Below are 85,233 nucleotides of genomic sequence, written 5' to 3' on the forward strand. Positions count from 1 at the left end.
CCCTACGGTGCGGCCCTGCCGTGGCCCGCGCCCCGAGGCCGACGGGCGCCCCGCCACCCGGCTCGTGAGGGACCCGGGGCTCGGGCCACGGCAGGGCCGCACCGTAGGGGTTGGCCGGGTCGGTCGCGGCGAGCAGCAGCGCCGAGAGCTCGCGACGGCCCGCCGACTCCGCGGCGTGCTCGCGGTCCTGGGCGTCGGTGCGGAGCTGGTCGACGGCCCCGGGCAGCGCGAACTGCGAGCCGCCCAGGTGCTCGACGAAGTAGCCGCGCCGGACGGTGCCCGTGGTCTCGAGCTCCGACAGCACGCGGTAGACGCCCCGGAAGTAGTTCGTCACGCCCTCGGAGGGCGCCGCGCCGCGGGTCAGCACACCGTGACGGTCGAGCAGGACCCGGGTCAGGGCGTGCGTGCGCCGCGTGGGGTCGGGCTCGCGCGCGGGGAGCGCCGACCACCGGCCCGAGCCACCGCGCAGGTCGGACTCACCGCGCGCTGCGCCCGGTGAGCCGGCCCCGAGCGAGGCGAACCGGCCGCGCGACAGGGGGCGGGCGCGGACGGGGGCGCGCGGTGCGCGGTGCGCGCCGCCTCCCGGGCCGAGGCGGCTGCGCAGGGCCCCGAGCCCGTCGTTGGTGACCCAGCCCGCCCACACGAGGTCCCACAGCACCTCCAGCGTCGCCGCCTGGGACGCGTCCGCGAGCTCGGCGATGCGGGGCAGGAAGAACCCCCCCGAGCCGGTGAGCAGGTCGACGACCGCCCGGTGCAGGTCGCTGTCGAGCGGGCCGTCCTCCTCGACGGGCGTCACCTCGGGAAGAGTGAGCGGTGCGGCGTCGGCGAGGTGCAGGCTCACGAGACCGTCCTTGCCACCGGGCAGCGACGAGTGCCCGCACCACAGGACCTCGCCCGTGGTGGTCAGCTCGTCGAGCAGAGCGGGCGAGTAGTCGATCACGCGTGCGGGCAGCACGAGGGTCTCGAGCGCCGAGGCGGGGACCGCGGCCCCCGAGAGCTGCTCGACGACCCGCAGCAGCCCGTCGGTGCCCCGCAGCGTGCCGATCCCGTGCCAGCGCGGGAGGAACACGCCCAGGGCCTCGGGGGCGACGGGCTCGACCTCGGCCCGCAGCGCGGCGAGCGACCGACGGCGCAGGGTGCGCAGGACCTCGGCGTCGCACCACTCCTCACCTGTCCCGCCGAGGGACTCGGGGCGCAGGCGGCCGCACACGAGGACCCGGGCGGCCTCGAGCCGCCGCAGGACCCCCGTGGCGACCGCGACGCCGATCCCGAAGCGCGACGCGACCTCGTGCGCCCCGAACGGTCCGTGCGTGCGGGCGTGGCGCCGCACGAGGTCGCCCAGCGGGTCGGGGACCGGCTCGGTGAAGACCTCAGGGATGCCCGTGGGGAGGGCGACCCCCAGCGCGTCCCGCAGCCGCCCGGCGTCCTCGACCACGGCCCACTGCTGCGCGACGGCGTCGGGCACGCCGGCCAGACGCACCTGGATCACCCGGCGCGCCCCTTCGAGGCCCGTGAGCCAGGCGGGCACCTCCTCGCGCACCTCCTCGCGCGTGCGGCGTGCGACCTCCGCGGCCGGGAGCGGGCCGAGCCTGCGCAGCAGGTCCCACACGTCCTCCGCGTGCCGCGCCTGGCGGCCCGGCACCAGGGCGCCGAGCTCGGCCTCGGTCCGCTCGACCGACTCCGGGTCCAGCAGGTCCGCGAGCTGCGAGGCCCCGCCGTCGGTGCCGAGCAGCTCGGCCAGGAGCGTGGGGTCGAGCGAGAGCGCGGCCGCGCGGCGCTCGGCGAGGGGAGCGTCGCCGTCGTACAGGAACTGGGCCGTGTACCCGAACAGGAGCGACTGGGCGAAGGGTGACGGAGTCGGGGTCGTGACGTCTACCAGCCGGACCCTGCCCGCGGCCAGGTCCCGCATGAGCTCGGTCAGGGCGGCGACGTCGAAGTCGTCCTGGAGGCACTCGCGCGCGGCCTCCAGGACGATCGGGAACTCGGGGTACTCGCTCGCGACCGAGAGCAGCTGGGCCGAGCGCTGCCGCTGCTGCCACAGGGGCTGGCGCTTGTCGGGGTGGCGCCGGGGGAGCAGCAGGGCGCGGGCCGCCGCCTCGCGGAAGCGCGCGGCGAACATGATGGAGCCGCCGAGCTCGGCACGGACCTCGTCGAGGACCTCCTCGGGGGCGAGGAGCAGGTCCTCGGCCGTCACGACGGGCGAGCCCGCGCCCCCCGGTCCGGCCGTGCCGCCGGGCTCGTCGCCCCAGCCGCCGTCGCCCAGGTCCGGCAGCCGCAGCACGATCCCGTCGTCCGAGTGCATGGCCGCGGCGTCCAGGCCGTAGCGGTCGCGCAGCCGAGCGCCCAGGACGAGCGCCCACGGCGCGTGGACCTTGGCCCCGTAGGGCGAGTGGATGACGACGCGCCAGTCGCCCAGCTCGTCGCGGAAGCGTTCGACGACGACGGTCCGGTCGTCCGGCACGCGGCCCGTGGCCTCCCGCTGGTCCGCGAGGTAGGCGACGAGGTTGTCGGTTGCCCAGGCGTCGAGCCCGGCGTCGCGCAGGCGTTCGGCGAGCGGCCCGCCGGTTGCGGCCAGCGACTCGAGCTCGCGCACCCAGGCGCCCACGGCCCGGCCGAGCTCGGCGGGGCGGCCAGGCGAGTCGCCCTTCCAGAACGGCAGGCGACCGGGTGCGCCCGGCGCGGGAGTCACCAGCACGCGGTCCGGGGTGATGTCCTCGATGCGCCACGTGCTCGACCCGAGCGTGAACGTGTCGCCCACGCGCGACTCGTAGACCATCTCCTCGTCGAGCTCGCCCACCCGCCGACCACCCCGCGCCCGCGCACCCGTCGCGGCGCCGCCGGGTGCGTCGCCGAGCACCCCGGCGGTGTCCTCGGGACCCGCGGTCGTGGAGGGGTCCGTCGCGAGGAACACCCCGTACAGACCCCGGTCCGGGATGGTCCCGCCGCTCGTGACGGCGAGCCGCAGCGCGCCGGGGCGCCCGCTGAGCAGGCCCGACGTCCGGTCCCACACGATCCGCGCGCGCAGCTCGCCGAAGTCCTCGCTGGGGTAGCGGCCCGCGAGCATGTCCAGCACGGCGTGCAGCGTCGCGTCGCCCAGGGCGCCGTACGGCGCGCTGCGCCGCACGAGGGCCGCGAGGTCCGCGACGGTCCAGTCGTCGAGCGCGACCATGGCCACGACCTGCTGCGCGAGGACGTCGAGCGGGTTCGAGAGCACGTGCAGGTGCTCGATCTGCCCGGTGCGCATGCGGTCCGCGATCACCGCCGAGGGCACCAGGTCGCCCCGGAAGGTCGGGAACACCACACCGTGGGACACCGCACCCACCTGGTGGCCCGCGCGCCCGATGCGCTGGAGCCCGCTCGCGACCGAGGGCGGCGCCCCGACCTGGACCACGAGGTCCACCGCGCCCATGTCGATGCCCAGCTCGAGCGAGGACGTCGCGACGACCGCGGGCAGGCGCCCGTCCTTGAGCTCGGTCTCGGTGCGGGTGCGCTCGGCCCGGCTCATGGAGCCGTGGTGGGCCCGGGCGATCACGGGCTCGGTGCCCGCGCTCGCGCCCGACTGGGCCAGGACCTGCGCGGGCTGGAGCGTTCCGACGTCCGGCACGTCCTCGCCCTGCCGCTCGGCCCAGACCTCGTTCATGCGGGCCGTGAGCCGCTCGGCCCCGCGCCGGGAGTTGGTGAAGACGAGCGTCGAGCGGTGCTCGGCCACGAGGTCCACGACGCGCTCCTCGACGTGCGGCCACACCGACGGACGCGGCGGGCGAGCCGTGGCCGGGCCCGAGAGGTCGGGTTCGCCGTCGGGCAGGGGCGCAAGGTCCTCGGCCCCGGTGGCCCTGCTGGGGCCGGGTGCGCTGCGCAGGTCGGAGAGGTCGGGGACCGGGACGACGATGTCGACCTCGATCTTCTTCTCCGAGGGAGGCTGCACGACGACGACCTCGCGCCCCTGGTCGTCCGGCCGGCGGTGCCCCGCGAGGAAGGTCGCGACCGCCTCGACCGGTCGGACAGTGGCCGAGAGTCCCACGCGCTGCGCGGGCACCGGGAGCAGGGCGTCGAGCCGCTCGAGCGAGACCGCGAGGTGCGCCCCGCGCTTGGTCCCGGCCACGGCGTGGATCTCGTCGATGATGACGGTCTGCACGCCGGCCAGCCCCGCGCGCGCCTGCGAGGTCAGGACGAGGAACAGCGACTCGGGGGTCGTGATGAGGATGTCCGGGGGAGCGACGCCGAAGCGCCGCCGCTCGCTCGCGGGCGTGTCGCCCGTGCGGGTGCCGACCACGACGTCCGGGACCGTGGTGCCGAGCCGCACGGCGGCCTGCCGGATGCCCGCGAGCGGCGAGCGCAGGTTGCGCTCGACGTCCGCGGCCAGCGCCTTGAGGGGCGAGACGTAGAGGACCTTGCAGCGCTGCGCGCGGTCGTCGTCCGGCCCTGACGCAGGTCCGCCCGCTGGCTGCTCGTCGGGTCGCGTGAGCAGCCGGTCGAGCGACCACAGGAAGGCTGCGAGGGTCTTGCCCGAGCCGGTCGGGGCCACGACCAGCGCGTGCCGGTCGCTGCTGATCGCCTCCCAGGCACCCGCCTGCGCTGCCGTGGGGCGCTCGAACGCACCCTCGAACCACGCGCGGGTCGGAGCGCTGAAGCCGGCGAGCGGGTCGGGGGACGTCACCTCGCCATTGTGGGCGCTGCCACCGACAACCGCTCCCTGCCGGGGGAGCCGCGTCGGACGTGCCCCCTGAGACGTGGCAGGCTGTCCCCGTGCGGTATCGAGAGTTCTGGCAGCTGGTGGACGAGGTCTTCGGATCGGCCTACGGTCGCGCCCTGACCCGGGACCAGGTGCTCAACGCCCTGGACGACCGCACCGCGGTCCAGGCCCTCGAGGACGGCGTCGAGCCGCGCTACGTGTGGCACGCGTTGTGCGACGCGTTGGAGGTGCCGGACGCGCAGCGGTGGGGCAAGGACGCGAACCGCCAGGCGCCGCCCGCGCGGTAGGCGCTCGTCGCCGGGTGGGCGGGTGTGCAGCCGCGAACCGCCGGGCGCCGCCCGCGCGGTAGGCGCTCGTCGCCGGGTGGGCGGGTGTGCAGCCGCGAACCGCCGGGCGCCCCCCGCGCGCCCGCCCGTCGTGCGCGGCATCATGGCGGCATGAGGCATCGGCTCCCGTTCTCGCTGCACGACCTGACGGGAGCCCTCTGGTCCCTCGTGTCGACGACCGCCGGGCTGGGGCTCGCGATCTGGATCGTCCCGGGCGTGCGGATCACGTCGTGGTGGTCGGTCTTCCTCGCGGCGCTCGTCGTCGGGGTCGGTGACGCGGTCCTGCGGCCCCTGTGGCGTGTCGTCGCCGGGCGCGCGGGCGTCGTCGGGGCCCTGGTCTCGGGGCTCGCGGGCCAGGTGCTCGTGGCGTGGCTCGCGCTCACGTACCTGCCGGGGTTCGAGACCGACGACTGGGGCAGCGTCGTGGCGGTGCTCGTCCTGGCGGCGTTCTTCATGGCGATCGGCCGCTGGGCGATCGGCGCGAGCGACAACGACTACGTGATCGACAACCTGCTGCGGCGTGCCCGCCGGGCGCAGCGCACGGCCGCCCGTCGGGCCGCGCGGGCGTCGTCGGGTGGGGGAGAGAGCAAGGCCGGCGGCCCGACCGGGCCGCCGGCGTCGCCCGGCACGAGCGGAACGCCGGGCGCTGCCGACCTGTCGGACAGCCCGCCGGCCCCCGTCCCCGGCTCCCGTCCCGCGGGCCTCCTGGTCGTCCAGCTCGACGGCGTCGCACGCTCGACGTTCGACCACGCCGTCCAGGCCGGACTGGCGCCGAACCTCGCACGCTGGATCAGCGCCGGGACGCACGACCTCGAGACGTGGTGGGCGCGCGTCCCGTCGACCACGCCCGCGAGCCAGGCCGGGCTCCTGCACGGCACGAGCGAGCACGTGCCCGCGTTCCGGTGGTGGGACCGCGAGCAGGGTCGGCTCGTGGTGACCAACCACCCCGCCGACGCGGCGCGGGTCGAGGCGCTCATGACCGACGGCCGCGGGCTGCTCGCGGGCGGCGGGGTCGCGGTCTCGACGATGTTCTCGGGAGACGCAGGGACGAACCTGCTCGTCATGAGCCGCGCCCGCGCGGGCCTGGGGCCGGGGCAGGTGTTCGTCCACTTCTTCTCGAGCCCGTTCGTGCTGGTCCGGGCGCTCGTGGGCACCGTGGGCGAGTTCTTCAAGGAGCTCTACCAGGGGTGGCAGCAGGCGGTACGGGACGTGGAGCCCCGCGTCTCGCGCCTGGGGGCCTACCCCGTGCTGCGTGCCGTCTCCAACGTGGTGCTGCGCGACCTCAACACCTCGCTCGTCGCCGAGCAGCTCGTGCGCGGAGCACCCGTGGTGTTCGTGGACCTCGTCGACTACGACGAGATCGCGCACCACGCGGGCCCGCTGCGGCCCGAGGCGATGCGGGCGCTCGAGGGGCTGGACCGGGTGGTCGGGCTGCTCGAGCAGGTCGCCGAGGTCGCGCCCCGCCGCTACGAGGTCGTGGTGCTGTCCGACCACGGGCAGTCGCTCGGCGCGACGTTCGAGCAGGTCGTGGGCCGCTCGTTCCTGGACGAGGTGCGCCGGCTCATGGCGGTCCGGACCGCACCGGGCGAGCGGCGCCGTCGGGCCTCCGGGGTGCGGTCCGCCGCGGGGGCCGACTCCGAGGCGTGGGGCGCGGTCAACACCGCGCTCAACGCGCTCGGCCGCGACCGGGGAGGGCGGAGCGGGCCGGGAGAGCGCGACGAGCGGAGCGAGCGGGGTGGGCGCGTGCTGGTCGGTCCGGACCGGGACGCCGCGCCGGCGGACGCGGGGGAGCTGCCCGAGGTCGCCGTCGTCGGTTCGGGGAACCTCGGCCTCGTGTGGTTCCCGCGCTCCCCGGAGCGGCTCGTGGGCGACGAGATCCGGGCGCGCTGGCCCGCGCTCGTGCCGGGCCTGGTCGCGAACCCGGCCGTGGGGGTCGTGGTCGTGCAGGAGAACAGGCCCCCGGAGGGCGAGGTGCCCGACGTCGTCGCGTACGGCCCGGCGGGCAGCCGACACCTGGTCTCGGGTCAGGTCCATGGCGAGGACCCGCTCGCAGCGTACGGGCCGCGCGCGGCGCCCGACCTCCTGCGGGCGGCCTCGCTCGAGCACGCGGGCGACCTGCTCCTGGTTTCGAGCGTCGACGACGCGGGGCTGGTCCACGCGTTCGAGGGGCTCGTGGGTTCGCACGGCGGGCTGGGCGGTGCCCAGAACGAGGCGATCCTGCTGCACCCCGCGAGCCTGCGGGTGTCGGACGGAGCGCGCGAGGACGTGTGCGGGACGCGCATGCTGGTGGGAGCCGAGGCGGTGCACCGCGAGCTCGTGCGCTGGCTCGAGGAGCTGGGGGTCCGGACATGACCGAGGAGCAGGTGGCCCCCGGGCTGAGGGTCACGTGGCTCGGCCACTCGAGCGCGGTGCTCGACGTCGCGACGCCCGACGGCCGCGTGCGGATCGTCACCGACCCCCTGCTGAAGCGGCACGCCGGGCTGCTGCGGCGACGCGGAGTGCGGCCCGCCGAGGTCTGGCGGGACGCCGACGCGGTCCTGCTCTCGCACCTGCACCACGACCACGCCGAGCTGGGGTCCCTGCGGCTGCTGGGGGACGTGCCGGTCCTGACCGCCCCCGCCAACGCGCGCTGGCTGCGTTCCAAGGGGCTCACCGGGGTGGGGCTCGGCACCGGCCCCGAGCACGACGAGCACCCGCTCGCGGGTGCTCTGCCGGGGCGTCCCCGGGTCCCCGGGGCGGCTGGGGAGCACGGCTCCTGGCACGACGTCGGAGCGCACGTCCGCGTCCACCTCACCCCGGCGGTGCACGGGCACCGGCCCATGCCGCACCGACCCAACGCCGCGGTGGGGCACCTCGTGCAGTCGGGCGGCTGGACCCTCTGGGTGCTCGGCGACACCGAGGCCTACCCCGGCATGGTGCACCTGCCGGCGCTCGCGGGCGGGCCGGTCGACGTCGCCCTGGTGCCCGTGGCGGGCTGGGGGCCGCGGTTGTCGGGCGGCCACCTGGGACCGGCCGAGGCGGCGCGCGTGTGCGCGGCGGTCGGGGTGCGGCTCGCGATCCCGGTCCACTGGGGGACGCTGCACGCGCCGGGCGGGCAGAACCTGCCGCGCGGCTGGATGGACCACGCGGGGGACGCGTTCGCGGCCGCGGTGCACCGGTGGGCTCCCGAGACCCGGGCGGTCGTGCTGCGGCCGGGGGAGTCGTGGGAGGGCTGAGGGCGTGGACGGGGCCCGCGACGGGGCGGTGAAGGCTCGTGCCGGTCGTGGGACCGGTGCGTCGCGGGCCGCGACGGGCGTGTGGCGGGCGCGCGGGGCGTGCTCGACGACACGCCGCGCAGGACGGCCTCTCGAACAGGTGTTCGGGTAGAGTTGTGCACAGCACTCGCCGACAGCCCGTCATCCACAGGCAGGGCACGGGGGACGACGAGTGTCAGTGGCGGCACGTACCGTCGGGACACGACACAGGCTTCCTGAGGTCTTCGGCCTCGAACATACTTCGGCACGGTTCCGTGCCCCGCACGCAAAGGTGACCGACATGCCCGCACCCGCAGACCGCGAGAAGGCGCTCGAAGCCGCCCTCGCACAGATCGACCGCAACTTCGGCAAGGGATCGGTGATGCGCCTCGGCGACGAGGGTCGCGCGCCGGTCGAGGTCATCCCCACCGGGTCGATCGCCCTGGACATCGCGCTCGGCATCGGCGGCCTCCCGCGCGGCCGTGTCGTGGAGATCTACGGCCCCGAGTCCAGCGGCAAGACGACCGTCGCGCTCCACGCCGTGGCAAGCGCCCAGCGCGCGGGCGGCATCGCGGCGTTCATCGACGCCGAGCACGCGCTGGACCCCGAGTACGCGAAGAAGCTGGGCGTCGACACCGACGCGCTGCTCGTCTCGCAGCCGGACACGGGCGAGCAGGCCCTCGAGATCACGGACATGCTGATCCGCTCGGGCGCCATCGACATCATCGTCATCGACTCGGTCGCGGCGCTCGTGCCCAAGGCCGAGATCGAGGGCGAGATGGGTGACAGCCACGTCGGCCTCCAGGCCCGCCTCATGTCCCAGGCGCTGCGCAAGCTCACGGGTGCCCTGAGCCAGTCAGGCACCACCGCGATCTTCATCAACCAGCTCCGCGAGAAGATCGGCGTCTTCTTCGGGACCCCCGAGACCACGACCGGTGGCAAGGCCCTGAAGTTCTACGCCTCGATCCGCCTGGACATCCGCCGCATCGAGACCCTCAAGGAGGGCACGGACGCGGTCGGCAACCGCACGCGCGTCAAGGTCGTCAAGAACAAGATGGCCCCGCCCTTCAAGCAGGCCGAGTTCGACATCCTGTACGGCGTCGGCATCTCGCGCGAGGGTGGCCTGATCGACATGGGCGTCGAGCACGGCTTCGTGCGCAAGTCCGGGTCCTGGTTCACCTACGGCGGCGACCAGCTCGGCCAGGGCAAGGAGAACGCACGCAGCTTCCTACGTGACAACCCGGACCTCGCCAACGAGCTCGAGAAGCGCATCAAGGAGAAGCTCGGCGTCGGGGCCAAGGTCGACGCCCCCGCGGACGAGGTACCCGCGGTCGCTCCGGTCACCCCTGCGGCGGCCCCGGCCGGTAAGGGCAAGAAGGCCGTCCTCTGATCGTCGACGACCCGCTGGACCAGATGCCCGAGTGGGCGCGTCCCCTTCCCGGTGAGGAGGGGGACGCGCCCATCGGCGCGTCCGGCACGGCGGGCGACGTCTCCGGGGCAGCGGGCGGCACCACGGACCGGAGGGGGCCCGTGGCCCGCAGCGGCAGTGCTCCGAGCCGAGGGAAGCCGACGCGGGGGGTGTCCGGGTTCGGCTCGTCCGGGCTCGGCGGTGGTAGGTCCAGCGGCAAGAGCAGCAGCTTCGGCAGCAGCGGGTTCGGTGAGCGGTCCGCGAGCCGAGGAGCGAGCACGACCCGGCGCCGCGACTACTCGGGGGAACGCAAGGAACGCAAGCCGCGTCCCACGATCGCCGACCGCGTGGAGTCGGGTGCCCTGGCCGGGGCCGAGCTCACCGAGCACGCCCGCGAAGCGATCCTGCGGACGCTCACGGCAGCCCCCAAGAGCCGCCGTCAGCTCATGGACTCCATGACCCGCAAGGGATACCCGTCCGAGGTCCTCGAACCGATCCTCGACCGTTTCGAGGAGGTCGGGCTGGTCGACGACGCCGAGTACGCCGGGATGATCGTCCGCACCCGCCACGGCGAGCGAGGCCTGTCCCGTCGGGCCATCGCACAGGAGCTGCGGCGCAAGGGCATCGACGACGAAACCGCGACGGGCGCCCTCGACCAGGTCGACGACGACGACGAGCACGACGCGGCTCGTGAGCTCGTCCAGCGGCGCCTGGCCAGGACCACCGGCCTCGACCGTGAGGTCCGCACCCGACGCGTCGTCGGGATGCTCGCCCGCAAGGGCTACAGCCCGGGGCTCGCGCTCACCCTGGTCCGCGAAGAGCTCGCCCGTGAGGGCGAGGAGGCGGACGACGAGCCCTACGGCGGGTTCGACGACCTCTGACGGCGAGCTCCGCCGTCGGGCCGCGGACCACTCCGCTCGCGCGGGACGTCGAGGTCGACGGACACGCAGCGGCCGTCCAGGGTCGTGGGACCCGGGACGGCCGCAGCGAGCCGATCACCTACGTGCCGGTCACTTCGGTGCAGGAGGTGCGGCCGGCGCAGTACCGACCGGAGCCGCCCCGCGCGCCCCGACCGCGAGACCGGGCGTCGCCGCCCGGACCGGGCCGGCGGTCCGACCTCGCAGGCGCCGCGCCAGGATCTCGGCGACCTTCGAGAGCACGTAGTTGATCGTGATGAACAGGATCGCCGCGATCAGCAGCGACTGCAGGATGTTGCCGTAGGCGGATCCGAGACGACGCGACTCCTGGAGGAGCTCGGTGTACGTGATGATGTAGCCGAGCGCGGTGTCCTTGAGGACCACGACGAGCTGGGAGACCAGCGCCGGGAGCATCGCGATGAGCGCCTGCGGCACCTCGACCGACCGGAGCGACTGGCCCCGGGTGAGCCCGACCGCCAGAGCAGCCTCGCCCTGCCCCTTGGGCAGCCCGTAGACCCCCGAGCGGACCAGCTCGGCGACCACGGACCCGTTGTAGAGGATCAGGGCGATCACGACCGCCATGAACGGTGCGTCGGGCACCTTGAGCTGGGCCAGGAAGAGCCAGAAGAAGATCATCATGAGCAGGACCGGGACGGCCCGGAAGAACTCGACGACCAGGCCCGAGAGCCAGCGCACGGCCTTGACCGCCGACAGGCGCCCGATGCCGAAGAGCAGACCGAACACGATCGCCCCGACGATCGCGACGCCTGCCGCGCGCAGGGTGTCGAGCAGGCCCGGGAGGTAGAAGTTCTCCCAGGCGTCCGCCGTGAAGATCGGCTGCCACTTCTCCGCGGTGAGCTGGCCCTCGCGGCCCAGCAGCACCAGGGCGTAGGCCGCGATGCCCGCGACCACGATCGCCCCCACGACGTTGCCGATCAGGATGGTGCGCCGGCCTCGAGGCCCGGGGGCGTCGAACAGGACCGTCTGCTGCTGGGCGGTCATCGCTTCACCGCCAGACGGCGCGAGAGCGCGGTCGTCGCGAGCCCGACCGGGATCACGAGGATCACGTAGCCGATCGCGAACGTCAGGAAGATCGCGATGATGACGTCGGAGTCGAACTCGATCATGGTCTTCATGAGGCTGGAGGTCTCCGTCGCGACGCCGGCCGCGGCGGCGACGGTCGAGTTCTTGATGAGGGCGATGAGCACGTTGCCGAGCGGGGCCACCGAGCCACGGAAGGCCTGGGGGAGGATCACGATCCGTGCCGCCGGCAGGAACGAGAGGCCGATCGCGCGGGCCGCCTCGGCCTGTCCGATCGGCACGGTGTTGACCCCGGAGCGGATCGCCTCGCACACGAACGCCGCGTGGTAGACCGCGAGGCCCAGCACCGCGAAACGGAAGAAGTTGGACGGGAAGTCGTCGGCGAGCTGGATCTTGAGCTGGCCCCAGACCCCGAGCGTCAGGAACACCATGATGATCGTCAACGGCGTGTTGCGGAACAGCGTGACGTACGTGGCACCGGCCCACTGCAGGCTCGGGATCGGGGAGATCCGCATGAGCGCGAGCACCGTGCCGATGACGAGCGCCAGGATCGCCGCCCAGAACGTGAGCTGGATGTTGACCCAGAACGCGCCCAGGACGTCGTACGACTCGAAGAGCCGCAAGAACTGAGAGAGGTAGTCACCCACGACGGGTCACCCTTCACGAGGTGCGGCGCGGACGCCGCACGAGACCGGACCGGACGTGTGCTGCGCCGGGCGGGCGCGGCCCCAGGGGGCACGCGCTCACCCGGCGCAGCAGCGGACCTGTCAGGCGCAGGCGTCCGGCGTCGGCGGGTTCTCCGAGGCGTTCGGGGTGTACCCCGTGCCCTCGGTGTTGGTCGTGATGGCCTCCTCCCACGACCCGTCCTCGATCATCTCGGTGATCGCGGCGTTGATGTCCTCGCACTTGTCGCTGCTCTGCGGGATCCCGACGCCGTAGCGCTCGGTCGAGAAGGGCGCCCCGACGACCTTGACCTTGCCCTTGTTCGCGGGCTGGGCCGCGAGGCCGGCCAGGATGATGTCGTCCGTGGTGACCGCGTCGACCTGACCCGAGAGCAGGGCCGTGACGCACTCGGCGTAGCCGGGCTGCTCGAGCAGCTGGACCCCGGCCGCGTACTCGTCCTTGATGCGCTGCGCGGAGGTGGACCCGGTGACCGAGCAGAGGTTCTTGCCCTCGAGGTCCTCGGGGCCCTTGATGTCGGTGTTGTCCTCGGCGACGAGCAGGTCCTGCCCGGCGACGAAGTACGGACCGGCGAACGCGACGGTCTCCTTGCGCTTGTCGGTGATCGAGTAGGTCGCGAAGATCATGTCGACCTGGTCGGTGCTCAGCAGCGTCTCGCGCTGGGCCGACGGAGCTTCCTTCCACTCGATCTGGTCCTCCGAGTAGCCGAGCTTCTCGGCGACGTAGCGGGCGACGTCCGTGTCGAACCCCGTGTACGTGTCGCCCTCCTTGAAGCCGAGACCCGGCTGGTCGAACTTGATGCCGATGGTGATCTTCTCGCCGCCGCCGTCGGACGTCGCGGCGTCGGTCTCGCCGCCCGTGTCGTCGGTGCCGCCGCTGCAGGCGCCGAGGATCAGGGCGGTGGCCGCGGTGAGGGCGAGGAGCCCTCCGGTTCGGGTACGTGCTCGCATGGTGTCTTCCCCTTCGTCGTGCCGAGCCGTCACGGGGGACCTGGTGGTCACCCGCTCCGTCCGGCTGGTTCGTGGCCGGTCGAGCTGTCGGTTCTTGCAGGTGGTCGCCGGACTCTTCGTCGAGGCCGGGATCCGTGGGGCGTGCTGTGCTGCGTGGGGAGGTGCTGGTCGGGGGCGGTGGTTCGGTGCTGGTGCTGTCGCTGCGGTGCGGTCAGTGGGTCAGGATCTTGGACAGGAAGTCCTGGGCGCGATGGCTCTGGGGGTTCGTGAAGAACTCCTCGGGCGGTGCCTCCTCGACGATCTGCCCGTCCGCCATGAAGACGACGCGGTGCGCCGCCTTGCGAGCGAAGCCCATCTCGTGGGTCACGACGATCATGGTCATGCCCTCCTTGGCCAGCGCGACCATGACGTCGAGGACCTCGTTGATCATCTCGGGGTCCAGCGCCGAGGTGGGCTCGTCGAAGAGCATGACCTTGGGGTGCATGGCCAGCGCCCGGGCGATCGCCACGCGCTGCTGCTGCCCGCCCGAGAGCTGGGCCGGCATCTTGTCGGCCTGGTTCCCGATCCCGACGCGGTCCAGCAGGGCCAGCGCCTCCTTCTTGGCGTCCGCGGACTTCATGCGACGGACCTTGAGCGGGCCGAGCGTCACGTTGTCGAGGATCGTCTTGTGGGCGAAGAGGTTGAACGACTGGAAGACCATCCCGACGTCCGACCGGAGACGGGCGAGCGCCTTGCCCTCCTCGGGGAGAGGCTCGCCGTCGATCACGATGGTGCCCGTGTCGATCGTCTCGAGCCGGTTGATGGCCCGGCACAGCGTCGACTTCCCCGAGCCCGAGGGGCCGATCACGACGAGCACCTCTCCGCGTCGCACCGTGAGGTCCACGTCCTTGAGGACGTGGAGGTCGCCGAAGTGCTTGTTCACCCCGCGGAGCTCGACGAGCGGTGCGCCGAGCTCGTCGTCACGGGACGCCCCGGCGGGCGCGGACAGGGGTGTGGTGGGCGACGCGTCGGCAGCGTCGCTCGGGGTGTTCGGTTGCGCGTCCATTTCATGAACCTAGGGGGGATTTGTTGCGCACGCCACTGTTTCCGGCAACAGTTCGGCAACAGAAGGACAACAGATGCCCGGCAGCCGGAGAACCAGCGTTTCGGCCGGGCGCTCGCGGCGCCGTACCCTTGACGGTGATGTTCTCCACCGCCCTGCGCCCCGATGACAGCCCCGTAGCGGGTCCCTCCGACGCGCCCGAGGCGGCCGCGCCGCGGACCTACATGGTCCGCACCCTGGGTTGCCAGATGAACGTGCACGACTCCGAGCACATGGCCGGCATGCTCGAGCAGGCCGGCTACACCCGCGCGGAGGCCGCCGACGAGGCCGCGCACCGCGCGGACGTCGTCGTCATCAACACGTGCGCGGTCCGTGAGAACGCGGCCACGCGCCTGTACGGGAACCTCGGGCAGCTCGCGTCGATCAAGGCCAAGCGGCCCGGCATGCAGATCGCGGTCGGGGGCTGCCTCGCGCAGAAGGACCGGTCCGGCATCGTCGAGAAGGCCCCCTGGGTCGACGTCGTGTTCGGCACGCACAACCTCGACGCCCTGCCCGTCCTGCTCGAGCGTGCCCGGCACAACGAGGCCGCGCAGGTCGAGATCGCCGAGTCCCTCCAGGTCTTCCCCTCGACGCTGCCCACCAAGCGAGAGTCGGTCTACGCCGGCTGGGTGTCGATCAGCGTCGGGTGCAACAACACGTGCACGTTCTGCATCGTGCCGCACCTGCGCGGCAAGGAGCGCGACCGGCGCCCGGGGCAGGTCCTGGCCGAGGTCCAGGCGCTCGTCGACCAGGGCGCGATCGAGGTGACCCTGCTGGGCCAGAACGTCAACAGCTACGGCGTCGAGTTCGGCGACCGTGGGGCGTTCGCCAAGCTGCTGCGTGCGTGCGGGGAGATCGAGGGCCTCGAGCGCGTGCGCTTCACGTCCCCCCACCCCGCGGCCTTCACGGACGACGTGATCGCGGCCATGGCCGAGACCCCCAACGTCATGCCGCAGCTGCACATGCCCCTCCAGGCCGGGTCGGACCGCATCCTGCGGGCCATGCGCCGCTCCTACCGGTCGGAGAAGTTCCTGGGGATCCTCGACCGCGTGCGCGAGGCCATGCCCGACGCGTCGATCACGACCGACCTCATCGTGGGCTTCCCGGGCGAGACCGAGGAGGACTTCGCCGAGACGCTGCGCGTCGTCGAGGCCTCCCGGTTCTCGTCGGCCTTCACGTTCCAGTACTCCCAGCGACCGGGGACCCCGGCCGCGACGTTGCCGGACCAGCTGCCCAAGGAGGTCGTCCAGGAGCGCTACGAACGGCTCCAGGCGCTCCAGGACCGGGTCAGCGCCGAGGAGTCCGCACGCCAGGTCGGGCGCACGGTCGAGGTGCTCGTGACCGAGGGGTCGGGCCGCAAGGACGGCGCGACGCACCGCCTGACGGGCCGTGCGGCGGACAACCGTCTGGTGCACCTGGCCGTGCCCGACGACGTCGTGACCCTCATGGCCGGTCGTGCGGACGGCGACGTCCTGGCCGACGACCCGCGCCTGGCCGACGACCTGGACCCGCGCCTGCCCCGCCCCGGGGACATGGTGACCGTCGAGGTCACCCGGTCGGCTCCGTACCACCTGGTCGCCGACTCGGCCGTCGCCGGGGCCACGGGCATCGGTGGGACCGGCACGTACTCGGTGCGCCGCACGCGCTCGGGCGACGCCTGGGTCGCGCGCGAGAAGACGCGCCTGGGGGGCGGCGACGACCACGGGCACTCGCACGGGGCGCCTGCAGCCGGTGGCCCGGTCAGCCTGGGACTGCCGAGCCTGCGACGTCCCTGAGCAGGTGTGCGGGCTCGTCGACCGACGAACCCGCACGCGGAGGTCCACGCCTCAGGACCCCGCGCCCTGCCGGAGATCGCCTCAGACCGGCGGGAGCTGACCGCCGATCGTGTTGAACAGCTGGACCGCGGTTCCGAGCCCGCACGAGACGACCTGACCGAGCTGGTCGTCGGTCGCTCCTCGTTCGAGGTCGACCGAGACCTCGGCGTACAGCGCCAGCCCCTGGCTCTCCTCGCGGACGTAGACCTTGGGCCAGATGCGTTCGCGGTTCCAGTCGTTGACTGCCTGGAGCACGGCGAGGCGTGAGGTGACAGGCAGGGTCGTGGACCAGCGACCGCGGACCTGGAGGATCTCCTGGTGCTCGCCGAGCAGCAGGAACCAGAACCGGTTGCCGTCCCAGGTCCCGGTGACGTCGCCGTCGTCGTCGATGCGGAAGTGGTAGCCGCGCCGCGAGAGGTAGTCGCCGATGCGTCGTGTCGACAGGGGGGTGGGGAGCTCGACGTCGATCGGCACGTCGTCCACGGGCTTGGGCCGGTGGTTGCCGAACAGGCGCGCGAGCCAGCTGGTGCGGGGGGTGGGGCTCATGGTGCCGACCTCGCAGGGTCCGGGTAGAACTCGTCGAGCGCGTCGAAGAACATGGACCCGGTCGACAGGCCGCACTGGAGCAGCTGGTCGAGCTGGTCGTCGTTGACGCCGTGCTCCAGGTCCACCGTGACCTCGGTGAAGACGTGGACCATGCCGTTGTCGCGCACGCGCGTGTAGGCCTTGGGCCAGATGCGGTCGGCGTTCCACTCGTTGCAGAACTCGAGGATCTCCTCGAGGCGCTCGATCGTGATGTCCCTGTTCCACTGGCCGCGCACCTGCAGGATCTCCTGGTGCGTGCCGAAGAGCAGGAAGTAGAAGAGCCGCCCGTGCCACAGCCCGCCGACGTCGTCCTCGGCGTCGATGAAGTAGCTGTACCCGGAGTCGGCGATCCACTCGAGCACGCGCCCGCGTCGCAGGGGCGTGGGGATCTGGTCATGGTCGATGTCGGCGATCATGGTCCCGCCGAGCTCACGGAGCAGGAGGCTCTCGACCGAGGCGTGGAGCGCCGCGTCGTCGAGCGACGGTGCGGCCGTGCCGTCAGGTCCTGCGGGGGCGCCCTCGTCCGGGCCGCTGTCGCCGCCCTGTCCGTCCGCGCCGCCCTGTCCCGACCGGTCGCCCGGCTCGGGACGGTCCCCTCGTCCGGAATGGTGTCCCCGTCTGCCGCCGAAGAACCTCATGGGCCCACCCTACCTGCGCCCGGCGCGGATCGTCCTGCCCGCGGGGTAGCGTGGCGCGCGTGATCGTCCGTGCCGTCGCCCTGCCTGGAACCCCCCTCCTCGTCCCCGGTGTCGCCGGGAGCGCCGTGGTGCTCGCGGACACGCGTGCCCACGTGCTCGGTGCGTTCCAGGACCTCGCAGCGCACGTGGACCGGGTGGTCGTGGTGGTCGTCGCGGCCAGCGGGACGGCGGGCCGTCACGACGTCCTGCGTCCGGCGCTCGAGGCGGTCGGCGTCGAGCCGCGCTGGTGGGGGTGGGCGCCCGCCCCGGGTGCGCAGGGGCTGCCCGCCGCCGGGCTCGCCGGGTCAGTCGGGCTGCTGGCGCTCGCGGCTGCCGGGTGGGACGGACCGGTCGAGGTCGTCGAGCTCGAGGCCGGCCGACCTGCGGGCGAGGCCGGCCGCCTGGTGCGTGCGCTCGCGCAGGAGCCCGGTGCGGGCCTCGTGGTGGTGACGAGCACCGTGCCCGACGCCGCCGCTCGCGCGGGCGGCCCGGCGGCGGACTCGCACGGCGCGGCCCGAGAGGTCGAGCGCGAGGTGCTCGGCGCCCTGGGCGACGCGTTCGAGGAGGTCGTCGAGCGGTCGGTGGGGGAGTACGAGCACCGCACGTACGAGGTCGTGAGGTTCGTCGGCGCCCCGGCCGGTCGGTGAGTCGCCGACCGGCCGGGAGCGTTCGCTAGCGCTCGCTCAGCGTCGCCGCGACCTGCGCGGCGGCGTCCTCGCGGCCCAGCCCGTGCAGGATCGCGACGAGCTCGTTGCCCACGCTCGCCCGCGACCGCTGGTCGCGCGCGAGCCGGAACCCGTCGATCGCCGACTCGAGCACGTCGACGGCACCCTCCGGGTCGCCCGCCTCCGCGCGCGTCGTCCCGGCGAGCCAGAACGCGTGCGCGGCCCCCGGGAGGTCACCGGCCCGGGCGTACTCCTCGGCGACGGCCTCGGCTGCTGCCGACGCCTGCTCGTGCTCGCCCGTCGAGGCGAGCAGCCGGGCCCGGGTGTCCGAGAGCTCACGGCGCTCGCGGGACCTGGCGTCCGCGCGGGACGACGGTTCGTCGCCCGTTCCGTCGGGGCCACCCGGCTCGTCGCCGGCCGCACCCGCGCCTCCGGCCGCGGCGCCGAAGGGGCCGCCCAGGTCCGTGAGCTCCTTCTCGACCGCGACCAGGCCCACGAGCGGGTCTCCCGCGCGGGCCGACGACCGGGCGTAGGCCCGCGCGACCTGGCCCCTGAACTCCGGCCCGACCCCGCCCGCGCGCAGCAGGGCCACGGCGCGAGGGAACGCGGTCAGCGCCCCGGCGAGGTCCTGCTCGAGAGCGGCGATCTGCGCGGCCTCCGCCAGGGCGAAGCCGGCGTCGGCCAGCAGCCCCTGGGCCTCGAACGTCGCCGCGGCCTGCTGGTACAGCAACGCCGCGGACGCCGGGTCCGTCGCCGCTGCCTCGCTCGCGCGGGCGACGAGCTCGGGGCCCGTGGCGCCTCCTCCCGTGCGCGCCGTAGCGGCCGAGGCGGTGCTCGCAGTCGGTGCGCCGCCCGGCCCCGGCTCCCCGACGCCTACCGGCGCGGCGGCGTCGGGCACCGCACGGTCCGTCACCGGTGCGGATGACAGCGCACCCGAAGGAGCCGTCAGCACGCTCAGGCTCACGGGCAGGACGGTCGGGGTGCTCGCCCACACCGTCTCGGTCCGCCGCGTCGCGGCGTCCGTGCCGTTGCGCGCGTCGAAGGCCGTCGCGAGCTCGAGGGCCTGGGAACGGATCCAGGCGTCGAGCCCCGCGACCGTCGAGGCCGGGACCTCGCGCAGCGCGAGGCTCCGGTCCCCGTGCTCGCGGGACAGCAGCGCGGTCGCGGCCCCGACGCTGAGCAGGAACGACCACCGGTCCCGCGGGGAGTCGGCGGACAGCAGGCTGTCCTGCTGCTCCTCGAGGCGACCGATCGCCCGCTCGTCGTTGCCCGTCCGCGCCAGGAACTCGATGTGCCGTCCCTGGGGGCCGGTCATCGCCACGCCGTTGTCGAGGTGCCGCAGACCTCGGCGGTGGGTGGTCGCGGCCTTGTCCGCGCGTCCCTGCTCGAGGTAGGCGAGCTGGAGGTGGGAGAGCATGTCGCCCGGCTCGGTGGCGCACTCGGGCGACCCGGCCAGCACGGTCTCGAGGAGGCGGACCCCCTCGTCGGTGCGACCGACGTCGAACAGGTAGGCGGCACGGTCCCCGGGCTCGCAGGCCTCGCACTGGGAGAAGTCGTCGCGCGGCGTGGCGACCCACGCCTCGTACGCGGCCGCGACGGCCTGCGTCCCGCGCGAACGCTCCCACTGGAAGCGGGACATGGTCACGGCGTTCATGCCGTTGCCCGCGACCGCGTACCGGCGCTCCATGTCGTCGAGCGTGCGGTCGATCTGCGCGGCCGGGACGGCCGGGAAGTCCATGAGGTTGCCGACCATCCACTTGAACGACCAGAAGAGCGAGTGCGCATCCTGCTCGTCGAAGTGCTCGGGATGCTCGTCCCACCACCGCAGGAGCTGGGTGAACGGCAGGTAGGCCTTGGTGACCTCGTTGCCCCACACGTAGGACTCGACCAGGACGAACAGCGCGTAGGCACGAGCCTCGACCGGGCCGTTCGCCGTGATCTCGTCGAGCTCGCCGGCCGCCGCGGTGCTCCGGGCGATCCCGTAGGGCAGGTCGCGGATGCGGGACAGGGCCCCGTTGGCCTCGTGGACCGAGCGGGTCATCGGTTCTCCTCCAGGGGTGTGGTGCCGGGGCGCAGCGCGCGGTCGAGCAATACCGCGAGCGAGCCGTTCATGAGGGTCGCCTCGGAGGACCGCAGGGGTCGTCCGGACAGGAGCAGGGCCGTGACGTAGAGCGACTGGGCACCCGCCTCACGGACCTGCGGGTCCGTGGTCGCGAGGAGGGAACGGACCGTGTCGTTGGTGTCGTTGAGCACGAGCTGGCGCGAGCGCGCAGGGCCCGAGAGCTCGGCGAGCACCTGGCCCCAGAGGTCGTCGGCGGCCTCGACCGTCGCCCGGGCCTCGCGCTCGTGGTCGCCGTCGCGGTCGTGCAGGAGCATCGCGGGCAGCACCGAGGGCTCGTAGGCCCGGACGATCACCTCGCAGTCCTGGGGCGCGAGCGCGGCGTCGATCGCCTGCACCGTGCCGGCGATCTCGAGCTCGCGCAGCGGGTCGACCTCCAGCAGCGCCTGGGACACGTCGCTCGAGGTCACGGGCGACAGCCGCCACCGGGGGAAGCGGTTCGAGATGCGCTCGAGCAGGTCCGCGTCGTAGACGTACCCGCCGTTGACGAGCCCGAGCCCCTGGGCCGCGGCGACCGGCGCGACACGCCGGAACTCCTCGACGCTGGGGGTCCACAGCAGGCGCGCGCCCTCGGGGAGCGCCGCCTGCAGGTCCGTGAGCGTGCCCGTGCCCTCGGTCGTCTCGAACGGGAGCACCCGGGCCGCGAGGTCCAGCATGTCGTCGTCCTGGAGCGCGAGGGCGCGGACCGCGAGGTGGTGCACCCGCAGGAACGCGCGGCCCGCGGGGGAGTCCTCGGCGAGCGTGGCCAGCGCCCACGCCCGGACCTGGGCTCCGAGGGCCTCTCGCGTCGCGAGCAGGACCTCGTCCTCGTAGAGCCCCTCGCGCGACGCGGTGGGGCGCAGCGCCGAGGCGTCGAGCACGCAGCGCACGAAGAACGCCCAGGGCGGCAGCAGGTCGTCGACCTTGGTGCCCAGAAGCATGCGCTTGAGATACACGCGATGGCTCGAGGGGGTGGTCGGTGACACCGCGGCGGGCAGGACGTACGCGACCCCGCTCAGGCCCGCGACGGGGATGTCGAGGTCGATTCTGGCGAGAGGGGTGAATCCGAGCGTCTGCTCGGCGTAGCGCGTGAGGGCCGCGTCGCGCTCGGCAGGGGTGGCGTGCCGCTCCTGCCAGGGCAGCTCGCGGCCGCTGAGGCGCCGCCAGACCGTGCGCGCGTCCCCGTCGACGGCTGACGAGCCCCGCGGACCCGGCGTGCCGTCGTCGAGGTCGAGGCGGACCTCGACCTGGAGGTCCACGGGCAGCAGCGACCCGAAGTCCTGGGCGAGGGCCGTGACGGTCGCCGGGGCGAGCCAGTGATCCATGTCGCGGCGTGGGCGCAGGCGGACGATGCTCCCGGGCTCGGCAGGGACCGTGGGGTCGTCCGCCGCGACCTCGGTCAGCTCGTAGCTGCCGTCCGCGAAACCGCGCCAGCGCACCGGGGCTGGAGCCTCGCCGTCGGGCCGGGAGCGCGCCGAGCGCGACGTGAGCTCGATCTCGTCGGCGACCATGAACGCGGACAGGAGACCGATCCCGAACTGGCCCAGGAACTCCTCGCGGCCCGTGCCGAGCTCGACGTCGCGCTTGGAGCTGCGACCGATCGTGGCCAGCAGCTCACCGGCCTCGGCGAGCGTCAGCCCCACCCCGGAGTCGGCGACCTCGAGCCCGCCGTCGGGCAGCGGCCGGAGCCGGATCGTCGCGGGCGCGTCCTCGCCCGCGAGCCCGCGCCGCGCGGTGATGGCGTCCACGCCGTTCTGCAGGAGCTCGCGGAGGTAGACGCGAGGGCTCGAGTACAGGTGACGTGCCAGGAGGTCGACGACCCCGTGCAGGTCGACCTGGAACGTGCTCGTCAAAGCGGGCGGTCCTCGACGTAGACGTTCGCGTCCGCGGGACCGGCGTCCGGGGCGGGGAAGCGCTCGTCGAGCTGCTCGAAGAACTGCAGGCCGGAGAACAGACCGCACTCGACGAGCTGCCCGAGCTGGTCGTCCGCGACACCGAACTCGAGGTCCGTCGAGACCTCGGCGTAGACGCCGAGCTGGTCCCCCTCGACGCGCGAGTAGACCTTGGGCCAGATCTTGCTCTGGTTGACCTCGTTGGCGAGCAGCGCCACCTGCGCCTGGTCGGCGGCCGAGAGCGTGCGGCTCCACCGGCCGCGGACCTGCAGGATCTCGTCCTTGGTCCCCATCACGAAGAAGTAGAAGACGTTGCCGTCCCAGCTGCCGCCCAGGTCGCCGTCGTCGTCGATGCCGTAGTTCCAGCCCTTGCTCGTGAGGATCGCCTCGATGCGGTCCCGCGAGAGCGGTGCGTTCGCGGGCGGAAGGGTCTCGTCCGGCTTGGAGAAGAAGCTCATGTCTCGATTCCTCGTCGTGTCGTGGGGCGCGCAGGGCAGCGCGGGGCGGAGCGTGACGTACCGGGCTGCCGGTGGCCACCCGAGGAGCCTACGCAGGTCCACCCACACAGGGACAGGGGCGACACAAGGGGCAGCCCGCCTGCGCGGAGCCCTGCCCCGAGCCGGGGCGGGGCACCGAGGCTCGCCCGCCGGGTACGGTTCTCGGATGCTCATCGTCGCCGTCGTCGGCCCCACCGCGACCGGGAAGTCGGACCTCGCCCTCGACCTCGCCCAGGCCCTCACCCCTGCCGAGGTCGTCAACGCCGACGCCTACCAGCTCTACCGCGGCATGGACGTGGGGACCGCGAAGGTCCCGGTCGCCGAGCGTCGCGGGATCGTCCACCACCAGCTCGACGTGCTGGACCCCCACGAGGACGCCTCGGTCGCCGACTACCAGTCCTCGGCCCGCGCGGACCTCGACGCGATCGACGCCCGGGGCGCTCGCGCGGTCGTCGTCGGCGGCTCGGGCCTCTACGTACGGGCACTGCTCGACGAGATGAACTTCCCGGGCACCGACCCGGACGTCCGCGCGCGCCTCGAGGAGCGCGCCGAGCGCGAGGGAGCACGGGCCCTGCACACCGAGCTCGCGCGGCTCGACCCCGGCGCCGCGACGTCGATCGGCCCTGCGAACACGCGCCGCATCGTGCGGGCGCTCGAGGTCATCGAGATCACGGGCGAACCGTTCACCGCGAACCTTCCGCGCCAGGAGTACGTGCGCCCCGCGGTCCAGATCGGTCTCGACTGCGACCGCGAGACGCTCGACGCCCGCGTGGCCGGTCGGGTCGAGCGCATGTGGGAGCAGGGGCTGCTCGACGAGGTCCGTGCGCTCGCGCCGCACCTGGGCCGCACCGCCGAGCGCGCGGTCGGCTACGCCGAGGTCCTGGCCCACCTGCGCGGGGAGATCACGGCCGACGAGGCCCGCGAGCAGATCACCGCGAACACGCGCCGGCTGGCCCGCAAGCAGATGGGCTGGTTCGGTCGTGACCCGCGCGTGCACTGGCTCGACGCGCAGTCGCCCACGCTCCTGGCCGACGCCCTGGAGATCGTCCGCGCGGGCGACGACGGCACCCTGGACACGCGCACGGACGAGCGTCCGACGCGCCGTAGTCTGGGCTCATGAGCCTGCCGCCGCCCCGTCCGACGACCCGCTTCGCCAAGGGCCACGGGACCCGCAACGACTTCGTCCTGCTCGCGGACCTCGAGGGGAGCCGAGACCTCGACGCCGAGCAGGTCCGGGCGCTCGCAGACCGTCGCGCAGGCATCGGCGGCGACGGGGTGATCCGGCTGGTCCCCACGGCCTACGTGCCGGAGTCCGCGGCGGTCCTCGCCGAGGACCCCGAGGCGATCTGGTTCATGGACTACCGCAACGCGGACGGCTCGATCGCCGAGATGTGCGGCAACGGGGTGCGCGTCTTCGCGGCCTTCGCCGAGCGCCTGGGGCTCGTGGACCTCACGCCCGCCCCGACCGCGACCGACGACGCGGGGTCCACCGACGGCCCGGCGACCTCCACGGCTCCGCGGGTGCTCGCCGTGGGCACGCGCGCCGGGGTCAAGTACGTGCGCAAGGAGGCCGGCGGGTGGTACGCGGTCGACATGGGCCCCTGGTTCCTGCCGGGCGGGCGCACGGCTCTCGACGAGGGCTTCGACGCCGAGGTCGCGGTCAAGGGCTGGGAGGTCGCCCGGCCCGCGCTGAGCGTCGACCTGGGCAACCCGCACACGGTGCTCGCGCTGCCGCACGAGGCCGAGCTCGAGGCCGCCGACCTGTCCGAGGTCCCCGTGGTCTCGCCGTTGCCCCCGCACGGTACGAACGTCGAGCTCGTCGTGCCCCTCGGCGAGGAGGTCTCGGTCGACGGGACCGTCGTCGGGCGCCTGCGCATGCGCGTGCACGAGCGCGGCGTGGGCGAGACCGAGTCCTGCGGCACGGGCGCGTGCGCCGCGGCGCTCGCGGTCCGGGCATGGGGGGGCCCGCAGTCTCCCGACGTGTGGCTCGTCGACGTGCCGGGGGGCACGGTGCGCGTGACGGCCCTCGAGGGCGGTCGCGTCGAGCTGGCCGGTCCCGCGGAGATCGTGTTCGGTGGAGAGATCGACCTGGCGGCGTTCGGGCGCTGACCGCACCCAGGGGCCCGACGGCGGAGCGCCCCCGCGTGCTCGGCGCGCGTCGGGCGCGGGACCCGTCGGCGGGGCGGAGGGCGGTGCGGACCTGCAGGCTCAGCCCGCGCGCGTGACCTCGAGGACGCGGAACCCCTTGGCGCTCGCGAGCTTGCTCACCGACAGGTCGTCGTCGAGGTGCTCGTCCAGCCACGCCATGAGGGAGTCGGCCCCCAGGTTGCGCTGCACCACGAGGTAGGCCTCGGTGCCGGGCTCGAGGCGCGGCAGCCAGTGCAGCAGCATGTCGTGCAGCACCTCCTTGCCGACCCGGATGGGCGGGTTGGACCAGATCGCGGCGAACCGGACGTCCTCGGGGACGTCCTCGGGGCGGACCGCGCGCACGTTCTCCAGGCCCAGGCGGGCGGCGTTGCGCCGCACCAGGTCGAGAGCCCGCTCGTTGACGTCGACCGCCCACACGGTCGCGCCGGGCGACTCGATCGCCATGCTCAGGGCGACCGGGCCCCAGCCGCAGCCCAGGTCGAGGAGGTGCGCGGCGCCGTCGGGCCCGGACGCAGCGGGCGGGAGGTCCGGGACGGACCGCAGGAGGACCTGGGTCCCCAGGTCCAGGCGGCCCGGGGAGAAGATGCCCGACGCGACCTCGACCGTGACCTCGCGTCCCGCGAGCCGGACCGTGAGCTCCCGACGTTCCTCGTCGGACGCGGGCTGCGCCGTGAAGTAGTGGTCCGGGGAGGGCTCGGGCGTCGCGTCAGGGGTGGTCGTCACGAGGGTCGATCCTATCGGGAGACCCGCCCGGGACCGTCCCGTGCGGACGGTTCACGCGCCGCGCAGGGCGTGAGAGGCTGCGCTCGCGGCGAATAGGTTCGCGTCGGGACGATCCGGCGTGCCACGCTTGTTGTACGACATGCCGACCGGAACGTCTTCCGGACGACGTCGACCGGCCCAGGTCACACGGACCCGGGGCCCGGACCCTCAGCTGAAAGGCGGCCCATGACCCAGACCCCTGCGAACCCCACCCCCGAGACCTCACCGGAGACCGTGGAGCGCCCCGAGCGCGACATCGCCGGAGACGTCGTGGCACGGGTGCTCGCTCGGGCGGGGACCGCGCGCGCCGAGGGGGGCACCCAGCACTCCGTCTACGACGGCGAGCAGCTCGAGCTCGCCGAGCGCACCGCGCTGCGACGGGTCGCGAACCTCTCGACCGAGCTCGAGGACGTCACCGAGGTCGAGTACCGCCAGCTGCGCCTCGAGAAGGTCGTGCTCGTGGGGCTCTACACGGGCAGCGGCGACGCCGCGGCGGCCGAGGCCGAGGTCTCGCTGCGCGAGCTCGCGGCGCTCGCCGAGACGGCAGGCTCCCAGGTGCTCGACGGCGTGCTCCAGCGTCGCCAGAAGCCGGACCCCGGGACGTACCTGGGCTCGGGCAAGGCCGCCGAGCTGGCCGCGGTCGTCGCGGCCACGGGAGCGGACACGGTCGTGATCGACGGCGAGCTCGCCCCGTCGCAGCGACGTGCGCTCGAGGACATCGTCAAGGTCAAGGTCGTCGACCGGACAGCGCTGATCCTCGACATCTTCGCCCAGCACGCCAAGTCCCGGGAGGGCAAGGCGCAGGTCGAGCTCGCCCAGCTCGAGTACCTGCTCCCGCGCCTGCGCGGCTGGGGCGAGTCGATGTCCCGCCAGGCCGGTGGCCAGGTCGGTGGCGCGGGAGCAGGCATGGGCTCGCGCGGACCCGGTGAGACCAAGATCGAGCTCGACCGCCGTCGTATCCGCGACCGCATGACGAAGCTGCGGCGCGAGATCGCGGCGATGGCCCCCGCGCGCGAGACCAAGAGGTCCTCGCGCAAGCGCCACGCCATCCCGTCGGTCGCGATCGCCGGGTACACCAACGCGGGCAAGTCGAGCCTGCTCAACGCGCTGACCGGCGCCGGGGTGCTCGTCGAGAACGCGCTGTTCGCGACGCTCGACCCCACGGTGCGGCGCGCGCAGACCGAGGACGGGCGCGTCTACACGCTCGCGGACACGGTCGGGTTCGTCCGTGCGCTGCCGCACCAGCTCGTCGAGGCGTTCCGCTCGACGCTCGAGGAGGTCGGCCAGGCCGACCTGCTGCTGCACGTGGTCGACGCGTCGCACCCCGACCCCGAGGGACAGATCGCCGCGGTCCGGCACGTCCTCGCGGACATCCCTGGCATCGACCAGGTGCTCGAGGTCGTCGTGCTCAACAAGGTCGACATCGCCGACCCCGACGTCGTGGCGCGCATCCGCGGCCGCGAACGGCGCACGATCGTGGTCTCGGCGCACACCGGGCAGGGGATCGACGACCTGCTCCAGCTCATCTCCGACGAGCTGCCGCGGCCCGACGTCTCGGTCGACCTCGTGGTGCCCTACCACCGCGGCGACCTGGTCAACCGCGTGCACCTCACGGGCGAGATCGACCTCGAGGAGCACGTCGAGACGGGCACACGCCTGCTCGCCCGGGTCGACGAGGGGCTCGCGCTCGAGCTCCACGCCGTCGCCGTCCGCGCCTGAGCGCGCAGGGGCCCGGGCTCAGGGGAACCGGGCCCCTGCGCGTGCCGGGGGGCCGCGGTCCGGCGCTCCTCCGGGCGCCTCGCGGGAGCCTCGTGCGGCCCGGCCCTCGCCGGCCGCGGGCCCGTCGTGTCGGAGGGTCACCGTAGACTTCCGGGGTGCCCGAGGAGACCACCACCACCCTGACCACGGGCTCTGCGACCCCTGACGTCGAGGAGCTGCTCGACCTCGCGGTCGGTGCCCTCGGCGGCGGACGCCGCGCGGGCCAGCACCAGATGGCCGTGAGCGTCGCGACCGCGATCGACGGCTCGGGCGGCCCGGACCACCTGCTGGTCCAGGCGGGCACCGGCACCGGGAAGTCGCTCGGCTACCTCGTGCCCGCGGTGCGCCATGCGGTGTGCGAGGACGAGCGGGTCATCGTCTCGACCGCGACCCTCGCGCTCCAGCGCCAGATCATCACGCGCGACCTCCCGCTGGTCGCCCAGGCCGTCGCGGACAGGCTCCCGCGCGAGCCCCGGATCGCTCTCCTCAAGGGCTGGCACAACTACCTGTGCCAGCACAAGATCGAGGGGGGCTACCCGGCCGACGAGCCCACGCTGTTCGACCTGCCCACGGGGGGTGAGCGCGCGGGCGTCGCGGAGCACCCGGCCCCGGGTGCGGCCTCGGGGGCCGCTGCGCTGGGCGAGCAGGTCGTGCGGCTGCGCGAATGGGCCCAGGAGACCACGACGGGGGACCGCGACGACCTGGTGCCCGGTGTCTCGGACAAGGCGTGGCGGCAGGTCTCGGTCACGGCCCTCGAGTGCCTGGGGGCCAAGTGCCCGCTCATCGACGACTGCTTCCCCGACCAGGCCCGCACGAGCGCGCGCGAGGCAGACGTCGTGGTGACCAACCACGCGATGCTCGGTATCGCCGCGTCGGGCTCGCCCGGCGTCCTGCCCGAGCACGGGGTGGTCGTCGTCGACGAGGCCCACGAGCTGAGCGACCGCGTCACGGCCGCTGCGACCGCGGACCTCTCGGTGCCCATCATCGAGCACGCCGCGCGGCTCGCACGTCGCCACGGGGGAGTGCAGACGACCGACCTGGACCTCGCGATCGGCGCGTTCGGGACCGTGGTCGCCTCGCTGCCTGCGGAGCGCTTCCCGGACGGCCTGCCCGACGACGCGCGCTCGGCCGTCGCGGCGGTCCGCGACGCGGCGCGCACGGTGCTCAGCGCGCTCAAGCCGGACACCTCGGGCGGGCCCCAGGCGCAGCCGGACACCGGGATGAAGATGGCCCAGGCCACCATGCTCCAGGTCTTCGAGATCGCCGAGCGCATGGCGCAGGACCCCACGGGGCACGACGTCCTGTGGTGCTCGCGCGCCGGCGAGGACGGTCGCTGGAGCGGGGACGGCGTGAGCAAGCTGCACGCCGCGCCGCTCGCGGTGGCCGGGCTCATCCGGACCAACCTCCTGACCGAGCGCACGGGCGTCTTCACGTCGGCGACGCTCGCGCTCGGGGGGACGTTCGACCCCGTTGCTCGCTCGCTCGGCCTCGACGACGACGGGGCCACCTGGAGCGGCCTGGACGTCGGCAGCCCGTTCGACTACCCCCAGCAGGGCATCCTCTACATCGCCAAGCACCTGCCCCAGCCCGGCCGCGAGGCGGCCACCGACGGGCAGCTCGACGAGATCGCCGACCTCATCACCGCGGCGGGCGGGCGGACGCTGGGCCTGTTCTCGTCGCGGCGCGCGGCGCTCGCGGTCGCCGAGGCCATGCGCGAACGGCTCGACGTCCCGGTCCTGTGCCAGGGCGACGACCAGCTGCCCACGCTCGTCAAGGAGTTCGCCGCAGACCCGCAGACGTGCCTGTTCGGCACGCTCTCGTTGTGGCAGGGCGTGGACGTGCCGGGACCCAGCTGTCAGCTCGTGCTCATCGACCGGATCCCGTTCCCCCGGCCGGACGACCCGGTGAAGTCGGCCCGCGCCCGCGCAGTGGAGGCTGCGGGGGGCAACGGCTTCATGCAGGTCTCGGCCAACCATGCGGCCCTGCTGCTCGCCCAGGGCGCGGGGCGGCTCATCCGGTCGACCGCGGACCGCGGTGTCGTCGCCGTCCTCGACCCGCGCCTCGCGACGGCTCGCTACGGCTCCTACCTGACCAAGTCGATGCCGGACTTCTGGACCACGACCGACCGACGTGTCGTCCTCTCTGCGCTCGAGCGCCTCTCCGCCCTAGGCTGAGACCCGGCAGTCCACGCGGTGGACGCGGTCTCCGTCCGGCGGAGGCTCGAGGTCCGTCGCACAACGTCCAGGAGGCACAGTGCCCGCCCGTACCACCAAGCTCGCGATCGTCGGCGCAGGTTCCGTCGGATCGACCCTCGCCTACGCGGCGCTCATGCGAGGGGCCGCTCACACCGTGAGCCTCCTCGACATCAACAAGACCAAGGTGGAGGCCGAGGTCCTCGACCTCCAGCACGGCATCCAGTTCATGCCCATGGCCAAGGTCGAGGGCTCCGACGACGTCGCGGTGTGCGCCGACGCCGACGTCGTCGTCTTCACCGCGGGCGCCAAGCAGAAGCCCGGGCAGACGCGCCTGGACCTCGCGGGTGCGACCATCTCGCTGGTCCGCAACATCCTGCCGGGGCTCGTCGAGGTCGCGCCCAACGCGATCTACATCATGGTGACCAACCCGGTCGACGTCGTGACGTACGCGGCGCTCAAGTACTCGGGACTGCCGTCGAACCAGCTCTTCGGCAGCGGGACGGTCCTGGACTCCTCCCGCCTGCGCTTCCTGGTCGCGCAGCACTGCGGTGTCGCGGTGCAGAACGTCCACGCCTACATCGCGGGCGAGCACGGCGACAGCGAGATCCCGCTCTGGAGCTCGGCGACCATCAGCGGTGTGCCGCTGCTCGACTGGCAGGGGCTCACGGGCCGCGGGCCGCTCACCGCCGAGGTGCGCGAGGACATCGCGCACGAGGTCGTGCAGTCGGCCTACCGCATCATCGAGGGCAAGGGCGCGACCAACTACGCGGTCGCGCTCGCCGCCACCCGCATCATCGAGGCGATCCTCGACGACGAGCACCGCGTCCTGCCCGTCTCCTCGCTCCTCGACGACTTCCACGGGATCAGCGACGTGTGCCTGTCCGTGCCGTCGCTGCTGGAGCGGCGAGGGTGCGGGGAGCGGATCGAGGTCCCGCTGTCCGACATCGAGCTCGCCGGGCTGCGCTCGTCCGCGGACTCGGTGCGCGCGGTCGCGAAGAGCTTCGGGCTGTGACTCGCCAGGTCTGACTCCCGCGAGGGGGCCGAGGACCGCCGACAGGCGGTGCCCGGGGCACGACGAAGGGGACGGCCGGTGCGGCCGTCCCCTTCGTCGTGCGGGAACAGGGGCGTCGAGAGGCGAGCAGGTCAGAGGCTGCGCAGGACCGAGACGACGCGGCCGAGGACCTGCGCGTCGTCGCCGGACAGCGGGCGGTACGCCTCGTTGTGCGGCATGAGCCACACGTGCCCGTCGATGCGCTTGAAGGTCTTGACGGTCGCCTCGCCGTCGATCATCGCGGCCACGATCTCACCGTTCTCCGCGACGGGCTGGCGACGGACGACGACCCAGTCGCCGTCGCAGATCGCCGCGTCGATCATGGAGTCTCCCGACACGCGCAGCAGGAAGAGCTCACCGTCGCCCACGAGCTGGCGGGGCAGCGGGAACACGTCCTCGACGACCTGCTCCGCGAGGATGGGGCCACCGGCCGCGATGCGCCCCACGACGGGGACGTACGACGGGGTGGGGCGCTCGGGGGACACCTCGGCGGGATCCACGCCCTCCACGCGCGGGAAGCCGCTGCCTGGCAGAGCCCTGATCCCGCGCGAGTCGTCGGTCTGGACGACCTCGATGGCGCGAGGACGGTTCGGGTCGCGGCGCAGGTAGCCCTTGCGCTCGAGCGTCGTCAGCTGGTGCTTGACGCTCGACGGGCTGGTCAGGCCGACGGCCTCGCCGATCTCGCGCATGCTCGGCGGGTAGCCGCGCTGCTCGACCGACGACCGGATCGTCTCGAGGACCAGGCGCTGACGCGCCGTGAGCCCGTCCCCGCCGGTCGCAGGGTCGGGGAGCTCGTGCACCTTCGCGAGCCTGCCCGTGGTGTCGGCCACCCGTCCCGCCATCGTCGTCTCCGCCCTGCTCGGCCGTTCCGGTCCTTGTCCTGCGGAGTGTGCGCCGAGAACGGCGCTGCCTCCTGGTAGAGCTCCCGGCCGCCTGCGCGCGCCCCGAAGGGGCCCGACATATCGGACGACCGGTACAGGTCCAGGGTAGGTCACCACGCGACACGAATCAAACACATGTTCGAGCATGTCTCGACAACGCGTGCAGTCGGTGATAGAAATCGTACAGATGTTCGACGTACAGGTGTTCGAACCGACCGGGGAAGGCGGTTCGGGCACCCCTGGCGAAGGAGTGGACATGAGCGCAGTGGTGTCGATGGACGAGTGGCGTACGGCGAGGCGTCGGGCGTCCGTGCCGGTGCCGGCGTCGGAGGGCCCCCTTCGTCTCACGCGTCGCGGTCGGGTCGTCCTGACGGCGCTCGCCCTCGGGCTCGTGGTGCTCGCCGTGCTGTGGGGCGGGAAGGCCTTCGCCTCGGGCCCCGGCGAGCCGCGCGAGGTCACGGTGCACGCGGTCCAGGCCGGCGAGACGCTCTGGCAGCACGCCGCAGCGCTGGCCGGGGGTGACCGCGACGTGCGCGACGTCGTCGACGAGCTGATGGCCCTCAACGGGCTCTCGTCGGCCAGCCTCGAGGTCGGGCAGCAGCTGCTGCTCCCGGTGGGCGAGGGGTGACGGGCTGCTGCCGAGGGGCCGTGCCGGCGCTCGCCGGGGCTCTGGTGCCGCGTCTCGGCAGGTTGCGTGTGAGACAGGGGTTGCGCACTGCCCTTAGGTTCCCCTAAGTTAGTACTGCCTCACCAACCCGGCTGGGGGGTCGGTCGGTGGGGAGGAGACGCGCACTGCCGCGTCTCCGCAGTTGCGTCGACGTCTGCGAGGCGAGTCGCGGACGTGAGATGGGGACGGGGGCGTCCCGACGGAGGTGGCCGGTTCACGGCCACCTCCGTTCTCCGTTTGTGACCGATGCCCGGGGCGGGGCGCCTTGCATGTCGCCGAGCGGGCGACGTACGTTCGGGGCGCACCTCCGGAGCGGCCGCTCCGGAGCCAGGCCGACCAGCACAGGAGACCTTTCCCATGCACTGTCCGTTCTGCCGGCACGCGGACTCTCGGGTCGTCGACTCACGGACCTCCGACGACGGCGCATCGATCCGCCGTCGCCGCCAGTGCCCCGCGTGCAACCGGCGCTTCACCACGATCGAGACCGCGAGCCTGTCCGTGGTCAAGCGTTCGGGGGTGACCGAGCCGTTCAGCCGGGAGAAGATCGTGACGGGCGTGCGCAAGGCCTGCCAGGGGCGACCGGTCAACGAGGACGACCTCGCGGTGCTGGCCCAGCGCGTCGAGGAGTCGCTGCGGGCCGGCGGCAGCGCCGAGCTCGACGCCTACGAGATCGGCCTGGCCATCCTCGGCCCGCTGCGCGAGCTCGACGAGGTCGCCTACCTGCGCTTCGCGAGCGTCTACCAGGCCTTCGACTCGCTCGAGGACTTCGAGACCGCGATCAACTCGCTGCGCGCCGAGCGCGAGGCTCGGGAGGATGCGGTGCGCGGACGCGACGGCTCCGAGGGGATCGACGTCGAGCAGGACCCTGCGCCCGCGGGGGAGGCCTCGCACCTGGCCTGAGCCGGGCGTGGCGCCGTGCTCGCGCGCCACGCGTGCCGCGCTCGGTCGGCGCGGACGATGCGTCCCGTGCTCCGTCGGCGCGGACCGGGACGGGACGGAGTGTGCTCAGAGCCTGCTCGACCGGTCGGCCCAGATGTTGATGCCGGTGTCGAGCGGGCGCGACGTGCCGTCCGGGGCCGTCTCGAGCGACACCGCGTCGATCGCCGCGAGCTCCGCGGGGGAGAACGGGACGGCGTCGAGCGCTCGCAGGTTCTCGTCGAGCTGGGCCGTCGTGCGCGCCCCCACGAGGACCGAGGTCACCCGCGGGTCCCGGAGCGTCCAGGCGAGCGCCATCCGTGGCAGCGACTCGCCGCGGCCCGACGCGATCTCCCGCAGCGTGCGGACCCGGGCGAGGTTCTCCGGCGAGAGGAGCTCGGTGCGCAGCGAGACGCCGCGCGCGGCGCGAGACCCCTCCGGCACGCCGTCGAGGTAGCGGTCGGTCAGCATGCCCTGGGCCAGGGGCGAGAAGACGATGAGGCCGGTTCCCGCGTCGCCGGCGACGTCGAGCAGCGTCCGTCCGTCGGGCCCTGGCTCCTCGATCCAGCGGTTGAGGATCGAGTAGGACGGCTGGTGCAGGACCAGGGGCAGGCCCAGGTCCGCGGCGATCTCGAGGGCCTGCGCGGTGCGACGGGCCGAGTAGGACGAGATCGCGGCGTACCGGGCGCGTCCCGAGGCCACGGCGGTGGCGAGGGCGCCGACCGTCTCGCGCAGCGGTGTCGTGGGGTCGAACCGGTGGGAGTAGAAGACGTCCACGTGGTCGAGTCCCAGTCGACGCAGCGAGGCGTCGAGCGAGGACAGCAGGTACTTGCGCGAGCCGCCTTCGCCGTACGGGCCAGGGCCCATGCGGTAGCCGGCCTTGGTCGAGAGGAGGAGCTCGTCACGGTGTCCCCGCAGGTCCGTCGCGAGCAGGCGGCCGAACCCGGCCTCGGCCGACCCGGGTGGCGGGCCGTAGTTGTTCGCGAGGTCGAAGTGGACGACACCCCGCTCGTAGGCGTGCAGCACGAGCTCGCGCTGAGCGGCGAACGGCGTGGAGTCCCCGAAGTTCTGCCACAGACCCAGAGACAGGGCAGGCAGGGTCAGGCCGGAGGTCCCGGCGCGCCGGTACGTCATGTCGTCGGTGCTCGTCGGTGTTTTGTGCGACATGTCTCGACCGTACCCGGTCGTATTCGCTGGCGTTACCGATCGGCGTACGCCAGGCTGGGGGCAGGGGAGCGCCCCCAGGCGTACCCGTTCCACCGAGAGCAAGGAGGCCCGCCGATGACGACGTCGAAGGACGAGACACCAGCGACCACGCCCAGCGAGGACGCGAAGGCGAAGTTCCGCGAGGCGCTGGACCGCAAGAACGCCGCGAGCCACCGCACCGCGGACGGGGGCTCGAACACGGGCACCGTGCACGGTTCGGAGACCGTCGGACCCGTGCAGCGCACGTTCCGCCGCAAGTCCGGCTGAGCGGCTGCCGGGCACTGCCCGGCCCGCCTGCTACGACGAGGGGACCGCACCCACGGGTGCGGTCCCCTCGTCGTAGCGGCTCGAGCTAGCGGGTCAGGACAGAACCCGCAGCTTGACGGTTGCGTCCATCGCGCGCAGCGCCTCGATCGCGGCCGGCTCGAGCTCCGAGCCGACGTCGGTCACCACGTAGCCGAGCTCACCGCGGGTCGCGAGCATCTGACCCTCGATGTTGGTGCCGTGCTCCGCGAGCACGGCGTTGACGGCTGCCAGCACGCCCGGGGTGTTGCGGTGCAGGTGCGCGATCCGGCTCACGCCCGTGCTCTGCTCGAGCGCCAGACCGGGCATGTTGACGCTGAGCGTGGTCGAGCCCGTGGCGAGGTAGTCGCGGAGCTTGCCGGCGACGAACTGGCCGATCGACTCCTGGGCCTCCTCCGTGGAGCCACCGATGTGCGGGGTCAGGATCACGTTCGGCAGACCACGGAGGTCCGACTCGAAGTGGTCGCCGCGCTTCTTGGGCTCCTCGGGGAAGACGTCGATCGCCGCGCCGGACAGGTGCCCGGACAGGATGGCCTCCCGCAGAGCCCCCGTGTCGACGACGAAGCCGCGCGAGAGGTTGAGCAGGATCGAGCCCGGGCGCATGCGCGAGAGCTGCTTCTCGCCGAACAGGCCGGCGTTGCCGCCGCGCCCGTCCACGTGCAGGGTCACGACGTCGGCGGTCTCCAGGAGCTCGTCGAGGGTGTCCATGCGACGGGCGTTGCCCAGCGCGAGCTTCTCGGCCGTGTCGTAGAAGATGACCGACATGCCGAGCGCCTCGGCCACGACCGAGAGCTGGGTCCCGATGTTGCCGTAGCCGATGATGCCCAGGGTGCGGCCACGGACCTCGTGCGCGCCCTCGGCCGACTTGTCCCAGATGCCGTCGTGGAGCGCGCGGTCGCGCTCGGTCAGGCGCCGGGTCAGCGCGATGATCTCGGCCAGGGCGATCTCCACGACCGACCGGGTGTTCGAGAACGGGGCGTTGAACGTCGCGACACCGTGCGAGGCGGCAGCCTTGAGGTCGATCTGGTTGGTGCCGATGCAGAACGCGCCGATCGCGACGAGGTCCGGTGCGGACTCGATGACGCGGGCGGTCACGTTGGTCTTGGACCGGATGCCGAGGATGTTGACGCCCTGGAGCGCCTCGATCAGCTCGGCCTCGTCCATGGCCCCGGATCGCACGGTCACGTCGATGCCGGCGGACTCGAAGATCGAGGTGGCGAGTGGGTGCAGGTTTTCGAGGAAGAGGGCGCGTAGCACCTCCCTATGGTGCTCCGAGTTGCCATGAGCACCAAACGAGTCTTGTCCTTCGGACGCCCGGCACGGCTGGCCGGACGCCGTCCGGGCGCACCACGCGACAGGTCCGACGACGCCGGTCGGGCACCTCGCCCGGCCCGCGCCGCGCGCGCCTCAGTCGGCGAACCCTCCGGGCAGGGGCTGTGCGTGCACGACGACGAGTCGCTGGGTGGGTCGCGTCATGGCCACGTAGAGGTCCGAGGCGCCCGAGGTGGCGGCGAGGATCTCGGCCGGCTCGACCAGGACGACGGCGTCGAACTCGAGGCCCTTGCTCTGCGTGGGGCTCAGGACCGTCAGCGCCGCGGCGAGCGCGCCGGGGAGGGCCGCGGCCGGACCGGCGAGCAGCGGCGTCGAGCCGTGCGCCTCGACCAGCTGCTCGCGCACCTCGCCCACGCGCCCGGCCGGGACGACCACGGCGACCCGGCCTGCGCCGTCGGGCCCGACGAACTCCGCCAGCGCCGCGCGGACCCGTGCGACGACCTCCGGTCCCACGGCACCAGCAACGGGGACCGGGGCCAGCACGAGGGCTCCCGGGACGTCGCGCGCCGAGGTGAGCGACGACGTCGGGAGGCCCGACGCGGCCGCGAACCGCTGCGCGGTGTCCGCGATCTGGGTGGGCGTGCGGTAGTTGACGGTCAGGGTCGCCTGCCGCCACGCGTCGCGCAGCAGCGGGTCGAGCATGCTCGCCCACGACCGCGCACCCGCGAGCGAGGACGTCTGGGCGACGTCGCCGACGATCGTCATGGACCGTGTGGGGCAGCGGCGCACCAGGGCGCGCCACGCCATCGCGGAGAGCTCCTGGGCCTCGTCGACCACGACGTGCGCGTACGTCCACGTGCGGTCCTGGGCAGCGCGCTCGGCCGTGGTCAGGCGCGAGCCCCCGCCGCCGAAGCGGTCCGCGAGGATCTCCGCCCCCACGATCCCGCCGCCTGCCCCCGAGGACTCGAGCACCTGGCGCGCGTACTCGAGGTTCGCCGCGCGGTCCGCGGCCTCGGCCTTGGCCTGGGCGCGGGCAGCCTGGTCGTCCTCGCCCAGGAGCTCGGCGGCCTCGTCGAGCAGGGGCACGTCCGCGGGCGTCCAGGGTGAGCCCTGGGGGCGTGCGAGGGCCGCACGGTCCGCGCGTGACATGTCGGGTGCCGCCTCGGCGAGGCGGTGCGGCTTGACGAACAGGTCCTCGATCAGGCGCTCGGGCGTGAGCGGCATCCAGGCGAGGTTGAGCGCGATCCGGATCTCGCGCTGCCGACGCAGGTCGTCGATCACCTCGGCCCGCTCCTCGGGAGCGACCGGCCCGCCGAGCTCGGCGAGGTACTGGTCGGCGAGCCGGCCCAGCATCTCGCGCACGAACGGGACGCGGGCGAGGTTGTGCGGCTTGTGGGTGCGGTGGGCCTTGGCGATCGCGTCGCGCACGTCGGAGCGGCGGACCACCAGGTCGTGCCCGTCGATGCGCAGGTGCTGGTCCGCGGCGGGCACGCGCTGGCGTGCGCGGACGGCCCGCTGGACGATCCTGGCCCAGGACGCGCGGCCCTTGATGCGGGCCACCTCGGGGGACTCCTCGCCGTCGGCGACGAGTCCCGGGAGCAGCTCGGCGATCGTGGTGCTCACGACGCCGGTCTCGCCGAGCGAGGGCAGGACCTGGTCGATGTAGTGCAGGAAGGACAGGCTGGGGCCGACCAGCAGGACGCCCGAGCGCTCGAGCAGGCGGCGGTGGGCGTACAGGAGGTAGGCCGCGCGGTGCAGCGCGACGGCTGTCTTGCCGGTGCCCGGCCCGCCCTGGACCACCAGGGCGCCCGCGAGCTCCGAGCGGATGATCGCGTCCTGCTCGGCCTGGATCGTCGCGACGATGTCGCCCATGCGGCTCGTCCGGCCGGCCGCCATGGCGGCGAGCAGAGCCCCCTCGCCCGAGAGCGAGGACTGCGAGGCCGAGTCCGAGGACAGGTCGAGGACCTCGTCCTCGAGCCCGGTCACGCTGCGTCCCCTGGTCACGAGGTGCCGACGGCGCCGCACCCCGTCGGGGTGGGCCGCGGTCGCCCGGTAGAACGCCTGGGCGGCGGGAGCCCGCCAGTCGGTGAGGATCGAGGCGTGGTCCTCGTCGGACAGGCCGATCCGGCCGACGTAGCGCGTGGTGTCGTCGTCGAGGTCGAGCCGTCCGAAGGTCAGGCGCTCCTCGACGGACTCGAGCTGCGCGAGCCGGTCCTCGTAGAGGGTCGCGAACGCGTCGCGCTCGCTGCGGTTCTGGGGGGACCCGGACGGGCCGCCGCGGCGGACGCCCGCCAGGCGGGCCCGGGTCGCGGCACGCAGCTCGTCGAGGCGGGCGTAGAGCGTGTCGACGACGAGCTGTTCCTTGCCGATCTCCTCCTGTCGTCCGGAGGGTTGGTGGTCCGGCGTGGCCGTGACCTGTCCGTCCGGAGCCCGTGTCCCGCTCGTCCGGTCGCTCGTCTCGCGCACCCTGATCCGTCCTGTCCTCTGGTCCCACGTGGCCCGCTCGCGCACCCCCGCGATGCAGCCGTCCATTATTGCCGATCCGGGCGGTCCCGGGGGCCATCCGACCGAGGCGCGGACCGCGGGCGGACCGGGGAGGGGCGGCGCGTCGGACAGGGGGGGACGGGCGAGGGTCCGGGCCGCCCGGACCCGGTCGTGCGGGCGCCCCCGCACGTGGGGCGGCGCAGGAGGCGCGCCCGCATCCCACCGCGAGGCAGCGCTGTCCTCTACGATCGGGAACCATGGCGAGAGTGGGGAGTGCACGTCGTGGTGACTGACCCCGTGCCGCCCCGTGCTCAGGACGGTGCCCCCGCGGTCCTCTCGCCCGAGGACCTGCTGCGGGTCCTGCTCGTCGAGGACGACGACGGGGACGCGATCCTCGTCGAGGAGCTGCTCGAGGACGCGAGCGTCAACGTCGAGCTGCACCGGGCGACCGCGCTCGACGAGGCGCTGGAGAAGCTCGGCCAGCACGACGTGCACTGCATCCTGCTGGACCTCGGTCTGCCCGACGCCGTGGGTCTGTCCGCGGTCGAACGGCTGCAGTCTCGACCCAACCCGCCGGCCCTCGTGGTCCTGACCGGGCACACCGGGATCGACCTCGGGGTCCAGGCCGTGGCGGCAGGCGCCGACGACTACCTGGTCAAGGGAGAGGTCGACGGTGATCTCCTCGGTCGATCGGTCCGGTACGCGGTGCAGCGCCGTCGCTCCAAGGAGCAGCAGCGTGCGCTGTACCGCAGCGAGGTCCGGGCCGCGGAGACCGCTCGCCTCGAGCGCGCCCTCCTGCCCAAGGCGCTCGTCTCCGACGAGCGGATCGCTGTCATGGTCGGCTACATCCCCGGAGGCAACGGGCTGCTCGGCGGCGACTTCTACGACGCGGTCGAGCGCAGCGACGGGAGCGTCCTGTGCCTGATCGGTGACGTCGCGGGGCACGGACCCGACGAGGCGGCTCTCGGCGCGACGCTGCGCACGGCGTGGCGCACGCTCGTCCTGTCGGACGTCGCCCCCGACCAGATCCTGCCGCTGGTCGAGCGGGTCCTGGTGCCCGAGGGTGCCCGCCCCGAGGTGTTCGTCACGCTGTGCCAGGTCGTCATCTCCGCCGACCGGTCCGGGGTCGACCTCTACCTCGCGGGGCACATGCCCCCGCTGCTTCTCCAGGAGTCCTGCTCGGAGCTCCCGACGGCGTCGCGCGGGCGGGCGCTCGGCATCCCCGTGGGCGGGGGCTGGCGCGCCGAGCACGTGGAGCTCGAGGCGCCCTGGGCGCTCATGCTCTACACCGACGGACTCATCGAGGCGACGCTGGCGGAGGACCCGGCGATCCCGGGGACGGGGTTCGTCCCCGGGGCTCCGGGACGCAGGGAGCGGCTCGGGGTCGCTGGGCTCCTCGCTGCGGTCGACACCGAGATCGCGCACGGGGGCGAAGGGCTCGTCGAGCGGGTCTTCCGCCGTGTCCGGGACCTGCACGGCGGCCCCCTGGCCGACGACGCGGCGGTCCTCGTGGTCGGCTGGGGCGGGCCGGACCAGGCGGCTCGTGGCGAGCGGACCGCGACCCTCGCGGACTCCGACGAGTGGTCGCAGTGACGGCAGGGCAGTCGACGGCACAGGGCGCGGACACCGAGAGGGAGCCCGAGATCCTCGCGGGGACAGCGCCGCAGGGCGCGTCCTTGCGGCGCCGCCTCGGTGTCCTGCTGGTGGTCGCCGCGGCGATCCTGCTCGCGGTCCTCGTGACCTCGGTCGTTGCTCTCCTCAACGTCGTGCGCATCCAGGACGAGGTGACCAACCCCTACTTCACGGCCATCACCCAGGCGGACACGGCGTACATCTCGCTCGTGGACGCCGAGTCGTCGGTGCGGGCCTTCCTCGCGACGGGTGTCGAGGTCAACCTCGAGCCGTTCGAGCGCTCGGTCGGCTCGGACGGGTCGGTGTCCCTCCACGACGAGGCGACGTCGGAGGTGCTCGCGGTCTCACCTCCGGTGGCGGCCGCCCTCGACAGGGCGTCGACGGCCATCCACGAGTGGGCCCTCGGGTACGCCGTGCCGTCCGTCCAGAAGGTGCAGGACGGCGGCCCGGAGGCCGTGACGACCGACGACAAGCTCGAGGGCGCTCGTCTGTTCGACGACGCCCGGGTCGCGACGGGCGACTACATCACGGTCCTGCGGTCCGTCCGGGCGGAGAAGGTCGAGGAGCTCGAGAGCTGGACGCAGGTGCTCTTCGGGTCGGTCCTCGTCCTCGTCCTGGCCGCGCTGCTGGTGGGCGCGGTCCTGTGGAGCGTGCTCAAGCGGTGGATCACCGAGCCCGTGACCTCGCTCGCGCACCAGGTGCGCGTCGTCAGCGGCGGTCGGCTGCGGCAGCCGGTCGCGGTCAGCGCGCCGGGCGAGATCGGGGCGCTCGCGATCGACATCGAGCACATGCGCCAGGAGCTCGTGAGCCAGGTGGCCGAGATCCGTGCGTCGCACGAGGAGGTCGAGCTCTCCCACGAGCTGCTCGCTGCCCAGGCCCAGGAGCTCGAACGCTCGAACCGCGACCTGGAGCAGTTCGCCTACGTCGCCTCGCACGACCTCCAGGAGCCGTTGCGCAAGGTCGCGTCGTTCACCCAGCTGCTGCAGAAGCGGTACGGCGGACAGCTCGACGACCGTGCGGACCAGTACATCGAGTTCGCGGTCGACGGGGCCAAGCGGATGCAGCGGCTCATCCAGGACCTGCTCGGGTTCTCGCGCGTCGGACGGACCGGGACCGAACGGGTCCAGGTCGACCTCGAGAAGTCGCTCGCGGTGGCCCTGTCCGACCTCGAGGACAAGATCGCCACGACGGGCGCGGTCGTGACGCACGACCCGCTCCCCACGGTCCGCGGCGAGAAGGCCCTGCTCGAACAGCTCTTCGTCAACCTCGTGGGCAACGCGATCAAGTTCCGCGACCCGGAGCGTCCGCCGGTCGTCCACGTCGGGGTCCGGGCGAGCGAGCGCGCGTGGGAGCTCAGCGTGGTCGACAACGGGATCGGGATCGACGCGCAGTACGCCGAACGGGTCTTCGTCATCTTCCAGCGGCTGCACCCCAAGGACGTCTACGAGGGGACGGGGATCGGCCTCGCGCTGTGCAAGCGGATCGTGGAGTACCACGGCGGGCGCATCTGGCTCGAGCCGACCGAGGGCGGCGGGACGACGGTCCGGTTCACGATCGCGCACGCCTACGACCCCTCTGCCGCCGCCCAGCGGCCCTCGCACGACGCGCCGTAGCCGACGGAGCCCTGCGACGTGCCGCCACGTGCTGCGACGTGTGCGGCAGCTCGTCGACTAGGCTCGCGGCGTGGCCCCGGAGGACCGGGGCGACCTGGGGACGACGGACTGCGGGGCACACGGCATGAGCAACGGGCACAAGGTGATCGACGTCCTGCTGGTCGAGGACGACCCGGGCGACGTCCTGATGACGCGCGAGGCGTTCGAGGACCACAAGCTCACGAACCGGCTCTCGGTCGTCAGCGACGGCGTCAGCGCGATGGCCTTCCTGCGCAAGGAGGGGGAGTACGCGGACGCGCCGACCCCGGACCTGATCCTCCTGGACCTGAACCTTCCGCGCATGGACGGTCGTGAGGTCCTGGGCGAGCTCAAGTCGGACCCGGCCCTCCGCCAGATCCCCGTCGTCGTGCTCACGACGTCCGAGGCCGAGGAGGACGTCGTGCGTTCCTACTCGCTGCACGCGAACGCCTACGTGACCAAGCCGGTCGACTTCGACCGCTTCATCGACGTGGTCCGTCAGATCGACGACTTCTTCGTCACCGTGGTGCGTCTCCCCGGGCGCTGACCGACCCGGGGCACGGCCCCGGCCGGTACGGCCTCGGTGTGCCCTGTGCCCTGTGCCCTGTGCCCCGTGCCGGCACGGCTCGCCCGTCGTCGGGACCGAGGTCCCGGCCCGGGAAGGTTCCGACGGTGCGTGGTGTTGTCCTGATCGAACCGCCGACGAGCGGCCTGCGTGGACCGGGACGGTCCTCGTGGCTCGTCGCCCGGGGCGGGCGGTACGGATCGCACGACGACGGAGGAGCAGCTGGTGTTGGACCCACGAGGGATCTACGAGGTGGACGAGGCCGCGGTGGCGCGCGTCCTGCCCGCGGCGACGCATGCACAGGAGGGGGCCTCGCTCCGCGCGGTCGGCCCGGTCCTGCTGCACTCGGTGCGCGGGTTCGTGGACGCCGGCACGGCCGGCGACCTCGCGGTCGAGCACCTGCTCGAGGAGTTCGAGGTCACGCGCCTGGTCACGTTCGACGTGGACCAGCTCCTCGACTACCGCTCCAAGCGCGTGACGATGGTCTTCGACGCGGACCGGTGGGCCTCGTACGACGAGCCGTTCCTTGCGATCGACCACGTGCGCGACGCCGAGGGGACGGGCTTCCTGCTCCTGCACGGTATCGAGCCGGACCTGCAGTGGGAGCGCGTGGTCGCCGCGCTGCGCGAGCTCGTGGACAGGTTCGACGTCTCGCTCGTCGTCGGATTCCACGGCATCCCCATGGGCATCCCGCACACGCGTCCGCTCTCGGTGACCGCGCACGCGACCCGGCGCGAGCTGATCGAGGACCACACGTCGTGGTTCGGCACGGTCAAGGTCCCGGGCTCGTTGGCCGCGCTGCTCGAGCTGCGTCTCGGGGAGTCGGGGCACGACGCCCTGGGCTTCACGGTGCACGTCCCGCACTACCTCGCGCAGTCGCCGTTCCCGCCGGCGGCGGTCGTCGCGCTCGAGAACGTCCAGCGGTCGACGGGTCTCGACCTGCGCGTCGCGGCGCTCGCGGACGCGTCCCAGGAGGCAGTCCAGGAGGTCGAGCGGCAGATGGCGGAGTCCGAGGAGGTCACGGCCGTGGTGCGTGCGCTCGAGGAGCAGTACGACGCGTTCGCCCGGTCGGTGGGCCGCACGAGCCTGCTCGCGGACTCCGCTCCCATCCCGACGGCGGACGAGCTCGGGGCCGAGTTCGAGCGTTTCCTCGCCCAGCAGGGTGGCGAGTGACGGTCCCTCGCGGAGGTTCTGCGGAGGTTGTGGGGACGAATCACGGTATTTCCCGGCGTTTGACGTGGCGAACCTCACCTTGACCGTGCAAAACTAGGTCTCGTTGCAGTGACGTGCTCGAGACATGCCTTCGCGTGAACCGGTGTCGACGCAGCAGGATCCCGGTCCGCCGGGGTCGTGCCTGTCCAGCCGGCGGTCGCCACGACCGGAACCACGCGGAGCGGGTCGCGGGTCCGGCTGCGACGGCTCGATGAACGGGCGAAGGGTCCGTTCGCGGATGTCCCCGGTTGGACAGAAGGTACGAGGAACAGCATGGCGCAGGGTTCTGTGAAGTGGTTCAACGCTGAGAAGGGCTATGGGTTCATCGCCCAGGACGACGGCGGAGCCGACGTCTTCGTCCACTACTCGGCGATCGAGGCCCAGGGCTACCGGTCGCTCGAAGAGGCTCAGCGTGTCGAGTTCGAGATCACCCAGGGGCCCAAGGGCCCGCAGGCGGAGAACGTCCGCCCGCTCTGATCTCCCTGATCTTCTCCCGGTTCTCGCGAACCGGAGCCGGAGGCCGCACCCTGCAGGGTGCGGCCTCCGGTGTCATGTGGTCCCAGGCCCGACGGCGTCGCGCGGGACCGCAGCGGGCGCACCCGGGTGGGTGGCGTCGTCGGGCGCGGAGAGCGGGACGGCGTCCTCGAGCGGCACCGCCGTGCCCGTGAAGCGTCGCACCTCGTCCCCGGTGAGCAGCGTGGCGGGGACCGGCAGGCTGCGCAGCGCGCGCGCCAGGCCAGGGTCGTCGAGCCCGAACGGTGCGGCCTCGTCGAGCGCGTCGGCGGGGTCGTCGCGGGCCACCCGGTCGTCGCCGACGGAGGCCGTGTCGTCGACGGGCCGCACGACGACGAGGACGAGGTTCCCGTAGCGGCGGCCCTTGAGCTGACCGGGTTCGGCGATCAAGCCGACCTGGTCGTGCGCACGGGCGCCCCCCGAGGCGCGGCCGAGCGCTGCGACGGCGGTCGCGAGCTCCCTGCGGACCAGCGCGAGCGGCGGACGGTCCGCGCAGTTCGCGAGGTAGACCCCGCCAGGGCGCAGGACGCGCAGCGCCTCGCGGACGAAGCCGACGGTCGTGACGTGCGCCGGGGTGGTGTCGCCCGCGAACACGTCGCGCACGACGACGTCGACGCTCGCGTCCGGCAGCGTCGCGAGCTCTGCCCGGGCGTCTCCGGCGCGCAGGCGGAGCCGGGGTGCGCGGGGAAGGGCGAACCACTCGCGGACGCGGGCGACGAGGTCGGCGTCGAGGTCCACCGCGATCTGGCGCGAGTCCGGTCGCTCGTGCTCGACGTAGCGCGCGAGCGTGCACCCTGCGGCGCCCAGGTGCACGACGCGCAGCGACCCCGCCGGGAGGGCCCCCAGGACCGCGGCCATCTGCTGCATGTACTCGAACGTCAGGAGGCCGGGGTCGGCGAGGTCCAGGTGGGAGCTGGGCACGCCGTTGACCATGAGCGTCACTCCCGTGCTGCCGTCCGGGTCGGGCACCAGCTCGGCCGTCCCGGTCGAGGTCGGGATCTCGCCCGCCGGGAGCTCGTGGACGCTCTCCGCGCCGCGCGGGCGGGTGCCCCCTCGGGTCCGCCGAGGGGCCGGGGACGGCTCTGTGGGTGCCGAGGTGGATGCTGAGGAGCGACGGGACGTCCGTCGGGAGGACTTGCGAGGCATGGGTCCACCGTAGGGGCATCGCGCCGCCGGGTCGGCGCCGGACGACAGACGACGCCCACCCGGACGGATTGACTTTCCTCGAACAGGTGTTCGATAGTTGACTTCGGAGGTGTTGAGATGACTACGCAGCACAGGGTCTCGCCGGGTGCGGTCGCCCCTGACGTCGCTCGGCTCCTCGCGCGCGCTGATGCGGAGATCATCGCAGCGAGCCTCGCAGCGGACCCCGCAGAGCGGTTCGTCCACGCCCACCTCGGCGCGCTGCGCGCTGCCGCGGCGGTCGTCGCGCTGCGCGGCAAGCCCTCCTCGCGCTCCCGAGCCCGCTCGGTCTGGGACCTCCTGGCCGTCGTCGAGCCCGGTCTCGCGGCATGGTCGGTCTACTTCGCGGGTGGGGCGCGCATCCGGGCCGCGGTCGACGCCGGGAGGTTCGACGCGGTCGACCCTCGGCGTGCCGAGGAGATCATGGTCTGCGCCGAGGACTTCCGCGACGAGGTCGCGATGATCATCGACCCGGACGCCGGGTTCGTCCGGCACCCCACGCTCCGGGTCGTGGCCTCGTGACGAGCCGGCGCGCTCTCGAGCGGGCGGGCGTCCTGTGAGCCGCGGCCCGCGTTCTGCCCAGGCGCACCGGGACTGGGGGACCGACGAGACCGGGTGCTCCGTCCTGCACGTCGACATGGACGCCTTCTTCGCATCGGTCGAGCTCCGCCGTCGGCCAGAGCTGGTCGGGCGCCCCGTCGTCGTCGGCGGGTCGGAGCGCAGCGTGGTCCTCGCAGCCACGTACGAGGCGCGTGCCTTCGGCGTGCACTCGGCCATGCCCATGGCTCTCGCCCGGAGGTTGTGCCCGCAGGCCGTCGTGCTCCCCCCTGACCATCTGGCGTACCAGGAGGCCTCGCGTGCGGTGATGGAGATCGTCCACGAGGTCACGGCGCTCGTCGAGCAGATCAGCATCGACGAGGCGTTCCTCGACGTCAGCGGGGCCCGGCGTCGGCTCGGGGCGCCCACGGCGATCGCGAGGGATCTTCGGGAGCGCGTGCACGCAGAGGTCGGCATCACGTGCTCGGTGGGGATCGCCACGACCAAGTTCGTCGCGAAGCTCGCCTCGACGCACGCCAAGCCCGACGGCATGATGCTCGTCCCCGCCGCCGCGACCGTGCCGTTCCTGCGGACCCTTCCGGTCGGCGCGCTGTGGGGCGTGGGGGAACGGACCGAGAAGCTGCTCGCCGACTGGGGCATCACGACCGTCGCGCAGCTCGCGGACACCGAGGTCTCGGCCGTGCAGGCGGCCGTGGGCAAGGCTGCGGGTGCACACCTCCACGACCTCGCGTGGGGCAGGGACCCACGTCCCGTCGAGCCCGGGCGTGCAGAACGGAGCATCGGCGCGGAGACGACCTTCGAGCACGACCTGTACGACTCCGCGGTGATCGGCTCGGCGCTGCTGGGGCTCGCCGACCGCTGCGCCGCGCGGCTGCGGCACCAGGGCTTCGTCGCGCGGACCGTCAGCGTCAAGGTCCGCACGTCCGACTTCCGGACCCTCACGCGCTCGAGGACGCTGCGCGCCCCGACGGACGTCGCGCAGGAGATCCACCAGGTGGCCCGCGAGCTCGTGGAGTCGGTCGACCGGCGGGGACTCCCGGTGCGGCTCGTCGGGGTGCGGGCGGAGAACCTCGAGCCCCGGAGCACGTCGGTGCTCCAGCCCACGCTCGACGAGGCGGTCCAGGAGGAAGCGGGGTCGCGCCGTGCTGCCGAGGAGACGCTCGACCGGATCCGTGACCGTTTCGGGGTGAATTCCATCGGTCCGGCGTCCACCCGTCGACGCTCGACTACCACCAGGGCAGATGTCGATCTATCCTGAGAGGGACACACTTCAACTGCCGACACCCGGGGGTGCCCATGCCTCTGTCTGAGTACGAGCAGCGCGTACTGGAACAGATGGAAAGAGCGCTGACCTCGGATGATCCGCGGTTGGCGACAACGCTTCAGTCCACGCCCCGCAAGTCCGGCCTGCGCTACGTCGCGGCCGGGATCGGCGTGGTCGGCGGACTCCTTCTCCTGGTCGTGGGTGCGGCGACAGCCAATCCCTGGCTCGGTGTCGCGGGGTTCGTCGTGATGTTCGCGGGCGTGGCCTTCGCCTTCTCGGCACCGCGCAAGCGCGCGAGCGGCCCGGTGGGCGTCGTCGACGGAGACGGGAAGGTCACACCGCCCCGCGGAGCGACCAAGACCTCACCTCCCAGTCAGGGCTTCCTCACCCGACTGGAAGAGCGCTGGGACCGTCGACGTGAGCAGGGCGGTCGCTGAGTCCCTCGCGGACACCGGAGACCACCTGCTCGAGCAGCGAGGCGAGTGTCTCCGGAGCGGGGGGCTGCCAGGTCCGGGCGTAGCGCTGGGCCTCGACGGCTGACGTGAGCGTGACCAGGGCGTCGGTCGTCGCGACGGGGAGCTGCCTTCCCGTGCGGGCGACCACCTGAGCGACCACGAGCGCCGGTACGTTGCGCAGCGTCGCCGAGGAAGACCAGCGGATGTCCAGGTCTGCGAGCTGTTCGGTGAGCTCCGCCCAGGTGCTCTCGACGTCCGGTGTGGGGTCGGGGGCGGTACGACGGCGCGCGATCAGCCACGCGAGCCCTGACAGCACCAGGAGCACGACCAGCACGCTCCCGCCGATGATCCAGGTCCGCTGCCCGCCGTCCTGCGCAGTACCGGTCCCACCGCTGACGTCGGGAACGGGCCCGGTCGTCGGCGCCGTGGTGCTGAGCGCGTTCGGGGTCGCGGCGTTCGTCGGGACATCGCCGGGGTCCGCCGGTGCCGGCGCGTTGTTGGAGGCGAGGAGAGGGTCGGCCCACGAGGGGACCGGACCTGCCTGGACGGCCGGTGTCGGCTCGAAGCGCACCCATCCCTGACCAGGGAAGTAGAGCTCGGGCCATGCGTGCGAGTCCTTGCCGGTGACCTCGAAGAGGTTGTCGGTCGTCCGCTCGCCGGGCAGGAAGCCGACGGCCATGCGCGCGGGGATCCCGATGGATCGGGCCATCATCGTCATCGAGGTCGCGAACTGCACGCAATAGCCCTGACGGTCCTGCAGGAAGTTCCACACCGTGTCGTCGGTCTGACCGTCCGGGACCTCTGTCGAGTAGGTGAACCGGCTCCCGTCACGGAAGTAGGACTGCAGCGCGACGGCCGCGTCGTAGCGGTTGCTCGTGTCCGCGGTGATCTCGGTGGCGAGGGCGCGGATGTCCTCCTGGTGAGAGGAGGCCGGGACCTCGAGCAGGTTCGGGTCGTCGAGGTCACCACCTTCGCTGGTGCGCAGCGCCTGGGCGGTCAGGTCGCGCGGGTGGACGACGAAGGAGTACTCCATCCCCGGCTCGGTCGCCTCGTTGCCCGTCACCTCGTCGCGGGCGTCGTCGTAGAACCACTCGCCCGGGGCGGTGATCGTTCGAGGTTCGGTCGGCAGGACGAGCCGTTCGTCGCGCAGGGTCCGGAGCGTGACGTCGACCTGGCGGGGCTCACCGACGCCGCCGATCCCCGCGTCGTCGGGCCACAGGATGTTCGACTCCTCGACCTGGGGACCCTGGCGGGTGTCACCACGTCGCCAGTTGCGCCCGTCGAACCCGGTCAGGGTGAACATCCGCAGGGGACCGACGTCCGTGCTGCTGGTGTCGTTGGCCCGGTCCTCGGGGAACTCGTAGGTGAGGGCGACCTCTTCCGAGCGGGCCTTGAGGTTGCTCTCCATGTCGAGGTCGCTGGCCAGACGCACGGTGGGGCCCGCGCTCGTGAAGAAGGCGGTCCACGGTGACCGGACGATCTGGGGGAGCGCGCCCGCAGCGGATCCCGCGACGAGGGCGACGAGGGCGATCGCGAGCGTTGCGGCGAGCGTGGTGCTCGCGCGCAGCGCGCGGGTGGCGCGGTCGGGGGGACGGACGCTCGAGGCGGAGGTCGTGGTCCGGCGGACGGCCCGATGCGGGTTGTCGACGGCGACGAGCAGGAGCAGGGCCGTGACCGTGACGACGAAGACGACGGGCGGGACCGAGCCCTCGATGACCAGCGGAGGGATCCACAGGGCCAGCAGGGGCAGGCCGGCGGCGGCGGGCAGCCGCAGACCACCCGCTATCAGGTCGGTCAGGAGGAAGACGAGCGCGGCACCGCCGACCGCGATGAGGACGAGGGGGAACGACGGTTCGATCGGTGAGGTCTCGGTGGCGATGAGCTGTCGACCGGCCGCGAACCGAGCGAGCACCCTGTCGAGGCTCGCGCTGCTGATCGCCAGGTCGATCCCTCGGGACGTGACCCCTCCGAAGAGGGCCAGCAGGCCCCAGACGCCGACGAGCAGGCCTGCGAGAGTGGGGACGAGCGAGCGTGCGCGTGCCACCGACGCGGAGGGCCGCGTCTCGAGGAGAGCGCGGGTCGCCCACGTGACCAGTCCGAGGACCAGCAGGAAGGAGCTACCGGTGCGGGTCCACGGCCCGGGCCCGATCAGCACTGTCAGGGCGTGGAAGGACGCGACGGTCGCGACCAGGACCAGGACGGTGGTGGCCGTGGTCCGCGACAGGTCGGCGCGCCGGGTGCTGACGGTCGGGGTGGTCACCGGTGCTCCTCCATGAGCCTGTCCCAGGCCTGGTCGATCGATGTGAGCTGCGGGTCGACGTGCACGGCGTGCCAGCCCGTCGCGCGCAGCGCGGCCAGGGACTCGTCGAGCTCTGGCGAGGCGGCGGGCCCGACGACGAACGCCCAGTGGTTGCCGTCGCCCGCCATCGCGGCGACCGCCTGCCGGGCGAGCGCCCCCAGGGGCGCAAGGATCGCGACCGTCAGCTCCGCGGGTCGTCTGGTGCTGCGCAGCGCGTCGGCGGTCGCGGTGAGCCCGGCCTCGGCGTCGCGCCGGCTCGTGTGGCCCTGGAGGTCGACCGTCTGGTCGAGGAGCTGGGACGTCCCCTCGGAGCGGCGCCCGGGCGAGTAGGGGATCGCCTCGACCGCGGGAGCGCCCGTCGAGGCGACGAGGCGGACGGGGTGACCGGCGGCCAGCAACGAGATCCCGACGGACGCGGCGGCCTCGACGGCCCACTCCCCGTCCTCGGCCGCCGACGTGGAGCGCGCAGTCCCCGGCGGGGGAAGGGTCGAGCGGTCGAGGAGGACGGTCACGGGCGGCATCCCGGCGCTCTCGTCGGTGCGCACCATGAGCTGTCCGCGGCGGGCGGCGGTCGCCCAGTGCACCCGGCGGGGGTCGTCACCGGCGACGTAGTCGCGCAGCACGCTGTCGTCGCTCGACGACGTCCGCGCGCCGTGGGCCGATCGCGCGAACTCACCGAAGGCGCGCGCACCGCGCACCGCGAGCTCGGTCGTGCGGGGCCACACGGTGACGGTGCTCGGAGCGCCCAGGGGCTGGGCCGCCCGCACGAGGCCGAACACGTCGACACGGCTCGTCAGCACGGGGCCGAGAGCCCAGCGCCCGCGGTGCTGGGGGCGCAGGCGGTAGCGCACCGCGATCCGGTCCGGATGCGTCACGACCTGTGCGCGCAGTGCGTCCTGCTCGCAGAGCTCCCCGGCGGCCTGCTCGCTGATCTGCAGGCGGGCGAGCCGCCCGAGCGCGGTCGCGGTCGGCTGGACGGGGGCGACGACGAGCCGGGTGGTGACCTGGTTCCCGCGGACCGCCGGGTCGGGCTCGACCTTGCGGCCGACCTGGAGGGCACCGCGGCCGCGGTCGATGCGACGCACGGCCATCCACACCCAGGACGAGAGGACCGCGAGGGCCCCGGCGGCCCCGAGCCCCACGACGTCGCGCAACCCCAGGGCCGATCCGACGGCGATCAGCACGACGCTCGCGCCGAGGACGGCGTTGCCCCGGACGGTGGGCCGGACCCGGGCGAGGCCTCGCAGGCGCCGTGGGGACGTGCGCGCGCCCGGCATGTCAGCGGCTGTCCGTGGACGTGTAGGCGGGGATCGGCGTCCGCTCGACGATCGACGCCACGACGTGGGCGGCGGTGTGGCCGGCCAGGCGGGACTCGGTGGACAGGATCAGCCGGTGCGCGAGCACGGGCTGGGCGAGCAGCTGGACGTCGTCCGGCAGGACGTGGTCACGGCCCGCCATGGCTGCGACCGCCTTGGCAGCGCGGAGCAGCTGGAGCGACGTGCGGGGCGAGGCGCCGAGCTTGAGCCCGGGGTGCTCGCGCGTCTGGGTGACCAGGGCGAGCACGTACCTCTTGACGGCGGGCGACGCGTAGACCGAGCGGGCGACCTGCGCGAAACGCAGGATCGTCGGTCCGTCCACGACGGGGTCGATGTGCTCGAGCGGGGTGTCCGACTCCTGGCGGTCGAGCATCTCGAGCTCGGCCTCGACGTCCGGGTAGCCGACCGTGAGGCGCGCCATGAAGCGGTCTCGCTGCGCCTCGGGCAGGGGATAGGTCCCCTCCATCTCGACCGGGTTCTGCGTCGCGACGACGAGGAAGGGGCGGGGGAGGGGGTGGGTCGTGCCGTCGACCGTCGTCTGCCCCTCCTCCATGCACTCCAGGAGGGCCGACTGCGTCTTGGGCGACGCACGGTTGATCTCGTCGCCGATCACGATGTTGGAGAAGACGGGTCCGGGGCGGAACTCGAAGTCGTGCGTCTGCGTCCGGTAGATGTTGACGCCCGTGAGGTCGCTCGGGAGCAGGTCGGGCGTGAACTGGATGCGTCCGACGTGGCAGTCGATGGTGCGTGCGAGCGCCTTGGCGAGCGTCGTCTTGCCGACTCCGGGCACGTCCTCGAGCAGGAGGTGGCCCTCCGCGAGGAGCACCGCGACCGTGAGGTGGACGAGCTCCGGTCGTCCGGAGATCACCGACTCGATCCGGGAGCGGATCCGACCGGTCGCCTCGACGAGCTCGCCGAGAGGATCGAGGCCGTCACGGGACGGGGGAGAGGTGTAGTCGGTGAGCACGAGAAACCTCCGTTGGCCACGCTCGGTGTGCGGACTCGCAAGCCTAGTTGACCATTGTCCCCACTCTCCTCCCCGTCCGGATCGCGAAATGCTCGAGGACGCCTCGAGCGGGGCGGACGAGCCGGGCGAACGTGAGGAAACGACGCGGGTGCCGTTGGTGCCGGGGCCAGGCGCCCCACTGTGTCCTCCACTGTCTGACCTGCGGAGATTGTGCGAAGAGGGGTGAAGTGGCGGTGATATCCCGGGCTTCGTGGAGGCATGTGGAGTACTGTGGAGGAAGTGGGAGCAGGAGGGGAGGGCACGGCGGATGAGCGAGCTGTTCAGCGGTTCCCCGAGCCTGCTTCTCGGCACCTACACACCCCGGCTGGACGACAAGGGGCGCCTCATCCTCCCCGCGAAGTTCCGCAGCCAGCTCGCGCCCGGGCTGGTGATGACCAGGGGGCAGGAGCACTGCCTCTTCCTCCTGCCCATGGACGAGTTCCGACGCATGTACGACCAGATCCGTCAGGCCCCCGTCACGAGCAAGCAGGCGCGGGACTATCTCCGGGTCTTCCTCTCGGGGGCGAGCGACGAGATCCCGGACAAGCAGGGACGGATCTCCATCCCGGCCCCTCTGCGGGCGTACGCAGGACTCGACCGGGACGTCGCCGTGATCGGCGCCGGCACCCGCGTGGAGATCTGGGACGCCACGGCGTGGTCGACCTACCTCGCCGAGCAGGAGGCCGGGTACGCCACCACGGCGGAGGAGGTGCTTCCCGCCCTCCGCTTCTGACGGACCGCACGACCAGCACGAGCTGTGTACCGCACGACGACATCAAGAGCTGGACGACGAGGACCTGACGCTCCCGCAGGACGAGGCCTCCTCCCGCCCGGTCTGGCGCACTTCCCCGGTGCCAGAACGGACGCGGTGGGAGACCTGGCCCGGCGGCGCGGAACGGTCTCACCGGCACGACGCACGACAGGCAGACACCGAAGACCATGCATCACCCCACGAGCAGCACGACGAGCACCGACCAGGAAGGAGGCGTCATGTCCACACCTCGCAGCACGTCAGGAGCGGGAGCAGAGGACCGGCACGTCCCGGTGCTCCTCCAACGGTGCGTCGACCTCCTCGCCCCCGCCCTCGTGGCGCCGGGATCGGTCCTGGTCGACTGCACGCTCGGCATGGGCGGGCACACGGAGGCCGTCCTGGAGCAGATCCCGACGGCACGGGTGATCGGCATCGACCGCGACACGCAGGCCATCGCGCTGGCCTCCGGGCGGCTCGCGCGGTTCGGTGACCGGTTCCAGGCCGTGCACGCCGTCTACGACGAGATCGGCGACGTGATCGCAGACCTCGGCCTGCCTGCGGTCCAGGGCGTGCTGATGGACCTGGGGGTCTCGTCCCTGCAGATCGACGAGTCGGAGCGCGGCTTCTCCTACGCCCACGACGCGCCGCTCGACATGCGCATGGACGCGACCACGGGCCTCACGGCGGCGGACGTCCTCAACACCTACGACGAGCGCGACCTGGTCCGGATCCTGCGGGAGTACGGCGAGGAGCGGTTCGCGCAGCGCATCGCCCGAGCGGTGATCCGTCGGCGCGAGGTCGAGCCGTGGACCCGGAGCGCGGCCCTCGTGGACCTCGTGCGCGCCAACATCCCGGCCGCGACCCGCAAGACGGGCGGCAACCCGGCCAAGCGCACGTTCCAGGCGCTGCGGATCGAGGTCAACGGTGAGCTCGAGGTGCTCGAGCGCGCGGTTCCGGCGGCCGTCGAGGCCCTCGCCGTGGGCGGGCGGATCGTCGTCGAGTCGTACCAGTCGCTCGAGGACCGCATCGTCAAGCGCGAGCTCGCGCGAGGTGCGACGTCGAGCGCACCGGCGGGCCTGCCCGTCGAGCCCGAGACCCACAAGCCGTACCTGAAGCTGCTCGTCCGTGGCGCCGAGGAGGCCCAGGCCGACGAGCTCGAGCACAACCCGCGCTCCGCGTCCGTGCGCCTGCGGGCCGCGGAGCGGCTGCGTCCCACACCTGACCACCTGCGACACCGCAACCGAGGGGAGAAGCACTCATGAGCTCACGACAGGCTGCGGCCCGTCCTCTGTCGACGCCGGCCCCTGCTCCCGCCCGCCGTGCGTCGCTCACGGCTCTCCCGGGCGGTGCTGCCGGACGCTCCTCGCGGCCGCGCCTCGAGGCGGTCCGTGCGCCGCTCCAGGTACGTTCCCGGATTCCCTTCCTCGTCCTGTGCATGTCGATCCTCGCTGCAGCGCTCCTGGGTGCTTTGCTGTTGAACACCACGATGGCGAACGGCTCGTACCAGATGTCGAAGCTCCGGACGGAGGCGGGTGTGCTCGAGCAGGACACGCAGGCCCTCGACGCCCAGCTCCGGGCTGCCGAGACGTCGCTGCCGGACCGCGCGGTCGGGCTCGGGATGGTCGAGTCGGACGCACCCACGATGCTGCGGCTCTCCGACGGTGCGGTCATCGGTGCCCCGGAGGCGGGAAGTACGCCGTGACCGGTGGGACGGGGCGCAGGACCGGCGAGAGCTCGCCGCGTCCCTCCGCGTCGTCCCGGACGGCGGGTGCCCAGCCCGCCGGCTCGGCCCGCCCGGGAACGGGTCGCAGCTCCTCTGCCACAGCGCGTGCAGGCGTGCCTCGGACCTCGACGGGCTCGCCGGCACCTCGCAGCACGACCGTTCCTCGGACGGGTCGCGGCTCGGGAGCGACGTCGAGCCCGAGCGGCCGGGGTGGCGGGGCCCCCGCGACCAACCCGACGAGCAAGGCTCGCACGACCAGCAGGGCGGGCGCGGGCAAGGTGCCGACGACGGACAAGTTGCCCGCGACGGGCAAGACCCGCGCGACCGGCAAGGTCGCCAGGACGACGTCCAGGAGTGCCAAGCCCCCCGCCCGGACGGCCGCTCTCACGCCGCGCGCCGGGGGCGGTTCCGGCGGCGGCGGTCAGGGCGTGGGACGACCTGCGACCGCGGCGACGCCCAGCCCCGCGCGCCCCGAGAAGCGGCAGCGCTGGGTCATGGCCGTCGCGCTCCTGGTCCTGCTGTTCTTCGCGGGGCGTCTCGTGTACGTGCAGGTCGTCATCGGTCCCAAGCTCGCGGCCAGCGCCGAGGCGACGCGAACCCAGTCCCACGTGACGCTCGCGCACCGTGGGGACATCACGGACGCCGACGGCGTGGTCCTCGCCACGTCGATCGACCGGTACACGGTCTCCGCGGACCAGGAGACGATCCCGAACTTCGTGCCCTCGAAGCGGCACACGATCGACGGCAAGGCGGTCGAGGAGACGGGGGCCGTCGGCCTGGCCAAGCTGCTCGCACCGATCCTGGACCGTTCTGCCCCCGAGCTCGCGGCCGAGCTCAGCGGCACCAACGGTCGAGTGAACCGGAACGTGGTCCTGGCGAAGGGCGTGGTGCCCGAGGTCCAGCGGCAGATCGCCGAGCTGGGGGTCTCGGCCTACATCAGCACGCGCCTCACGACGACCCGGACGTATCCTGCGGGAACCACCGCGGGCAACATCATCGGGTACATGGGCGAGGGCGAGTCGACCGAGAACATGGTCGGTCGCGGGGGGATCGAGGCGGCCTACGACGACCTCCTCACCGGCACGCCGGGCAGCGAGAGCTTCCAGCGCGCGGGCGGAGCGGGTGGGGTCCGGATCCCCGGCAGCACGCAGGAGACCGTCGAGGCCGTCCCGGGGTCCTCGGTCGCGCTGACCCTGGTGCGGGACATCGGCTGGAAGGCGCAGGACGCCGTCGACAAGGCCGTGGCCGAGACCGGGGCCGACTACGCGATCGCCGTGGTGCAGGACGTGAAGACCCAGGAGGTCCTCGCGCTCGCCGACTCGGGGGCGATCGACCCGAACGACCGGTCCGACGCGCGCGTCGCTGACGGCAGCCGTGCGGTCAAGGACGTGTTCGCGCCCGGGTCGACGGGCAAGGTCATCACGATGGCCGCCGCGATCGAGGAGGGCCTCGCGACCCCGGCGACCCAGTACGAGGTGAACGACCGCTACACGACCGCCAACGGGGAGACCTTCAAGGACTCGCACCCGCACGACATGGAGCGCATGACGCTGGCCGGGATCCTCGCGCAGTCCTCGAACACCGGGACGGTCATGGTCGGGCAGGACATCCCCAAGCAGCAGCGTGAGGACTACCTGCGCAAGTTCGGCTTCGGGTCCAAGACGGGCCTGGGCCTCCCGGGCGAGTCCGCGGGCATCCTCGACTCGGCGAAGAACTGGGACGGCCGCACGGAGTACGCGGTCCTGTTCGGCCAGGGTCTCGCCGTCAACGCGGTCCAGGCCACGAGCGTCTTCTCGACGATCGCGAACGGCGGCGTGCGGGTCGCGCCCACGCTGCTCAAGGGCACGACGGGTCCCGACGGCGTCTTCGTCCCGGCCCCCGAGCGGGAGACCACGCAGGTCGTCTCTGAGTCGACCGCGGACCAGGTCCTGCACATGATGGAGGCCGTCGTCGAGGAGGGGTCGGGCACCGAGGCCGCGATCGGGGGCTACCGGATCGCGGGCAAGACGGGAACGGCCGAGGAGGTCGGGGCGGGGGGTGGCCTGACCGACATCATGGCGTCGTTCATCGGCGTCGCCCCCGCGGACGACCCGCAGTACACGGTCGCGGTCTTCCTCAAGAACCCTCGGACCAACATCTTCGGCGGCATGGTCGCGGCGCCGGTGTTCAAGGACCTGATGAGCTTCACGCTCCAGAACCGGAACGTGCCCCCGAGCTCGGTCGTCGAGGCGCCGTACCCGACGACCTGGTGACGGGGCGCTCCCCAGGCCCGTCCCGTCGTCGGGCCTGCGCCCCGGGCCTCGCACGAGGCCTCTGGTCCGTGCGGGCCCGCAGGGCAGCACGCATGGCGTGCCCGGCCCTCGTGCGGTGCAGCGGGAGTTCGGCGTACCCTGCCGCGGCCACGCGTGAAGGTCCCGTGAAGTACCGGGTCCGGGCCTACCAGCCGACCGGTCGGGACCGTGATGCACGGTAAGTTCTACTCGTGACATCCCCGATCGACCGTCTTCGCCCCACCACGTCCGCACACCACTCCGCTCAGGACCTCGCGACCACCTTCGAGCTCACGGTCGGCACCGGACGAACGGCCCCCGACGCCGATCCCGGCGCGCTCGCGGGCGTCGAGATCTGGTCGGTCGCCTCGGACAACCGCGTGGCTGCCGACGGTGACCTCTTCGTCGCGCTGCCCGGTGCGAGCACGCACGGCGCGAGCTTCGCGAGCGGTGCGATCGACCGCGGTGCCCGGGCCGTCCTGACGGACCCGCACGGCGCCCTCCTCCTCGACGAGGCGGGCGAGCACCGGGTCCCGGTCCTCGTGACCGACGACCCCCGCAACCTCCTGGGGCGGGTCGCCGCCTGGGTCTACGGGGCTCCGGCCGAGCACCTGACGACGTTCGCCGTGACGGGCACCAACGGCAAGACCACGACGACGTACCTGATCGACCACGTCCTGCGTGCGCTGGGCTGGAAGGGCGGGCTGATCGGCACGGTCGAGATGCGCTCGGGCGACCGCGTGCTCCCGAGCCGGCTCACCACACCCGAGGCCGCCGACCTGCAGGCGCTCCTGGCCACCATGCGCGAGGACGGCGTGAGCACGCTCGCGATGGAGGTCTCCTCGCACGCCCTGGCGATGCACCGGGTCGACGGCTTCGTGTTCGACGTGGCGGGCTTCACGAACCTGAGCCAGGACCACCTCGACTTCCACGGCGACCTCCAGGAGTACTTCGACGCCAAGGCGGCGCTGTTCACCCCCGAGCACGCGCGTCGTGGTGTGGTCGTCGTGGACGACGCCTGGGGCCGGCGCATGACCGAGGCCGCGACGATCCCCGTCGCGACGCTCTCGGTCGCGGGCGGTGGCGCGGGCACGGACTGGACGGTCGTCGACGTGGTCGCCGAGGGGTCGGCCGGCAGCGCGTTCACGCTGCGGCACCGCGACGGCCGGGAGCTCCGCACGACGACGGCGCTGCCCGGGGGCTTCAACGTCGCCAACGCGGCGCTCGCGCTCGCCATGGTCCTCGAGGCAGGAGCCGACCTCCGCGACGTGCGCGCCGCGCTCGAGTCCGCGGGCGGCGTCAGCGCGGCCGTCCCGGGCCGCATGGAGGTCGTGGGCACGTCCCCGCGCGTCGTGGTCGACTTCGCGCACAACACCGACGCGCTCTCGCTCGCGCTGGCCGCGCTGCGTCCCACCACGACGGGCCGCCTGCACGTGGTGTTCGGCGCGACGGGCGACCGGGACAAGGGCAAGCGCCCCCGCATGGGCGCCGTAGCGGTCGAGGGCGCCGACGTCGTCGTCGTGACCGACGACGACCCGCACGGCGAGGACCCGGCCGCGATCCGCGCCGAGGTGCTCGCCGGGGCGCTCGCCGCCCTCGAGGCGGTCCACGGCGCGACGGGCACCGCGGGCACGGCCGGGACGCCCGCGCGGACCGTGACCGAGGTCGCGCCCCGGGCCGCCGCGATCCGTGACACGATCCGGGAGGCCGGTCCGCAGGACACGGTGCTGATCGCCGGCAGGGGCCACGAGGTCTGGCAGGAGATCGCCGGGGTGGACCACGCCCTGGACGACAGGGTGGAGGCGCGGGCCGCACTGGCCGAGCGCGACGAGACGACGAAGGAGCACGGAGCATGATCGAGCTGACTGCGGCGGAGGTCGCCGCAGCGACCGGAGGACGGCTCGCCGCCGACCCGGACGTGAGGGTGACCGGCTCGGTCGTCATCGACTCCCGGCTCGCGGGACCCGGCGCGCTCTTCGTGGCGCTGCCCGGCGAGCACGTCGACGGGCACGACTACGTCCCCGTCGCGGTCGGCAACGGCGCGGCGCTCGTCCTGGCGGCCCGTGACGTCGACGCCCCTGCGGTCGTGGTGGAGGACGTCCAGACCGCGCTCGGGGCGCTCGCGCGCGAGGTCCTGCGCCGGCTGCGCGCGGCCGGAGACCTCAAGGTCGTCGGCATCACGGGCTCGGTCGGCAAGACCACCACGAAGGACCTCCTGGGGCAGCTCCTGACGCCCCACGGGCAGACCGTGGTGCCGCGCGGCTCGTTCAACAACGAGATCGGCCTGCCGCTCACCGTGCTCGAGGCCGACGCCTCGACCCGCTTCCTCGTCCTCGAGATGGGGGCCAGCGGCATCGGTCACCTGACCTACCTGACGCAGATCGCGCCCCCGGACGTCTCGGTCGTGCTCGCGGTGGGCAGCGCCCACCTGGGCGAGTTCGGGGGGATCGAGGCCGTGGCCACGGCCAAGGCCGAGATCGTCGCGGGCCTCGTCCCGGGCGGTACCGCGGTCCTCAACGCCGACGACCTGCGGGTCGTCGCGATGGCCGAGGCCGCGCCCGGCCCGGTCGTGACGTTCGGGACGATCCCCACCGCGGACGTGCGTGCCGAGAACATCGGCATGGACCGTTCGGGCTGCGCGTCGTTCGACCTGCGCGTGCGCGGCGCCGAGCCGGTCACCCATCCGGTCCAGCTCCGCCTCGTGGGCGAGCACCACATCTCCAACGCGCTCGCGGCGGCCGCCGCGGCGATCCAGGTGGGGCTCGACGCGGCGGCGGTCGCGGCCGGCCTGGCCGGGGCGACCGCGATCAGCCCGCACCGCATGGCCGTCACGCAGCGTCCCGACGGCGTCACGGTGATCGACGACTCCTACAACGCGAACCCCGACTCGATGCGCGCTGCCCTCAAGGCGCTCGCGGTCATGGCCGGGCGCGAGCGCCGGTCGGTCGCGGTCCTGGGCGAGATGCTGGAACTCGGACCCGACTCGCGCGCCGCTCACGACGAGATCGGGCGTCTCGTGGTCCGATTGAACATCAAGCTGCTCGTCGTGGTCGGTGACGGTGCCGGCGGCATCCACGACGGCGCCACCCAAGAGGGGTCCTGGGGCGATGAGACTCGGTTCGTACCTGACGTCGAGACGGCCTCCGCGCTGCTGCGCGACGAGCTCCTGCCCGGCGACGTGGTCCTGGTGAAGTCCTCGAACGGCTCGGGCCTGTGGCGCCTGGGCGACGAGCTCTCGGGCGAGGTGCGCGCATGATCGCGATCCTCGTCTCCGCGTGCGTCTCGCTGCTCGTGGCGCTACTGGGCACCCCGCTGTTCATCAAGTTCCTGATCCGTCGCAACTACGGCCAGTTCGTCCGCCAGGACGGCCCGACGGCGCACTTCACCAAGCGCGGGACGCCCACCATGGGCGGGGTCGTCATCATCGGGGCGACCCTGATCGGCTGGGCGATGTCCTACGTCGTGTCCTCGATCGTGTCGGAGACGCCACGGACCCCGAGCATCTCGGCGATCCTGGTGCTCTTCCTCATGACCGGTCTGGGGCTCGTCGGGTTCTTCGACGACTTCACCAAGATCCGCAAGCAGCGCAGCCTGGGGCTCTCGCCGCGCGCCAAGATCATCGGCCAGGGCATCGTGGGCATCACGTTCGCGGTGCTTGCGCTGCAGTTCCCCAACGAGAACTTCCGCACACCGGCGTCGACGCACATCTCGTTCCTGCGGGACACCAACCTGGACCTGGCCTTCGCGGGAGCGACGATCGGCCTGATCCTCTTCGTGCTCTGGGCCAACTTCCTCATCACGGCGTGGTCGAACGCGGTCAACCTGACGGACGGGCTCGACGGCCTGGCCACGGGTGTCTCGATCATCGTGTTCGGCTCGTACATCCTCGTGAGCATCTGGCAGCTCAACCAGAGCTGCCAGGTCATCGAGGCGGCCGGGCCGCGCTGCTACGAGGTCCGCGACCCGCAGGACCTCGCGATCGTCGCGGCCGCGATCATGGGCGCGTGCGTCGGGTTCCTGTGGTGGAACGCGAGCCCCGCGAGGATCTTCATGGGTGACACGGGGTCGCTCGCCCTCGGTGGCGCCCTGGCCGGTCTGACGATCCTGTCCCGCACCGAGATCCTCGCGGTCATCATCGGCGGGCTGTTCGTCCTCATCGTGCTCTCCGATGTGATCCAGATCGGCTACTTCAAGATGACGGGCAAACGCGTCTTCAAGATGGCCCCGCTGCACCACCACTTCGAGCTCTCGGGGTGGGGCGAGGTCACGATCGTCATCAGGTTCTGGCTGATCGCCGGGCTGTTCGCGGGGCTGGGCCTCGGGATCTTCTACGCCGAATGGGTGGTCAGCTAGTGCCGGAGGACTCCGTCCCCTCTGCTGCACCGCTCGACCTGGCCGTCCCGTGGGCGCAGGCCCGGGTCCTGGTCGCGGGCCTCGGGGTCTCCGGCCGCGCGGCCGTCCAGGCGCTGCGCGACGCGGCGAAGGTGGCGTCGGTCGTCACGGTGGACCGTTCGGCCCCCGACGCCGACGCGCAGGACGAGTCAGGTGTGGACCTGAGCCAGGTCGACCTGGTCGTGGCCTCCCCGGGGTGGGCGCCGTCGTCGGCCCTGCTGGTCGCCGCGCGCGCCGCCGGCGTGCCCGTGTGGAGCGAGGTCGAGCTGGCCTGGGCGCTGCGCGTGCCGCGCGCGGACGGCTCGTTCGCCCCCTGGCTCGCGGTCACGGGGACGAACGGCAAGACGACCACGGTCGAGATGCTGGCCTCGATCCTGTCCGCGGCCGGTCTGCGGACCGCGGCCGTGGGCAACGTCGGCACGCCCGTGGTCGTCGCTGCGCTCGACCCCGGGCTCGACGTCCTGGCGGTCGAGCTCTCGAGCTTCCAGCTGCACTTCACGCACTCCATGTCGGTCCAGGCCGGGGCCGTCCTCAACATCGCCGCGGACCACCTCGACTGGCACGGCTCGCTCGAGGCGTACGCCGCGGACAAGGGGCGCGTCTACGAGCGCGCTCAGGTCGCGTGCGTCTACAACGTCGCCGACCCGCGCACGGAGCACCTCGTGCGCGAGGCCGACGTCCTGGAGGCGGCGCGTGCGATCGGGTTCACGGTCGGCGCACCCGCTCGTGCCCAGCTCGGGGTCATCGAGGACGTCCTCGTGGACCGCGCGTTCCACGCCGCACCCGACGACCCCGCGCGCCACCGCAGCGCCCAGGAGCTCGCGACGTTCGCGGACCTGGCCCACCTCGCCGGCCCCGGGGGCACCGTACCCGTCCACGTGGTCGCCGACGCCCTCGCTGCGGCTGCCCTCGCGCGCGCCCACGGCGTGAGCGCGCAGGCGGTCCGCGAGGGCCTGCGCGCGTTCCGTCCGGGGGCGCACCGCATCCAGGGCGTCGCGACGGTCGACGGCGTGACGTACGTCGACGACTCGAAGGCGACCAACCCGCACGCGGCCTCGGCCTCGCTCGGCGCCTACGAGCCGGGGTCCGTGGTCTGGATCGCGGGCGGCCTCGCGAAGGGGGCGACCTACGACGAGCTCGTGCGTGCGCGGCTGTCCCGGCTGCGCGCCGTGGTCCTGATCGGTGCCGACCCGGCACCGATCGAGGGTGCACTGGCCCGACACGCACCCGACGTCCCCGTGGTCCGCGTCGATCCCGGTGACACTGGGACGGTGATGCAGCGCGCCGTCGAACGAGCCCGGGACCTGGCGGTCCCCGGGGACACCGTCTTGCTCGCCCCCGCCAGCGCGTCGATGGACCAGTTCACGTCGTACGCCGCACGCGGCGAGGCGTTCGCGCAGGCCGCACGGTCGTTGGTGGGCGCCGAGACCACGCTGGGAGGGTAGTCCGGTGGCCCAGACGACGAGCGGGCGCGGGCCTGCGCAGCGCTCGGCGGCGGGCTCCTCCCGGGCGAGCACCGCGGGCACGCCACGCGCCAAGAGCCCGGCTGCTCGGACGACGACCGGCTCGACGCCCTCCGGGGCGCGTCCCGCGACCGGTGCGCGGCCGACCACGACCGCGACGACCGGCCTCCCCACGAAGGGCGGGACCACCCGGCGGACCCGCACACCGCGTCCTCGGCCGCGTCCGGCCAGGCCTGCGTCGAGCGAGCGCGCGTGGCTCGGCCAGTGGGACAGTGCCGTGACGAGCTACTACCTGCTCGTCGGTGCGACCACCCTGCTCGCGATCATCGGCCTCGTCATGGTGCTCTCGAGCTCGGCGATCACGGAGATCGCGGCGGGAAAGTCGCCCTACGGCGCGTTCCTGACCCAGGCGCAGTACGCGCTCATCGGTCTGCCCGTGCTGCTCGTCGCGAGCAGGCTCCCCACGAGCGTGTACCGGCACGGCGCGTGGCCGCTGCTCATCTTCTCCCTGTGCCTCCAGCTCATGATCTTCAGCCCGCTCGGCCACGAGGTCAACGGCAACCTGAACTGGATCAACTTCGGGTCGTTCTTCGTGCAGCCCTCGGAGCCCGCCAAGCTCGCTCTCGCGGTCTGGCTGGGTGTCGTGCTCGGGCGCAAGCAGCACCTGCTGGGCTCGTGGAAGCACGCGATCGTGCCCGCGGTCCCCGGCGCGCTCCTGGTCATGGGGCTCGTGCTCGCGGGGCACGACCTGGGCACCATGCTCGTGATCCTCATCCTCGTGGCGGGGGCGTTCTTCGTCGCGGGAGTCGACTGGAAGCTCCTCGCCCTGGCGGGGGCCTGCGCGGCCGTCGTGGTCGTGGTCGGGTTCGTCGCGATGCAGCAGAACGCGAACCGCATGAACCGGCTCCTCGCGACGTACACGAACGTGTGCGACACCTCGGACGCGAACGCGGGCTCGAGCGTCTGCTACCAGACGGTCCACGGCCTGTGGGCGCTGGGCACGGGCGGGTTCGGCGGGGTCGGGCTCGGCGCGAGCCGCGAGAAGTGGAGCTACCTGCCCGAGGCCCACAACGACTTCATCTTCTCGGTCATCGGCGAGGAGCTCGGACTGCTCGGAACGCTCCTGGTCCTCGCCCTGTTCGCGGTGCTCGGGCTGGCCATGAGCCGGGTGATCCGCCGCCACCCCGACCCGTTCGTCAAGATCACGACCGCGGGCATCGCGTGCTGGATCGTGGGTCAGGCGTTCATCAACATCGGCGTGGTCATCGGGGTGATCCCGGTCATCGGGGTGCCGCTCCCGCTCGTCTCCTCGGGCGGGTCGGCGCTGATCACGACCATGGCGGCCCTCGGCGTCGTGATCTCGTTCGCGCGCAACGAGCCAGGCGCCAAGGAGGCGTTCGCCGCCCGGGGGAGCGTCGTGCGCAAGTCGCTCGCCGTCGTCGGGCAGGCAGGGCGTCGCGCCCTGCCGGGGCGTCGGCGCGCCCAGGCCCGATGACCAGGCCCTGCCGTGAGCCCGTGGGCGAGCGGCGGCCCCAGAACTTCTCGGCCCCCGGGTCCTCCGGGGACGACAGCAACAGCAAGGACAGGTGACGAGGTACGTGGTGAGTTCTTCTCTCGGTTCGGTGGTGCTCGCAGGCGGCGGGACGGCGGGTCACGTGAACCCGCTGCTCGCGGTGGCGGACGAGCTGCGCGAGCGCAACCCCGGGGCGGTCGTCACGGTGCTCGGGACGGAGAGCGGCCTCGAGGCCGACCTGGTCCCGGCGCGCGGGTACCCCTTGCGCTTCGTGCCCAAGGTGCCGCTGCCGCGGCGCCCGAGCGGCGAGTGGGTCGCCCTGCCGGGCAAGCTCAAGTCGGCCGTGGAGGCCGCCGGGGCCGTGATCGACGAGACCCGGGCAGAGGTCGTCGTGGGCTTCGGGGGATACGTCTCGACGCCCGCCTACCTCGCGGCGCACCGCCGCGGGGTGCCGATCGTGATCCACGAGCAGAACGCCCGACCCGGCCTGGCCAACCGTGCCGGCGCGCGGTGGGCCGAGTACGTGGCCGTCACGTTCGACGGCACGCCGCTCAAGGGCGGCATCGTCACGGGCCTGCCGCTGCGCTGGGAGATCGCGGACCTGATCCGTGACCGCTCGGTCGACGCGGCGACGGTCCGGACCAACGCCGCGGCCGCGCTCGGGCTCGACCCGGCGCGCCCGACCGTGGTCGTCACGGGTGGTTCGCTGGGCGCGCAGAGCGTCAACGAGGCGTTCGCCGGCGCGGCGCGCGCCGTCCTCGCGACGGGTGCGCAGGTCCTGCACCTGACGGGCAAGGGCAAGGCCGACGCGGTGCGCGAGGTCGTGGGCGGTCTGCCCGGCTACGACGTGCGCGAGTACCTGTCGGCGATGCACCTGGCGTACGCGGTCGCCGACCTGGTCGTGTGCCGCTCGGGCGCGGGGACGGTCAGCGAGCTCGCTGCCCTGGGCATCCCCGCGGTGTACGTGCCGCTGCCGATCGGCAACGGCGAGCAGCGCCTGAACGCCGCGCCGCTGGTCCGGGCGGGTGGCGGGATCCTGGTCGACGACGACGCGTTCACCTCGGCCTGGGTGACCACGAACCTCCCCGGCCTCGTGAGCGACGCCGAGCGGCTGCGGACCATGGCGGCGCTCGCGTCGCGCGCGGGCATGCAGGACGCGACGGCACGCGTCGCGGACCTCGTCGAGAAGGCGGCGGGGGTGTCCCGATGACGGCCGACGGTTCGTCGGAGCCGTCGGCCCCGTCGGTGCCTCCGGTGCTCGCGGAGCTCGGGACGGTCCACCTGATCGGTATCGGCGGCGCGGGCATGTCGGTCGTGGCCCGTCTGCTCACGGCCCGCGGGGTGCGCGTGCAGGGGTCGGACGCCAAGGGCAGCGCCGTGGTCGAGGCGCTGCGTGCGGACGGGGTCCCGGTGCACGTCGGGCACGCGGCCGCGAACGTCGAGGGCGCGGACACGCTCGTCCTGTCGAGCGCGGTCCGTCCCGACAACCCGGAGCTGGTCGCGGCGCGTGCCGCGGGACTGCGCGTGCTGCACCGCTCGGAGGTGCTCGCCGCGCTCATGGCGCAGGGTCGCTCGGTCGCGGTCGCGGGCGCGCACGGCAAGACCACGACGTCGGCCATGATCGCGACGACCCTGCGGTCCGCGGGGCTCGACCCGTCGTTCGCGATCGGCGGCTCGGTCATCACGAGCGACGGTGCGATCCCGGGCGGTCGGCTGGGCGCGGGCGACGTGCTGGTCGCCGAGGCCGACGAGTCCGACGGCTCGTTCCTCAACTACGCGCCGACCATCGCGGTCGTGCTGAACGTCGAGCCCGACCACCTGGACCACTACGGGTCCCGCGAGGCGTTCGAGCAGGCCTTCGTGGACTTCGCGGCCCGCATCGTGCCCGGCGGCCACCTGGTCGCGTGCGCCGACGACCCGGGGGCGCTCGCGCTCGCGCGGGCGCACCGGGCGGCGGGTGGCAGGGTCGTCACGTACGGGACGACGCCGGGCAGCGACGTGCTGCTCACGGACGTCCGGCCCGACGGCGCCGCGGGGGTGGCCGCCCGGCTCACCGTCGCGGGGGGTGCGTCGGGCGTGGGCCCGGCCGGCGCGACCACCGGGCCGTTCGAGCTGCGCCTGCAGGTCCCGGGCGCGCACAACGCCCTGAACGCCGCGGCGGCCGTCGCGACGGCCCTCCTCCTGGGCGTTCCCGCGGAGCAGGCTGTCGCGGGGGTCGGCGAGTTCCTGGGTACCGGCCGACGGTTCGAGGCGCAGGGCGAGGCCCGCGGGGTGCGGGTCGTGGACGACTACGCCCACCACCCGACCGAGGTCGCCGCGCTCCTGACGGCTGCTCGACCCGTGGCTGCCGGGGGACGTGTCCTGGTCCTGTTCCAGCCGCACCTGTTCTCCCGGACGCGGCTGTTCGCGCAGGAGTTCGCCGACGCTCTCGCGCTCGCGGACGACGTCGTGGTGACGGGCGTCTATGCGGCGCGCGAGGACCTCGACCCGGAGACGGGCTCGTGGACGATCGTGGACCGGATGCCCGCCGGCGCCGCGCGCGGCATCGAGGACCGCGTCGAGGCCGCGCGTGCCGTCGCGGCGGCCGCGCGGCCCGGTGACCTGGTCCTCACGGTCGGGGCGGGCGACGTGACCGAGCTCGGGGCCGTGATCCTCGACGCTCTCCTGGCGGGTGCGCCCGCCGGGGACGGCGACGGGACGGTCCCGGAGGCCGAGGGCTGATGAGACCGCCGTCCCGGCCGCGTCCTGCGACTCCCCGACCGGCGGCTCGGGGGGCACGGGACCCGCAGGCGCGCCCCGGTGCGGAGCGGGTGGCTCCCGTCGAGGAGTCCGCCGCGGACGAGGCGGTACGTGACCACGATGCCCGCCACGACACCCGACGGGGAACCCGTCCAGCCCGTGCCGGTCAGGACGAGACCCTCACGCAGCCCCTCGAGCTCCGGGGGCAGGACCTCGTCCCGGTCGGATCGTCACGTCCTGCGCCCCGGACCTCGGGTACCCGTCCTGCGACGGGACAGGTCCCGGTGAGGCCGTCAGGGGGCCCGTCGGCCACCAGGTCGACGGCGCGACCGACCGACCGGGTCGTCTCGACGGGCATGGCCGACCGGCTCGCGGAGAAGGCGGCCATGCGTCGCCACCGCGTGCGGCGCACGATCCTGATCTGGGTCGCCTCGGTGGTCGCGGTCGCGGCCGTCGTCTGGGTCGCCCTGTTCTCCCCGGTCCTCGGCACGGACCCCGCGAAGGTCGAGATCACGGGGGAGGGGACCGTGATCGACGTCGCACAGGTGCAGCAGATCGTGTCAGGGGTCGCGGGCGTGCCGCTGCCCCGTGTCGACACGATCGGGTTGCGCGAGCAGATCCTGTCCCTCAACGGTGTGCGCGACGCCACGATCCTGCGCGAGTGGCCCGACGGGTTGAGCGTGACCCTCGAGTCGAGGGAGCCCGTCGCGGCGGTGCCGCACGAGGGGGCCTACGTCCTGCTCGACCGCGACGGCGTCCAGGTGCTGACGGTCGAGGAGGTGCCCGAGGGGATCCCCGAGATCGGGGTGAGCCTCGACGAGAAGGGGGCCAGGTCGTTGCGTGCCGCGCGCATCGTGCTCAACGCGCTCCCGCCCGAGCTGCGGGCCGAGGTCGCCGAGGTCACGGCGGAGACGCAGGACGCGGTCGAGATGACGCTGCGTGACGGGGCGGTCGTGGAGTGGGGCAACGGCGAGGACGCAGCCCTCAAGGTCAAGGTGCTGCAGACCTTGAGGTCGCTGCCGGAGAACCAGGGCGCGACGCTCTACGACGTGTCCGCGCCCACGATGCCGATCACCCGATGACCGTGGCGACCGGCGCCGGGGCCCGGTCGCCGGGCCACGGGCTCGACGGACGTGAGTCGAAGAACTCATGCAGTACGGCAGGGGTGAGACATGGCCCACCCAGCAGGTTTTCGCCGACACGCGCGGGCGGGTCGTTGATAGGACCAGGACGGGCACCTACCGTCGACACAGCACAACCTGACATAACTATAACCCTCTAGTTGAGGGTGAAGGTTGAGGGCTACAGGATCGAGAGGCATTGACGTGGCAACTCCGCAGAACTACCTAGCAGTGATCAAGGTGGTCGGCATCGGCGGTGGTGGCGTGAACGCCGTCAACCGGATGATCGAGGTCGGTCTCAAGGGCGTCGAGTTCATCGCCATCAACACCGACGCGCAGGCGCTGCTGATGTCCGACGCGGACGTCAAGCTCGACGTCGGGCGCGAGCTCACGCGTGGGCTGGGTGCCGGTGCCGATCCCGAGGTCGGCAAGAAGGCCGCCGAGGACCACGCCGAGGAGATCGAGGACGTCCTGCGCGGCGCCGACATGGTCTTCGTCACGGCGGGCGAGGGCGGCGGGACGGGCACGGGTGGCGCGCCGGTCGTCGCGCGCATCGCGCGGTCGCTGGGAGCCCTGACCGTGGGTGTCGTCACGCGGCCCTTCACGTTCGAGGGCCGGCGCCGCTCGGTCCAGGCGGACCAGGGGATCGAGGCCCTGCGCAACGAGGTCGACACCCTCATCGTCATCCCGAACGACCGGCTCCTGTCGATGTCGGACCGCAGCGTCTCGGCGCTCGACGCGTTCCACTCGGCGGACCAGGTCCTGCTCTCGGGCGTCCAGGGCATCACCGACCTCATCACGACCCCGGGTCTGATCAACCTCGACTTCGCCGACGTCAAGTCGGTCATGCAGGGAGCGGGCAGCGCCCTCATGGGGATCGGCTCGGCACGGGGCGAGGACCGCGCGGTCCAGGCCGCGGAGCTCGCGATCTCCTCGCCGCTGCTCGAGGCCAGCATCGACGGCGCCCACGGCGTCCTGCTGTCGATCCAGGGCGGCTCGGACCTCGGTCTCTTCGAGATCAACGAGGCCGCGCGACTGGTCCACGAGGCTGCGCACACCGAGGCGAACATCATCTTCGGTGCCGTGATCGACGACGCCCTCGGCGACGAGGTCCGCGTGACCGTCATCGCCGCAGGGTTCGACGGCGGCACGCCCCAGGTCCGCAAGGACTCGCGTGCTCCTGGGCAGCTCGCCGGAGCGCCCGCGGCGCAGCCTGCGCAGCCCGTCCAGGCGCAGCGCCCCGTCGCGGTGCCGACCACCACGGGCAGCCACACGCTGCCCCGCCCGGTCGTCCCCATCGCTTCGGAGCCCGACGACGTGCCGGTCACCTTCGGAGGTGGAGCGGCCCAGGTCTCGGCAGGCTACCCGGCGGCGATCCCGACGTTCAGCGTCGTCCCCACCGAGGACAACCAGAACGCGGAGCAGCCCGCGGCCGAGCGGTCGGCGCAGGTCGAGGTGCCTCGTCTCTACGACGAGGAGCCCGTCCGTCGCAAGGTCGAGGAGCTCGACGTCCCCGACTTCCTCAAGTAGCACCGTGCTCGATCCTGCACTGCCCGCACCCCCGGTTCTCGAGGTCGACCTCGGTCCGGGGGTGCGTGCTGCGTTCACGACCCGTGCCGGGGGGACCTCGCCCGCGCCGTGGGACGGCCTCAACCTCGGGCTGGGGGTCCAGGACGACGCCGAGCGGGTCCTGGTCCACCGCGAGGCGGTCGGCCGGTGGCTCGGGGCACCGCTCGTCTTCGGGACCCAGGTGCACGGGACCGGGGTGCGCGTCCTCTCGGGCGAGGACCGGGCTGCGCGGAGCGAGCGGGGCGCGGGGGCCGAGACCTGCGGTGAGTACGACGCGCTCGTCACGGCCGCGCCCGGTCTGGGGCTCGGGGTGCTCGTGGCCGACTGCGTCCCGGTGCTCCTCGCGGACGCCGGTGCCGGAGTGGTCGGGGTCGCGCACGCGGGCCGTCAAGGGCTGGCCGGAGGGGTCGTCGGGACCGTGCTCGAGGCGCTCGTCGCCCAGGGCGCGCGGCCCGAGACGCTGCGCGCCGTCGTCGGACCCTCCGCGTGCGGGCGCTGCTACGAGGTGCCCGCGGACCTGCGCGACGAGGTCGCGTCCCGACGTCCGGCCACCGCGTCCACGACCAGATGGGGCACGCCCGCGCTCGACCTGCCTGCCGGGGTCGTCGCCGACCTGCGCGCGGCCGGGGTCACGGAGGTCTTCTCGACCGGGATCTGCACGCTCGAGGACCACCGGTTCTACTCGCACCGACTCGCGACCCGTGACGGCGTCACGACGGGCCGGTTCGCCGGGGTCGTGGCCCTCGGATGACCCTGCGTGCGGTGCGGACGTGCGGTTTCTCACCCTCGAGCCTGTTGACCTTTCCCGGGCGTGTCGCATCCTGCCCGTCTCCGGGGCTGGGCTAGCGTGCAAAGCACGGAACCAGCAGTCGACATGAGGACGGAGAGAGGGCGATGGCCGGAGCGCTTCGCAAGACCATGCTTTACCTGGGCCTCGCTGATGATCGAGGCGAGGACGAGCAGGAAGAGTTCATCGACGAGTACGACGACTTGGGGGCCGACGTGCCGCACGACTACCAGGCTCAGGTGACCCCACTGCACCGCACGGTCGCCCCACGAGAGGTACCCCAGACGAGCATGTCAGCCGCAGAGCTGCGCCGGATCACGACCGTGCACCCGCGCTCCTACAACGACGCCCGCGTCATCGGGGAAGCCTTCCGCGGTGGCACGCCGGTCATCATGAACCTCTCCGACATGGACGACGCCGACGCCAAGCGCCTGGTCGACTTCTCCGCCGGGCTCATCTTCGGTCTGCACGGTGCCATCGAGCGGGTGACCAACAAGGTCTTCCTGCTCTCGCCCGAGCACGTCGAGATCACCGGCGAGGAGCAGACCCCGGAGCCTCCCGTGACCCGGGCCGGCTTCTACAACCAGAGCTGACCGCAGGATCTGGCACAGTTGACCCCGTGACATTCGTCTTCGATCTGCTGGCATTCGTCCTCGGTCTCTATCTCATCGTGCTGATCGGCCGCGTGGTCTTCGACTGGGTGCAGGTCTTCGCCCGGGACTGGCGTCCACGCGGCGTCATGCTCGTCCTGGCCGAGGCCATCTACACGCTGACGGACCCGCCGCTGCGTGCCCTGCGCAAGGTCATCCCGCCGCTGACCCTCGGGCAGGTGCGGTTGGACCTCGCATTCATCGTGCTGTTCCTCGCGGTGTCGTTCTTGGCACAGTTCTTGAGGTATCTCAGTTTCTGAGGGCTCCTCCAAACACGTAGAAAACTGACAACACGGCGATCTTGACGCCGGTACCCGTTGGACGGGCACCGGGCGAGGCCGCCTCCTCTGACAATCTCCGCTACTTTGGACTGTGGCGATCTCGAGATCGCTCGGACTGACGGCGCAAACGCATTGAGGTGAGACGATGGCACTGCTGACAGCAGAGGACATCCTGAACAAGAAGTTCTCCGCGACGAAGTTCCGCGAAGGATACGACGTCGAAGAGGTCGATGACTTCCTGGACGAGGTGGTGAGGACGCTCAACTCCGTGCAGGAGGAGAACGACGACCTCAAGACCAAGCTGGCTGCAGCAGAGCGACGCGTCGCAGAGCTCAGCCGCGCGGACGCCTCGGGTCCGGCCAAGCCGGTCGTGGTGGATGCCCCGGTGGCACCCGAGCCCGCTCCGGTCGCGCCGATCTCGGCCGCGGTCACCGGCAAGCTGAACGGCGAGCCCGAGTCCGCGACCGGCATGCTCCAGCTCGCTCAGAAGCTGCACGACGACTACGTGCGCTCGGGCCAGCAGGAGGGTGACCGCCTCATCGCGGAAGCCAAGGAAGAGGGCACCCGGATCGTGCAGGAGGCGGAGGAGACCTCGCACCGCACGCTCTCCCAGCTCGAGCAGGAGCGTTCGCTCCTCGAGCGCAAGATCGACGAGCTGCGGCTCTTCGAGCGCGACTACCGCACGCGTCTCAAGAGCTACCTCCAGAACCTCATGGGGGATCTCGACAACCGAGGCAGTGCTCTCCCGCCGCGCAGCGGCTCCGGCGCAGGTCGCTCGAGCGACCTGAGCGCGGGCATCTAGTCCGCCTGCCACCTGGCAGACGATCACACCAGGCGTGCGGACCTCGAGGTCACGCCGCTGGTCGGTCCGTCACGACGCACCACCCGGGTCCTCCGGCGTGGTGCGTTGTGCGTACCGGCAGGCGGCGTCTACTCTCACCGCAACTCGAACCGGAGGGGCGACATGACCAAGCTCAGTACCGCGACGCGCGCGGCAGTACGTCAGCAGTTCCCGCACCTAGCTCGCGACGTCAAGTCCTTCCCCGTGCGTGACGGCGAGGAGCCGTGGACGCTCAAGGAGGCGGAGGAGCAGGCAGCGACCCTGCTCGAGGAGCGCGACCGTCTCGAGCGCGAGCTCGCCGAGGCGGACCAGGAGCTCTCGGAGCTCCTGCGGAACTCGGGGGACGGTGCCGGCGACGACCAGGCCGACTCCGGGTCCAGCGCGCTCGAGCGCGAGCAGGAGCTCACGCTCGTGAACAACACGCGCGACCTGCTCGAGCAGACCAAGCACGCTCTGGACCGGCTCGCAGCCGGTACCTACGCGACGTGCGAGGCGACCGGGCTCCCGATCGGCAAGGCGCGCCTGCAGGCCTACCCGCGGGCGAACCTCTCGGTCGAGGCCAAGCAGCGCGAGGAGCGCCGCTGACGGTCCCACCTGCAGCACACGACGGCCGCCGTCCCGAGGGGACGGCGGCCGTCGTCGTCACCGGATCGTGGGGAGCCGGCCGGACATGGCAGACTTGCCGCCGATGCCATCGACTCCCTCTCCCCAGCAGCCCGTGCCCGCCGACCCGTCCGAGGGCGGCGCCGACGGCACGTCAGCAGCCCCCTCCACAGCCGTCCCGGAACGCGCGACCGTCTCCTCGAAGCGCCTCGTCGTGTGGGTCGCGGTGCTCGCGGTCCTCGTGATCCTGGTCGACCAGGCCACCAAGATCTGGGCCGTCGCGAAGCTCGAGGGTGAGCCGACCATCGAGCTCCTCGGGAGGTGGCTCCACCTCACGTTCATCCGCAACGAAGGGGCGGCGCTCGGGATCGGCTCGGGGTACACCTGGATCCTGACGATCGTCGTCACGGTCGTGGTCGTGTTCATCCTGCGGAGCATGCGCAAGATCGGCTCGCGGGGCTGGGCGGTCGCGCTCGGGCTGCTGCTGGGTGGCGCGCTGGGCAACCTCATCGACCGGATCTTCCGTGCGCCCGGCGTCGCGCAGGGGCACGTGGTCGACTTCATCGGGTACGGCGACCTGTTCATCGGGAACGTCGCCGACATCGCGGTCGTGGGGGCCGCGGTGATGATCGCGATCCTCTCGATCCAGGGCATCGGCATCGACGGGCAGCGCCACTCGGGCGAGGGCGAGGCGGCGCCCGCTGCGGCGGACCAGACCGAGGCCGCGCCCGAGAAGAGCGACGCGGCCGACGGCCCGGACGCTCCCAGCACGAGGACGGTGTCCTGATGGCGCAGGTCCGTGCCCTCCCGGTGCCCGACGGGCTGGCGGGCGAGCGCGTCGACGCTGCCCTGGCTCGCCTGCTGGGCCTCTCGCGCACGCGCGCGGCCGAGATCGCGGCCGACGGCGGCGTCCGTGTCGACGGACGGGAGGTCGGCAAGTCCGACCGCCTGGTCGCCGGGGCCTGGCTCGAGGTCGAGATCCCCGACGAGCCCGACACGTCGGCCGTGCAGATCGTCGCCGAGCCCGTCCCGGGCATGAAGATCGTGTACGACGACGACGACGTCGTGGTCATCGACAAGCCCGTGGGCGTCGCGGCCCACCCGTCGCCGGGCTGGACGGGACCGACGGTCGTCGGCGCCCTGATCGCCGCGGGCTACCGGATCTCCACGTCGGGGGCGGCCGAGCGGCAAGGGATCGTGCACCGGCTCGACGTCGGCACCTCGGGGCTCATGGTCGTCGCCAAGAGCGAGCTCGCGTACTCGGTCCTCAAGCGTGCCTTCAAGGAGCGCACGGTCGAGAAGGTCTACCACGCGCTGGTCCAGGGACACCCCGAGCCCACCACGGGCACCATCGACGCGCCCATCGGGCGCCACCCCTCTGCCGACTACAAGTTCGCGGTCGTGGCCGAGGGCAAGCCCTCGGTGACCCACTACGAGGTCCTCGAGATGCTCCCGGCGGCCTCGCTCGTCGAGGTGCACCTCGAGACCGGCCGGACCCACCAGATCCGCGTGCACTTCTCGGCGCTGCGCCACCCCTGCGTGGGTGACGTGACGTACGGGGCGGACCCGGTGCTGGCCAAGAAGGTCGGGCTCTCGCGGCAGTGGCTGCACGCGGTCCAGCTCGGGTTCGAGCACCCGTCGACGGGGCAGTGGACGCAGGTCACGAGCGAGTACCCGCAGGACCTGGCGCACGCGCTCGAGGTCGTCCGCGGGGCGTACTCCTGATCACCGCGACGGCCCGGTCCGCCCGGGGCCACCAGGACATCGAGGGGAGCACGCCGTGCTGACGACCGAGCGGGTCACGACGCCCGCGCAGCTCGAGGAGGCGCACGCGCTGCGCCTCGAGGTCTTCGTGGGCGAGCAGGAGGTACCGCTCGCCGAGGAGATCGACGACGCCGACTTCGCCCCCACGACCACGCACGTCCTCGTCCGCGCGGGCCGGGCCCCCGGGGAGGGGGCCGTCGTCGGGACGGGACGCCTGCTCACGGACCCCGCGCACCCCGGCGAGGTGCACATCGGGCGCGTGGCCGTCGCGCGCCGCGCCCGGGGGACCGGCGCGGGAGCCGCCGTGATGCGTGCGCTCGAGGAAGTCGCGCTCGCCGAGCACGCCTCGGACGGGGCCGTGCGGATCGAGCTCAGTGCCCAGACGCAGGCCACGGGGTTCTACGAGCGCCTCGGCTACGAGGTGTACGGGCCCGTGTACCTCGACGCGGGGATCGACCACCGGGACGCCGCGAAGACGCTCCGCTCGCACGGCTGAGGCAGGCGCCGGGCCAGGACCGGGCGCCAGCCACTCGACGTGCCCGCCCCTCGCCGGCCGGTCCGCGCCCTGGAGCGCCGACCGCGCGAGGCCCGTGGCGCCGTCGGGCCGTCCTGAGAGAAGGCACACGCGGTCACCGGCACGCGACACGCCGAGAGGCGTGGGTGGCTCGATCTAGACTCGTCGCATGCCGTCTGCCGCCACCCCTGGAAGCACCCAGAAGTCCGACGACTTCGTCCACCTCCACGTCCACACCGAGTACTCGATGCTGGACGGCGCCGCGCGACTCGGAGACCTCTTCGAGGAGACCGCGCGACTGGGGCAGAAGGCCATCGCGACCACGGACCACGGGTACATCTTCGGGGCGTTCGACTTCTGGTCCAAGGCGACCCAGGCGGGCATCAAGCCCATCATCGGCGTCGAGGCGTACGTCACGCCCGGCACCAGCCGGTTCGACCAGACGCGCGTCCGGTTCGGCGAGAAGGGCCAGGAGTCCGACGACGTCTCGGCCCGCGGCGCGTACACGCACCTGACGATGTGGGCCCGCAACAACGAAGGGCTGCACAACCTCTTCCGGGCCAGCTCGCTCGCGTCGCTCGACGGCCAGATGGGCAAGTGGCCCCGCATGGACCGTGACCTGCTCGAGCGTTACGGCAAGGGCATGATCGCGTCCTCGGGCTGCCCGTCGGGCGAGATCCAGACCAAGCTGCGGCTCGGCCAGTGGGACGCGGCCGTGCAGGCCGCCGGCGAGCTCCAGGACGTGTTCGGCAAGGAGAACTTCTACATCGAGCTCATGGACCACGGGCTCGACATCGAACGCCGGGTCATCAAGGACCTGCTGCGGCTCTCGGAGACCATCGGGGCCCCGCTGGTCGCGACCAACGACCTGCACTACGTGAAGAAGGAGGACAGCCACTCCCAGGAGGCGCTGCTGTGCATCAACTCCGGCTCCACGCTCGCCGACCCCGACCGCTTCAAGTTCGACGGCGACGGCTACTACGTGAAGTCCGCAGCCGAGATGCGGCACATCTGGAAAGAGCTGCCCGAGGCCTGCGACAACACCCTGCTCATCGCCGAGCAGTGCGAGGTCAGCTTCGACACCTCGGCCAACTACATGCCCAACTACCCCTGCCCCCCGGGCGAGGACGAGACCTCCTGGTTCATCAAGGAGGTCGAGAAGGGCCTGCACTACCGCTACCCGGACGGGATCTCGGACGCCGTGCGCAAGCAGGCCGAGTACGAGACCCAGGTCATCGTCCAGATGGGCTTCCCGGGGTACTTCCTCGTCGTCGCCGACTTCATCAACTGGGCCAAGGACAACGGCATCCGCGTGGGGCCCGGCCGTGGCTCGGGAGCGGGGTCCATGGCGGCCTACGCGATGCGCATCACGGACCTCGACCCGCTGCAGCACGGCCTGATCTTCGAGCGCTTCCTCAACCCGGACCGCGTGTCCATGCCCGACTTCGACGTCGACTTCGACGAGCGCCGGCGCGGCGAGGTCATCCGCTACGTCACCGAGAAGTACGGCGAGGACCGCGTCGCGCAGATCGTCACGTACGGCACCATCAAGGCCAAGCAGGCGCTCAAGGACTCCTCGCGCCTCCTCGGGTTCCCTTTCGCCATGGGGGAGAAGCTCACCAAGGCGATGCCGCCCGCGATCATGGGCAAGGACATCTCGCTCACGGGGATCTTCAACCCGGACGACAAGCGCTACAACGAGGCCGACGAGTTCCGCCAGATCCACTCCGCGGACCCCGACGCGCAGCGCGTCGTCGAGCTCGCCAAGGGCATCGAGGGGCTGAAGCGTCAGTGGGGCGTGCACGCGGCCGGCGTCATCATGTCGAGCGAGCCGCTCATCGACATCATCCCGATCATGCGCCGCCTCCAGGACGGCGCGGTCATCACGCAGTTCGACTACCCCACGTGCGAGGGCCTCGGCCTGATCAAGATGGACTTCCTGGGGCTGCGCAACCTCACGATCCTCGACGACGCGCTCGAGAACATCGTGATGAACGGCAAGGACCCGGTCGAGCTCGAGGCGCTCACGCTCGACGACCCCAAGACGTACGACCTCCTGGGCCGCGGCGACACCCTGGGCGTGTTCCAGCTCGACGGCGGCGGCATGCGGACGCTGCTCAAGCTCATGCGCCCCGACAACTTCGAGGACATCTCGGCCGTGGGCGCGCTCTACCGCCCCGGCCCCATGGGAGCGAACTCCCACACCAACTACGCGCTGCGCAAGAACGGGATGCAGGAGGTCACCCCCATCCATCCCGAGCTCGAGGAAGCCCTCGAGGACATCCTGGGGACCACGTACGGCCTGATCGTGTACCAGGAGCAGGTCATGGCCATCGCGCAGAAGGTCGCCGGGTACTCGCTCGGCCAGGCCGACATCCTGCGCCGCGCCATGGGCAAGAAGAAGAAGTCCGAGCTGGACAAGCAGTTCGAGGGCTTCTCGAACGGCATGAAGGAGCGCGGCTACTCGATGGCCGCGGTCAAGACGCTGTGGGACATCCTGCTGCCGTTCTCGGACTACGCGTTCAACAAGGCGCACTCCGCGGCGTACGGCGTCGTCTCGTACTGGACCGCGTACCTCAAGGCCAACTACCCGACCGAGTACATGGCCGCGCTGCTCACGAGCGTGCGCGACGACAAGGACAAGTCGGCCCTGTACCTCAACGAGTGCCGCCGCATGGGGATCACGGTCCTCCCGCCGGACGTCAACTCGTCGTCGGCCAACTTCACGGCCGTCGGCAAGGACATCCGCTTCGGCCTGACCGCGGTGCGCAACGTCGGCGCCAACGTCGTCGACGCGGTCGTCGCGACGCGCGAGGACAAGGGGAGGTTCGGCTCCTTCACCGACTTCCTCGACAAGGTGCCCGCGGTGGTCTGCAACAAGCGGACCATCGAGTCGCTCATCAAGGCGGGAGCGTTCGACTCGCTCGACCACGCGCGACGTGCGCTGCTCGTGGTGCACGAGCAGGCCGTGGACTCTGTCATCAGCGTCAAGCGCGAGGAGGCCAAGGGGCAGTTCGACCTCTTCGCGGACCTGGGTGCCGAGGACCCCGCCATGTCGTTCAGCGTCGACGTTCCTGACATCCCGGACTGGGACAAGAAGCAGCGCCTCGCGTTCGAGCGCGAGATGCTGGGCCTGTACGTCTCGGACCACCCGTTGTCGGGGCTCGAGCACGTCCTGACGCGCGCGGCCGACACCTCGATCGCCGCACTCATGGCCGACGAGGCGCGCCCCGACGGGTCGACCGTCGTGATCGCCGGGCTGATCACCTCGCTCCAGCGCAAGATGAGCAAGAACGGCAACCCGTGGGCCGCGGTCACGATCGAGGACCTCGAGGGCGGGGTCGAGGTCATGTTCTTCGGAGAGACCTATCTCGCGTACTCGACGATCCTCGCCGAGGACCAGGTCGTGGTGCTCCGCGGCCGCGTGCGGCGCCGGGACGAGACCATGCAGCTCCAGGCCATGGAGGTCTCGCTCCCGGACATCTCGACGGTCGCCGAGACCCCGGTGCTCGTGAGCCTGCCCGAGTCCCGCTGCACCCAGCCCGTGGTCGAGCGGTTGCGCGAGATCCTCTCGACGCACCCCGGCGTGACAGAGGTCCACCTCAAGCTCACGAGCCCCGGACGCACCAAGGTCATGCGCCTCGAGGACACCCTGCGGGTCGAGAAGAGCCCCGCGCTGTACGGCGACCTCAAGGCCCTGCTCGGCCCGAGCTGCCTCACGGTGTGACCGGCGGCTGACAGGGGACGGCCTGGCCCGCGGGCTGGGCCGTCCCGCGTGCCGTCCGGCCGGGCGTCCGACCGCGGGCCACGTCGCGCGCCCGGTGTGTCCGAGGAGTCGTCCCGGCAGGCGGGCCCCTCCGCCGAGCCGACGTAGACTCGCCGTCGTGATCCACCTGACCCCTGAGCAGCGCGTGTTCGTGACCGAGCGCCACCTGGCGACCCTGACCACCCTCCGCGAGGACGGCAGCCCGCACGTCGTCCCCGTGGGCTTCACGTGGGACCCCGAGGCAGGGGTCGTGCGCATCACCACGAACGACACGTCGGTCAAGGCGCTCAACGCCGAGCGGCTCACGCCCGACGGCGCGCACCCGCGCGCAGCGGTCTGCCAGGTCGAGGGTGGTCGGTGGATCACGCTCGAGGGCACCGTCTCGGTCTCGCGCGACCCGGACGAGGTCGCCGAGGCCGTGCGCCGGTACACCAAGCGCTACAAGGAGCCGCGGGTCAACCCTCGTCGTGTGGTCCTGCGGATCGTCGCCGACAAGGTCATGAGCTCGAGCTACATGGCGTTCTGAGACGCCTGAGGTGCGGGGCACGTCCTGAGCGGGTGCCCGGCGAGGGGCCGGGTCGTGCGCCGACCGAGATCACCCCGGCCAGGGAGCGGCCGGGGCCCCACGCGCGCCCGGTCCGGTCCGCCGGACGGGACGCGCGGGTCCGTCAGCCGACGATCGCGCCGATCTCGCCGGTCGGGACGTCGACCGTCACGACGTCTCCCTTGCGGAGCTGGCGGCCACGGCGGGTGTCGACCTCTCCGTTGACCTTGACCTCTCCCTCGGAGATGAGGTCGCGGGCGTGGGCGCCGGACTCGACGAGGCTCGCGAGCTTGAGGAACTGGCCGAGTCGGATGACGTCGTCGGTGATCTCCACCGTGGGTGTCGTGGTCATGCACCCATTCTCTCGCGTCCGGGACCCGTCGGAGAACTGACCACCTGCTGAATGGCCTGGAGGTGGGCTCGCGGCCCGGCCTACGATGGGTCGGTGATCAATCGCATCGACCTGCGTGGTCGTTCCCTGTCTCCCCGTGAGCTCACGGAGATCCTGCCTCGTCCGGAGATCGGCGTCGAGGACGCCGCGGAGAAGGTCGCCCCGATCCTGCACGAGGTCCGCCTGCACGGCGCCTCGGCGCTGCGTGACCTCTCCGAGCGGTTCGACGGCGTGCGTCCGGTCCACCTGCGGGTCCCGGCAGAGCGCATGGCCCAGGCGCTCGAGACGCTCGACCCGCTCGTGCGCGACGGCCTCGAGGAGGCGATCCGCCGAGTCCGCACGGTGCACGCCGCCCAGCGCCCTCAGCCGTTCGCGGTCGACCTGGCCCCGGGGGCGCAGGTCCGTCAGCGCTGGATCCCGGTGCGTCGCGTGGGCCTCTACGTGCCCGGCGGGATCGCGGTCTACCCGTCGTCGGTCATCATGAGCGTCGTCGCGGCGCAGGAGGCCGGCGTGCGCGAGCTCGCGGTCGCCTCCCCGCCGCAGCGCGACAACGACGGCCTGCCGCACCCCACGATCCTCGCGGCGTGCGCGCTGCTGGGGGTCCAGGAGGTCTACGCAGTCGGCGGGGCGCAGGCGATCGGCATGTTCGCCTACGGTGCCGCGGGCAGCGAGCCGCAGGACGGCGACTACCTGTGCGAGCCGGTCGACGTCATCACGGGCCCGGGGAACATCTACGTCGCGGCCGCCAAGCGGCTCGTGCGCGGTGTCGTCGGGATCGACTCCGAGGCCGGCCCCACCGAGATCGCGGTCCTCGCGGACGGCGGCGCGGACCCGACGCACGTCGCGCTCGACCTCATCAGCCAGGGCGAGCACACCCCCGACGCCGCGGCGGTCCTCGTGACGCCCTCGGTCGAGCTCGCGGCCGCCGTGGACGCCCGGCTCGTGGACCTCGTCCCCGAGACCAAGCACGCGGCGCGCGTGGCCCAGGCGCTGTCCGGGCCGCAGTCGGCGATCATCGTGGTCGACGACCTGGAGCAGGGTCTCGACGTCGTGGACTCGTACGGTGCCGAGCACCTCGAGATCCAGACGGCCGACGCCGCGGCCGTGGCCGAGCGCGTGCAGAGCGCTGGCGCGATCTTCGTCGGTCCCTACTCGCCGGTGCCTCTGGGCGACTACATGGCGGGCTCGAACCACGTCCTGCCGACCGGCGGGTGCGCGCACTACTCGAGCGGCCTCGGGGTGCACAGCTTCCTGCGCGCGGTCCAGGTCGTGGAGTACTCGGCCGACGCGCTCCAGGAGCTGGCCGACCGCATCGTGGCCGTGGCCAACGACGAGGACCTGCCCGCGCACGGTGAGGCCATCAAGGCACGCTTCCAGTAGACGCAGCACCTCGACGACGAGAGCGGGGCGCGGACCGGGGAACATGTCTCCGGACCGCGCCCCGCTCTCGTCGCGCGCAGGGCGTCAGCGCACCCCGAGCACGAACGGGTAGACCGCCGCGGCTCCTGCCTGGCGCAGGAGGCGGGCGGCGACCGTGAGGGTCCAGCCCGAGTCGGTGTAGTCGTCGACCAGGAGGATGCGGCGTCCTGCGAGCCCCGCCATCGCGGGGCCCGAGAGCTCGAGCCCCAGACGCTCGACGACCCCGGCCAGGCGCATGGCCGAGTTCACGTCGTGTCGGCCGGGCTGCTCACGGCCCGGCACAGGACCGACCGAGCCGACGAGCGGCCGGTCGAGGTAGCGCGCGAGCCCGCCCGCCAGGTGCTGGACCAGGTGCGGGCGCGTGGCCGACCGCACGGACACGACGCCGTCGAGCAGGAGGCGGCGCGCGGGAGCGTCGGTCCCGGCAGCCGCCGCGGCGTCGTCGACAGCATCGCCGGTCCCGGCGGTCTCACCGTCCGTGGCGGCGGGCGCGTACAGCGCGTCCCACTCGTCGAGCACGCGCGCTGCCGCGCGACGCAGCGCGACGGGGGTCTCGCCGTCGGGCACACCGGGGGCGAAGAGCTCACGCAGCGGACCCGACCATCCGAGCCCGTCGAGGCGCGCGACGGCTCGGCCCGGGGACGCGAGCTCCTCGGGGGACAGGCGTCCCTTGAGGTCAAGTCCCATCCGGTCGAGGCCCGTGGGCCACTGGCGACGGGCCACGACCTCGACGCCCGGGCGGTCCATGTCGGCGCGCGCCGCGGAGACGGCCTCGGCGTCGGGTGCCGCGGGCAGGTCCACGCCGCCGCAGCGGTCGCACCGGCCGCACGTCCAGCCCGGCTCGAGCTCGGGGTCGTCGAGGGTCGCGCGCAGGAACGCCATGCGGCAGCCGCTCGTGGCCTCGTAGTCGATCATGGAGCGCTGCTCGGCGAGCCGGGTCTGCTCGACGCGCGCGTAGCGGTCGGCGTCGTAGACCCAGGGCTGACCGGTCGAGACCCAGCCGCCCTTGACGCGACGGACCGCGCCGTCGACGTCGAGGACCTTGAGCATGGTCTCGAGGCGCGAGCGCTTGAGGTCGACCTGGGTCTCGAGGGCCGCGACCGACTGCGTCCCGCCGCCCGCCTCGAGGGCTGCGAGGGTCTCGCGGACCTGACGCTCGGCGGGGAACGCGAGCGAGCCGAAGTACTCCCAGATGCGCCGGTCCTCCTCGCCGGGCAGCAGCACCACGACCGCGCTGTCGACGCCACGCCCGGCACGACCGACCTGCTGGTAGTACGCGATGGGCGACGACGGGGCGCCCAGGTGCACGACGAACGCGAGGTCCGGCTTGTCGAAGCCCATGCCGAGCGCCGAGGTCGCGATGAGCGCCTTGACCCGGTTCTCCTTGAGGTCGGCCTCGAGCTGTTCGCGCTCGGTCGTGTCGGTCTGGCCCGTGTACGCGGCCACGGCCAGCCCGGTCGCTCGCAGCTGGCTCGCGACCTGTTCGGCGGCCGAGACCGTGAGGCAGTAGACGATCCCCGAGCCGTCGACGTCCTGGAGCGTCTCGGCGAGCCACGCGATGCGGCTGGGCTGGTCCGGCAGGTTGAGCACGGCCAGGTGCAGCGACTCGCGGTCGAGACCGCCGCGCAGCACGAGCACGTCCTCGCGCGGGCCGGCGGGCGCCCCGGCGGCGGCGTCACCGGGGGCAGCCGCCGGGGCGCCGGCCGCGCCGTGGCCGACCGACGCGCCCGTGACCCCGAGCTGCTCGGCGACGTCGGCGGTCACGCGCTCGTTGGCGGTCGCGGTCGTGGCGAGCACCGGGATGCCCGGCGGCAGGTCCGCGAGGAGGGTGCGGATGCGGCGGTAGTCGGGACGGAAGTCGTGGCCCCAGTCCGAGATGCAGTGCGCCTCGTCGATGACCACGAGGCCCGCGTCGGCAGCGAGCCGGGGGAGCACCTCGTCGCGGAAGCCGGGGTTGTTGAGCCGCTCGGGCGAGCAGAGCAGGACGTCGACCTCGCCCGCGGCGATCGCGGCGTGCACGTCGTCCCACTCGGTCATGTTCGACGAGTTGATCGTCACGGCGCGGATCCCGGCGCGGGCCGCGGCCGAGATCTGGTCGCGCATCAGGGCCAGGAGAGGCGAGACGATGACCGTGGGCCCCGCGCCGCGCGAGCGCAGCAGCGAGGTCGCGACGAAGTAGACGGCCGACTTGCCCCACCCGGTGCGCTGGACCACGAGGGCCCGACGGCGGAACGCGACCAGGGCTTCGATCGCGAGCCACTGGTCGTCGCGCAGCTTCGCGTCGTCGCGACCGACGAGCGAGCGCAGCGCGGTCTCGGCTTCCTCGCGCAGGTCCTTGCCCTCGAGGAGACCGCGCAGCATGGCGACCTTGGCGAGCCGCGCGGCGTCGGCCGCCGAGACGGCGTCGGCTGTGGCACCCGGCGTCGGGGCGGCAGCGGGCTCCGCCGCGGTCGGCGACGGGCGAGCGGCGCTCGCGCCGACGGACGCGCGTCGTGGCGCGGCCCCCGTGTCGTCGGGGACCGGGGGCTCGTCGTACAGGTCGGCAGGCGGCTCCGACGCGAAGTCGGGAGGGAGGTCGGCGTACGGGTCGTGCTGGTCACGGGGGAACGAGGTCACCCAGCGATCGTAGGCGCAGGGTGGGACACCGCGTGCTCGGTGCACAGGCCCGGTGCCCAGGTGCGGCGGTGTGCCACGAGCGCGGCCCGGTGCCGTTCCGTCGAACGGCACCGGGCCGCGGGGCCGGGCAGGGTGGGCGGGCAGCCCCGCACGAGCCTCGTCAGGAGTGCATGTCCATGACGACGCGGCCGTCGATCTTGCCCTTCTCCATCTCGCTGAAGATGTCGTTGACGTCGCTCAGCGGGCGCACGGTGTAGGTCGGGCTGACCTTGCCGCGCGCGAAGAAGTCGAGCGCCTCGGCCATGTCCTTGCGCGTCCCGACGATCGAGCCGCGGACCGTGAGGCCGAAGAGGACCGTCGTGAAGATGTCGAGCGGGAACTTCTCGGGCGGCAGCCCGACCAGGGAGACCGTGCCGCCGCGGCGCAGCGCGCCGACGGCCTGCGGGAACGCGTGGGCGTTGACCGCGGTCACGAGGGCTCCGTGCACGCCGCCCTCGGTCTTCTCCTGGATCTCGGCCGCGGGGTCGGCCGACGTGGCCGCGTTGACCGTGACCTCGGCGCCGTGCTTGCGCGCCAGGGCGAGCTTCTCGTCGTCCACGTCGACCGCGGCGACGCGGCGCCCCATGGCCACGGCGTACTGGACGGCGATGTGCCCGAGTCCGCCGATGCCCGAGATCAGGACCCACTCGCCGGGCTGGGTGTCGGTCTGCTTGAGGCCCTTGTAGACCGTGACGCCCGCGCACAGGATCGGCCCCACGGCTGCGTCCTCGACGCCCTCGGGGATGATCGGGGCATAGCGTGAGTCGACGAGCATGTACTGGCCGAACGAGCCGTCGACCGAGTAGCCGCCGTTCTTCTGGTGCGGGCAGAGGGTCTCCCACCCGGTCTCGCAGTACTCGCACTCGCCGCACGCGCTCCACAGCCAGGCGTTGCCGACCTTGTCCCCGACCTTGACGCGCGTGACCTGGTCGCCGACCGCGACGACGGTGCCGACGCCCTCGTGGCCCGGCACGAACGGCGGGGACGGCTTGACGGGCCAGTCGCCGTGGGCTGCGTGCAGGTCGGTGTGACAGACGCCGGTGTAGTCGACCTTGACGAGCGCTTCGAGGGGTCCGGGGGTGGGGATCTCGATCTCGTCGATCGTGAGCGGCTCGGCGAACGTGTGGACGACGGCTGCCTTCATGGTGCTCATGTCTCTCCTCCAGGAGCGGACACCGGGGCGGGGTCGAGCCGTTCGTCGACGAGGCGCGACGAGGCGCGACGGGACGCGCTTCGCGTCCGGTGGTGTCCGGTCCTTCGACCGTATCCGAGCGTGTTCGGGGCCGCTCGCGCAAGGTCCGGCACACCGGACGAAGCTCCCTTGTGAAGATCATCACAAGCAATATCGGTGCAGTTCAGGCGGCCTTTCTGGACCTGCCCGAGGCCCGTCGTCGCTCGACGACGAGAGCCAGCAGCGCGCCGACCAGCGCGACCCACTCGCTCACCGCGGCCGTGACCTGCTGGACCCCGCCGACCGTCTCGTTCACGGTGAAGAACCCGACCGTCGTCGAGAGGTAGAACGCGCCGAGCGTCGCGACCGAGAAGCCGATCGCCCCGAGCAGCGGCAGCCAGTGGCGCCAGACCAGCACGAGCAGACCGAGCACGAACCCCGCGACCGCGTTGAGCAGGAACAGCGGGCCGACG

General features: G+C 72.7%; 70 protein-coding genes. 47 read left to right on the forward strand and 23 right to left on the reverse strand.

All coding sequences use genetic code 11. The features are described 5' to 3' along the window. The coding region (locus OERS_RS08225; RefSeq protein ID WP_139107754.1) for an Lhr family helicase at window positions 1–4,657 on the reverse strand (4,657 nt) is incomplete at its 3' end. Window positions 4,658–4,746: 89 nt separating this feature from the next. Here OERS_RS08225 and OERS_RS08230 point away from each other — a divergent pair. From OERS_RS08230 to OERS_RS20660, 5 genes are all read left to right on the forward strand, one after another. Beyond that, a complete protein-coding gene (locus tag OERS_RS08230; protein ID WP_056649031.1) occupies window positions 4,747–4,980 on the forward strand; it encodes a DUF3046 domain-containing protein in 234 nt (77 codons plus the stop codon). Window positions 4,981–5,130: 150 nt separating this feature from the next. Next, window positions 5,131–7,371 (forward strand): phage holin family protein, encoded by a 2,241-nt coding sequence (locus tag OERS_RS08235; protein WP_068625417.1) that lies wholly within the window; start codon window positions 5,131–5,133, stop codon window positions 7,369–7,371. Next, on the forward strand, window positions 7,368–8,234 hold the full coding sequence (locus tag OERS_RS08240; RefSeq protein ID WP_068625418.1) for an MBL fold metallo-hydrolase: 867 nt from the start codon (window positions 7,368–7,370) through the stop codon (window positions 8,232–8,234). The genes OERS_RS08235 and OERS_RS08240 overlap by 4 nt, the downstream gene beginning before the upstream one ends. A gap of 319 nt (window positions 8,235–8,553) precedes the next feature. Further along, the gene (recA, locus tag OERS_RS08245; protein WP_056648782.1) at window positions 8,554–9,642 is read left to right on the forward strand and encodes a recombinase RecA; all 1,089 of its coding nucleotides are present in this window, start codon (window positions 8,554–8,556) and stop codon (window positions 9,640–9,642) included. Between the two features lie 23 nt (window positions 9,643–9,665). After that, window positions 9,666–10,541, forward strand: a complete 876-nt coding sequence (locus tag OERS_RS20660; protein WP_083201319.1) for a regulatory protein RecX — start codon at window positions 9,666–9,668, stop codon at window positions 10,539–10,541. A gap of 129 nt (window positions 10,542–10,670) precedes the next feature. Here the strand turns inward: OERS_RS20660 and OERS_RS08255 are convergent, their stop codons facing one another. The 4 genes from OERS_RS08255 to OERS_RS08270 form a co-directional block, all read right to left on the reverse strand. Beyond that, a complete protein-coding gene (locus OERS_RS08255) occupies window positions 10,671–11,579 on the reverse strand; it encodes an amino acid ABC transporter permease (RefSeq protein ID WP_056648784.1) in 909 nt (302 codons plus the stop codon). Then, window positions 11,576–12,265, reverse strand: coding sequence for an amino acid ABC transporter permease (locus OERS_RS08260; RefSeq protein ID WP_030150550.1), 690 nt, complete (start codon window positions 12,263–12,265; stop codon window positions 11,576–11,578). Before OERS_RS08260 ends, OERS_RS08255 begins: the two co-directional genes overlap by 4 nt. 120 nt (window positions 12,266–12,385) lie before the next feature. After that, complete coding sequence (locus tag OERS_RS08265; protein ID WP_068625419.1) at window positions 12,386–13,249, reverse strand: glutamate ABC transporter substrate-binding protein; 864 nt, start codon at window positions 13,247–13,249, stop codon at window positions 12,386–12,388. A gap of 211 nt (window positions 13,250–13,460) precedes the next feature. After that, on the reverse strand, window positions 13,461–14,294 hold the full coding sequence (locus OERS_RS08270; protein ID WP_082618227.1) for an amino acid ABC transporter ATP-binding protein: 834 nt from the start codon (window positions 14,292–14,294) through the stop codon (window positions 13,461–13,463). Window positions 14,295–14,431: 137 nt separating this feature from the next. Here OERS_RS08270 and miaB point away from each other — a divergent pair, with 137 nt between their 5' ends. Then, complete coding sequence (gene miaB / locus OERS_RS08275; protein WP_082848849.1) at window positions 14,432–16,105, forward strand: tRNA (N6-isopentenyl adenosine(37)-C2)-methylthiotransferase MiaB; 1,674 nt, start codon at window positions 14,432–14,434, stop codon at window positions 16,103–16,105. Between the two features lie 81 nt (window positions 16,106–16,186). On the opposite strand, the gene OERS_RS08280 is transcribed toward miaB, so the two are convergent. Both OERS_RS08280 and OERS_RS08285 read right to left on the reverse strand, forming a co-directional pair. Further along, window positions 16,187–16,690 (reverse strand): type III secretion system chaperone family protein, encoded by a 504-nt coding sequence (locus OERS_RS08280; RefSeq protein ID WP_082608722.1) that lies wholly within the window; start codon window positions 16,688–16,690, stop codon window positions 16,187–16,189. Further along, window positions 16,687–17,367 carry a type III secretion system chaperone family protein gene (locus tag OERS_RS08285; RefSeq protein ID WP_082608723.1) on the reverse strand — a complete coding sequence of 227 codons (681 nt, stop codon included), beginning with the start codon at window positions 17,365–17,367 and terminating at the stop codon, window positions 16,687–16,689. The genes OERS_RS08280 and OERS_RS08285 overlap by 4 nt, the downstream gene beginning before the upstream one ends. Before the next feature lie 59 nt (window positions 17,368–17,426). Here OERS_RS08285 and OERS_RS08290 point away from each other — a divergent pair, with 59 nt between their 5' ends. After that, window positions 17,427–18,053: a hypothetical protein gene (locus tag OERS_RS08290; RefSeq protein WP_139107755.1), complete on the forward strand. Its 627-nt coding sequence runs from the start codon at window positions 17,427–17,429 to the stop codon at window positions 18,051–18,053. A gap of 25 nt (window positions 18,054–18,078) precedes the next feature. Here OERS_RS08290 and OERS_RS08295 read toward each other — a convergent pair whose 3' ends face one another. The 3 genes from OERS_RS08295 to OERS_RS08305 are packed head-to-tail and all read right to left on the reverse strand — an operon-like array spanning window position 18,079 to window position 22,519. Further along, window positions 18,079–20,112, reverse strand: a complete 2,034-nt coding sequence (locus OERS_RS08295) for a hypothetical protein (protein ID WP_068625421.1) — start codon at window positions 20,110–20,112, stop codon at window positions 18,079–18,081. Beyond that, window positions 20,109–22,022: an HSP90 family protein gene (locus OERS_RS08300; RefSeq protein WP_068625422.1), complete on the reverse strand. Its 1,914-nt coding sequence runs from the start codon at window positions 22,020–22,022 to the stop codon at window positions 20,109–20,111. The genes OERS_RS08295 and OERS_RS08300 overlap by 4 nt, the downstream gene beginning before the upstream one ends. Then, window positions 22,019–22,519 (reverse strand): type III secretion system chaperone family protein, encoded by a 501-nt coding sequence (locus tag OERS_RS08305; protein WP_056648794.1) that lies wholly within the window; start codon window positions 22,517–22,519, stop codon window positions 22,019–22,021. Before OERS_RS08305 ends, OERS_RS08300 begins: the two co-directional genes overlap by 4 nt. A 205-nt stretch (window positions 22,520–22,724) precedes the next feature. On the opposite strand from OERS_RS08305, the gene miaA reads away from it, so the two are divergent. After that, window positions 22,725–23,678: a tRNA (adenosine(37)-N6)-dimethylallyltransferase MiaA gene (gene miaA, locus OERS_RS08310; RefSeq protein ID WP_068625423.1), complete on the forward strand. Its 954-nt coding sequence runs from the start codon at window positions 22,725–22,727 to the stop codon at window positions 23,676–23,678. Further along, window positions 23,675–24,667, forward strand: a complete 993-nt coding sequence (locus tag OERS_RS08315; RefSeq protein ID WP_068625424.1) for a diaminopimelate epimerase — start codon at window positions 23,675–23,677, stop codon at window positions 24,665–24,667. The genes miaA and OERS_RS08315 overlap by 4 nt, the downstream gene beginning before the upstream one ends. A 99-nt stretch (window positions 24,668–24,766) precedes the next feature. Here OERS_RS08315 and OERS_RS08320 read toward each other — a convergent pair whose 3' ends face one another. After that, the gene (locus OERS_RS08320) at window positions 24,767–25,429 is read right to left on the reverse strand and encodes a class I SAM-dependent methyltransferase (RefSeq protein ID WP_068625425.1); all 663 of its coding nucleotides are present in this window, start codon (window positions 25,427–25,429) and stop codon (window positions 24,767–24,769) included. A 225-nt stretch (window positions 25,430–25,654) separates the two neighbouring features. Here OERS_RS08320 and hflX point away from each other — a divergent pair, with 225 nt between their 5' ends. From hflX to OERS_RS08335, 3 genes are all read left to right on the forward strand, one after another. Then, window positions 25,655–27,187, forward strand: coding sequence for a GTPase HflX (hflX, locus tag OERS_RS08325; RefSeq protein WP_056648802.1), 1,533 nt, complete (start codon window positions 25,655–25,657; stop codon window positions 27,185–27,187). Between the two features lie 155 nt (window positions 27,188–27,342). Then, complete coding sequence (locus OERS_RS08330) at window positions 27,343–29,400, forward strand: ATP-dependent DNA helicase (RefSeq protein WP_068625426.1); 2,058 nt, start codon at window positions 27,343–27,345, stop codon at window positions 29,398–29,400. A 79-nt stretch (window positions 29,401–29,479) separates the two neighbouring features. After that, window positions 29,480–30,433, forward strand: a complete 954-nt coding sequence (locus tag OERS_RS08335) for an L-lactate dehydrogenase (RefSeq protein WP_056648806.1) — start codon at window positions 29,480–29,482, stop codon at window positions 30,431–30,433. 131 nt (window positions 30,434–30,564) lie between these two features. Here OERS_RS08335 and lexA read toward each other — a convergent pair whose 3' ends face one another. Next, window positions 30,565–31,314 (reverse strand): transcriptional repressor LexA, encoded by a 750-nt coding sequence (gene lexA, locus OERS_RS08340; protein WP_068625427.1) that lies wholly within the window; start codon window positions 31,312–31,314, stop codon window positions 30,565–30,567. Window positions 31,315–31,609: 295 nt separating this feature from the next. On the opposite strand from lexA, the gene OERS_RS08345 reads away from it, so the two are divergent. Both OERS_RS08345 and nrdR read left to right on the forward strand, forming a co-directional pair. After that, a complete protein-coding gene (locus OERS_RS08345; RefSeq protein WP_211268453.1) occupies window positions 31,610–31,981 on the forward strand; it encodes a LysM peptidoglycan-binding domain-containing protein in 372 nt (123 codons plus the stop codon). Between the two features lie 396 nt (window positions 31,982–32,377). After that, window positions 32,378–32,920 carry a transcriptional regulator NrdR gene (gene nrdR / locus OERS_RS08350; protein ID WP_056648812.1) on the forward strand — a complete coding sequence of 181 codons (543 nt, stop codon included), beginning with the start codon at window positions 32,378–32,380 and terminating at the stop codon, window positions 32,918–32,920. A gap of 105 nt (window positions 32,921–33,025) precedes the next feature. On the opposite strand, the gene OERS_RS08355 is transcribed toward nrdR, so the two are convergent. Further along, complete coding sequence (locus OERS_RS08355) at window positions 33,026–34,102, reverse strand: aldo/keto reductase (protein WP_068625428.1); 1,077 nt, start codon at window positions 34,100–34,102, stop codon at window positions 33,026–33,028. Between the two features lie 114 nt (window positions 34,103–34,216). Between OERS_RS08355 and OERS_RS08360 the strand changes: the two genes are divergently transcribed. Then, window positions 34,217–34,408 carry a DUF5302 domain-containing protein gene (locus OERS_RS08360; protein WP_056648816.1) on the forward strand — a complete coding sequence of 64 codons (192 nt, stop codon included), beginning with the start codon at window positions 34,217–34,219 and terminating at the stop codon, window positions 34,406–34,408. A 93-nt stretch (window positions 34,409–34,501) separates the two neighbouring features. On the opposite strand, the gene serA is transcribed toward OERS_RS08360, so the two are convergent. Then, window positions 34,502–35,701, reverse strand: a complete 1,200-nt coding sequence (gene serA, locus OERS_RS08365) for a phosphoglycerate dehydrogenase (protein WP_056648818.1) — start codon at window positions 35,699–35,701, stop codon at window positions 34,502–34,504. Window positions 35,702–35,851: 150 nt separating this feature from the next. After that, the gene (locus OERS_RS08370; RefSeq protein WP_083201320.1) at window positions 35,852–38,248 is read right to left on the reverse strand and encodes a HelD family protein; all 2,397 of its coding nucleotides are present in this window, start codon (window positions 38,246–38,248) and stop codon (window positions 35,852–35,854) included. Window positions 38,249–38,482: 234 nt separating this feature from the next. On the opposite strand from OERS_RS08370, the gene OERS_RS08375 reads away from it, so the two are divergent. From OERS_RS08375 to OERS_RS08395, 5 genes are all read left to right on the forward strand, one after another. Continuing rightward, window positions 38,483–39,793 (forward strand): PP2C family protein-serine/threonine phosphatase, encoded by a 1,311-nt coding sequence (locus OERS_RS08375; protein WP_083201325.1) that lies wholly within the window; start codon window positions 38,483–38,485, stop codon window positions 39,791–39,793. After that, a complete protein-coding gene (locus OERS_RS08380) occupies window positions 39,790–41,445 on the forward strand; it encodes a sensor histidine kinase (RefSeq protein ID WP_231907691.1) in 1,656 nt (551 codons plus the stop codon). The genes OERS_RS08375 and OERS_RS08380 overlap by 4 nt, the downstream gene beginning before the upstream one ends. A gap of 124 nt (window positions 41,446–41,569) precedes the next feature. Continuing rightward, window positions 41,570–42,010, forward strand: a complete 441-nt coding sequence (locus OERS_RS08385; RefSeq protein WP_056649045.1) for a response regulator — start codon at window positions 41,570–41,572, stop codon at window positions 42,008–42,010. A 243-nt stretch (window positions 42,011–42,253) separates the two neighbouring features. After that, window positions 42,254–43,201 carry a proteasome assembly chaperone family protein gene (locus tag OERS_RS08390; protein WP_068625452.1) on the forward strand — a complete coding sequence of 316 codons (948 nt, stop codon included), beginning with the start codon at window positions 42,254–42,256 and terminating at the stop codon, window positions 43,199–43,201. A gap of 312 nt (window positions 43,202–43,513) precedes the next feature. Then, window positions 43,514–43,717: a cold-shock protein gene (locus OERS_RS08395; protein WP_056648823.1), complete on the forward strand. Its 204-nt coding sequence runs from the start codon at window positions 43,514–43,516 to the stop codon at window positions 43,715–43,717. A gap of 72 nt (window positions 43,718–43,789) precedes the next feature. Here the strand turns inward: OERS_RS08395 and OERS_RS08400 are convergent, their stop codons facing one another. Beyond that, window positions 43,790–44,899 (reverse strand): spermidine synthase, encoded by a 1,110-nt coding sequence (locus OERS_RS08400; protein WP_083201321.1) that lies wholly within the window; start codon window positions 44,897–44,899, stop codon window positions 43,790–43,792. A gap of 117 nt (window positions 44,900–45,016) precedes the next feature. Between OERS_RS08400 and OERS_RS08405 the strand changes: the two genes are divergently transcribed. The 3 genes from OERS_RS08405 to OERS_RS08415 are packed head-to-tail and all read left to right on the forward strand — an operon-like array spanning window position 45,017 to window position 47,194. Then, on the forward strand, window positions 45,017–45,457 hold the full coding sequence (locus OERS_RS08405; protein WP_068625430.1) for an SAV_6107 family HEPN domain-containing protein: 441 nt from the start codon (window positions 45,017–45,019) through the stop codon (window positions 45,455–45,457). A gap of 34 nt (window positions 45,458–45,491) precedes the next feature. Then, complete coding sequence (locus tag OERS_RS08410) at window positions 45,492–46,751, forward strand: DNA polymerase IV (RefSeq protein ID WP_056648826.1); 1,260 nt, start codon at window positions 45,492–45,494, stop codon at window positions 46,749–46,751. A 38-nt stretch (window positions 46,752–46,789) separates the two neighbouring features. Beyond that, window positions 46,790–47,194 carry a DUF3040 domain-containing protein gene (locus tag OERS_RS08415; RefSeq protein WP_068625431.1) on the forward strand — a complete coding sequence of 135 codons (405 nt, stop codon included), beginning with the start codon at window positions 46,790–46,792 and terminating at the stop codon, window positions 47,192–47,194. On the opposite strand, the gene OERS_RS08420 is transcribed toward OERS_RS08415, so the two are convergent. The 3 genes from OERS_RS08420 to OERS_RS08430 are packed head-to-tail and all read right to left on the reverse strand — an operon-like array spanning window position 47,142 to window position 51,794. Next, window positions 47,142–49,472, reverse strand: coding sequence for a transglutaminase family protein (locus OERS_RS08420; protein WP_068625432.1), 2,331 nt, complete (start codon window positions 49,470–49,472; stop codon window positions 47,142–47,144). The two genes, OERS_RS08415 and OERS_RS08420, sit on opposite strands and share 53 nt — an antisense overlap. Continuing rightward, the gene (locus OERS_RS08425) at window positions 49,469–50,788 is read right to left on the reverse strand and encodes a DUF58 domain-containing protein (protein WP_068625433.1); all 1,320 of its coding nucleotides are present in this window, start codon (window positions 50,786–50,788) and stop codon (window positions 49,469–49,471) included. Before OERS_RS08425 ends, OERS_RS08420 begins: the two co-directional genes overlap by 4 nt. A gap of 1 nt (window position 50,789) precedes the next feature. After that, window positions 50,790–51,794: an AAA family ATPase gene (locus OERS_RS08430; RefSeq protein WP_068625434.1), complete on the reverse strand. Its 1,005-nt coding sequence runs from the start codon at window positions 51,792–51,794 to the stop codon at window positions 50,790–50,792. A 337-nt stretch (window positions 51,795–52,131) separates the two neighbouring features. Here OERS_RS08430 and mraZ point away from each other — a divergent pair, with 337 nt between their 5' ends. The 23 genes from mraZ (at window position 52,132) to OERS_RS08545 (ending at window position 79,106) form a co-directional block, all read left to right on the forward strand. Next, window positions 52,132–52,566 (forward strand): division/cell wall cluster transcriptional repressor MraZ, encoded by a 435-nt coding sequence (mraZ, locus tag OERS_RS08435; protein WP_056649048.1) that lies wholly within the window; start codon window positions 52,132–52,134, stop codon window positions 52,564–52,566. 257 nt (window positions 52,567–52,823) lie between these two features. Further along, complete coding sequence (rsmH, locus tag OERS_RS08440; protein WP_068625435.1) at window positions 52,824–53,846, forward strand: 16S rRNA (cytosine(1402)-N(4))-methyltransferase RsmH; 1,023 nt, start codon at window positions 52,824–52,826, stop codon at window positions 53,844–53,846. Beyond that, window positions 53,843–54,286, forward strand: a complete 444-nt coding sequence (locus OERS_RS08445; RefSeq protein ID WP_068625436.1) for a hypothetical protein — start codon at window positions 53,843–53,845, stop codon at window positions 54,284–54,286. The genes rsmH and OERS_RS08445 overlap by 4 nt, the downstream gene beginning before the upstream one ends. 134 nt (window positions 54,287–54,420) lie before the next feature. Beyond that, window positions 54,421–56,559 (forward strand): penicillin-binding transpeptidase domain-containing protein, encoded by a 2,139-nt coding sequence (locus OERS_RS08450; protein WP_068625437.1) that lies wholly within the window; start codon window positions 54,421–54,423, stop codon window positions 56,557–56,559. Between the two features lie 230 nt (window positions 56,560–56,789). Beyond that, entirely contained in the window at window positions 56,790–58,433 is a 1,644-nt protein-coding gene (locus OERS_RS08455) for a UDP-N-acetylmuramoyl-L-alanyl-D-glutamate--2,6-diaminopimelate ligase (protein ID WP_068625438.1), read from the forward strand. Beyond that, window positions 58,430–59,833 (forward strand): UDP-N-acetylmuramoyl-tripeptide--D-alanyl-D-alanine ligase, encoded by a 1,404-nt coding sequence (locus OERS_RS08460; RefSeq protein WP_068625439.1) that lies wholly within the window; start codon window positions 58,430–58,432, stop codon window positions 59,831–59,833. The genes OERS_RS08455 and OERS_RS08460 overlap by 4 nt, the downstream gene beginning before the upstream one ends. Further along, window positions 59,830–60,930 (forward strand): phospho-N-acetylmuramoyl-pentapeptide-transferase, encoded by a 1,101-nt coding sequence (mraY, locus tag OERS_RS08465; RefSeq protein ID WP_056648845.1) that lies wholly within the window; start codon window positions 59,830–59,832, stop codon window positions 60,928–60,930. Before OERS_RS08460 ends, mraY begins: the two co-directional genes overlap by 4 nt. Next, a complete protein-coding gene (gene murD / locus OERS_RS08470; RefSeq protein WP_083201322.1) occupies window positions 60,915–62,414 on the forward strand; it encodes a UDP-N-acetylmuramoyl-L-alanine--D-glutamate ligase in 1,500 nt (499 codons plus the stop codon). The genes mraY and murD overlap by 16 nt, the downstream gene beginning before the upstream one ends. Before the next feature lie 4 nt (window positions 62,415–62,418). Next, on the forward strand, window positions 62,419–63,927 hold the full coding sequence (locus OERS_RS08475) for a peptidoglycan glycosyltransferase FtsW (RefSeq protein WP_083201323.1): 1,509 nt from the start codon (window positions 62,419–62,421) through the stop codon (window positions 63,925–63,927). A gap of 106 nt (window positions 63,928–64,033) precedes the next feature. Next, window positions 64,034–65,155, forward strand: a complete 1,122-nt coding sequence (gene murG / locus OERS_RS08480) for an undecaprenyldiphospho-muramoylpentapeptide beta-N-acetylglucosaminyltransferase (protein WP_409365920.1) — start codon at window positions 64,034–64,036, stop codon at window positions 65,153–65,155. Further along, the gene (gene murC / locus OERS_RS08485; RefSeq protein ID WP_068625440.1) at window positions 65,152–66,666 is read left to right on the forward strand and encodes a UDP-N-acetylmuramate--L-alanine ligase; all 1,515 of its coding nucleotides are present in this window, start codon (window positions 65,152–65,154) and stop codon (window positions 66,664–66,666) included. Before murG ends, murC begins: the two co-directional genes overlap by 4 nt. 404 nt (window positions 66,667–67,070) lie before the next feature. Further along, the gene (locus OERS_RS21975) at window positions 67,071–67,766 is read left to right on the forward strand and encodes a cell division protein FtsQ/DivIB (RefSeq protein WP_248948467.1); all 696 of its coding nucleotides are present in this window, start codon (window positions 67,071–67,073) and stop codon (window positions 67,764–67,766) included. Between the two features lie 243 nt (window positions 67,767–68,009). Further along, a complete protein-coding gene (gene ftsZ / locus OERS_RS08495) occupies window positions 68,010–69,335 on the forward strand; it encodes a cell division protein FtsZ (RefSeq protein WP_056648852.1) in 1,326 nt (441 codons plus the stop codon). Window positions 69,336–69,339: 4 nt separating this feature from the next. Further along, window positions 69,340–70,125 (forward strand): polyphenol oxidase family protein, encoded by a 786-nt coding sequence (locus OERS_RS08500; RefSeq protein WP_248948469.1) that lies wholly within the window; start codon window positions 69,340–69,342, stop codon window positions 70,123–70,125. A gap of 143 nt (window positions 70,126–70,268) precedes the next feature. Beyond that, window positions 70,269–70,754, forward strand: coding sequence for a cell division protein SepF (locus OERS_RS08505; RefSeq protein WP_056648854.1), 486 nt, complete (start codon window positions 70,269–70,271; stop codon window positions 70,752–70,754). 26 nt (window positions 70,755–70,780) lie between these two features. Further along, the gene (locus OERS_RS08510; RefSeq protein ID WP_056648856.1) at window positions 70,781–71,071 is read left to right on the forward strand and encodes a YggT family protein; all 291 of its coding nucleotides are present in this window, start codon (window positions 70,781–70,783) and stop codon (window positions 71,069–71,071) included. A gap of 166 nt (window positions 71,072–71,237) precedes the next feature. Then, entirely contained in the window at window positions 71,238–71,894 is a 657-nt protein-coding gene (locus OERS_RS08515) for a DivIVA domain-containing protein (RefSeq protein ID WP_056648858.1), read from the forward strand. 162 nt (window positions 71,895–72,056) lie between these two features. Beyond that, a complete protein-coding gene (locus tag OERS_RS08520) occupies window positions 72,057–72,518 on the forward strand; it encodes a TraR/DksA family transcriptional regulator (RefSeq protein WP_056648860.1) in 462 nt (153 codons plus the stop codon). 103 nt (window positions 72,519–72,621) lie between these two features. Next, the gene (locus OERS_RS08525) at window positions 72,622–73,323 is read left to right on the forward strand and encodes a signal peptidase II (RefSeq protein ID WP_248948471.1); all 702 of its coding nucleotides are present in this window, start codon (window positions 72,622–72,624) and stop codon (window positions 73,321–73,323) included. Beyond that, window positions 73,323–74,261 (forward strand): RluA family pseudouridine synthase, encoded by a 939-nt coding sequence (locus tag OERS_RS08530; protein ID WP_056761986.1) that lies wholly within the window; start codon window positions 73,323–73,325, stop codon window positions 74,259–74,261. Before OERS_RS08525 ends, OERS_RS08530 begins: the two co-directional genes overlap by 1 nt. 55 nt (window positions 74,262–74,316) lie before the next feature. Beyond that, window positions 74,317–74,796 carry a GNAT family N-acetyltransferase gene (locus tag OERS_RS08535; protein WP_068625443.1) on the forward strand — a complete coding sequence of 160 codons (480 nt, stop codon included), beginning with the start codon at window positions 74,317–74,319 and terminating at the stop codon, window positions 74,794–74,796. 187 nt (window positions 74,797–74,983) lie between these two features. Next, on the forward strand, window positions 74,984–78,541 hold the full coding sequence (gene dnaE, locus OERS_RS08540; protein WP_068625444.1) for a DNA polymerase III subunit alpha: 3,558 nt from the start codon (window positions 74,984–74,986) through the stop codon (window positions 78,539–78,541). A 157-nt stretch (window positions 78,542–78,698) separates the two neighbouring features. Beyond that, window positions 78,699–79,106, forward strand: a complete 408-nt coding sequence (locus OERS_RS08545) for a pyridoxamine 5'-phosphate oxidase family protein (protein ID WP_056761982.1) — start codon at window positions 78,699–78,701, stop codon at window positions 79,104–79,106. A 142-nt stretch (window positions 79,107–79,248) separates the two neighbouring features. Here the strand turns inward: OERS_RS08545 and OERS_RS08550 are convergent, their stop codons facing one another. After that, window positions 79,249–79,476 (reverse strand): RNA-binding S4 domain-containing protein, encoded by a 228-nt coding sequence (locus tag OERS_RS08550; RefSeq protein ID WP_056648870.1) that lies wholly within the window; start codon window positions 79,474–79,476, stop codon window positions 79,249–79,251. A 93-nt stretch (window positions 79,477–79,569) separates the two neighbouring features. Here OERS_RS08550 and hisD point away from each other — a divergent pair, with 93 nt between their 5' ends. Next, window positions 79,570–80,895 carry a histidinol dehydrogenase gene (hisD, locus tag OERS_RS08555; RefSeq protein WP_056761978.1) on the forward strand — a complete coding sequence of 442 codons (1,326 nt, stop codon included), beginning with the start codon at window positions 79,570–79,572 and terminating at the stop codon, window positions 80,893–80,895. A gap of 84 nt (window positions 80,896–80,979) precedes the next feature. On the opposite strand, the gene OERS_RS08560 is transcribed toward hisD, so the two are convergent. The 3 genes from OERS_RS08560 to OERS_RS21505 form a co-directional block, all read right to left on the reverse strand. Then, complete coding sequence (locus tag OERS_RS08560; protein ID WP_068625457.1) at window positions 80,980–83,295, reverse strand: DEAD/DEAH box helicase; 2,316 nt, start codon at window positions 83,293–83,295, stop codon at window positions 80,980–80,982. 415 nt (window positions 83,296–83,710) lie between these two features. Next, a complete protein-coding gene (gene adhP / locus OERS_RS08565; RefSeq protein WP_068625445.1) occupies window positions 83,711–84,742 on the reverse strand; it encodes an alcohol dehydrogenase AdhP in 1,032 nt (343 codons plus the stop codon). 202 nt (window positions 84,743–84,944) lie between these two features. After that, window positions 84,945–85,233, reverse strand: a 289-nt coding sequence (locus tag OERS_RS21505; RefSeq protein WP_169834203.1) for a hypothetical protein, incomplete at its 5' end; no start/stop codon positions are given.

The organism is Oerskovia enterophila (genome assembly GCF_001692445.1).
GTDB classification, from domain to species: Bacteria; Actinomycetota; Actinomycetes; order Actinomycetales; family Cellulomonadaceae; genus Oerskovia; species Oerskovia enterophila.

Coding starts and splice junctions, on each gene's coding strand:
- OERS_RS08360 (WP_056648816.1), top strand. CDS start 34,217: ATGACGACGTCGAAGGACGAGACACCAGCGACCACGCCCAGCGAGGAC.
- mraY (WP_056648845.1), top strand. CDS start 59,830: ATGATCGCGATCCTCGTCTCCGCGTGCGTCTCGCTGCTCGTGGCGCTA.
- OERS_RS08265 (WP_068625419.1), bottom strand. CDS start 13,249: ATGCGAGCACGTACCCGAACCGGAGGGCTCCTCGCCCTCACCGCGGCC.
- OERS_RS08280 (WP_082608722.1), bottom strand. CDS start 16,690: ATGAGCCCCACCCCCCGCACCAGCTGGCTCGCGCGCCTGTTCGGCAAC.
- OERS_RS08370 (WP_083201320.1), bottom strand. CDS start 38,248: ATGGACGGCTGCATCGCGGGGGTGCGCGAGCGGGCCACGTGGGACCAG.
- OERS_RS08550 (WP_056648870.1), bottom strand. CDS start 79,476: ATGACCACGACACCCACGGTGGAGATCACCGACGACGTCATCCGACTC.
- OERS_RS08235 (WP_068625417.1), top strand. CDS start 5,131: ATGAGGCATCGGCTCCCGTTCTCGCTGCACGACCTGACGGGAGCCCTC.
- OERS_RS08270 (WP_082618227.1), bottom strand. CDS start 14,294: ATGGACGCGCAACCGAACACCCCGAGCGACGCTGCCGACGCGTCGCCC.
- murC (WP_068625440.1), top strand. CDS start 65,152: ATGACGGCCGACGGTTCGTCGGAGCCGTCGGCCCCGTCGGTGCCTCCG.
- OERS_RS21975 (WP_248948467.1), top strand. CDS start 67,071: ATGCGTCGCCACCGCGTGCGGCGCACGATCCTGATCTGGGTCGCCTCG.
- OERS_RS20660 (WP_083201319.1), top strand. CDS start 9,666: ATGCCCGAGTGGGCGCGTCCCCTTCCCGGTGAGGAGGGGGACGCGCCC.
- OERS_RS08445 (WP_068625436.1), top strand. CDS start 53,843: ATGAGCTCACGACAGGCTGCGGCCCGTCCTCTGTCGACGCCGGCCCCT.
- OERS_RS08305 (WP_056648794.1), bottom strand. CDS start 22,519: ATGAGCTTCTTCTCCAAGCCGGACGAGACCCTTCCGCCCGCGAACGCA.
- OERS_RS08525 (WP_248948471.1), top strand. CDS start 72,622: ATGCCATCGACTCCCTCTCCCCAGCAGCCCGTGCCCGCCGACCCGTCC.
- murD (WP_083201322.1), top strand. CDS start 60,915: ATGGGTGGTCAGCTAGTGCCGGAGGACTCCGTCCCCTCTGCTGCACCG.
- lexA (WP_068625427.1), bottom strand. CDS start 31,314: ATGGCGGGACGGGTGGCCGACACCACGGGCAGGCTCGCGAAGGTGCAC.
- adhP (WP_068625445.1), bottom strand. CDS start 84,742: ATGAGCACCATGAAGGCAGCCGTCGTCCACACGTTCGCCGAGCCGCTC.
- OERS_RS08515 (WP_056648858.1), top strand. CDS start 71,238: ATGGCACTGCTGACAGCAGAGGACATCCTGAACAAGAAGTTCTCCGCG.
- OERS_RS08505 (WP_056648854.1), top strand. CDS start 70,269: ATGGCCGGAGCGCTTCGCAAGACCATGCTTTACCTGGGCCTCGCTGAT.
- OERS_RS08255 (WP_056648784.1), bottom strand. CDS start 11,579: ATGACCGCCCAGCAGCAGACGGTCCTGTTCGACGCCCCCGGGCCTCGA.
- OERS_RS08400 (WP_083201321.1), bottom strand. CDS start 44,899: ATGCCTCGCAAGTCCTCCCGACGGACGTCCCGTCGCTCCTCAGCATCC.
- hflX (WP_056648802.1), top strand. CDS start 25,655: ATGACCCAGACCCCTGCGAACCCCACCCCCGAGACCTCACCGGAGACC.
- OERS_RS08530 (WP_056761986.1), top strand. CDS start 73,323: ATGGCGCAGGTCCGTGCCCTCCCGGTGCCCGACGGGCTGGCGGGCGAG.
- nrdR (WP_056648812.1), top strand. CDS start 32,378: ATGCACTGTCCGTTCTGCCGGCACGCGGACTCTCGGGTCGTCGACTCA.
- OERS_RS08415 (WP_068625431.1), top strand. CDS start 46,790: ATGCCTCTGTCTGAGTACGAGCAGCGCGTACTGGAACAGATGGAAAGA.
- OERS_RS08560 (WP_068625457.1), bottom strand. CDS start 83,295: ATGCTGCGCGGTCTCCTCGAGGGCAAGGACCTGCGCGAGGAAGCCGAG.
- recA (WP_056648782.1), top strand. CDS start 8,554: ATGCCCGCACCCGCAGACCGCGAGAAGGCGCTCGAAGCCGCCCTCGCA.
- OERS_RS08395 (WP_056648823.1), top strand. CDS start 43,514: ATGGCGCAGGGTTCTGTGAAGTGGTTCAACGCTGAGAAGGGCTATGGG.
- OERS_RS08385 (WP_056649045.1), top strand. CDS start 41,570: ATGAGCAACGGGCACAAGGTGATCGACGTCCTGCTGGTCGAGGACGAC.
- OERS_RS08285 (WP_082608723.1), bottom strand. CDS start 17,367: ATGAGGTTCTTCGGCGGCAGACGGGGACACCATTCCGGACGAGGGGAC.
- OERS_RS08240 (WP_068625418.1), top strand. CDS start 7,368: ATGACCGAGGAGCAGGTGGCCCCCGGGCTGAGGGTCACGTGGCTCGGC.
- OERS_RS08520 (WP_056648860.1), top strand. CDS start 72,057: ATGACCAAGCTCAGTACCGCGACGCGCGCGGCAGTACGTCAGCAGTTC.
- OERS_RS08460 (WP_068625439.1), top strand. CDS start 58,430: ATGATCGAGCTGACTGCGGCGGAGGTCGCCGCAGCGACCGGAGGACGG.
- miaB (WP_082848849.1), top strand. CDS start 14,432: ATGTTCTCCACCGCCCTGCGCCCCGATGACAGCCCCGTAGCGGGTCCC.
- miaA (WP_068625423.1), top strand. CDS start 22,725: ATGCTCATCGTCGCCGTCGTCGGCCCCACCGCGACCGGGAAGTCGGAC.
- rsmH (WP_068625435.1), top strand. CDS start 52,824: ATGTCCACACCTCGCAGCACGTCAGGAGCGGGAGCAGAGGACCGGCAC.
- OERS_RS08405 (WP_068625430.1), top strand. CDS start 45,017: ATGACTACGCAGCACAGGGTCTCGCCGGGTGCGGTCGCCCCTGACGTC.
- OERS_RS08425 (WP_068625433.1), bottom strand. CDS start 50,788: ATGCCGGGCGCGCGCACGTCCCCACGGCGCCTGCGAGGCCTCGCCCGG.
- dnaE (WP_068625444.1), top strand. CDS start 74,984: ATGCCGTCTGCCGCCACCCCTGGAAGCACCCAGAAGTCCGACGACTTC.
- OERS_RS08295 (WP_068625421.1), bottom strand. CDS start 20,112: ATGACCCGCTCGGTCCACGAGGCCAACGGGGCCCTGTCCCGCATCCGC.
- OERS_RS08355 (WP_068625428.1), bottom strand. CDS start 34,102: ATGTCGCACAAAACACCGACGAGCACCGACGACATGACGTACCGGCGC.
- OERS_RS08345 (WP_211268453.1), top strand. CDS start 31,610: ATGAGCGCAGTGGTGTCGATGGACGAGTGGCGTACGGCGAGGCGTCGG.
- OERS_RS08315 (WP_068625424.1), top strand. CDS start 23,675: ATGAGCCTGCCGCCGCCCCGTCCGACGACCCGCTTCGCCAAGGGCCAC.